The organism is Salmonella sp. SAL04214 (assembly GCF_046550615.1).
Taxonomy (GTDB): domain Bacteria; phylum Pseudomonadota; class Gammaproteobacteria; order Enterobacterales; family Enterobacteriaceae; genus Salmonella; species Salmonella enterica.
In genome coordinates this window covers 1-115,343 of sequence record NZ_JBGDXT010000002.1, presented here as the reverse complement: position 1 = coordinate 115,343, position 115,343 = coordinate 1, and the positions used below count along the sequence as shown (strand labels likewise).

Sequence of the window (115,343 nt, the reverse complement as noted above, 5' to 3'; positions counted from 1 at the left end):
AAGAATAAGCAAAACATTATTATCGCCTCAGGTACCGTCTGAAATTCAGCAGTCCCACGACAGGCCGATTGTCCTTACGCTGTCTGAACGAAAAGTATTACGCCTTTTAGGAAAAGGGTGGGGCATTAACCAAATTGCGGCGTTACTTAAAAAAAGTAATAAAACAATTAGCGCCCAAAAAAATAGCGCCATGCGACGCTTATCAATACACAGTAATGCAGAGATGTATGCATGGATAAACAGTTCTCAGGGAGCCAGAGAATTGAACCTACCTTCGGTATATGGAGAAACCATGGAATGGAAAACAGAATCAGCAAGAGAAATGTTGCGCTCGTAGAAAAATGCGTGATGAGCACCATTGGTATTAAAGGGCTATTTGATACAATGCCGGATTGCCGACATACGCTTCATATTTTTTCAAAACCATCCGCGTTTTATAAGTCTGCGCTAAAGACGCCGTTTTCTGCCGTTATTTTTTCTCTTTCTGCGTTAAGAACTGAACGCCGGACAGGATTATCCAGCCTGACGGAACTGGCGATAAATTATCCCCATATGCGGCGTCTGGTGATTGCCGATGATGATGCTGAAGCCCGCTTAATCAGCGCATTATCCCCGCTGCCGCTGGATGGGGTCATCAGCAAAGCGTCGCCGTTGGATGTTTTACAGGATGCCTTATTTACATCGCTTAATAGCGCCCGGCGGACAACGGAGCGTACAGACAATCTTTGGGAACTTCACCAGAATTGTATGCTTAGTCCAACCGAGCGGGAGATTCTGCGTTTCATGTCGAACGGCTACTCAATGCCGCAAATTGCCGTCCAGTTAGAACGTAACATTAAGACTATCCGGGCGCATAAGTTTAATGTGATGTCCAAGCTGGGCGTGAGTTCTGATGCCGGGTTACTCGATGCGGCGGATATTCTGTTATATCTGCGCGCCGGCGATGGTACCGCGCTCCAGCATCGGGTATAGCCCGCGCCGGATGCGCCGTGCTTGTTCGGGGAATCCGGGTGTCAGGCACGTTATTGGCACACGTCTACCCAGGTCGCCGATGTCAGTTCAGCCATTCTTTCCGGCGTGATGCGTACCGCGCTGTGCGTGGCGCCTGCGGCAGGCAATACTTCGTTATACCCCTTCAGAGAGATGTCGCAATAGACGGGCAGCGGGTGCTCCAGCCCAAAGGGACATACACCGCCGACAGGATGTCCGGTTGCATTGACCACTTCATCGCTGCTCAACATACGGGCTTTTGCGCCGAAAGTGGTTTTAAGCTTCTTATTATCCAGGCGGGCATCGCCTTTCGCGACCACCAGGATAATGGTGTCTTTTACTTTAAGCGAGAGCGTCTTAGCTATCTGCCCTGGCTCTACGTTGTGCGCTTTGGCTGCCAGCTCGACAGTCGCTGTACTTTGATTTAATTCGATAATTTCAATATCGGGAGCATGATCGGCCAGAAATTGCCGTACAGATTGCAGACTCATTCTTCTCTCCTGAGACCTTACCAATAGCCACGGTAGACCCAAAAATGGCAAAACGTAATTTGGCATACGGAGAGCGCCGCTGTAAATATAATAATGTGACAGGCCAGCAGCAGTAAGCCGTGACGATAACTGAAGGCAACGTAACGCAGTTTACTTTAGCGTGCAGTCGCCGCACTGCTGTACGTCAGGTAAGCGGTAACGTTGGCAGCAGGTTCTGCGTACCAGAAGACCGTCGCGCATTACGACGGTCCGCCACAGCGGGTTATCCTGACCGTCGGATAGCTGCTTTTCAAAAAAACAGCGCTGGCGTAGCGTTGCCAGCAGGGCTTCGCCAAGCAGCGGTTTCATCTCAGTCAGATACCAGTTGATTAAATAACCGGTATTGCTCCAGATAAGTTTCGCGTTGATGTCGCCAGTCGCCTCCAGCGCCTGAATGACCGGCTGTAGTGCGGAGACTACCAGCGTTTCCATTCGTTCTTCCGGGGAACGCCCCGTTGCCAGGTTATCCTGATGCACGTCAAGCCAGAAACACGCGGCGCGCCCGGTTTCATGAAATTCAACGTGAATATGTTCTGCCGAGACATCGATAGCGCGCGCTTGCGTCAGTAATGCCAGCATCAGCGGCGGCGCCATCAGCCCGATATACCATTGCGCCCACAGGGAGAGTAACGGCTTATTTTCACGTGGCAGGCCTGGCGTGTGCCGATAGATGTGATCGGAATAGGTGGCCAGCAATGAACGAAACGTCGCGGGGCGCGTCCACTGGGCAAGAGTCATTGCCGTTGGCGGCGGTGTTTCATCCAGCCGGATGAAGTCCAACAGGTGCTCACGGGTAGAGGCGATCGTCTCGCGTACTGCGTCCGCCAGCGAGGCGTCTTCCGGCTGAGGAGCAGCTCGCCAGATAATATCGTCAGCAATCGGTGCGGAACGGTAGGCCATAGCGCAGTTTAATGATGTTAATCTAAATGATAATGATTGCTAATCCTATCGATAGCGATAAACGATGGCAAGCGGTTTATGGTTAACGCTGTTGGCGTAGCACGATTACGTCAGCAGGATTCATAGGGCGCGCATGTCGTCGCTGACCAGAATGTGGTTACGTCCAAGATGCTTGGCTTCGTAGAGCGCTTTATCCGCTTTTTCAATAGCGTCTCCGATATTGCGATCCGTCAGGGGCGCAATGCCGATACTGACAGTGACATTGGTGGCGACGCTTTCGTTAAACATATGCGGGATTTTAAGATCGTATACTTCCTGTCGGATACGTTCTGCGGTAGCGCGGGCTTGCTGTGGTTCGGCGGTGGTCAGCAACACCAGAAATTCTTCCCCGCCAAAACGGCAGACGACATCGCGCGATCGCACGGCGTCCCGAATTGCCGCTGAGACGCGGATTAACGCCTGATCGCCCATCATATGACCGTAGTGATCGTTATACGCTTTGAAATGATCGATATCCAATAGCAGGACGTAGTGTTCATGGCTGCCCGGCGCCTGTAACGTATCCAGCCGATTTTGCAGGCCACGGCGGTTATATAAGCCGGTTAATGGATCAAGCATACTCAGGCCATTGAGGGTTTCCCGCTCGGCCAGCAGCTTAAACATGAGCTGTTGGGCAAAATTATCGTAGCGTTTCTGGATAACATGTTGAATAGCGATTCCCACCATTGGCAGGGCCAGCAAATAGAGAATTCGCAAACCTTGTTCATTACCGTTCAGCCACAGGCAGACCGCGACTGGCGGTAGCGAATAGAGCGTAAACGCGACGATATTCGCGGCAAAGGCTATCGAGCCGATAAACAGAACGCTAAGCAGGGAAATCAGTAAAAAAGAGAAATCATAATGGCCTAACGCCGGATACTTTAGCGCAATATGCGCCGCCCATATTCCCCCAAAGAGTAGGGAGATAAAGGGGAGATTAATTCTTTTTTGTCCATATTTCCCATGCCATATCAACAGTAATACGCTCAGGACCACTATCCCGATCATTGGCGTGCAAAATACATTGATCTGATAAAGGGGGAAAACGAGAGTAAATAGCGCCGACACGGCGTTGAGAAACAAGAAAAGACGTAAAGAAAACTGATACTTCTTAATACGAAGCGACCGCCAGGATGGTGTTGTCATGGGTAATTGTCGTTATTTATCGGTGATATACACGGAATCGGGCGCCAACATGAAAATAACGTATGAGAAAAGGTCGCCTAAAGCGAGGTGTTGTTGTTTTTACGTTAACAGTCGGACAATTTATCACCTTACTGAATACGTGTCATCAACCGTTAAGTAAAACTCATCTCTTTAGCTTTCTCCCTGGCTGACAAATGAGAAAATATATCATATGATATTGGTTATCATTATCAATTCCAGAGGTGAAACCATGTTGCAGCGGGCGTTAGGCAGCGGATGGGGCGTGTTATTGCCTGGAGTGATTATCGTTGGACTGGCGTTTATCGGCCTGTCAGCTTATGCGCTGAAGCTGTTGATTGTATCAGGATTGCTACTGTCTGCGCTGATGTTGTATCACAAACAATTACGGCATTTTGTATTGCTGCCATCGTGTATGGCGCTTATTGGCGGCATGATGTTGGCAATGATGAACTGGAATCAGGGATGAAAATGAAGAGACAAAGGAAGGATAAGATAATTGGTGCGAGGGGGGGGACTTGAACCCCCACGTCCGTAAGGACACTAACACCTGAAGCTAGCGCGTCTACCAATTCCGCCACCTTCGCACAGTTATCTTACTTTTTGATATCGCCTCGTTGGTGCGAGGGGGGGGACTTGAACCCCCACGTCCGTAAGAACACTAACACCTGAAGCTAGCGCGTCTACCAATTCCGCCACCTTCGCCCAGTGCGAGCAATATCAACGTGGTTTTGGTGCGAGGGGGGGGACTTGAACCCCCACGTCCGTAAGGACACTAACACCTGAAGCTAGCGCGTCTACCAATTCCGCCACCTTCGCATACCATCGATTCTTGAAAAGAATCACTACCACGGAGGCGCATTCTAGTGGTTTTCAGCTATTCGTCAATAGTTAATTGCATGGGATAGATTGATTGCTGCAAAAATGGGCGCGAGACGTAGGTTGGATAAGACGCTTTGCGTCGCCATCCGGCACATGCAACCAGATGGCGCTGCGCTTATCAGGCCAACTATTTCTTCGCCTGACGGGTCATCACGGTACGATAAACCTTAAAGCGCCCGGTTTGCGCGATGACTTCATGGAAGCCAAAAGTCTCATCCAGAATCTTAGGATAGGGCAGAAAGGCGTTCGCCACGATGCGTAACTCTCCGCCGCTGTTCAGATGGCGCACTGCGCCGCGAATGAGCGTTTGCGCCGCATCGAGGCTGGTTTGCATTCCGTCGTGGAACGGCGGGTTGGAGATGATCATGTCAAAACGTCCTTTGACTTCCGAAAAGACGTTGCTGGCGAATACCTCGCCTTCAAGACCATTAGCGGCAAGCGTGGCGCGGCTGGCTTCCACCGCCGGCGCGCTGACGTCACACAGCGTCAGGCGCACTTTCGGCGAATGGCTGGCCAGCGCGGCGGAAAGCACGCCAGCGCCGCAGCCGACATCCAGCACTTTACCTTTGGTGTGCGGCGTCAGCGTAGACAGCAGCAGTTGGCTACCGACATCCAGTCCGTCGCGGCTGAATACGCCCGGCAACGTTTTGATGGTCAGCCCGTCGATGTTGTACTCGGCCCACCAGGATTCAAGACTAAACTGCGGCTGCTTTTCCAGACGACCATGGTAAAGGCCGCAACGTCGCGCGCTATCTACTTTGTTCAGCGGCGCATAGTCCGCCAGCATCGGTTCGGCGCTACGCACGCCGCTGCGGTTTTCTCCCACGACGAAAACATCGCTGCCCACCGGCATCAGCGACAAAATATTCATCAACTGGAACTGCGCTTCGGGTTTATTTTTCGGCCAGTAGTAGATCAGCGTATCGCAGTCAGCGACATCGCTGGCTTGCGCGACCAGGCTAAAACGGACGTTTTCGCCCATCTGGCGGCTTAACGCCTGCCAGTGGTGAAACTGTTGCGTATGCGCGCGGCTGGCGGCGCATTCAAAGCGCGCGGGCAGGTCATCCTGCAAATCTCCGGCAAAAAGAATACGGCTTTGTTCGAAATCATCACTGTGGCGCAGCAAGACTTCACTTGCCGGGGTAAAAGCAGACATGGAATGCTCCTTAATTCAGACTGGCGGCGATTATAGTAGTTTGATGGCGGAGATTCGACAGATTTGCTATATTTGCGCCCCTGATTACAGGAGCGTTTCGCTATGACATCCCGACGAGACTGGCAGTTACAGCAACTGGGTATTACGCAGTGGGCGCTGCGACGTCCTGGCGCGCTACAGGGCGAGATTGCGATTTCCCTTCCCGCGCACGTTCGTCTGATCGTGGTTGCAGAGGAATTACCCGCGCTGAACGAGCCGCTAATGCGCGATATTTTACGCGCGTTGACCGTGAGTCCCGATCAGGTTTTACCCCTGGCGCCTGAGCGCGTCGCCATGCTGCCGCAGGGCAGCCGTTGTAATAGCTGGCGGTTAGGAACTGACGCGCCGCTCCAACTCGAAGGCGCTCAGGTCACGACGCCGGCGTTTAATGAACTCCGGGCAAACCCGGCGGCACGCGCCGCACTATGGCAACAAATCTGCGAACATGAACACGATTTCTATCCTCAGCACGACCGATCTCCCCGCAGCCTGGCAGATTGAGCAACGCGCTCATGCGTTTCCGTGGAGCGAAAAAACGTTTTTCGGCAACCAGGGCGAACGGTATCTCAACCTTAAGCTGACCGCTGATGACAGAATGGCCGCGTTTGCCATTACACAGGTGGTGCTGGACGAAGCGACGCTGTTCAATATCGCCGTCGATCCGGATTTTCAGCGTCGGGGGCTGGGGCGTATGCTGCTTGAGCATCTGATTGATGAACTGGAAAAACGCGGTGTTGTAACGTTATGGCTGGAGGTACGCGCCTCTAACGCTGCCGCCATCGCGCTGTATGAAAGTCTGGGGTTTAACGAGGCGACGATTCGCCGCAATTACTATCCTACGGCACAAGGGCATGAGGACGCCATCATCATGGCGTTACCGATAAGCATGTAATAAAAGAGGCAAGGTGTAATGATGAAGTGGGACTGGATTTTCTTTGATGCCGATGAAACGCTGTTTACGTTTGATTCTTTCACCGGCTTACAGCGGATGTTCCTTGACTATAGCGTCACCTTTACCGCTGAGGATTTCCAGGATTACCAGGCCGTGAATAAGCCGCTATGGGTGGATTATCAGAACGGCGCGATTACTTCATTACAATTGCAGCACGCGCGCTTTCAAAGTTGGGCTGAACGGCTAAACGTTGCGCCGGGGCGGCTGAATGACGCTTTTATTAGTGCGATGGCGGAGATTTGTTCTCCTTTGCCGGGCGCCGTTTCGCTACTTAATGCGATTCGCGGGCAGGCTAAAATCGGTATTATTACTAACGGTTTTACCGCGCTACAACAAACTCGTCTGGAGCGCACCGGGCTGCGCGAGTATTTCGATCTGCTGGTGATTTCCGAGCAGGTTGGCGTCGCGAAGCCCGATCCGAAAATCTTTAACTACGCCCTGGAGCAGGCGGGGAATCCTGACCGCTCGCGCGTATTAATGGTTGGCGATACCGCGGAATCCGATATTCTTGGCGGCATTAACGCCGGACTGTCGACCTGCTGGCTTAACGCGCATCATCGCGAGCAGCCCGCGAGTATCCATCCAACCTGGACTGTGGCGTCATTAAGCGAACTGGAGCAGCTCCTGTGTAAACACTGATTGCCTCCCCCAGGTTGATGGGTAAAATAGCCGCATTTTTCGTATTCAACATGCGTGGTCAAACGCCGCGCTTACTCAAGAAGATTTGACTATGACGTTGTCTCCTTATTTGCAAGAGGTGGCCAAACGCCGCACTTTTGCCATTATTTCTCACCCGGACGCCGGTAAAACCACCATTACCGAAAAAGTGTTGCTGTTCGGACAGGCGATTCAGACCGCCGGTACGGTAAAAGGCCGTGGTTCCAGCCAACATGCAAAATCTGACTGGATGGAGATGGAAAAACAGCGTGGTATCTCCATCACGACCTCGGTGATGCAGTTCCCGTATCACGACTGTCTGGTGAACCTGCTGGACACCCCGGGGCACGAAGACTTCTCCGAAGATACCTACCGTACCCTGACGGCGGTGGACTGCTGTTTGATGGTGATCGACGCCGCAAAAGGCGTTGAAGACAGGACTCGTAAGCTGATGGAAGTTACCCGTCTGCGCGATACGCCAATCCTGACCTTTATGAACAAACTCGACCGTGACATCCGCGACCCGATGGAGCTGCTGGATGAAGTGGAAAATGAGCTGAAAATCGGCTGCGCGCCGATCACCTGGCCGATTGGCTGCGGCAAGCTGTTTAAGGGCGTTTATCACCTTTATAAAGATGAAACTTATCTGTATCAGACCGGTAAGGGCCACACCATTCAGGAAGTGCGCATCGTTAAAGGGCTGAATAACCCGGATCTGGACGCCGCCGTCGGTGAAGACCTGGCGCAACAGCTGCGCGACGAGCTGGAACTGGTGCAAGGCGCGTCTAACGAGTTTGATGAAGAGCTGTTCCTGGCAGGGGAAATTACCCCGGTATTTTTCGGTACCGCGCTGGGTAACTTTGGCGTTGACCATATGCTGGATGGTTTAGTGGCGTGGGCGCCCGCGCCGATGCCGCGTCAAACCGATACCCGCACAGTGGAAGCCTCGGAAGAGAAATTCACCGGTTTTGTCTTTAAAATTCAGGCCAATATGGACCCGAAACACCGCGACCGCGTGGCGTTTATGCGCGTGGTTTCCGGTAAGTATGAGAAGGGCATGAAGCTACGCCAGGTCCGTACCGGCAAAGATGTGGTGATTTCCGACGCGTTAACTTTTATGGCGGGCGACCGTTCGCACATTGAAGAAGCGTACCCGGGCGATATTTTGGGTCTGCATAACCACGGCACCATTCAGATCGGCGATACCTTCACCCAGGGCGAGATGATGAAGTTTACCGGTATCCCGAACTTTGCGCCGGAACTGTTCCGTCGTATTCGCCTGAAAGATCCGCTCAAGCAGAAGCAGCTACTGAAAGGGCTGGTGCAGCTTTCTGAAGAGGGGGCGGTGCAGGTATTCCGTCCCATCTCCAACAACGATCTGATTGTCGGCGCCGTGGGCGTTTTGCAGTTTGACGTTGTTGTCGCGCGCCTGAAAAGCGAATACAACGTTGAGGCGATTTATGAATCCGTCAACGTGGCGACGGCGCGCTGGGTGGAAAGCGCCGATGCGAAGAAATTCGAAGAGTTTAAGCGTAAGAATGAAACGCAGCTGGCGCTGGATGGCGGCGACAACCTCACCTATATCGCCCCCACGATGGTTAACCTGAACCTGACCCAGGAACGTTACCCTGACGTTCAGTTCCGTAAAACGCGCGAACACTGATCCCTTTCCGGGCGCGGCATCCGCCGCGCCTTCGTACTTTCCCTGCCTTTTTAACCGCTTACGGAATGTTCTTAAATCCCGCGTTTTTTCTCCGATCTGCCTGTTTTTTATACGCACCGACAAGCGATTTTAAAATTGTGATCTATATTTAACAAAGTGATGACATAAATGTCGGCTTTAATGCCTGTTCAATGCGTGAATATGAGAGCTTAAAGCTGAGATTTGTTTCAGTCACGATATTAATAACTGAAACGGAAGGGTGGCAGGCGACGCGTCGTTACAAATTCACGAATGTGATGCCAGTCATTGACTTCAGAAACCGGTGAGTTTCACCGCATTCAGCAATGCAACCTCGTGTTGCCTGAGCTCAAATTACGAGCAAACTATACAGGACAAAATCGATGACTATGACAAGACTGAAGATTTCTAAAACTCTGCTGGCCGTAATGTTGACCTCTGCTGTTGCGACAGGTTCTGCCTTTGCAGAAAACGCAACAACGGACAAGGCGCAAAGCGGAACCGAAACCGCAGGGCAAAAAGTCGATAGCTCTATGAATAAAGTCGGTAACTTCATGGATGACAGCGCTATCACTGCGAAAGTCAAAGCTGCGCTGGTAGACCATGACAATATTAAAAGCACCGATATTTCTGTCGAAACCAATCAGAAAGTCGTCACCCTGAGCGGCTTTGTAGAAAGCCAGGCGCAGGCTGAAGCCGCCGTGAAAGTGGCGAAAGGCGTAGAAGGCGTGACCTCCGTTAGCGACAAACTTCACGTTCGCGACAATAAAGAAGGTTCCGTGAAAGGTTATGCCGGCGATACGGCCACGACCAGTGAAGTCAAAGCCAAGTTGCTGGCGGACGATCTCGTCCCTTCCCGTAAAGTAAAAGTGGAAACGACCGATGGCGTCGTACAGCTCTCCGGTACTGTTGAAACTCAGGAACAAAGCGACCGCGCTGAAAGCATCGCGAAAGCCGTTGATGGCGTAAAAAGTGTTAAAAACGATCTGAAAGTTCAGTAATTCGTCGTAATTCGTCCTCCCGACGTTTGTCGGGAGGCGTAATGTGCACCACACTAAAAATATCGCGAATGAGTAGCCTGAGCGCTCATATTTAGCGGTCGACATTAACTATGGTAAAGGAGAGGCTTATGTTTCGTTGGGGCATTATATTTCTGGTTATCGCGTTAATTGCCGCCGCATTGGGTTTTGGTGGACTGGCTGGTACGGCTGCCGGCGCGGCGAAAATCGTCTTCGTCGTCGGGATCGTGCTCTTCCTGGTCAGCCTGTTCATGGGCCGTAAACGACCCTAGCAGGCAGCTGTAAAGATATATTGCTATCAAGCCAGTCCAGCGGACTGGCTTTTACGGTTTTAGCCGTTAACGTTTTGCGTTACCTTGTCAGCCTGGAAAAAAATGAAAAACAGGAAGGCAGAGGTGGGCCAGCGAATACCGGTTACGCTCGGCAATATTGCGCCGTTATCATTAACACCGTTCCGGCCAGGCCGTATGGCGCTGGTCTGTGAGGGCGGGGGGCAGCGGGGTATCTTTACCGCAGGCGTGCTGGATGAGTTTATGCGTGCGCAGTTTAATCCTTTCCATCTCTACTTCGGCACATCAGCCGGTGCGCAAAATCTCTCGGCGTATCTCTGCAACCAGCCCGGCTACGGGCGTAAAGTCATTATGCGCTATACCACCAGGCGCGAATTTTTTGATCCGCTACGATTTGTACGCGGAGGAAACCTTATTGACCTCGACTGGCTGGTGGAGTCCACCGCCGCCCGGATGCCGCTGCAGATGGATACCGCAGCGCGCCTGTTCGACAGCGGAAAATCCTTTTATATGTGCGCCTGCCGGGGGGATGATTACACGCCGGGCTATTTCTCGCCGACAAAACAAAACTGGCTTGATATCATTCGCGCCTCCAGCGCCATACCGGGTTTCTACCGTACCGGCGTTACGTTAGAGGGCATCAACTATCTGGACGGTGGCATTAGCGACGCCATTCCGGTTCAGGAGGCGGCAAAGCGGGGGGCGAAAACCATTGTGGTGATCCGCACCGTACCCTCGCAAATGTATTACACGCCGCAGTGGTTTAAGCGTATGGAGCGCTGGCTGGGAGAGAGCAGTCTACAGCCGTTGGTCAACCTGGTGCAGCATCATGAAACGTCCTACAGCGCGATCCAACAATTTATTGAAAAGCCGCCGGGTAAGCTGCGGATCATTGAAATTTATCCGCCGAAACCGCTGCACAGCATGGCGCTGGGCAGCCGTATCCCGGCGCTGCGTGAGGATTACAAAACCGGGCGATTATGCGGGCGTTATTTCCTTGCCACCGTTGGTAAATTGCTCGCCGCAACGCCGCCTCTCTTGCGCCATACGTCGCGGATTGCCGTGCCGGAAACGGTGGTCGTGCCTCCGGCGCCGGTGGCCAATGATACGCATGTGGCGGAGGTCATTAGCGCGCCGCAGGCAAACGACACCACATTTACCGACGAGGATCTGGCGTGAGCTGGCGCTTTATCGATACACACTGCCATTTTGATTTCCCGCCCTTTACGGGCGATGAGCGCGCCAGTATTCAGCGTGCCTGTGAGGCGGGCGTTGAAAAAATCATCGTGCCGGCGACCGAGGCGGCTCACTTTCCCCGCGTGCTGGCGCTGGCGGCGCGTTTCCCGTCGCTTTATGCTGCGCTGGGATTACACCCCATTGTGATTGAGCGTCATGCCGATGACGATCCTGATAAGCTGCAACAAGCACTGGCGCAACAACAGAACGTCGTGGCGGTAGGCGAGATTGGTCTCGATCTTTATCGCGACGATCCGCAGTTTGCCAGGCAAGAGCGATTGTTAGACGCGCAACTGCAACTGGCAAAACGCTACGATCTGCCGGTGATCCTGCACTCGCGGCGCACGCATGACAAACTGGCGATGCACTTAAAGCGCCAGGATCTACCGCGAACCGGTGTGGTGCATGGTTTTGCCGGCAGTCTGCAACAGGCCGAACGCTTTGTGCGACTGGGCTATAAAATCGGCGTCGGCGGCACCATCACCTACCTGCGCGCCAGTAAAACCCGTGATGTTATGGCGCGGTTGCCGCTGGACGCGCTGTTGCTGGAGACCGATGCGCCGGATATGCCGCTAAAGGGGTTTCAGGGGCAGCCGAACCGCCCGGAGCAGGCGGCGCGCGTATTTGATGCGCTCTGCGAATTACGTCCGGAGCCCGCAGAGGTGATAGCCGATACGCTGTATCGCAATACCATTACCTTGTTTCGGCTCTGAGGGCATCGCAGCCGCCGTCCGGCAGGCGACGGTTACAAATATAGCGCCGGCAAAATCAGCTTCGCCACCCCACGCGCGCGCAATCCGTCAGCCAGCCGTTCCACCTCTTGCGGCGTCGCGCCTGGCCAGGCTTTCGCTTCGCCATAGACGCCATGCGCATGAAAGGCATTCAGGCGCACCGGAACCTCGCCCAGCGAAGTAATAAACGCCGCCAGTGAATCGATATGCGCCGCATAGTCCACCTGACCCGGGATAACCAGCAACCGCAGCTCCGCCAGTTTTCCCCGCGCAGCAAGAAAGCGGATACTGTGCTTAATATGCGTGTTATCGCGTCCGGTCAGACGGTGATGACACTCGCTCTTCCAGGCTTTCAGATCGAGCATTACGCCGTCGCAAACCGGCAGTAGTTTCTGCCAGCCGGTCTCGCTTAACTGACCATTACTGTCCACCAGGCAGGTCAGTCGTTGTAACTGCGGATCGGCTTTGATCGCTGTAAATAGCGCCACAATAAACGGTAATTGCGTGGTCGCCTCTCCGCCGCTGACGGTAATACCTTCAATAAACAGCGATGCTTTACGAATATGACGCAGCACATCGTCAACGCTCATGGTCTGCGCCATTGGCGTTGCCTGCTGTGGGCACATTTTCAGGCAGGTATCGCACTGCTCGCAGATGTCCGACCGCCATACCACTTTCCCGCCATCAACGCTGAGGGCGTGGTGCGGACACTGCGATACGCATTCCCCGCAGTCGTTACAGCGTCCCATCGTCCACGGGTTATGGCAATTCTTGCAGCGCAAATTGCAGCCCTGTAAGAATAATGCCAGGCGGCTGCCTGGCCCATCGACGCAGGAAAACGCAATGATCTTACTGACTAAAGCGCATCTGTTGTTCATGGCTGACTACGCGTGGCTGTCGTTCCAGGATGCGGGTATTACGTGCGGCTTCTTCTCCCAGCCAGGTGGTATTCGTGCGCGAGCCTTCGGCGCGAAATTTCGCCAGATCCGACAGGCGCACCATATAACCGGTGACGCGCACCAGATCGTTGCCGCTGACATTGGCGGTAAATTCCCGCATCCCGGCTTTGAACGCGCCAAGACAAAGCTGAACCAGCGCCTGCGGATTACGCTTGATGGTTTCGTCCAGCGTCAGAATGTCGCTGATCCCGGCATGATAAAAGGCATGGTGCGGCGCGACGGTTTGCAAATGGGTGATAGGGTCCGGTTCATCGCCATACGGCAGACGTGCGCCCGGCGTAGTGCCAATATCGGAACTGATGCCAGACTGGGCATGGAGCAGCGCCCGTTGCTTCCAGCCATACTTCACTGGCGTATTTTCGACGAAATCCGCCAGTTGGGCGCTAATACGGTAGCCCAGCTCGTTCGCCGTTTCATTCTTGCCGTAACGGGCGGTCAGGCCCGCGTTTTCGCACAGCAGGTTCACGGCTTCCGCCAGCCCGTACATACCGAACATCGGCGCAAAACGTTCGGGATCGATCAAACCTTCCTGTACAAGAAAGCTATTCTCAAAGAAATGTGACTTTTCATAGAGGAATTCACATCGTGAATTAATGATGGCGATCTGCTGTCGGTAGTAGTGCGGTAGCGTGCGTGAAAAGAAGTCATCGACAGACGTACTGCGTTCTGCCACGGCTTTCAGGTTGAGACGTACCAGCGTACTGCCGCCGCCGCCAAGCGGTAGCGAGTTATAACAACTGACGATGCCATAATGGCCTTTTGTGAAAATTTTATCATTTACAGGGCCATTGGAAATGTGTGGCTTACTACATTCGCAAATGTTTTTGGCGACCTCCAGCAGCAGATCGTCCGGCGTAATTTCCGCATCGTAGATAAACGTCAGGTTAGGCGCCACCTGCTTTAGCTCGGCATCAGCGCGCAAAATCGCTCGTGTGACAGGCGTATCGGCAGGGCCAATATTGGCATGCATAAAGGCGTCTGGCAGCGTTCTGTCGAGATAACGCCAGAAACGTTTTATTCGAATATCGATCGCATCTTGTGTTAGAATTCTAACATACGGTTGCAGCAACGCATCAAGCTGGCCGAGATAAACCGGCATGGACGTCACGGAAGGAACGTGATGATACAGAATGGTGAGTAGGGATAACGCATCATCCAGATCTTTCGCGCCTTCCAGTTCCAGCCACTGTGAACCGTTAGCCAGAAATCGGGCGTAATCGGGCAACACGTAGCGCGGTTTGAAGGGGGCGTGCCCCTCAAACATATCGCAAATGACGCCTTCATCCAGCGCCTGGCGGGCATCTTCCGGCAGGGGGGGATAAGGCAGGGCGTTTTCAGCTTCCAGCGCCAGAAAATGGCGTTTTTGTTCAGGCGTGAGCACCGGGCTGGTCACAATTTGCTGGCAACGCTGCTGGAGCGCAGTTTCGCATGAGGCAGGCATCTTCGTTTCCTCTTTATGCCGGGACGATGCGCTATTGTAGAAAATGGCGGCAAACCGACTTTGATCCTGATGCGCTTATCGCTCGAAGAACAGACGGTGACGGCGGGATAATTTGATTCAGATCTCATTACAGTAATGCAAATTTGTACGTAGTTTTCATTAACTGTGATGTATATCGAAGTGTAATCGCGAGTGAATGTTAGAATATTAACAGACTCGCAAGGTGAAATTTTATACGGCAATGCCGTTGGAGAATGTCATGACTGATTTAAAAGCAAGCAGCCTGCGTGCGCTCAAACTGATGGATCTGACCACTCTGAACGATGACGACACCAATGAAAAAGTGATCGCGTTGTGTCATCAGGCAAAAACCCCGGTCGGGAATACGGCGGCGATTTGTATTTACCCGCGTTTTATCCCGATTGCGCGTAAAACTCTGAAAGAACAAGGTACGCCGGACATCCGCATTGCAACGGTGACTAACTTCCCGCATGGCAATGATGACATCGATATTGCGCTGGCGGAAACCCGTGCGGCGATCGCCTACGGCGCTGACGAAGTGGACGTGGTATTCCCGTACCGCGCGTTGATCGCCGGTAACGAGCAGGTGGGTTTTGACCTGGTAAAAGCCTGTAAAGACGCTTGTGCCGCAGCGAACGTATTGCTGAAAGTGATTATCGAAACCGGCGAGCTGAAAGAAGAGGCGCTGATTCGTAAAGCCTCTGAAATCTCCATTAAAGCCGGTGCGGATTTCATCAAAACCTCTACCGGTAAAGTGCCGGTAAACGCTACGCCGGAAAGCGCGCGCATCATGATGGAAGTGATCCGCGACATGGGCGTTTCTAAAACCGTTGGCTTCAAACCGGCGGGCGGCGTACGTACGGCGGAAGACGCGCAGAAATTCCTCGCGATTGCAGACGAACTGTTTGGCGCTGACTGGGCAGATTCTCGTCACTACCGCTTTGGCGCATCCAGCCTGCTGGCAAGCCTGCTGAAAGCGCTGGGTCACGGCGACGGTAAGAGCGCCAGCAGCTACTAAGCTCTGATTTGCCGGATGGCGCTGCGCTTATCCGGCCTACAAATCCAGGCCTGTAGGCCGGATAAGGCGTTAGCCGCCATCCGGCGATGTAAGCCTTCTACTCTTTTCCCTCAGGAGGGTACCGTGTTTCTCGCACAAGAAATTATTCGTAAAAAGCGTGATGGTCATGCGTTGAGTGACGAAGAAATTCGTTTCTTTATCAATGGTATTCGTGACAATACTATCTCTGAAGGGCAGATTGCCGCCCTGGCGATGACCATCTTCTTCCACGATATGACCATGCCGGAGCGTGTTTCGCTGACCATGGCGATGCGGGATTCCGGTACTGTCCTTGACTGGAAAAGCCTGAATCTCAATGGCCCGATTGTCGATAAGCATTCGACCGGCGGCGTAGGGGACGTGACGTCTCTGATGTTGGGGCCAATGGTAGCGGCCTGCGGCGGTTATGTGCCGATGATCTCCGGTCGCGGTCTCGGACATACCGGCGGTACGCTCGACAAACTGGAAGCGATCCCGGGCTTCGATATCTTCCCGGACGACAACCGTTTCCGCGAAATTATTCAAGACGTGGGTGTGGCGATTATTGGGCAAACCAGCTCGCTTGCACCGGCGGACAAACGTTTTTACGCCACCCGCGATATTACCGCGACGGTGGACTCTATTCCGCTGATCACTGGTTCCATCCTCGCCAAGAAACTGGCCGAAGGGCTGGATGCGCTGGTAATGGACGTCAAAGTCGGTAGCGGCGCGTTTATGCCGACCTATGAACTTTCTGAAGCCCTTGCTGAAGCGATTGTCGGCGTGGCAAACGGCGCGGGAGTTCGCACTACGGCGTTGTTAACCGATATGAACCAGGTGCTGGCTTCAAGCGCCGGTAACGCGGTGGAAGTGTGTGAAGCCGTGCAGTTCCTGACCGGTGAATACCGCAATCCGCGCTTGTTTGACGTCACTATGGCGCTATGCGTGGAGATGCTGATCTCCGGCCAGCTGGCGAAAGACGACGCCGAAGCGCGTGCCAAACTGCAGGCGGTTCTGGATAACGGTAAAGCGGCAGAAGTCTTTGGTCGTATGGTGGCCGCGCAGAAAGGGCCGAGCGATTTCGTTGAGAACTACGATAAATACTTGCCGACCGCCATGTTGAGCAAAGCGGTATATGCTGATACCGAAGGGTTTATCAGCGCAATGGATACGCGTGCGCTGGGGATGGCGGTCGTCTCGATGGGCGGTGGGCGTCGTCAGGCGTCTGATACCATTGATTACAGCGTTGGCTTTACCGACATGGCCCGTCTGGGCGACAGCATCGACGGGCAGCGCCCGCTGGCGGTGATTCATGCCAAAGACGAAGCCAGTTGGCAGGAAGCGGCGAAGGCCGTCAAAGCGGCAATTATCCTTGACGATAAAGCGCCAGCAAGCACACCTTCGGTCTATCGTCGAATTACTGAATAGTTGTATACTGATCTGATCAATTATTTTTGAAGCACTAAGTACGGAGAAGATATGAAACGTGCATTTATTATGGTGCTGGACTCATTCGGCATCGGCGCTACTGAAGACGCGGATCGTTTTGGCGACGTAGGTTCCGACACTCTGGGCCACATCGCAGAAGCTTGCGCCAAAGGCGAAGCTGACAATGGCCGTAAAGGCCCGTTGAATCTGCCTAACCTGACTCGTCTGGGGCTGGTGAAAGCGCATGAAGGCTCTACCGGTAAAATTGCCGCCGGCATGGACGGCAACGCGGACGTTATTGGCGCATACGCATGGGCGCACGAACTGTCCTCCGGCAAAGATACGCCGTCCGGCCACTGGGAAATCGCCGGTGTGCCGGTACTGTTCGACTGGGGCTATTTCAGCGACCACGAAAACAGCTTCCCGCAGGAACTGCTGGATAAGCTGGTGAAACGCGCCAACCTGCCGGGCTATCTCGGTAACTGCCACTCGTCCGGCACCGTTATTCTGGACCAGCTCGGCGAAGAGCACATGAAAACCGGCAAGCCGATTTTCTACACCTCCGCTGACTCCGTGTTCCAGATTGCCTGCCACGAAGAGACCTTTGGCCTGGATAAACTCTACGAGCTGTGCGAAATCGCCCGTGAAGAGCTGACCGAAGGCGGCTACAACATTGGCCGCGTGATCGCGCGTCCGTTTATCGGCGACAAGGCCGGTAACTTCCAGCGTACCGGCAACCGTCACGACCTGGCCGTTGAACCGCCTGCGCCGACCGTGCTGCAGAAACTGGTCGATGAAAAACAGGGCCACGTGGTGTCCGTCGGTAAGATTGCCGACATCTACGCCAACTGCGGCATCACTAAGAAAGTGAAAGCGACCGGTCTGGACGCGCTGTTCGACGCGACCCTCAAAGAGATGAAAGAAGCGGGCGATAAAACCATCGTCTTCACTAACTTCGTTGACTTCGACTCTTCCTGGGGCCACCGTCGCGACATCGCGGGCTACGCCGCAGGCCTGGAGCTGTTTGACCGCCGTCTGCCGGAGCTGATGGAGCTGGTGGGTGAAGATGACATTCTGATCCTGACCGCTGACCACGGCTGTGACCCGAGCTGGACCGGTACTGACCATACCCGTGAGCACATTCCGGTGCTGATCTACGGTCCGAAAGTCAAACCGGGCTCTTTAGGTCACCGTGAAACCTTTGCGGATATCGGCCAGACGCTGGCGACCTACTTTGGCACATCGCCAATGGACTACGGTAAAAACATGCTGTGATACCCGTTATCTTTCGCGCTGTAGATGCGTTGACTTCATTCGCTCACCCCGGTCACATAGTTAATCTATGCTCCCGGGGATTCACGAATTCGTCGCCTTCCTACAACGCGAAATACTTAGGGTATTTCACTGTTTTGACACACGCTTTGTAGGCCTGATAAGGCGTAGCCGCCATCAGGCAATAACAACAAATTTAAAGGGAACTGAAGATGGCAACTCCACATATTAATGCAGAAATGGGTGATTTCGCTGACGTCGTATTGATGCCGGGCGACCCGCTGCGTGCGAAGCACATTGCTGAGACTTTCCTCGAAGATGTTCGCGAAGTGAACAACGTTCGCGGCATGTTAGGTTTCACCGGGACTTACAAAGGCCGTAAGATCTCCGTGATGGGCCACGGTATGGGTATCCCGTCCTGCTCTATCTACACCAAAGAGCTGATCACCGATTTCGGCGTGAAGAAAATCATTCGCGTCGGCTCCTGCGGCGCTGTGCGCATGGACGTCAAACTGCGCGACGTGGTGATCGGTATGGGTGCCTGCACCGACTCCAAAGTGAACCGTATCCGTTTTAAAGATCATGACTTCGCGGCTATCGCTGACTTCGACATGGTACGTAACGCGGTTGACGCGGCAAAAGCGCTGGGCGTAGACGCGCGCGTGGGCAACCTGTTCTCCGCTGACCTGTTCTACTCTCCGGACGGCGAAATGTTCGACGTGATGGAAAAATACGGCGTGCTGGGCGTGGAGATGGAAGCGGCGGGCATCTACGGCGTTGCGGCTGAGTTTGGCGCGAAAGCGCTGACCATCTGCACCGTGTCCGACCACATCCGTACCCACGAGCAGACCACAGCCGCTGAGCGTCAGACGACCTTCAACGACATGATCAAAATCGCACTGGAATCTGTGCTGCTGGGCGATAAAGAGTAAGATTGTGAAGGGGGCCAGAGCAGGCCCCCTTCATCGTTTATTTCGTCAGCACTTCCCACTGTAAATTGCTTTCCAGCATGACCGTATCGGTAGAATGTGTAAATTGATTATCGTTCAAGACAGGTGTTAATGTCAGCGTGACGTTCATCATTTTCCCACTGACCTGCTGGTTATTATCCATCGCGATGATACCGTTGTTATTATGTAGCAACAGACTATCCAGGGCACTGTCATTGGGAGCAAAGCTCACTCTATCAAGGGTGCTGGCAATAGGATAACTTTTACCATCTACTATCATCTGACTAACACGTACGGCGAGACCACCGTTATTTCCAAAATAAAATCGTCCCTTTTCCCCCGCAGAGGCTTGCACAAAAAGAGCAATATTCTGGCTTTCTGGGCAACTCACACTAACGTGAACCTCCTGTGAAGACATTTGATTCCAGCCTTGCTGAGAATTGACGATATCATCTTGCTTAAGCCAGCCAAAGCTGACGTTTGGCGAAGAGAACGTTATTTGGCAGTCATCGTCGGCCCGGGCTGATGGAGGGAGTAGTGCGGTGAAGAGACAACATATAGCAATCCCCAACCATTTGCTGTTGGATTTCATTGACAGACTCCCTTTGCCGTTTCATAAAATGCCTCTTTATCCTGGGTTTTCTGCAGCGTGTAGTGGATGCGACACAGACGATTCATATCATCATCAGCGGCATATAACGCAGGATTATCCCCAACATCGGTGATAAATACGCGTCCGCTGTCGACAGCGCTGACCAAATAGTTATTTTTTCATCTACAATGCTGGTGCCTTTAGGTAGCCATGAGCCGTCCGGACGCTTTACTGTCAGCATCACACGGCGTGTATTCAGCACGTTGAAATCCAGTACCCGAAAAGCGCTGTGCGCGACGGTAATATTCTTAATACCGTTTGCCAGTTCCATGCTCTTTGGTAGCGTATTCGCATTAACCTCTACGCGGGATTTCCGCCATTCAGTTAGCCCCGGAATGACGGCCTGCCCCCAGCGGTCAGTCCAGATTCGCCCCTGTGGCGTGGCGATTTCAATGCCGCTTTCTGGTTCACTCAGGCGTGCGATAGCAAAGGTATTTTTGATGGTGTAAGGCGAGAACGTTATGCCATGTTCGTGTGCAGCGATGCCCCCGCTGAAGGTTGCGTTATAGTTGCGGTAATTATCGCCATCAGTGCCGCCGCCCACGCTGAGTTGAGTGTAATGGAGATTGCTATTGAGATTACCGTTGAAGCTATTTTGCTGGTTTTTTGCATCACGATCCGCAGAAATATAGTAATGGGTATCTTTACTCAGCGAACCATTATTTTGTAGCCCGTAGGTTGTTTTATCACCTTGATTACGCATATAAGCGCCGACGCGCTGCTCACCTAGTGGAATGCTGATGTTGATGTAAAACATATCATCATCATTACTGCCGTTATGATTCTCATCATCCTGATTAACAGCGTGCTGCCAGTTAGCGGTAATTGAGGCATATTTAAATGTTTTGCCCCAGGAAGCCATTATACTGCGAGAGTCGTTGTCATTATCCGTAGCCTGATAAGTGTAATAACCCAGAGAGAAGGTACCTAACAGATTATGGTTCCAGGCGATATTAGCACTGGAGCTACTTTGGTATTCGTAAGCATCTTTATTGAGCGCATCCGTTAACTCACGGTATCCGTCGCTGTAGCGGGCGGTGCTGACGTCAAGGCTAATTTCCCCGGGCAGCGCCATGCTGGCGCGTAGTTCACTTTTCGCACCCTGCAGAGATTCGCCGAAGGACGCTTTACTGCCCAGCATTGAGCCGGAAAACGTCCATTTGTTGGTTGGAAGCCATTGCAGCATACCTCCTGCCGCTTGATAGTCTTGTGCCAGTACGCCAGACGCCTGCGCCAGCCAGTTTTCACTCAGTTTCCAACCATCGCTGATGTTATAGATCCAGGGGAGAGAATAGTCGCTGGTGGTATCACGTACGCGCCCTATGGACATTGTTAAGCCTGCGGGCGTGAGTTCGCGTAAATTAAAAGATACTGCCGGCACCGTGAAGGTTGTCGTTGAGCCATCGGTTTCAACGACGCTGACGTTAAGGTCGGTATTGCTGCGTATGATGGGGACATTTTCAAGGGTAAATGCCCCAGCGTTCACTGGTGCGGTATAAATAATCTGTCCGGACTGACGAACTTCAACGCGAGCCTGGTGGGTTCGGGCAATACCGTTAATGGTTACGCCTTGTGTATCCTGTGCCAGCCCTTGTTCAGGGATAAGCTGTACGCCGTTGATCGGCGCGCCACTGAATAGACTGGAGTTGACGTTGATCTGCCCAACTTGCGCACGCATTTTTTGTGCCTGAAATACGTGCTCCGCATAGGTATATAGACTATCGGTACGGTATTCTCCATCATTATTCGTCAGCATGTAGCGGCTGCGCAGCGTCCATTCCGCGAAGTTTAAGCCAGCTTCAAGGTTTGCCTGAGCATAGTTTCGGCTATCGCTACCGGATGACTCGCTGCGACTGGCGTACAGGTTATAGTTAAATAACCCGGCGGTGCCGCCTTTAATCACGTTGTTTAGCGAGAGTAAGTTATTATCCAGAGCCTGCGCCGGAACAAAAAGCTCCAGCGATTCACTGTTTGGCAGTGGGGTAATAATCGCTGAGGGATAATCTTCTTGTAGGCTATGGCATGTTTCTTTGGCGCTGATATTAAGCGGTACGAGCCCGCTGGCGCTGAGGAAATCGTCATCCACGCAAAGCTGGCCTTCTGTGTCGAAACGCGCGACCAACGACCCTCTATTTACGCCATTGATCTTTACCATGACGGTGTGGCTGCCTGGTAGAAAACGCGGCGCACGGGAAAAATATTGTGCCACGTTGGGGCTAATGCCTCTGGAGGTGAGAATACCCATGTCAAAATTCAGCTCCTCCGCCAGAGCCGAAAACGTCGTGGTCGCCAGTGAGCAATAAAGCGCAGTTTTGATGTATAGCGGCAGTTTTGAATACTTCACGTGCTAGCTCTCATCACGGCACCAGCGGTGAGGTAAAGCTGGGGACTTCAATGCCGTAACGGCTGGCAGGGTAAAAACGTACGGATGTATCAGCAGCAAGGGGCGTTTTTATACTGACGTTCAATGTTTCGCCGGGCAGAATATAGGTTTTTTTAATCGTGCCTTCGCCCCCGGAAGGTAAGAAGGTAATATTTTGGGCTAAACGTACAACGTAGGGAGACGGATTTTTGACGTTGATTGTTTGTCCGTTTCTGGACCAGGTTAATAATTTCCAGGCATCAGTAACGACCGGTAGATTTTTAGGACGAATTAATACCGGCAAATCCTGGCGTAGATTAAAACCTATTTTCATTCCCTTATTGGTAGATTTCGGAGGAATACCTTCAAACGTGACGCGTTTATAGTGCTCGACGGTGAGCGGTTCCGTGCTTTCCATAATAAAGCGTAGTTGCTGCTGCTGGCCTGCTTCAACGCGAACAACCGGTTGAGTGACATCCAGCTTCACACCATTGTCGTCAGGTAAATCAACGACGGTGGTATATAGCAAAGCCGGATTGCTGTCGGTGTTTTTAACATTCATTACGCCGCTGTGTGTGGATTCTTCAATCACCAGTAGCGTAGTTTCCGGTACCATGCCGGCAGCGTTAGCCTGTGAAAAGAGTGCTGAAAAAACAAAGGGGACGCTGAGTAATAATAATGGAAGTTTAGTCACTGCTGGCATCAGAATTAGTCCTTTAATTTTAATCTGTCTCCCCATAATAAGGGAGACAGATCAATAACCTTTTTATACGGTCTGGATCAGAGATATTTAAGCGTGATGGTTGCCTGACCATCCAGAACAGTATCATCAGTAATGGCCAGCGTTGCAGTATCCTGAATAGCCAGTGAGGTTTTCAGCGGGAAAATGGCAAGAGTATACGGAACTGGTTCGGTGGTGCCTTTTGTAGCAACGGTAAACATTTCCATATTGCCGTTTTTGATAATCCCGGTGGTGGACTTCTGCCAGACTGGGCTATCAACGGTTCCTGAGATAGCGTCAGATTTTACACCATCAGCGGTAACGTTCGCGGTATCGGTGTAAATAGAGAACGCGCCGATTTTTACACCTTCGGTTGTTTTGCCAACGCCGTAGGACATTGTGGTATCAGATACTATACCATTAGTCATATTGCCATTGGCTATGGAGATAACGGATGCGCCTGGGTGGGTGTCCGCACGGTCATCGGTAATAGTCCAGGCTGCTTTGGTTGCAGACGGACAAGAGATACTCAGAGAGACATCTTTAGTGCCCAGTTGGTTTACATCGGTTGCGGAAAGTGTGGCGAGGCGGATAGTACCGTAATCAACCACACCGCCGTCGCTGAGTTCTGGGGTACAACCGCCAACAATCAGTTGACCGGTGACTTTTAATACGGCGGTGGTGTCAGCATTCACGCTGGTTGTAGCAAAGGCTGCTGCAATTGCAGTAATAAGCAAAATTTTTTTCATTATAGTTCCATTAAAGAGGTGTTGAATATTCCATGTGAATGCTGGAGTTACAGATATACGAGTGTAAAGGTCGCCTGACCATCAAGCGTGGTGTTATCGGTAATAGCCAGTGTGTCCGTTCCCTGTATAGCGGCAGCTACGCGTATAGGAAATGTTGCAATGGTAAAAGCGGCGGGGCCATTTTCATCGCCGACACTATATGTAGTGACAGTTGGAAATGTATTTGTAAGCGCAACGAATTCGTTTCCTGTGATAGCCCAGTAATCTGGATTATTACTACTTGACGCTACCATTTTCGTCTGAATTCCATCGGCGGTCGCATTATTCAAGTCCATAGAGAGGCCGAATGAACCAATGTTGATACCACCTGCTGTTTTACCCAGACCTAGCTGATAGTTTGGTATTCTATTGTTCTGATGTCTAAATGTTGCGTCATCGATAGTCAATGATGTTACCGAATCGGGATGATTATCGGTAGCGGTCCAGCCAACTTTTGCCGGTGCAAGACACTGAATCGTGAGTGTTATATCTTTGTATCCCAGTTGATTCGTCTCAGTTGGCAGCAGATCGCTAACGGCCTTAGTACCGAAATCTACAACTCCACCATCACTTAACTCTGGTATACATGCGCCGTTGGTTAAAACGCCAGTCAGTTTTAATACAGCAGTGGATTCAACCGCTTGCGCTGAAGTTGATAATCCTATTACGACAGAGGTCGCTATTAATAATTTTTTCATCAGTAATCCCTAACGATTAAGTATATTTCCAAAGAACATGTAATGCGCGCCGGGATTCTATGAAGAGAATGATAGGTTGTAAATTTAATAAAATTAAATCTTGGTTAAGAAAAACTTTAATCATCATTGGTGATGATAAATGGTTTATAATTCGCTGGGTTTATGAAGTACGGGGAAATAATATTAATTTTAAAGATTATAGTAGTTGGTGAGTGTGTTTTAACTATTTGTGCTATTCACTCATTTTTCAGAATATGTTGTTATGTTTAAATAATATCAGAGGCACATTCATCTCTCTGATATTATTCATTTAGCGCACTGCTCTGGCAATCCACGCCGATAATTCCCGCAGTTCTTTTTCCTGCTCCGGGAAATCAACCAGTAGCGCTTCGCACGCCTGTTGCAGCATATCCGCGCGGTATAAACACCCTTGCAGTCGCCCCGCCAGCGCTTCCAGCGGTGCCGGGTTCAGGCTATCGGTAAACACCTGTGCGCGGGTAATCACACCTTTCTCGACGTCAAAATGCAGCTCGACGCCGCCCCAGGTGAAACGCTCGTCCAGCAGATGGCTGAACGCCGGTGCCTGGCCGAAATTCCACTCCCAACTGCTCTGGCGCGCAAAGGTTTCGGCAAAATTCGGCAGATCCGGCGTTTTATCCGGTGAGATCACTTCCGCGTCGACACGTTCGCCGTAATGGGCGAAAAAGGCTTCCGTGACCGCCTGGCAGACCTGTTCATGAGTGATACCCGGTAATAGCTCGGTAAGATTGGCCACGCGGGAGCGAACGGAGGTAATCCCTTTCGCCGCAAGTTTCTTTTTATCGGGATTCAGATAGTTCGCCAGACGGCTGAGGTCGGCGTTCAACAGCAGCGTACCGTGATGGAAGCCGCGATCTTTGGTTTCGCGATAGGCTGAACCGGAGACTTTGCGATCGCCGTCCGGCGTTTTTACGACCAGATCGTTGCGTCCCGAAGCATCGGCCATGATGCCCAGCGAATTCAGCGCCGCGAGCACAATATGGGTGGAGATGGTTTTATCGTATTCCGGTTTACCGGCCATAAAGGTAAAGCAGGTATTACCGAGGTCATGGAATACCGCGCCGCCGCCGCTGCTACGGCGGGCCAGACGGACGTTATCTTCTTCCATACGCCGCGTATTACACTCTTTCCACGGGTTTTGCGCGCGTCCAATGACCACCGTATCCGCGTTGCGCCACAGGAACAGCACGCGCTGGGTGGCGGGCATCTGGCGGAAAATGCACTCCTCGACCGCCAGGTTAAACCAGGGGTCATAAGAGTCAGAAATAAGCAGGCGTAATGTAGTCATGGTGGTTTTCCTTACCTTTATTAAGCCGTCATTTTACTCTTTTTCCTCACGCTCTTCCTCTTCCGGAACAGGCTTGCTGGCCGTTAACAGGAAGGGCGACTGCTGCCAGCGGGTGCGTTTACCTTGTAGCAAGGTGCGCGTCAGCACCACGCCTATCGCCAGCGAGAGTAGCAGCATCAGGCGTAGAATGTTGGTGGTGTTATCGACCTGCTTTGCTTCGGTGGCCAGCGTGTGGGTATCCAGCGTCAGACGCAGGTAACCCAAGGGGCCGTTTTTCCCCTGGATAGGCTCGACAATTTGTTGGTTAAAATAGCTGCCCGCTTTTTTGCCATCCAGCGCCAGCCTGTCGCGCACATTGACGCTTTCGCCAGCGCGAGTAATGAGATCGCCCTGTTCATCATAGACGCCGGCATCCAGAATACGGCTCTCTTGCGTGAGCTGACGCAGCACGGCGTTGATGCGATTTTCATCCGGTGTTTCGCTGCGCATCAGCGGGGCGATGTTGAGCGTCACCTGGCGCGCCAGCGTGCGGGCCAGCTCTTCCAGCTGCGGGTTGCGCTGTCGCTGGTGGTTTTGACTAAACCAGGACGCGCCCTGCATGAGCGCGACGAGCAGTGTGAGACAGAACAATACAATGACTGCACGATGCAGCCGAAATTTCAGTTTTGCGCGAGCCATATTCCACCTGCTGAAAATTTGAGGCTTAATGTTGCCAGAAGCGATGGTTACAAGGTAGCCTCATGCGTTATTTTCCGCGGGGCGGTTACCGGCCTGAACGATTTACAGGAGCTTTAATGCCTAACATTACCTGGTGCGATCTGCCTGAAGATGTCTCTTTATGGCCTGGTTTGCCTCTTTCTTTAAGCGGCGACGAGGTGATGCCTCTGGATTACCATGCAGGCCGCAGCGGTTGGCTGTTGTATGGGCGCGGGCTGGATAAGCAGCGTTTAACTCAATATCAGACCAAACTGGGCGCCGCAATGGTGATTGTCGCCGCCTGGTGCGTGGAGGATTATCAGGTCATTCGTCTGGCGGGGTCGCTAACGCCGCGTGCGACGCGGCTGGCGCATGAGGCGCAGCTGGATGTCGCGCCGCTGGGTAAAATTCCGCATCTGCGCACGCCGGGGCTGCTGGTCATGGATATGGATTCCACGGCGATCCAGATTGAGTGTATCGATGAAATCGCTAAGCTGGCCGGTACCGGTGAGAAGGTGGCTGAAGTGACGGAGCGCGCGATGCGAGGCGAGCTTGATTTTACCGCCAGCCTGCGCAGCCGCGTGGCGACGCTGAAAGGCGCGGATGCCGATATTTTGCGCCAGGTGCGCGGGAATCTGCCGCTAATGCCAGGATTAACGCAGTTGGTGCTAAAACTGGAAGCGCTTGGCTGGAAAATCGCTATCGCCTCCGGCGGCTTCACTTTCTTCGCCGACTATCTGCGTGACCAGCTACGCCTGACGGCGGCGGTCGCCAATGAGCTGGAGATCATGGACGGTAAATTTACCGGCCACGTTATCGGCGATATTGTGGATGCTGAGTATAAAGCCAATACCTTGCTTCGTCTGGCGCAAGAGCATGACATCCCGCTGGCGCAGACGGTGGCGATTGGCGACGGCGCTAACGATCTGCCAATGATCAAAGCGGCAGGGTTAGGTATTGCCTTCCATGCCAAGCCAAAAGTAAACGAAAAGACGGATATTACGATCCGCCACGCTGACCTGATGGGCGTGTTTTGCATTCTCTCCGGCAGCATGAACCAGAAATGATTAACCTGCCCAATGGCAAGGCGACCGTAGGCCGGATAAGCGCCAGCGCCATCCGGCAACAGCGTTAACGAAAGAGGTAAAACGTGGCAAAAGCTCCCAAACGCGCCTTTGTTTGTAATGAATGCGGGGCCGATTACCCGCGCTGGCAGGGGCAATGCAGCGCCTGCCATGCCTGGAACACCATTACCGAGGTGCGCCTTGCCGCGTCGCCGACGGTGGCGCGTAACGAACGTCTGAGCGGATACGCCGGCAGTGCGGGCGTATCAAAAGTGCAGAAACTGTCTGACATCAGTCTTGAGGAACTGCCGCGCTTTTCTACCGGTTTTAAAGAGTTTGACCGCGTGCTGGGCGGCGGGGTGGTACCCGGCAGCGCCATTTTGATTGGCGGTAACCCCGGCGCGGGCAAATCAACATTGCTGCTGCAAACGCTGTGCAAGCTCGCCGAGCAGATGAAAACGCTGTACGTCACCGGCGAAGAGTCGCTACAGCAGGTGGCGATGCGCGCGCACCGTCTCGGCCTGCCGACCGCTAATCTGAATATGCTCTCCGAAACCAGCATCGAGCAGATCTGCCTGATAGCGGAAGAAGAACAGCCGAAGCTAATGGTGATCGACTCCATACAGGTGATGCATATGGCGGACATCCAGTCGTCGCCGGGCAGCGTCGCCCAGGTCCGCGAAACGGCCGCCTACCTGACGCGCTTCGCCAAAACGCGCGGCGTGGCGATCGTGATGGTCGGCCACGTCACCAAAGACGGGTCGCTGGCGGGGCCGAAAGTGCTGGAACACTGTATCGATTGCTCAGTATTGCTCGACGGCGACGCCGATTCTCGTTTCCGCACGCTGCGCAGCCACAAAAACCGCTTTGGCGCAGTCAATGAGCTGGGCGTCTTCGCCATGACCGAACAGGGGTTGCGCGAAGTGAGCAATCCGTCCGCCATCTTTTTAAGCCGTGGCGATGAGGTCACTTCCGGCAGTTCAGTGATGGTCGTCTGGGAAGGCACGCGACCGTTGCTGGTGGAGATTCAGGCGCTGGTCGATCACTCGATGATGGCGAACCCCAGACGTGTGGCGGTCGGCCTGGAACAAAACCGTCTGGCAATCCTGCTGGCGGTGCTGCACCGACACGGCGGTCTGCAAATGTCGGATCAGGACGTCTTCGTCAACGTTGTCGGCGGCGTGAAAGTCACCGAAACCAGCGCGGATCTGGCTTTACTGCTGGCGATGGTCTCCAGCCTGCGTGACAGGCCGTTGCCGCAGGATCTGGTGGTGTTTGGCGAAGTGGGGCTGGCAGGCGAGATTCGTCCGGTGCCGAGCGGGCAGGAGCGTATTTCCGAGGCGGCGAAACACGGTTTTCGTCGGGCGATTGTGCCTGCCGCCAACGTACCGAAAAAGCCGCCGGAAGGAATGCAGGTGTTCGGTGTTAAAAAGCTCGCAGATGCGTTAAGCGTGTTTGACGACTTATAATTCTCTGTATGTAGTGATGTTGTATAATTTGCCGGATGGCGATGCAATGCGTCTTATCCGGCCTACGGATTGATACGGATTGATGTTGTAGGCCTGATAAGCGAAGCGCCGTCAGGCAGTGTTATGCGATTTTTCCAGCAGGAGGCTCTTGTGTCATCGTTCGACTATCTCAAAACCGCGATTAAGCAGCAAGGTTGCACTCTGCAACAGGTGGCTGACGCCAGCGGTATGACCAAGGGGTATCTGAGTCAGTTACTTAACGCCAAAATCAAAAGCCCCAGCGCGCAAAAACTGGAGGCGCTACACCGTTTTCTCGGGCTGGAGTTTCCCCGCCGACAGAAAAACATTGGCGTGGTGTTCGGTAAATTTTATCCATTGCATACCGGACACATCTACTTGATCCAGCGCGCCTGTAGCCAGGTGGATGAGTTGCACATCATTATGGGATATGACGATACGCGCGACCGCGGACTGTTTGAGGATAGCGCCATGTCGCAGCAGCCCACCGTGTCGGATCGCCTGCGCTGGTTATTGCAAACCTTCAAATACCAAAAAAATATTCGCATCCACGCCTTTAATGAAGAGGGGATGGAGCCTTATCCGCATGGCTGGGACGTCTGGAGCAACGGCATTAAAGCGTTTATGGCAGAGAAGGGAATACAGCCGAGCTGGATCTACACTTCCGAAGAGGCTGATGCGCCGCAGTACCTGGAGCATTTAGGGATTGAGACGGTGCTGGTCGATCCTGAACGCACGTTTATGAATATCAGTGGGGCGCAAATCCGCGAAAATCCGTTTCGTTACTGGGAATATATTCCTACCGAAGTGAAGCCGTTTTTCGTGCGTACCGTCGCCATTCTGGGCGGGGAATCAAGCGGCAAGTCTACGCTGGTCAATAAGCTCGCCAATATTTTTAATACCACCAGCGCCTGGGAATATGGCCGCGACTATGTCTTTTCGCATCTGGGCGGCGATGAGATGGCGTTACAGTATTCCGACTACGATAAAATTGCGCTGGGTCATGCGCAATATATTGATTTCGCAGTAAAATATGCGAATAAAGTGGCGTTTATCGATACCGATTTCGTCACCACCCAGGCATTTTGCAAAAAATACGAAGGGCGCGAGCATCCGTTTGTCCAGGCGCTGATCGACGAGTATCGCTTCGACCTGGTGATTTTGCTGGAGAATAATACGCCGTGGGTAGCTGACGGACTGCGAAGCCTGGGCAGTTCAGTGGATCGTAAAGCGTTCCAGAACCTGCTGGTCGAGATGCTGAAAGAGAACAACATTGAGTTCGTTCACGTTAAAGAGGCTGATTACGATGGCCGCTTTTTGCGCTGTGTGGAACTGGTGAAAGAGATGATGGGCGAGCAGGGATAAGAACCAATGCCTGATGCGACGCTTACCGCGTCTTATCAGGCCTACAGTTTCACAACGTACTGGAATCGCTGGGTTTGTAGGCCGGGTAAGCGCAAGCGCCACCCGGCATTCAGACATTTATTTGGCAATACGCTTGTACTTGATACGCTTCGGCTCCAGCGCCTCGGCGCCCAGCGTGCGTTTCTTGTACTCTTCGTATTCGGTAAAGTTGCCTTCGAAGAATTCCACCTTACCTTCATCCTGATAATCCAGAATGTGGGTGGCGATACGGTCAAGGAACCAACGGTCGTGCGAGATAACCATCGCGCAGCCAGGGAACTCCAGCAGGGCGTTTTCCAGCGCGCGCAGGGTTTCGATATCCAGGTCGTTCGTCGGTTCGTCGAGCAGCAGGACGTTGCCGCCCACCTGCAGCAGCTTCGCCAGATGCAAACGACCGCGCTCACCGCCGGACAGTTCGCCAACGCGTTTGCCCTGATCGACGCCTTTGAAGTTGAAGCGGCCTACATAGGCGCGGCTTGGCATTTCGGTATTGCCGATCTTCATGATATCCAGCCCGCCGGACACTTCTTCCCAGACGGTTTTGCTGTTGTCCATCGCGTCGCGGAACTGATCGACCGAGGCCAGCTTGACGGTTTCACCCAGCGTAATGGTGCCGCTATCAGGCTGCTCCTGACCGGACATCATGCGGAACAGGGTCGATTTACCCGCGCCGTTTGGCCCGATGATCCCGACGATAGCGCCTTTCGGTACCGAGAAGCTCAGGTCGTCGATCAGTACGCGGTCGCCGTAGGATTTACGCAGGTTGCTGACTTCAATGACTTTGTCGCCCAGACGCGGTCCTGGTGGAATAAACAGTTCGTTGGTTTCGTTACGTTTCTGATACTCAACGCTGTTCAGTTCTTCAAAGCGAGCCAGACGCGCCTTACCTTTCGACTGACGGCCTTTCGCGCCCTGACGCACCCACTCCAGCTCTTTCTCAATGGATTTACGGCGCGCCGCTTCGGCAGACGCTTCCTGCGCCAGACGCTGATCTTTCTGCTCCAGCCAGGAGGAGTAGTTGCCTTCCCACGGAATACCTTCGCCGCGGTCAAGTTCCAGAATCCAACCGGCAACGTTATCGAGGAAGTAACGGTCGTGGGTAATCGCCACGACGGTGCCTTCGAAGTCGTGCAGGAAACGTTCCAGCCACGCAACAGATTCGGCATCCAGGTGGTTGGTGGGTTCGTCGAGCAGCAGCATATCCGGCTTTTCCAGCAACAGACGGCACAGCGCCACGCGACGGCGCTCGCCGCCGGACAGTTTTTCGACTTTGGCATCCCAGTCCGGCAGACGCAGAGCGTCAGCTGCGCGCTCAAGTTGCACGTTCAGGTTATGACCGTCGTGCGCCTGGATAATCTCTTCAAGCCGGCCTTGCTCTGCCGCCAGCTTGTCGAAGTCGGCATCCGGATCGGCGTACAGCGCGTACACTTCATCCAGACGTTTGAGGGCGTTAACCACTTCCGAAACGGCCTCTTCAATCGACTCGCGTACCGTGTGTTCCGGGTTTAGCTGAGGTTCCTGCGGCAGGTAGCCAATCTTAATGCCGGGCTGCGGGCGCGCTTCACCCTCGATATCTTTATCGAGACCCGCCATGATGCGCAGCAGGGTAGACTTACCGGCGCCGTTAAGGCCCAGCACGCCGATTTTGGCGCCAGGGAAGAAGCTCAGCGAGATGTTTTTCAGAATATGACGTTTCGGCGGAACCACTTTGCCGACACGATGCATGGTATAAACGAATTGAGCCACGTTGGACTTCGCCTCTATGTTTATCGTGATGGTGAATAGATTTCAAAGGCGAAGTGTAGCCTTTTTCCCTGCCTAAGCCCAGCCAGCAGATCGCACTCGCAATAAAAGTAAAAAAGTGTCCGTAACGTGGCGCAAATGGCTATGACTGGTTAGCATAAATTCATTACGCGGCATGATGCTGCATTGGATAACAATTGAGGAAGTGCTTGTGGATAGAGCCAAACCATTTGTCTGGCGTCTCGTCGCCGCCAGCGTATGCCTGCTGACCTTTTGTCACCTCGCGCGGGCCGACTCACTGGAAGAGCAGCGTAACCGCTATGCGCAGATTAAGCAGGCCTGGGACAACCGCCAGATGGATGTGGTAGAGCAGATGATGCCGGGTCTGAAAGATTATCCGCTCTACCCGTATCTGGAATACCGTAAGATCACCGACGATTTGATGAACCAACCGGCGATTGCTGTCACGCAGTTTGTGCGCGCCAATCCTACGCTTCCGCCTGCGCGTACGCTGCAATCACGCTTCGTCAATGAGCTGGCGCGTCGTGAAGACTGGCGCGGCTTGCTGGCGTTTAGCCCGGAGAAACCCGGCACCACGGAAGCGCAATGTAACTATTACTACGCGAAATGGAGTACCGGGCAAACGGAAGCGGCCTGGCAGGGCGCGAAAGACCTTTGGCTGACCGGCAAAAGCCAGCCGAATGCCTGCGATAAACTGTTCAGCGTCTGGCGGGCCTCCGGCAAGCAAGACCCGCTGGCGTATCTGGAACGTATTCGGCTGGCGATGAAAGCCGGGAATACGGGGTTGGTTACGGTGCTGGCCGGACAGATGCCGGCGGAATATCAAACGATCGCCTCAGCGATCATTACCCTGGCTAATGACCCTGATAACGTGTTGACCTTCGCACGCACCACCGGCGCCACCGATTTTACCCGCCAGATGGCGGAAGTCGCGTTTGCCAGCGTCGCCCGCCAGGACGCGGAAAATGCGCGTCTGATGATCCCCTCGCTGGTACAGGCGCAGAAACTTAATGAGGAACAAACGCAGGCGCTGCGCGATATCGTTGCCTGGCGACTGATGGGCAACGATGTGACCGATGCACAGGCGAAATGGCGCGATGACGCGATTATGCGCTCGCAATCGACGTCGCTTATTGAGCGGCGCGTGCGTATGGCGCTGGGGATGGGCGATCGTCGCGGTCTCAATACCTGGCTTGCCCGCCTGCCAATGGAGGCGAAAGAGAAAGACGAGTGGCGTTACTGGCAGGCGGATTTATTGCTGGAACGCGGTCGTGACGCCGAAGCGAAAGAGATCCTTCATGCTTTAATGCAGAAGCGCGGTTTTTATCCGATGGTCGCGGCGCAGCGTTTAGGCGAAGAGTACACGCTTAAAATCGATAAAGCGCCCGCCAACGTAAACAGCGCGTTGACGCAGGGGCCGGAGATGGCGCGTGTACGGGAGCTGATGTACTGGAACCTGGATAACACGGCGCGCAGCGAATGGGCGAATCTGGTAAAAAGCCGTAGTAAATCTGAACAGGCGCAGCTGGCGCGCTATGCGTTTAACCAGCACTGGTGGGATCTGAGCGTACAGGCGACGATCGCCGGAAAACTGTGGGATCATCTGGAGGAGCGTTTCCCGCTGGCGTATAACGATCTTTTTACCCGCTATACCCGCGGAAAAGATATCTCACAAAGCTATGCCATGGCGATTGCCCGCCAGGAGAGCGCCTGGAACCCGAAAGTAAAATCGCCGGTAGGGGCCAGCGGCTTAATGCAGATTATGCCGGGAACGGCCACCCATACGGTGAAAATGTTTTCGATTCCGGACTACCGCGGCCCCGGTCAACTGCTGGAGCCGGAGACCAACATCAACATTGGCACCAGCTATTTGCAGTATGTCTATCAGCAGTTTGGTAATAACCGTATTTTCGCCTCGGCGGCGTATAACGCTGGGCCGGGGCGCGTGCGCACCTGGCTTGGCAATAGCGCCGGGCGTATCGATGCCGTAGCGTTTGTCGAAAGCATTCCCTTTTCGGAAACGCGCGGCTACGTGAAAAACGTTCTGGCCTATGACGCTTACTATCGCCACTTTATGGGGCAGAAAGAGGCCTTAATGAGCGACTCTGAGTGGCAGCGGCGGTATTAATGCAGACGGGTTATGTTATCATTTGTACTCGTGTAACAGTACAAACGGCGGTATAACATGACCCAGCATTCCCCTTATTCATCGGCTATCGCCGAACAACGTAATCAGGAGTGGCTTCGTTTTGTGGAGTTACTCCGTCAGGCATATGCAGAGGATCTGCATCTGCCTTTATTACAACTGATGCTTACGCCGGACGAGCGTGAAGCGCTGGGAACGCGCGTGCGCATTATTGAGGAGTTGCTGCGTGGCGAAATGAGCCAGCGCGAGTTGAAAACCGAGCTGGGGGCGGGCATCGCCACCATCACGCGCGGGTCAAACAGCCTGAAATCCGCGCCGGTTGAACTGCGTCATTGGCTTGAGAACGTACTGCTGAAAAGCGCCTGATTTGCTCGTAGGCCGGATAAGGCGAAGCGGCCATCCGGCAACATCGCCGCGAAATGCCTGATGGCGCTGTGCTTATCAGGCCTACAACATAGCGCAAATAATTATCGATACACCGCGTTATGAAACGGGCTTAACGCCAGGATCACCGCCTGGTAGTAAACGCTGGAGCGCGTTAATTTTCCGGCGGTAAATACGCCAATGGCGCCCTCTTTGCGACCAATCTCGTCAATACCGGTATAGTGGGACATCACCGGGCCAAGCGCTTCTCCCTGGCGGACTCTGTCGAGAATGACGGCGGGCAGCGGCAGCGTGGCCGATCGCGCTTCACCGCGCTGAACGCCGTTATCAATCACCACCCAACTGAAGGTGGCGTCATCGTCAATTCCGGCTTCAATGGCTACCCAGAAATCAGCTTGTGGATGCAGGCGTCGCGCATTATCCACGCGATTTCGTGCGCCAGCACGCGTTTCCTCGCTTCCGAAGGGCTGCTCCGGTACGCCGCTCTCGACGGCGACGGGCGTAATATGGCACGATCCTTCGCCGAAAATCTCTTCAAATGCCTGTAGAATTGCCTGAATTTTGGCAGGATTGGTGGTCGCAGAGATAACCTGGTGCATAATTAAGCTCAGTTTTAAAAATTTATCGCAGTATAACGGAAAAAAAACATGTTACAGGTATACCTTGTTCGCCACGGTGAAACGCAGTGGAACGCCGAGCGACGTATTCAGGGCCAATCGGACAGTCCCCTGACAGCAAAAGGCGAGCAGCAGGCCATGCAGGTAGGAGAACGCGCCCGCAGCCTCGGCATCACCCATATCATCAGCAGCGATTTAGGCCGCACAAAACGCACGGCGGAGATTATCGCCCAGGCGTGCGGGTGTGATATCACCTTTGACTCCCGCCTGCGCGAGCTGGATATGGGCGTGCTGGAAAAGCGCCAGATCGATTCGCTGACGGAAGAAGAAGAGGGCTGGCGTCGTCAGTTAGTCAACGGCACGCAGGATGGCCGCATTCCCGGTGGGGAATCGATGCAGGAGTTGAGCGATCGCGTTCATGCCGCGCTGGCGTCCTGTCTGGAGCTACCGCAGGGCAGCCGACCTTTATTGGTCAGTCACGGTATCGCGTTGGGCTGTCTGGTCAGTACTATACTGGGACTACCCGCCTGGGCGGAACGCCGGTTACGTTTGCGCAACTGCTCTATTTCCCGCATCGATTACCAGGAAAGTCAGTGGCTGGCGTCTGGGTGGGTGGTAGAAACCGCAGGGGACGTTTCGCATCTGGACGCCCCTGCATTGGATGAGCTACAGCGTTAACGGCGAATCGGGATCAGAAATTCGCAGCGCAGGTTGATAGGGCGATCGCCGGTTTTGGTATCTTCTGACGGGTAGTATCGCTCTATATCCTGTCCTTTACGACGGGTCAGATTCAGCATTGGCATACAGGTGCCGTAAACGGTCAGGATAAAATCCTGCACGCCGGTTCCTAACCCTTCATAGGTGAACATGACGTATTCACCGCCCTGCAACAGCACAGGATGCGCCGACTGAACATAGCCATCGGCCTGCTCTTGCGGCAGTGCGGTGGTATAGAATACTTCCTGCTCATCGTCTTTCTCCATGCTGGGGCGCGTTTCATTAAGCCCATAAAGCACTGGCGGAATAGTTGGCGAATGACCGAGGAAATCATGCCAGAATTGCACGCGCATTTCGTGGCGGAAGTCGGAAATCTGTTCCAGCGAGCAGGAATAGCTCTGCGTGACGCCAAGGAGCGGCGTATCTTCCAGCGTAACGAACTGATGTTCCGGCACGGTAAACTCGCCCAGCCGTAATGGCGGGCGAATGCCAAAGGCGCTCCATTCCGAGGAGCGACGATACAGCGCTGGCGTCTGGGAAAACTGTTTCTTAAAGGCGCGCGTAAAGGTTTGCTGAGAATCGAAGCGGTACTGAAGAGCAATATCCAGAATTGGACGCGCGGTCAAACGCAGCGCCACTGCTGATTTCGATAAACGACGGGCGCGGATGTAAGCGCCAATGGCGTGGCCCGTCACGTCCTTAAACATTCTCTGCAGGTGCCACTTGGAATAGCCTGCTTTTGCCGCCACATTGTCAAGTGACAGCGGCTGATCCAGATGACCTTCCAGCCAGATTAACAGGTCGCGAATTATGCCAGCCTGATCCATAAAATATCCCCATCCTTTCAACAACGAGCACCCGATATCAGGTAAGAGGATAATAGCATTTTTTGTTCTTTTAGCATTCAGTGTTTTTTTTGAGCTTAAATGCTTTTTTTAGGCAACGTGACAGGTAATTATTCTAATCCTGTGATCTATAACCATTTTATTTTAGAATGTCTAATAATTACGCAATGTAACTTTTATGAATGGTAACAATATGAAATACAAGAGCTTAGTACTTTTCTCAATTTTGTTGCTGCTGGGGCAGAGCGCCCGCGCGGAACAAATTGGTTCAGTCGATACGGTATTTAAAATGTTCGGTCCTGACCATAAAATCGTGGTGGAAGCTTTTGACGATCCTGATGTCAAAAACGTGACGTGCTATGTTAGCCGGGCGAAAACGGGCGGCATAAAAGGCGGATTGGGGCTGGCGGAAGATACGTCTGACGCCGCCATCTCTTGTCAGCAGGTCGGGCCTATTGAACTGAGCGACAAAATTAAGAACGGCAAGGCGCAGGGAGAGGTGGTTTTCAAAAAACGCACCTCATTGATATTTAAGTCATTGCAGGTCGTGCGTTTCTATGATGAGAAACGCAACACGCTGGCGTATCTGGCCTACTCCGACAAAGTAGTCGACGGGTCGCCGAAGAACGCCATCAGCGCGGTGCCGGTCATGCCGTGGCGACAATAACAGGGAAAGAGTATGCAGCAACCGCAGGTCTGGTTAGTCGAGGATGAACAGGGAATCGCCGATACGCTCATCTACACCCTGCAACTGGAAGGGTTTACCGTTGAGCTATTCGCTCGCGGGCTGCCCGCGCTGGAAAAAGCGCGTCAGCAACGGCCGGATGCGGTGATTCTCGATGTGGGACTGCCGGATATCAGCGGCTTTGAGCTGTGTCGGCAGTTGCTGGAACGCCATCCTGCGCTGCCGATTCTTTTCCTGACTGCCCGTAGCGATGAAGTGGATCGATTGCTTGGTCTGGAGATCGGCGCAGATGATTATGTCGCCAAGCCGTTCTCGCCGCGCGAAGTGAGCGCCCGCGTGCGCACGCTGCTGCGCCGGGTGAAAAAGTTTGCTGCACCGTCGCCGGTGGTGCGTACCGGACATTTTGAACTCAATGAACCGGCGGCGCAGATCGCCTGGTTTGGTACGCCGCTCTCGCTGACGCGTTATGAATTTCTGCTCCTTAAAACCCTGCTACTGTCGCCGGAGCGCGTGTACTCGCGCCAGCAATTGATGGATATTGTCTGGTCTGATGCCCAGGAGACCTTCGATCGGACGGTCGATACACACATCAAAACCCTGCGCGCTAAGCTACGCGCGATCAACCCGGATCTCTCGCCAATTAACACGCATCGTGGAATGGGATACAGCCTGAGGAGCGTCTGATGCGCATCGGAATGCGTTTGCTGCTGGGCTACTTTCTTATTGTCGCCGTCGCCGCCGTGTTTGTGCTGTCTATCTTTGTTCAGGAGATAAAGCCGGGCGTCCGCCGCGCGACGGAAGGGACGCTGATTGACACCGCGACGCTGCTGGCGGCGCTGGCCCGCGACGATCTCCTTTCCGGCAACCCGACTGACGGCCAGTTGGCGAAGGCATTCGCCCAACTGCAACATCGCCCGTTTCGCGCCAATATCAGCGGGATCGTCAAAGTGCGCAATGAATACCATGTCTACATGACGGATGCGCAGGGGAAGGTGTTGTTTGATTCGGAAAACAAAGCGGTGGGGCAGGATTATTCTCGCTGGAATGACGTCTGGCTTACGCTGCGCGGACAGTATGGCGCCCGCAGCACGGCAAAAGATGCTGCCGATCCCAATAGCACCGTGATGTACGTAGCCGCGCCGATAATCAGCGATGGACGGATTATCGGCGTCCTGTCTGTCGGTAAACCGAATGCGGCAATGGCGCCGGTGATTAAGCGCAGCGAACGGCGCATTCTGTGGGCCAGCGCCGTTTTACTGGGAATTGCGCTGGCGATTGGCGCGGGGATGGTCTGGTGGATTAACCGCTCCATCGCCCGGTTGACGCGCTATGCGGATTCTGTCACCGAAAACCGCCCGCTTGCGTTACCTGCATTAGGCAGCAGCGAGCTGCGTAAACTGGCGCAGGCGCTGGAGAGTATGCGCATTAAGCTGGAAGGCAAGAATGAGATTGAGCAGTACGTGTATGCGTTGACTCATGAGCTGAAAAGTCCGCTGGCGGCGATACGCGGCGCGGCGGAGATTCTGCGTGAAGGACCGCCCGCGGATGTGGTTACCCGCTTTACAGAGAATATACTGGCGCAAAATACGCGAATGCAGGCGCTGGTAGAGACCCTGCTGCGCCAGGCGCGGCTGGAAAACCGGCAGGATATCCCTCTCGCGCCGGTTGCTGTTGATGAGCTATTTACGCAGCTTAGCGAGGCACGCAGTATTCAGTTGGCGGCAAAAAATATCACCCTTACTCTACGGCCTTCCTCGCTGGTTGTCGTCGCCGACGCGGAGCTTCTGGCGCAGGCGCTGGGCAATGTGTTGGACAATGCCATCGACTTTACGCCTGAAAATGGCGTTATCACATTAAGCGCTCAGCCGATGGGGGAGAAAGCGATCCTGCAGGTGACGGATTCCGGCTGTGGTATTCCTGATTTTGCGCTGCCGCGCATTTTCGACCGGTTCTATTCGTTGCCCCGTGAAAACGGGCGTAAAAGCAGTGGGCTTGGACTGGCGTTTGTCAGCGAGGCGGCGCGACTCCTCAACGGTGAGGTGACGTTGTGCAATCGTCCCGAAGGCGGCGTGCTGGCCTCGTTGACACTTCACCGTCACTTCACATAACTTCAAATTCTCCCCACATCGCGTTCTTACACTGCTGGCATTGCAAAGGAGAACGCTATGTTGAAATCCCCCCTGTTGTGGAAAATGATTACGTTAGGCGGCGCCATGATCCTGCTGTTAATTCCCCTGATGATGGTACGGCACACCATCGTGGAACGTGCTGATTATCGAAGCCATGTAGAAGCCGCTATTCGTCAGAGTACCAGCGGCCCACAAAAGGTTGTCGGCCCGCTGGTGGCGGTTCCGGTGACAGAGCTCTATACCGTGCTGGAAGAGGAGAAAGAGGTCCAGTATAAGCGCAGCTATCTCTATTTTTGGTTGCCGGAGTCGCTATTGGTCGAAGGCAATCAAAACGTTGAAGCGCGAAAAATAGGTATTTATCAGGGGCAGGTGTGGCATACCGATATGGCGATAAAGGCGGAGTTTGATGTGGCCCGTCTGCATGAGCTGAACAGACCGAACATTACCCTTGGAAAGCCCTTTATCGTCGTGGGCGTCGGCGATGCGCGCGGTATCAGCGCAGTAAAAGCGCCGCAGGTGAATGGTGAAACGCTCACTGTAGAACCGGGGACTGGCTTACCGGAAAGTAGAGAGGGCATTCATATCCCGCTGCCGGACAGTCAGTGGGCGACGCGTAACCTGACGTTGGATATGTCGTTAAATTTAAGCGGAACCGGCAGCTTTTCACTGGTTCCCGTCGGGCGTAGCAGTGAAATGACCCTGACCAGTAACTGGCCGCACCCAAATTTTGTGGGGGATTTTCTTCCCGGTAAACGCGAAATCAGCGGTTCAGGATTTCAGGCCCAGTGGCAAACCAGCCGGTTTGCCACGAATCTCGGCGAACAGTTTGCTGATGCGCAAAAGGTGGATTGGGACAACTTACCAGCGTTTAGCGTCGCTGTATCGACGCCAGCCGATCAGTATCAACTGACGGACAGAGCGACGAAATATGCCATTTTGTTGATTACGCTAACGTTTATGGCGTTCTTTGTCTTCGAAACCCTGACGGGGCAGCGGTTACACCCGATGCAGTATCTGCTGGTGGGGTTATCGCTGGTGATGTTCTACCTGCTATTGCTGGCACTGTCGGAACATATCGGTTTCACGCCAGCCTGGATCGCCGCCAGCCTGGTGGGCGCGTTGATGAATAGCGTTTATTTGCAGGCGGTGCTGAAAGGATGGCGCAATAGCGTACTGTTTACGTTAGCGTTATTGGCGCTGGATGGCGTGATGTGGGGATTGCTGCGTTCGGAAGATAGCTCGTTGCTTCTGGGTACCGGCGTTCTGCTACTGGCGCTTGGCGGCGTGATGTTCCTGACGCGCCATCTGGACTGGTATTCGCTCTCTTGTCAGCAACGTAAGTCATTACCGCCAGTACAAGATGACGAATTACGTTTGTGGAAATAAATCTAACGGGCGCGCGCGTTAACGTTTTCCCGCGCAGCGCCAGAAAATGTGATGCCGTTAGTTATAGGTCAGGTTTAATGTTGCCGTGGCATTCGCTTGCCCGGCCGTTACCGTGGCGGCGGTTTTATAGTAGCGCGCGCTAATTTTCAGGGTGGTCGACATATTCATGGTTCCGCCGTTAACCGTCTGGCTGCCATCGGCATTGGTGGTAATCGTGTGAGTAAAGAGATCAATTTTTTGATTGATTGGCAAACTGTCGGTAAAGAAACCGGCGTCCGGCGCCTGAATACCCAACTGTACGCCAACGCCGGTTGCGCTGGTTGGCGCGCTTGCATTGCTCAACTGGATGACTGAATTATCAGGATTATTTCCGCTGGCAGGCTGGGCGCTTAACGATGCGGAAATGGCGGTGCCTTGTTCGCAGGTCAATAAGATATCCTGCTCGCCTGTGCCCGCGGTTTGACTGTTAGCGAAACTGCCTAAATTGACGCTGCCTAAATCCACGGTGATGGCAGGTGTTTCTACCCGACATCCCATCGCTTTCATAATCAATTGCGTATTCCCCAAATACAGATGGGTCAGGATATCGCCGCCGGAGTCTTCCGTTGCGCTATCGCGAAAAGATACGCGCGCCAGTGGACTTTGGAATGTCGCGGTACCGGAGGTGATCGGACCGCCTAAGGCGACCAGTTCAACATTGTAGGCGGGAGCCATCGCATGGTGTGTTTTATTGCCATCGCCATTATGGTAGGTATTATCGATTGGCATGACATTATCGTAAGGGCCAGCATTCGTTTGGGTTTTAATCGCAACGCCCACGCCGGAAATCCCGGTGCTAAATACCGGCGTGTTGTTCCCGTCATTCGCATTGATTGTCGCTGATGTATTTGACTGCGCGCTACCGGGTTCATATAAAAAACCGACCTTATAATCGCGACTACAGCCATCCATTGTGACTTCGGAGGTGGAAACCCAGCCCGATTGCCACAACACCTCGCCTGCGGTATAGGCGTGGCTATCCACCACAAGCTGCGACGGCGGGGTGATAGTGATCGCGCCTTCATTACCGGAACGTTTACAGGAAGCGTAACCATAACTGGAGTACGCGAACAGCAGAATAAGCGCCAGATATAACCTTCTCATGAAAAATTCCTGCTTTTATACCAGGTGAAAATAGAAAGATGTTATTGCCATGCGATAGTGATCGTCACAACGGACGTGAAATCCCCTGCCGTGACTTTTCCATACGGGGTATACATCCTTGCGGCGACAGGCAAATTGGCTTCATGGGTATTACTGTTAACATCCACCGTATACGTGACGTTGTTGGCCAGGTTGACCAGACTTTTGCCATCAAGATTAAAAAGCTGTAAGCCTAAATCCTGCGCCGGATTGGCCGCGCTGTTTGCATAAATCGCAGAAGCATAATTTGGATCGGGATAAGGTACGCCATTAAATGAAATCGCGGCTTTTGTGGTCGTTGCCGGGCAATTCGTCATTTTTATGGTGAAAGGAATGGTGGCGGTATTGCCACCGGCCACGGCGATATCCGCCCGGGCATATTGTCCAAGAGAGATCGTGTCGGGGACCGTCACGGTACACGGATCGGCATAAATTAATCCCGTAACGTTAATGTCTACGGCATCTGCGGTATTGTATGCCGCGCTGATCGAGGGCGACCATAATGCCAGACCCGTGAACGTTAACAGGGCGGCTAATGCAGCAAATCTGTTCATATTCATCTTTTATCCCACCAGAATCACTGGCATTGCTCGTGTAAGATTTCTACGCCAGAAGCGGAGGGGGAGCTCGGTATACGATAAGAGACCTGACACCGGTCTGCTGCTGTTGGCCCCCACTTCACTAATAACCGCCCTTGTTTTTCCAGTCCGGTTAACCAGGCTTGCCCCGCATCACCAACAAAACTGCTGTGATTGTCTGGTTTTGTTAAAGACGAGACGGTCGCGCCAAAAGGAACAGGCAGATTGTTTATGCGGGTTAATACCATCAATGCCTTGTAACCAATATTGGTTTTATATTCAGCCCTGACCACCGCGCCACGGGTAGGCACCAGCGTTTTACTGGTATCAATGAGCTCAATATTTTTTCTAATGCCCGTCGTATCTAAAGACACTTCATTACGATGGTAAGGCGAAGCATAAGGTACGACGGCATAGCCCCGAAAATCGGTGTCCACGCCCGTTTCGTTATTCACGGGGACACCCGCTGCGCCAGGGGCTTTAACCAATATGATGGTGTCGTCCATTGGCTGGGATGGTGTCAGGCCATTTCGATGTAACAGTACGCCGCCCTGAACGCCATAATTCAGGCGACGCATATGATTATCGTAGCTATACCCGCCGTTAATATCCGCATACGTCCCGTTATAGGTTGCGCTCACATTACCGCTGGTGGCTTTCTCTTGAGAGGAATAACCTTCCTGAACGCTCCATGAGAGATTTTTCTGTGCCAGCGCTGTTCCGTTTAAACCGACAGTATGCGTGGTATCGCCGTCTTTCGCGGAGTTCATATTGTAGGTGGCATACGTTGACGGCATAAAGGCATCTAACGGAATACTAATATTGATTGAAATTTGCTGGTCATTACTGTCTTCCGTATCGTCGTCTTCATCCTGAGAATTATCGGCGTTCAGCGTATAAGAATAGTTAATGCCATAGCTTACGTTATGCCATGTGTTGTTATAGCCAATACCTAATGATGTGGTATGAGTGTCATTCCAGTAATCTTCATTATATAAAGTGAGTGAAATGGAACCGTAGATAATGTCTTGCGACAACGACAGGTCGGTGCGATTACGAACATGATCATAGTGACTATTATCGCTATAGGTATCCAGCACATCCTCAAGAGCGTAGTAATCTTTGGTCGAATAACGGTAACCGGCGACAGTGAAATTGGTACCTGTTGACTGAATATCTTTGCTGTAACGAATACGCCAGGACTGTCCGGTAAGCGTATCGCTAACCACATCGCCTGCTTTAATTTTTGACCATGAGTTGGTGACGTCTAAAGACAATGCGCCCAGATCGCCAAGGTTTAAGCCTGTCCCGATGAGCGCCGCATGATAAACATCATTGCTCAGCGTACTCTCTATTCCGCCATAGGCGGTTATGCCGCCTGCTAATCCGTATAAGGCCGTCAGTTCTGCGAAATTCTGTTGCGCGGAATGCGAATCTGATGAACGCGTGCGGCCTACCGTCAGGTCGTATTTCAGGTGGCCTTCACGCTGTAATACCGGAACGCTGGCGTAGGGCACAATGAAATGCTGTTCAGAACCATCGGATTCTTTGATGGTGACGTACAGGTCTCCCGAACCGCCGGTTGGATAAAGATCGTTGATGGCGAATGGACCCGCCGGAACGTTAGTTTTGTAGATGGTATAACCGTTTTGTTCAACGGTTACCTGCGCGCTGCTTTTGGCCACCCCGCGAATGACTGGGGCGAACCCTTTCATACTGTCCGGCAACATATCGTCATCAGAAGAGATCTGTACGCCCTTAAATGAAATACTGTCAAAGACGTCCGCGGGCGTGTTATTTTCCCCGGCGATCAGCTGTCCTTTTAAAAATTCGATATCGCGAGAAACATAGGTGTAGGCAGAATCCCAGCTATTTTGCCCATCGCTGTCATGATTCCAGGTTGAGTAGTTACGAAAACGCCATGCGCCAATGTTAATACCAGGGCGCAGGTTGGCGTATTCGCTATTTTCCGTCCGGTTTTCATCAATATCGTGATCCTGCGATCCGGTAAAACTGTAGTTCAGCAAAAAAGCATTAATGCCTTCATCCCATTCGCTGGTAGGGACGAATTCTCGCGGGTCGGCGATCAACGCGATTTGAGGGATCGCTAAATCCAGCCGGTTACCGATGACATTAAACTTTGCTACAGCGCCAGCCAGCAGACTAAGATCGGTACACCCGTTTGGGTCATTTTTAAGCTCGGGGAAGTTTTCTGTTTTTACGCCCCACTGCTTGAGTTGTTCAACGCTAAGACACGGCTGTAGGGAGAGCTTATTATCTGCTGATTTTTTATTTTTAAAGGCAATATTTTTTGTTTCAACACTGGTGTTATTAATATAAATATCAACATTATAGGTGCCTTCTGCCTGCCCCCCCTTTTCGAAAACCGATAGATCGACATTCTCCACGCCCGGTTCATCATTTTCCAACGATAATGGATTAAAATGATCATGCGCTAACGCTGGCTTTATGGAACAGCATATAAACAGAAACGATAACGCTAATTGAGAACGGGGCTCTACTCTGGAGAATTGCACAGTAAAAGTCCTGAAAGGGTAAAAGTAAAGTGAAGTCGTTAATGGCTAGAATGAACCGGAATGCGGCTCTAAACTCATCCCATAATCGCTGATTAATCGCCACGTTACCGTGCCATGAGGGGCGGCAGTAGAACCCAATTTAAATGACGCTGATGATTTTGGCGGAACAAAGGTCGCTGATTTCACTTCATGGCTGTTAAGCGTCACACTGGCAAAGTTCATATAATAGGGAGTGGGGTTATTTACGGTAATAACATCACCTGCCGTCTGCCATTTTAATTGTTGGCTCTGGCTATCAGGCGTTGATTTTGTTAATGCTGGCGGTCGATATATAAGCTTTATTTGGGTATTAATGGAGATTTCCACGCGGTTCGCGGAGGCATTATCATCAATAGAAGGAATCCCCTTAATATTGAGCCAGTACATAGACTCCCGATCTGCAGGTAGGGGGGCGCCAGAGCGAATAACCCGAATGCTGTTCTTTTGCCCGGCATCAAGGCGAAAAAGAGGCGGGGTGATAATAAACGCCTGCTTATTTGTGACCTGGGGATCGGCAACCGATAACCATGACTGAACAAGATTCGCTTTGCTGTCTTTATTCTCTACATTGATTGACGACTCATCATTATTGCCGTCGAAAACCAGTCGGGTTCCGCCAACAACAATGCTGGCATGGGCAACATGGCTTGTCAGTAATACGACCAACACGGATTTCTTTATGTGTTTCATTTTTTACTCTGTAAAGATGTTTTACGCTATGGACTGGCATCCTGCCTGTCCACATCAGGATGAGAATGCCTTACTGATACGAAACGGTATACGTAACCTGAGTGCTAACATCTCCACCGGTTACGGTTGCGGAACCATCGTTTGCCATGGCAGCGTAATAGGTAAAGTCTGCTTCCGAGCCGTCGGTTGGCAGGTTCACTGCGGCATCATCCGTGTTATCTGTCACATCGCTATGTGAAGCGTTCTGAATAGAAATACCGACACCCGCGGCGCCCGTTTCCGATCCTTCGTCCGCGTTTTTGAAGTACGTTGGGTTGGAATCATCTGTTGCGCCGTGGAAGCGGAACATGGCCTGGGTTGGTACGCCAGTCCCTGCTTCCGGGCAGCTAACCAGGCTTACGGTAAACGGCACGTAATCGGTTGTGGCGCCTTTTTCCGCGATGCGTTCTTTGCTGTAATTGCCTAAATCAATGGTGGTATCCGTGGAGCCATTAACCTGAACCGTACACGCCTGATCGTAAATTTTGCCATTGAACGTAATCGTGTTCTGGGCAAATACCGGTGTGGATGCTACGGCAGTTAACATTGCCAGGATGATAATTTTCTTATTAAACATATTAATTGTTGCCTGATTCTATTCGCTGAAAAATAAAGATAGCTATATAAAATAAAATATTATATTTTACTCTGTATGCGCTTCTTTCTGTTCTGTAGATAAGCAGGCGGCTATTCTACGTATATCAACTATGAACTCAATAAAAATTCTGATGCAATATTGAACGGCAGTCCAGTTTCGGACCCGGTAACAAAGTTTAATAAAATACCACTAAAGAAGTATGGTTGATGACTGGATTTATAGAGCAAGAGCTCTTTTTTGATAATAGTTATTATTTCCTGGAGGATTTATTTAACTCTATATTGCTTTATTTTTAAGAATATACGACGCTTGTCCGTTTAAAATGAAACCGGCAGGTTTCGAAGCTCTAACAGTCTTCCATGCAGTATTTTTATATAGTCCCCCGCTTTTAGTTCTGAAAGTACCTGCATGATACGGCTGCGTGAAAGCCCGGTTCTCTGCTGTATGAAGTTCTGTGCGTTGATCTCAAATCGTGAGCTTTCAGGATACGACCACAGTTCAAGTAACAGCGCTTTTATCTGGCTATAGGCGTCCTGCCCGATAAGGTTTCTGTCACGGTTAGTCATGAAAGCAATGCGGTACATCAGGATGTTCGAAATGTCACGCCAGAGATGCTTTTCATCAGCTATTTCCACAAAATCTTTTACTGGGACAGGATAATATTCACAGGTGGTTTCGGCGATAAAAAAGACGTCTGAATTCTCTTCTAACTGGTATAAGTCAGCATAGGCATCTACCAGGCCTAAAATCATTGGTGAGACACCGCAGCCCATTACAATGCTGTCGATACGCCGACATACTTTAATAGCGCCTTTAGTGATTAACAGGATGTGGGATTGATTATCAATCTTGATATCCAGTGTTTTACCGGCCGTAATAGTGACAGGGGAGATGTTTTGAATAACGTGCCGATGAATATTTAAAATGGCTTGCAGGTTTTTTTCTTTCCCTGTGGGACGATACACATTCCCGCCGTTTAACTGCTTCATATCTTCCCCATTATTATGGCTGATAAAGTGGTTGACTATTAAAAGGTAAACATAAATTTAATATTTACTTAAATTATAATTAAGTAAATTAAAATAGCCAACAAGAATATTTAAGTCAATGTATTCACCTTATCAATGCATGAGCGACAACGCTGTTTTTAAGGTTAACCATAGTAAATGTGATGATTTTATTTGCAATCATTTTATGACAGCTATCATAGGTACCGTGCTTAACTAGCGCGTAGAGCGTACAGGATAGCGAAGCGATGTTCATCGCTGTTGGAGGATACGAATGAGAGAAAAGTACAAAATGCAGGCGGGCGGCGTTTTACTGAGCGAAATCGCCGCCTGCCGGAACTCCTCCCGGCGGGAGCCATAAGCGGTTAGCGGTACTGGACGATCAAACTTTGAATCTCCGGATGATCTTTTAACGACACGTGTCGTACCGTGGCGATTCCATTCATCAACGAAATAGCGTTTCCAGACGGTGTGGCGACTGTCTGCAAATGGGGGATATTATTCCGCAAACATGATACCTCGATATTGCGATCGTGAGGCGCAAGATTACAACCATATTCGACAATCTGGCCTTTGAAATGAATAACGCCTGCGGAGACCGGCGCGGTAGCAGCCAGCGCGGCTGATGAAGCTGACATCGCTGCACAAAACAGGTAGCAGCATAATGGTGATTTTTTCATCCTGTGAAACCTCACGTCCTGTGAGCATCCCCTTATTTTTTGGGGACTAACAAATCCCGTGTATTACTCTTTAATGTAAATACACAAACTACCTTAACTTTCGCAAGCTGAGATAAACAGCGCTATACGACAATTTTTATGTAAAAGAGTACGTCATAACGGCAGGTCAGGAGGGAAAGCGAGGCCGCTTAGCGGAAGGGGGGGCATAAGAAACAGCCAGTAAGAATAACTTACCGGCTGTTTTTACGGTTCGGCGCCTGGGCCGAATTAATCCTGCAGGTCGCCGCAGAAGCGATAACCTTCGCCGTGAATGGTGGCGATGATTTCCGGCGTATCCGGCGTGGATTCGAAATGCTTACGAATACGACGAATGGTAACGTCAACAGTACGGTCATGCGGCTTCAGCTCACGCCCGGTCATTTTCTTCAACAGCTCTGCGCGTGACTGAATTTTGCCAGGGTTTTCGCAGAAGTGAAGCATCGCGCGGAACTCGCTGCGCGGTAGTTTATACTGCTCGCCGTCCGGGCCGATCAGTGAACGACTGTTGATATCAAGTTCCCAACCGTTGAACTTGTAGCTTTCAACGCTACGACGCTCTTCGCTGACGGTACCCAGGTTCATGGTACGGGACAGCAGGTTGCGGGCACGGATGGTCAATTCGCGTGGGTTAAACGGTTTGGTGATGTAATCATCCGCGCCGATTTCGAGGCCGAGAATTTTGTCGACTTCGTTATCGCGGCCCGTCAGGAACATCAGCGCAACGTTAGCCTGTTCACGCAGTTCACGCGCTAACAGGAGACCGTTTTTCCCTGGCAGATTGATATCCATGATCACCAGGTTGATGTCATATTCAGAGAGGATCTGATGCATTTCCGCGCCATCTGTCGCTTCGAATACATCATAGCCTTCCGCTTCGAAAATACTTTTCAACGTGTTGCGTGTTACCAACTCGTCTTCAACGATAAGAATGTGCGGGGTCTGCATGTTTGCTACCTAAATTGCCAACTAAATCGAAACAGGAAGTACAAAAGTCCCTGACCTGCCTGATGCATGTCGCAAATTAACATGATCGGCGTAACATGACTAAAGTACGTAATTGCGTTCTTGATGCACTTTCCATCAACGTCAACAACATCATTAGCTTGGTCGTGGGTACTTTCCCTCTGGACCCGTCAGTGTCAAAAACGGCTGTCATCCTAACCATTTTAACAGCAACATAACAGGCTAAGACGTACCGGACACCTAATAAAACTACGCTTCGTTGACATATATCAAGTTCAATTGTAGCACGTTAACAGTTTGATGAAATCATCGTAGCTAAATGCTAGCTTTCATCACAAATTTGCAATATTCCAACTAGTTACGTAAGCCAACTAATAAATGTGATGAATCCAAAGAACAGGATCTATTTTAAATTAAATTATCCTAAATAAACAGCAGGATAACGATGTTCTGTTAACATAAACAGCAATAGTACAGATACGCAATAGTGTAGCGTCTTTTACGAAATCAAAAATGCTTTTTCAGTGATATCCGTTAAAATTTTGTAAATTTGCGAAGCGTAATATGCTTACAAACGCCAGCTAATTTCCTGTAAATTAGTCAAAAAGAGTAATGAAATGCGTGTAACAATCGTTCTTGTCGCTCCCGCCAGAGCGGAAAATATCGGCGCAGCCGCCCGGGCTATGAAGACCATGGGATTTACTGACCTGCGTATTGTCGACAGCCAGGCGCACCTGGAGCCCGCCACCCGTTGGGTCGCACATGGATCTGGAGATATTATTGATAATATTGAGGTTTTCCACACCCTTGCCGACGCGCTCCACGATGTGGATTTTACCGTCGCGACGACAGCTCGCAGCCGGGCAAAATTTCATTACTACGCTTCGCCCGCTGAACTGGTTCCCTTATTACAGGAAAAATCACACTGGATGCGTCATGCCGCGCTGGTTTTTGGCCGTGAGGATTCCGGTTTGACCAATGACGAGCTGGCGCTGGCGGATGTATTGACCGGCGTGCCGATGGCGGCGGATTACCCTTCGCTCAATCTGGGTCAGGCGGTCATGGTGTATTGCTATCAATTAGCAGGTTTAATGCAACAGACCACAGAATCCGTTGATATTGCTGATGAATCGCAGTTACAGGCGTTACGCGCGCGCCTTTTACGTCTGTTAACGACTCTGGAGGCGGCCGATGACCACAAATTAACCGACTGGCTACAACAGCGAATCGGCCTGCTGGGACAGCGAGATACGGTAATGTTGCACCGTTTGGTCCATGATATTGAAAAAAAACTAACAAAATAACGTGCTGTAATTTTTAAAATAATAAGAGATTACGTCTGGTTGCAAGAGATCATGACAGGGGGAATTGGTTGAAAATAAATATATCGCCAGCAGCACATGAACAAGTTTCGGAATGTGATCAATTTAAAAATTTATTGACTTAGGCGGGCAGATACTTTAACCAATATAGGAATACAAGACAGACAAATAAAAATGACAGAGTACACAACATCCATGAACCGCATCAGCACCACCACCATTACCACCATCACCATTACCACAGGTAACGGTGCGGGCTGACGCGTACAGGAAACACAGAAAAAAGCCCGCACCTGAACAGTGCGGGCTTTTTTTTCGACCAGAGATCACGAGGTAACAACCATGCGAGTGTTGAAGTTCGGCGGTACATCAGTGGCAAATGCAGAACGTTTTCTGCGTGTTGCCGATATTCTGGAAAGCAATGCCAGGCAAGGGCAGGTAGCGACCGTACTTTCCGCCCCCGCGAAAATTACCAACCATCTGGTGGCAATGATTGAAAAAACTATCGGCGGCCAGGATGCTTTGCCGAATATCAGCGATGCCGAACGTATTTTTTCTGACCTGCTCGCAGGACTTGCCAGCGCGCAGCCGGGATTCCCGCTTGCACGGTTGAAAATGGTTGTCGAACAAGAATTCGCTCAGATCAAACATGTTTTGCATGGTATCAGCCTGCTGGGTCAGTGCCCGGACAGCATCAACGCCGCGCTGATTTGCCGTGGCGAAAAAATGTCGATCGCGATTATGGCGGGCCTCCTGGAGGCGCGTGGACATCGCGTCACGGTGATCGATCCGGTAGAAAAATTGCTGGCGGTGGGCCATTACCTTGAATCTACCGTCGATATCGCGGAATCGACTCGCCGTATCGCCGCCAGCCAGATCCCGGCCGATCACATGATCCTGATGGCGGGCTTTACCGCCGGTAATGAAAAGGGTGAACTGGTGGTGCTGGGCCGTAATGGTTCCGACTATTCCGCCGCCGTGCTGGCCGCCTGTTTACGCGCTGACTGCTGTGAAATCTGGACTGACGTCGATGGCGTGTATACCTGTGACCCGCGCCAGGTGCCGGACGCCAGGCTGCTGAAATCGATGTCCTACCAGGAAGCGATGGAACTCTCTTACTTCGGCGCCAAAGTTCTTCACCCTCGCACCATTACGCCCATCGCCCAGTTCCAGATCCCCTGTCTGATTAAAAATACCGGTAATCCGCAGGCGCCAGGAACGCTGATCGGCGCGTCCAGCGACGATGATAATCTGCCGGTTAAAGGGATCTCTAACCTTAACAACATGGCGATGTTTAGCGTTTCCGGCCCAGGAATGAAAGGGATGATTGGGATGGCGGCGCGTGTTTTCGCCGCCATGTCTCGCGCCGGGATCTCGGTGGTGCTCATTACCCAGTCCTCCTCTGAGTACAGCATCAGCTTCTGTGTGCCGCAGAGTGACTGCGCGCGTGCCCGCCGTGCGATGCAGGATGAGTTCTATCTGGAGCTGAAAGAGGGGCTGCTGGAGCCGTTGGCGGTTACGGAGCGGTTGGCGATTATCTCTGTTGTCGGCGACGGTATGCGCACGCTACGCGGCATTTCAGCGAAATTCTTCGCCGCGCTGGCGCGGGCCAATATCAATATCGTGGCGATCGCTCAGGGATCTTCTGAGCGTTCCATTTCTGTGGTGGTGAATAACGACGATGCCACCACCGGCGTGCGGGTAACGCACCAGATGCTGTTCAATACCGATCAGGTGATTGAAGTGTTTGTCATTGGCGTCGGCGGCGTCGGCGGCGCGCTACTGGAACAGCTTAAACGTCAGCAAACCTGGTTGAAGAACAAGCACATCGATCTACGCGTGTGCGGCGTGGCGAACTCAAAGGCGTTGCTAACCAATGTGCATGGCCTGAATCTGGACAACTGGCAGGCGGAACTGGTGCAAGCGAACGCGCCGTTCAATCTGGGACGCTTAATTCGCCTGGTGAAAGAATATCATCTACTCAATCCGGTGATTGTTGATTGCACCTCCAGTCAGGCGGTGGCCGACCAGTATGCTGACTTCCTGCGTGAAGGATTCCATGTGGTGACGCCAAACAAGAAAGCGAACACCTCGTCGATGGACTACTACCATCAGCTACGTTTCGCCGCCGCGCAATCACGGCGCAAATTCTTGTATGACACCAACGTCGGCGCCGGTTTGCCGGTAATCGAAAACCTGCAAAACCTGCTGAATGCGGGTGATGAACTGCAAAAATTTTCCGGCATTCTTTCCGGGTCGCTCTCTTTTATTTTCGGTAAACTGGAAGAGGGGATGAGTCTCTCACAGGCGACCGCCCTGGCGCGCGAGATGGGCTATACCGAACCCGATCCGCGCGACGATCTTTCCGGTATGGATGTGGCGCGGAAACTGTTGATCCTCGCCCGCGAGACGGGCCGCGAGCTGGAGCTTTCCGATATTGTGATTGAACCGGTGTTGCCGGACGAGTTTGACGCCTCCGGCGATGTGACCACCTTTATGGCGCATCTGCCGCAGCTTGACGACGCGTTTGCCGCCCGTGTGGCGAAAGCTCGTGATGAAGGTAAGGTATTGCGCTATGTGGGCAATATCGAAGAGGATGGCGTGTGCCGCGTGAAGATTGCCGAAGTTGATGGTAACGATCCGCTCTTCAAAGTGAAAAACGGTGAAAACGCGCTGGCGTTCTACAGCCACTATTATCAGCCCTTGCCGTTGGTGCTGCGCGGCTACGGCGCAGGCAATGATGTGACGGCGGCGGGCGTGTTTGCCGATCTGTTACGGACCCTCTCATGGAAGTTAGGAGTTTAACATGGTGAAAGTGTATGCCCCGGCTTCCAGCGCGAACATGAGCGTCGGTTTCGACGTGTTGGGCGCGGCCGTCACACCCGTTGACGGCACGTTGCTGGGCGATGTGGTATCCGTTGAAGCAGCGGACCATTTCCGTCTGCATAACCTGGGGCGATTTGCCGATAAACTGCCGCCGGAGCCGCGTGAAAATATTGTTTATCAGTGCTGGGAACGTTTTTGCCAGGCATTGGGGAAAACCATCCCGGTGGCGATGACGCTGGAAAAAAATATGCCGATTGGTTCCGGGTTAGGGTCCAGCGCCTGTTCCGTCGTCGCTGCGCTGGTCGCGATGAATGAGCACTGCGGCAAACCGTTAAACGACACGCGTCTGTTGGCGCTGATGGGCGAGCTGGAAGGCCGTATCTCCGGCAGCATCCATTACGATAACGTCGCGCCGTGCTTTCTTGGCGGTATGCAGTTGATGATTGAAGAAAACGGCATTATTAGTCAGCAGGTGCCGGGCTTTGATGAGTGGCTATGGGTACTGGCTTATCCGGGCATTAAAGTTTCCACCGCAGAAGCACGGGCCATTTTGCCTGCGCAGTATCGCCGTCAGGATTGCATTGCGCATGGACGGCATCTGGCCGGTTTTATTCACGCCTGTTACTCGCGGCAGCCGCAGCTTGCCGCCGCGCTGATGAAAGATGTTATTGCCGAACCATACCGCGCGCGTTTACTGCCGGGCTTTAGCCAGGCGCGGCAGGCGGTGTCGGAGATCGGCGCGCTGGCGAGCGGGATTTCCGGATCGGGGCCGACGCTGTTTGCGCTATGCGATAAACCGGAGACGGCGCAGCGCGTCGCGGACTGGCTGAGCAAACATTATCTGCAAAATCAGGAAGGCTTCGTTCATATTTGCCGGCTGGATACGGCGGGCGCACGAGTAGTGGGATAATCAATGAAACTCTATAATCTGAAAGACCATAATGAGCAGGTCAGCTTTGCGCAGGCCGTCACGCAAGGACTGGGCAAACAGCAGGGACTTTTTTTTCCGCACGAACTGCCGGAGTTTAGCCTGACGGAAATTGATGAGATGCTCAACCAGGACTTTGTCAGCCGTAGCGCAAAGATCCTCTCGGCATTTATTGGCGATGAAATACCGCAGCAAATTCTGGAGGAGCGCGTCCGCGCGGCGTTTGCGTTCCCGGCGCCGGTAGCGCAGGTAGAAAGCGATGTCGGCTGCCTGGAGCTGTTCCATGGTCCGACGCTGGCCTTTAAAGACTTCGGCGGGCGTTTTATGGCGCAAATGCTGACGCATATCAGCGGCGACAAACCGGTGACGATTCTGACCGCAACGTCAGGCGATACCGGCGCGGCGGTGGCTCACGCGTTCTATGGCCTGGAAAATGTGCGGGTCGTCATTCTCTACCCGCGCGGTAAGATCAGTCCGTTGCAGGAAAAACTATTCTGTACGCTGGGCGGCAACATTGAAACCGTGGCGATCGACGGCGATTTCGACGCTTGCCAGGCGCTGGTGAAACAGGCATTTGATGACGAAGATCTGAAAACGGCGCTGGGGCTGAATTCGGCTAATTCGATTAATATCAGCCGCCTGTTGGCGCAAATTTGCTACTACTTTGAAGCCGTGGCGCAACTGCCGCAGGGGGCGCGTAACCAACTGGTGATCTCCGTCCCCAGCGGCAACTTTGGCGATTTGACGGCAGGGCTGCTGGCGAAGTCGTTAGGCCTACCGGTGAAACGTTTTATCGCCGCCACCAACGTCAACGACACGGTGCCACGTTTTCTGCATGACGGGAAGTGGGCGCCGAAAGCGACGCAGGCGACCCTGTCGAATGCGATGGATGTCAGCCAGCCGAATAACTGGCCGCGCGTGGAGGAGCTGTTCCGCCGTAAAATCTGGCGTCTGACTGAGCTGGGCTATGCGGCGGTAGATGATACTACGACACAGCAGACGATGCGCGAGCTGAAAGCGAAAGGTTATATCTCGGAACCTCATGCGGCGGTAGCGTATCGGGCATTACGCGACCAGTTAAACCCTGGCGAGTATGGCTTGTTTCTCGGAACGGCGCATCCGGCGAAGTTTAAAGAAAGCGTGGAGTCCATTCTGGGAGAAACGCTGGCCTTGCCTGAAGCGCTCGCCGAACGCGCCGACCTGCCGCTGCTTTCACATCATCTGCCTGCGGATTTTGCCGCCCTGCGTAAGCTGATGATGACCCGCCAGTAACCATTGCGCCCGGTGGCGCTGTCGCTTACCGGGCCTATGGGGTGGTGTCGATTTGTAGGCCGGATAAGGCGTAACCGCCATCCGGCGATGCCGTTACTGCTCGTAGCGTTTAAAGACCAGCTCGTCTTGTGTGGAGGTTTCTTCATCAAAGAAATACCCTTCACGGTCAAACGCGGTAAGCTGTTCCGGCTTCGTTAAGCGGTTTTCAATAATAAAACGGCTCATCAGTCCGCGCGCTTTTTTGGCGTAGAAGCTTACCACCTTAAACTTGCCGTTTTTCTCATCAAGGAACACGGGCTTAATCAGCTCGGCATTCAGTTTCTTCGGCTTCACCGATTTAAAATATTCCTCAGAGGCCAGATTCACCACCACCCGATCGCCCTGCGCCTCAAGCGCTTCGTTGAGCTTATCGGTAATGATATCGCCCCAGAATTGATAAAGATCTTTGCCGCGCGGATTCTCCAGGCGAATCCCCATCTCCAGACGATAAGGCTGCATTAAATCCAGCGGGCGCAATACGCCATACAAGCCAGAGAGCATACGCAGATGTTGTTGAGCAAAATCAAAATCCGCGTCGCTGAACGTTTCCGCCTGTAGACCGGTATAAACATCGCCTTTGAACGCCAGAATCGCCTGGCGTGCATTATCCGGCGTAAAATGAGGCTGCCAGTCATGAAAACGCGTGGCGTTGAGATCCGCCAGTTTGTCGCTAATTCCCATCAGCCTGGAAATTTGCGGCGCCGAAAGCTGGCGGGCCTGTTGAATAAGCTGCTGGCTGTGATCCAACAGCTCCGGCTGGGTATAGCGGGTCGTGGCCAGCGGGCTTTGATAATCAAGCGTTTTTGCAGGTGAAATCAGAATCAGCATATCCAGTCCTTGCAGGGAATTTTCTGCGACTTTAGCAAAAAAACGCCGCAGAGTTGACCGATGGTTGCGATTGTCGGCTTAATCGCGCGATGCCGCCTCCCAGGTATCTGGCGCCAGTTGTGGTTCGATATCCGGGAAGCGCCGCGGATCGAACTGCGGTCTTACGCCCAGTTTCCGTTGTCGCAGATAATCGCCGGCGAGGGTATACACCACCGGTGAGAGCAACAAAATCGCCGTCAGATTGGTAATGGCCATACAGGCCATGATCATGTCAGCGAGCTGCCATATCAGCGGAAAACTGATAAGCGTACCGGCGATAACCATGCCAAGCGTCGCAAGGCGTAATAGCCAGATAGCCTTTGCGTTATGTAACCGCAGAAAAAACAGATTGTTTTCGGCGTAAATATAGTTGGCGACGATAGAACTGAACGCGAACAGAATGACGATAAGCGCGACAAAACTGGCGCCCCATTCACCGGTCAACGAAACCATTGCATGTTGGAGAAGCTGAATGCCTTCTGTTGACGAGTGGGACGCGTGATTCCCCGCCAGCAGGATAATCATCGCGCTGGCGGTACAGATGATAATGGTGTCGCTGAATACGCCAATCATTTGCACAATCCCCTGCGCGACAGGGTGAGGGGGATACGACGTTGCCGCTGCGGCCGCATTAGGCGTTGACCCCATTCCCGCTTCATTAGAGAACATCCCACGCTGAAAACCGCTGGTAATAGCCTGAGTGAGCGTATATCCGGCTGCGCCTGCCGCGGCTTCCTGCCAGCCAAATGCGCTTTTGACTATCGAGGCGATAACGCCAGGCATTTGCTCAATATGCCAGAGGCAAATGAACACGCTGCCGGCGACCCACAATAACGCGATGAGGGGAATCAGCCATTGCATCAGGCGGGCAACGCCTTTTATGCCGCGAATGATAATTAACAGGGCACAGAACGCCAGAGCAATGCCGGAGATAAGCGGCGGAATGTTGAAGGCGAAATGGAGCGCGCGTGAGACGGCATTCGCCTGCACGCTATTAAAAATCAACCCGTAGGCGACGAGCAGAAAGAGGGCGAAAACCACGCCCATCCAGCGCATTCCCAGCCCACGCGCCATATACCACGCCGGGCCGCCGCGGAACTGGCCTGTCGGGTCACGTTCTTTATAAAGCTGGGCAAGCGAACACTCGGCGAAGGAGGTCGCCATGCCAATGATGGCCGAGACCCACATCCAGAATACCGCACCGGGACCGCCTGCGGCGATAGCCAGCGCCACGCCGGCCAGATTACCGCTGCCAATCCGCGCCGCGAGGCTGGTACACAGCGCCTGAAATGACGTCAGGCCGCCTGGCTGCGGGCTAAAGCTGCCTTTCAGACTGCGGCTAAATTGGCGAATATAACGAAATTGAATGAATCCGGTACGCCAGGTAAACCAACATCCTGCGCCGAGCAGCAGGTAAATCATTACCGAGCCCCAGAGTATTTCGTTAATAAAACTGAAAAACTCAGGCATTAACGTCCCTCTTGTTGATGCCGTCACGCTTTGATGATCCTGTATAAGCGTGACCCATGATGTAGATGACCTTGTCAGACTAATATTAACGGCAGTTTACCATAAATACGGCGGTATCCTTTAATTGCGCATCAACCGTCGGCAGATACGCAAACAGTGCACAAGGGCAGCCAGGTGCATGTAGGCGGTTGCGCTGTGAGTGCGTCGTGTTATCATCAGGGTAGACCGGTTACATCCCCTAACAAGCTGTTTAAAGAGAAACTCTATCATGACGGACAAATTGACCTCCCTTCGTCAGTTCACCACCGTAGTGGCTGATACCGGAGATATCGCGGCAATGAAGCTGTACCAGCCGCAGGATGCTACAACTAACCCTTCTCTCATTCTTAACGCAGCGCAAATCCCGGAATATCGTAAGCTGATTGACGATGCTGTCGCCTGGGCGAAACAGCAGAGCAGCGACCGCGCGCAGCAGGTTGTTGACGCGACCGATAAGCTGGCGGTGAATATTGGCCTGGAAATCCTGAAGCTGGTGCCGGGGCGTATTTCTACCGAAGTTGACGCGCGTCTGTCTTATGACACTGAAGCGTCTATCGCCAAAGCAAAACGTATCATTAAACTCTACAATGATGCGGGTATCAGCAACGATCGTATCCTGATCAAGCTGGCGTCCACCTGGCAGGGCATTCGCGCAGCCGAACAGCTGGAAAAAGAAGGCATCAACTGTAACCTGACGCTGCTGTTCTCCTTCGCGCAGGCGCGTGCGTGCGCCGAAGCGGGCGTCTACCTGATCTCGCCGTTCGTAGGTCGTATTCTTGACTGGTATAAAGCCAATACCGACAAGAAAGACTATGCGCCAGCTGAAGATCCGGGCGTGGTTTCCGTAACGGAAATCTACGAGTACTACAAACAGCATGGTTACGAAACCGTCGTTATGGGCGCAAGCTTCCGTAACGTAGGCGAAATTCTGGAGCTGGCGGGCTGCGACCGCCTGACTATCGCACCGGCATTGCTGAAAGAACTGGCGGAAAGCGAAGGGGCGATTGAGCGTAAGCTCTCTTTCTCCGGCGAAGTCAAAGCGCGCCCGGAACGCATTACCGAAGCTGAGTTCCTGTGGCAGCATCACCAGGATCCCATGGCGGTTGACAAACTGGCGGATGGTATCCGTAAGTTTGCGGTAGACCAGGAAAAACTGGAAAAAATGATCGGCGATCTGCTGTAATCATTAACGCGTGGCCCTGATATGGGTCACGCTACCTCTTCTGAAACCTGTCTGTCCTTCCCTTCGCAGTGTATCATTCTGTTTAACGAGACTGTTTAAACGGAATAATCATGGATACCTTACGTATTGGCTTAGTTTCTATCTCCGACCGCGCTTCAAGCGGCGTTTACCAGGATAAAGGCATTCCTGCGCTTGAGGAGTGGCTCGCTTCTGCGCTGACCACGCCTTTCGAGGTCCAACGGCGCTTAATTCCTGATGAACAGGAAATTATCGAGCAAACGTTGTGTGAACTGGTTGATGAGATGAGCTGTCATCTGGTGCTGACCACTGGCGGTACCGGTCCGGCGCGTCGCGACGTCACGCCGGACGCGACCCTTGCCATCGCCGACCGTGAAATGCCAGGTTTTGGCGAACAGATGCGCCAGATCAGCCTGCGCTTTGTGCCGACCGCCATTCTTTCCCGCCAGGTGGGCGTTATCCGTAAACAGGCGTTAATTCTTAATCTGCCTGGACAGCCAAAATCGATCAAAGAAACGCTGGAAGGCGTAAAAGCGGACGATGGCAGCGTTAGCGTGCCGGGCATTTTTGCGAGCGTGCCGTATTGTATACAGCTGCTTGACGGGCCGTATGTCGAAACCGCGCCGGAAGTGGTTGCCGCTTTCCGTCCGAAGAGCGCCAGACGTGAGAATATGTCGTCCTGACCGGAAGATACTGATAGTAGGGTTATTCCTCCCGGTGCGGGAGGAATAAAAGAGATTTAGTGCGCCTCGCCGATTGGCAGAATAGTGCGGCCAAATTGCTCGTTTAGCACTTCACCCATCGCCAGATAAATAGCGCTGGCGCCGCAAACCAGACCAACCCAGCCTGCGATATGGATAATGGCTTCGTTACCGGTGATATTGCCGACCGCCAGCAGAGCGAACAGTACGGTCAGGCTCAGGAAAACAAATTGCAGCGCGCGGGCGGCTTTCAGCGTACCGAAGAACATAAACAGCGTGAACACGCCCCACAGACCTAAATAAGCGCCGAGTAGCTGAGCGTCAGGCGCATCCGTCAGGCCCATTTTCGGCATCAGCAGGATAGCGACCAGCGTCAGCCAGAACGAACCGTAAGAGGTAAAGGCCGTTAAACCAAAGGTATTGCCTTTTTTATACTCCAGCAGACCGGCAAAAATTTGCGCGATACCGCCGTAGAAAATCCCCATCGCCAGAATAATACCGTCCAGGGCGAAAAAACCGGCATTGTGCAGGTTAAGCAGAATGGTGGTCATGCCGAAGCCCATCAGGCCCAGCGGTGCCGGATTAGCCAACTTAGTGTTGCCCATAATTCCTCAAAATCATCATAATTGAATGGTGAAATAGTTTCCCAGAATAACGAGTTCCGTATTCGGGGCGCGGCATAATAATCAGGGGGAAGAGGACTGTCTATGATCTAATAAGGGGGAAAAGAAAATATTTCCCCCAGTGAGGGCATTCACGCCTGAACGGCTGCCATCATTCGTCGCAGGCAGGCTATTTGCAACACCGCCGGAATAGTCACGCGATACGCGCTGCCGCTCATCGCTTTGACGCCGTTTAACGCCGCGCCGACCGGGCCGCCAAGACCTGCGCCGCGCAGCAATCCGTGACCCAGGATGCTCATTGCGGCATGGGTACGCAAAATGCGGGTAAGCTGGGTGGAAAGCAGGTGGGAGACCCCTTTTGCCAGACTGCGATCTTTCATGAGCAGCGGCAGCAGTTCTTCCAGTTCAGAAACTTTGGCGTCTACGGCTTGCAGAAATTCCTGCTTATGCGCCGCGTCCATCTTCTGCCAGGTATGACGTAAAAAATGCTCCAGCAGTTGCTGTTCTATTTCAAACGTCGACATGCTTTTATCTGCTTTGAGTTTTAGCCGTTTTGCGACATCCAGCAGAATCGCGCGGTACTGTTTTCCGTGTCCGCGCAATTTGTTGGCGATACTGTCGCCGCCGTAATGCTGAAACTCGCCGGCAATGAGCTGCCAGTTACGGCGGTGTTGCTCCGGGTGACCTTCCATCGCTTTGAACAGCTCGTTATGACTAAGGACGCTCGACAAGCGAGCCTTGCCCTTTTCGTTATGCGTCAGCAAACGGGCGAAATCGGCGAGTTGTTCTTCGCTACAATGCTGAAGAAAGTCTAAATCCTCGTCGTGTAAATAGGTGACGTTCATTTTCAGTCTGGCTTTTGGAATAGAAATAACAGCGATTAATCGTCGCCAATGACTTTAAGTCTCGCCATATCGGAAGAATTTACCGTATGGCCTGAGAAGGTAATCTTTGATACGCAGCGTTTGTTGTCGTTATCGCTATTAATATTGATCCAGCCTGTTGTCTGGCCCTCTTTGATTGAGGAAGGGACGTTCAGGCTTTGGCTGGCGCTACGCGCAGTTTTAAAATAGACGGATGCGCCGCTAAGTTCGATGTCGCCGTGATCCGCCGTGAGTTGAATGCGCTTCACGATGCGGCAGACGGGAATTTTCAGCGTGAGATCGTTCGTTTCATTTCTGGGCATGGCAATAACACCCAGTATTTTATGGTCGTTCGCGTGCGCGACGCTACTTAACGCCAGGCCGAAAAGCAGGCCGGCGGAAATCGTTAACACAGATCGCATGAAATTTCTCTTTGACGGGTTCAATAAGCAATTACCGTCTATCATACTCTGCTCATGGCAACGATTCAGTTTTGTAATCTTTTCTTTTTATTACAATTTTTCTGTGAATAGTATTCGTTGTTTAATTTATTTCATGAATGTTTGTTTGCCTGGTTTTCCATCGCGCCCTCTCGTCACTAAAAAATTTTTTCATCTCCCCCTTGATGACGTGGGTTACGACCCCATCTTGTAGTCAACCGCAGTGGTGAGTCTGAAAAAAAACGATTCAGGGTAGTTGAAACCGCACGTTTCGCCCTTATTACAGATTCACAACCACATGATGACCGAATTTTTAGTGGAGACGTTTAGATGGGTAAAATTATTGGTATCGACCTGGGTACTACCAACTCTTGTGTAGCGATTATGGATGGAACGCAGGCACGCGTGCTGGAGAACGCCGAGGGCGATCGCACTACGCCTTCTATCATTGCTTATACCCAGGATGGTGAAACTCTGGTTGGTCAGCCGGCTAAACGTCAGGCAGTGACAAACCCGCAAAACACCCTGTTTGCGATTAAACGCCTGATTGGCCGCCGCTTCCAGGACGAAGAAGTTCAACGTGACGTTTCTATCATGCCGTACAAAATCATCGGCGCCGACAACGGCGACGCATGGCTTGATGTGAAAGGTCAGAAAATGGCGCCGCCGCAGATTTCTGCCGAAGTGCTGAAGAAAATGAAGAAAACGGCTGAAGATTATCTGGGCGAACCGGTAACTGAAGCGGTTATCACCGTACCGGCTTACTTTAACGATGCGCAGCGTCAGGCTACCAAAGATGCTGGTCGTATCGCGGGGCTGGAAGTTAAACGTATCATCAACGAACCGACTGCCGCAGCGCTGGCTTACGGTCTGGATAAAGAAGTCGGCAACCGTACTATCGCGGTTTACGACCTCGGTGGTGGTACTTTCGATATCTCTATTATCGAAATCGACGAAGTTGATGGCGAAAAAACCTTTGAAGTTCTGGCAACCAACGGTGATACCCACCTGGGTGGTGAAGACTTCGATACCCGCCTGATCAACTACCTCGTTGACGAGTTTAAGAAAGATCAGGGCATTGACCTGCGTAACGATCCGCTGGCCATGCAGCGCCTGAAAGAAGCCGCAGAAAAAGCCAAAATCGAGCTGTCTTCTGCGCAGCAGACCGACGTGAACCTGCCGTACATTACCGCAGATGCCACCGGTCCGAAACACATGAACATCAAAGTGACTCGTGCGAAACTGGAAAGCCTGGTTGAAGATCTGGTAAACCGTTCTATCGAGCCGCTGAAAGTCGCACTGCAGGACGCTGGCCTGTCCGTGTCTGATATCAACGACGTGATCCTCGTCGGCGGTCAGACCCGTATGCCAATGGTGCAGAAAAAAGTGGCTGAGTTCTTTGGTAAAGAGCCGCGTAAAGACGTTAACCCGGACGAAGCTGTGGCTATCGGCGCAGCGGTACAGGGCGGCGTATTGACCGGCGATGTGAAAGACGTACTGCTGCTGGACGTTACCCCGCTGTCTCTGGGTATCGAAACGATGGGTGGCGTGATGACTCCGCTTATCACCAAAAACACCACCATCCCGACCAAGCACAGCCAGGTGTTCTCTACTGCGGAAGACAACCAGTCTGCGGTAACCATCCATGTGCTACAGGGTGAGCGTAAACGTGCGTCTGATAACAAATCTCTGGGTCAGTTCAACCTGGATGGCATCAACCCGGCGCCGCGCGGTATGCCGCAGATCGAAGTTACCTTCGATATCGATGCTGACGGTATCCTGCACGTCTCCGCGAAAGACAAAAATAGCGGTAAAGAGCAGAAGATCACCATCAAGGCATCTTCTGGTCTGAACGAGGAAGAAATTCAGAAAATGGTTCGCGATGCAGAAGCGAACGCTGAATCCGACCGTAAGTTTGAAGAGCTGGTTCAGACCCGTAACCAGGGCGACCATCTGCTGCACAGCACCCGTAAGCAGGTCGAAGAAGCAGGCGATAAACTGCCGGCTGATGACAAAACCGCTATCGAGTCTGCCCTGAGCGCGCTGGAAACTGCCCTGAAAGGCGAAGATAAAGCCGCTATCGAAGCGAAAATGCAGGAACTGGCGCAGGTTTCCCAGAAACTGATGGAAATCGCTCAACAGCAACATGCGCAGCAGCAGGCTGGCTCCGCTGACGCTTCTGCAAACAACGCGAAAGATGACGACGTTGTCGACGCTGAGTTTGAAGAAGTAAAAGATAAAAAATAATCGCCCTTTGAACGGGTAATTACTGGCACGGGCGAAGAGGTTTCCTCTCCGCCCGTGCATGCATGTTAAGGGCAGATAAAAAGAGATGGCGAAAAGAGATTACTACGAGATTTTAGGCGTTTCCAAAACAGCGGAAGAGCGTGAAATCAAAAAGGCGTATAAGCGCCTGGCCATGAAATATCATCCGGACCGCAATCAGGGTGATAAAGAGGCCGAAGCTAAATTTAAAGAGATTAAAGAAGCCTATGAAGTGCTGACCGATGCGCAAAAACGCGCAGCCTACGATCAGTATGGTCACGCCGCGTTTGAACAAGGCGGTATGGGCGGCGGATTTGGCGGCGGCTTTAATGGCGGCGCTGATTTCAGTGATATCTTTGGTGACGTTTTTGGCGATATCTTTGGCGGCGGGCGTGGTCGCCAACGTGCGGCGCGTGGGGCTGATTTGCGTTATAACATGGATCTCACCCTGGAAGAAGCGGTGCGTGGCGTGACCAAAGAGATCCGTATTCCGACGCTGGAGGAGTGCGACGTTTGCCACGGCAGCGGCGCGAAAGCTGGCACGCAACCGCAAACCTGTCCGACCTGTCATGGTTCTGGTCAGGTACAGATGCGCCAGGGATTCTTTGCTGTACAGCAGACCTGCCCACACTGTCAGGGACGCGGTACGCTGATCAAAGATCCGTGCCATAAATGTCACGGTCATGGGCGTGTTGAAAAGAGTAAAACTCTGTCCGTTAAAATCCCGGCGGGCGTGGATACCGGCGATCGTATTCGTCTGGCAGGCGAGGGCGAAGCGGGCGAGCATGGCGCACCGGCAGGCGACTTGTACGTTCAGGTCCAGGTGAAACAACACCCTATTTTCGAGCGTGAAGGCAATAATCTTTATTGCGAAGTGCCGATCAACTTTGCGATGGCGGCGCTGGGCGGTGAAATTGAAGTGCCGACGTTAGATGGTCGCGTGATGCTGAAAGTACCGAGCGAAACACAAACGGGCAAGCTGTTCCGTATGCGCGGCAAAGGCGTGAAGTCCGTACGTGGTGGCGCGCAGGGCGATTTGCTGTGCCGTGTGGTGGTTGAAACGCCGGTCGGTCTGAGCGAAAAACAGAAGCAATTGCTAAAAGATCTTCAGGAAAGTTTTGGCGGCCCGACGGGAGAGAAAAACAGCCCGCGTTCAAAAAGCTTCTTTGACGGCGTGAAAAAATTCTTTGACGATTTGACTCGCTAATCTTTTTCCCGTTGTATTTTTCTTCAGCCCGGGTGTATATCCGGGCTTTTTTCTGCCTGTACGCGCCCAGGCCTCTGTTAAACGCATCGTATCCTCTCATTTGTTGATATTTTGTTTTTACTGATAAACAAATTGATGTTAATCAGCAGTTTTGTATACGCTTATTCTTTAAAAAAACGTGATGTGATGACATTAATGATTGCTTTTTTAGATGCTGTGAATTGATTTATCTTGAGTATTATCTATATTGCTTTTTTTAGTTTCCGGAGGCAGACAGCGAATGGGATCGAAAGGTGCCAACAAGAGCTTTGATTATAATTTAATCAAAATTCTTGACGCTGTTATTTTGTCAGGAAATGCGGCTATGGCGGCAAAAAAGTTAGGTATTACACCGGCTGCCGTTTCTCTGGCGTTAAAGCGCCTGCAGAGTTATTACCCGGAAGAACTGTTTAGCAGAGGGAAAGGCGGGCTCATCCCCACAGCTAAGGCTGTCGACATTCACCAAAATTTCAGTCAGGTGATGAAACTGGTGGATGACACCTTTCTCTGTAATAGTAAAAAAGATGAAGCGTTCCAGATAACGTTATTAGGCAGTGATATTGTTGAAAGCTATTATCTTTCTCAGCTCTATAATAGCGATATATTTGACCGTATTTTGATAAATCATTTCACTGTCAGAAATATGAGTCGGGAGCATATCAGCGAACTTCTGTTTACTGCGCAAGGCGATCTGTTGATTAGTGCCGAACCTTTGCTGGAGTCCGGCATAGAGAATCAAATTATTGATAGTTTTAAATCATTTGTTTGTATCTGTAGCAGTAAACACATGCTGAGTACCCTCTCACAACTGTCGCTACATCATTTTTATTCTTCGCGTCATGCGTTATATCAGCCGGGGATGGGGGCTTCAGTGATATATCATGATAGCGAATTATTTAAGGATGAGCTTTACTATACTGGCAGGCGTATTGTCGGCTATCGCAGTGATTCGCTTAACGGTTTGATGAGCATGATCGAACGAACCTCATTGATTGCATTGATGCCTTTGAAATTAGCGCTTTTTTATAAAAATCATCGTAAATATGACATTAAATTTATTCAGCCTCCGCCCGAACTGGCTTTGAAGTCAGTTCAGGTCTATGCATCCTGGAATAAAAATAGTAGAAATATATCGACGATTAATGAGATGGTAAGTATGTTACAAACGCTTTCCTCCTTCCGTCGCTAATACACCTCATTTTTACGCTTTGATTTAATATGGTTTTAAATGATGTGCTTTGATTTTCACCCGCCTGACAGGGCGCTTACACTCCTTGTGTTAATTATTCATTTATAATGATTTCGGAGTGTTAAAATGTCTATTCCCAACCATGTGTCGACAACGGAAGTTGTGCTATTGGAGCTAGAGATCTTACTCACTATTATTTCGATTGGCGCGTGGGGAGGCTTTGTCAGCTATCTTTTACGCAAAGATAAGACAGAATATAATAGTTCTCATGAAAGTATAAAATATTGCTTAACGCAGATCGTGATTTCTTGCTTCACCAGCTTCTTGTTAAGCGCGATTGCGATCGAAAAAGAATGCAGTTTCAACATTGTTCTGTTGGCGGCAGGCTTAGGCGGTGTTTTCGCGAGTCCGATCTTAAAAATTCTTGGGCGGCGGATTAAAAAAATTATCGAAGGAAATAATTCAGATTAATTATCATTCGCGGTATCAGGCTCATCCGTGAGCCTTTTACGCGTTTTTTTTCAGCCGGGTCTAGGTCACTCTATTCTTGATCCAGCCATAAATAAATTGTTCGTTATTGTGGTTTTTCTCAGCAACGTTTAAGTAGTACGTGCCCTGACTGCAATTGAGGGCTTTCACCAAAACGGCTTCCCCTTCCTGGCCTCGCCAGGCCAAATAATGTTCGAGAGCGGCAAGCGTCCGCGGGCCAATATTGCCATCCACATGAATATCCGGGTAGCGTTTACCTTCGTGATTAAAGACGTTCAACCAGCGTTGCAGCCACGCGCTAGGGTGGTAAGCGCCTATGTTGACTGCCGCATCGCACAGCTCGAAGGAGACTGGCCACGATAGCGTCGAGATGACGTCAAAACCTGGTTTTATCCAGTAATCCTCTTCAAGAATCGCGTAGGCTTCAGCGTGGGTCAGATCCCGCATATCGCCAGCATAGCCATGCGCTCGCGCCGTGGCTTCGGTAATGCCCCAATGGGTGGCGCCGCCTTTATCTTTAGGGTTAAATACGTAACCGCCTTCAAGCGCAATAATTCCATCTATAATTGGATTCATCTTCCCTTTCCTTCGCTTAGTGAATATGCAGATACATGAGAGAACCTAACGTTACTGAAAATACGGTCGTCAGGGCAGCGATGGTTTGCCGTACAATCTGTTTTTTTCTTCCCTTTGTTTCGCTATCCGTCGCGATAATGGCGATATCACTATTCACTTTGAGACCTTGTCTTGGAATGGTAATAAAAAGATCGTTAATACCAAGCGCTTTAAGGTCACGTCTGATTAAATAGAGAATCTGCGTTAGATTTGCATCATTAACATAGTGGCTTCGACTTCCCCATAACGCAGTGGTTATTTTTTGTCGCTCGATAATCTCCAGATGAGCATTCTCGATGATGAAACTGAGGCATTTGGCTCTCATCGCAGTCATTTTAATAACCTGTGAATTTGAGACCGTCCTTAGTTCATATTTACCTTCATTGTAAATGCAGTTGCTATTAATGATATAAGTTTTCATAACGTCTTCCTTTAGAAATGTACATCCTGGTTGTCTGTGGTGACTATATTGTATGAGAAATGTCTTAATCCAATAAATGTCACTGGTTTTATTGTATTGTCATTGTCTATAGCGAGTGTAATCACATTATTTCATTGAAATTAAATGATATTTAATTACATGATAAATGATATTTACTATGCTCTCACCAGAACGGACTAAGCGGGCGCTGAGAGATGTTGTTTTCTCTTCGACAGACGGTGTTGTTAACCTCATTTTTATGATTTTTATATCATCTAAAAAGATGATGTTTTGTGATTAGCTATTTTTTATGCCTGTAACGATTATGGACCCCGCAGAACGAGCTGCGACAATTTTGAAACGTAAAAGGAAATTTGAAAATGGCTACAAGCAAACTGATTCAAGGCGATACAATTACTGAAACTACTCATGCAGCGAATGGTTTTGACCCTGCAACAAGCGATGATAAAATAAGCTATACTTCCGCTCGTGTTGCGAAACCGGTATACAATAAATATAAAAATTCCACGACTAAACCGAAGGTATTCGGTTATTACACCGACTGGTCACAGTATGACAGCCGTCTGCAAGGCAATATGTCCGAACCAGGCCGTGGTTATGATTTAACCAACGTTTCACCGACGGCTTATGACAAACTGATTTTCGGCTTTGTTGGCATCACCGGTTTCAGAAAAATTGATAAAGAAGACCGCGACGTCGTAGCAGAAGCGGCAGCACAGTGCGGCAAAGTGAAATATGAACCGACCTTCCTCGATCCGTGGGGTGATTTCCAGTCTTATATCAACCTGGGTTTTGAAACCAGCGGCTGGGATGTTGATCCGAAAACCGTGACCCAGGCTAACGCCAAAGGTATGCTGGGCGCGCTGCGTGATATGCAGGCAAAAGCGAAAGCCGCAGGTCACACGCTGGCGCTCTCCATGAGTATCGGCGGCTGGAGCATGAGTAACGGGTTCCACGAAACCGCCGCTTCTGACTCTTCTCGTAAAACTTTCGCCAAAGGCGTGGTGAAACTGTTCAAACAGTTCCCGATGTTCAGCGAAGTGGATATTGACTGGGAATACCCGAACGATGAAGGGGCGGGCAACCCGTTTGGTCCGGAAGATGGCGCTAACTACGCGCTGCTGATTGCCGAACTGCGTAAACAGCTGGATTCCGCGGGTCTGAGCAATGTGAAAATCTCTATTGCCGCTTCTGCTGTCACTACTATTTTTGACTATGCGAAAGTAAAAGATCTGATGGCTGCTGGCCTGTATGGTATCAACCTGATGACCTATGACTTCTTCGGTACGCCGTGGGCGGAAACGCTGGGCCACCACACTAACCGCAAAGCGCTGGAAGAGGGCGGCTGGGCTGTCGAAACTATCGTTGATCACCTGCTGGCGGAAGGTTTCTCCGCTGACCGTATCAACATCGGTTATGCCGGCTATACCCGTAACGCTCGTCAGGTAGAAATTGAATCCCTGTCGCCGCTGAAAGGTTCTTACAACCCAGGTTCTGGCGTTACTACCGGTTCCTTCGAATCCGGCACCAGCGAATGGTATGACGTCATTTATAGCTACCTGGATCTGGAAAACCAGAAAGGCCGTAACGGTTTCAACGTTTACACCGACCAGGTCGCTGATGCTGACTACCTGTATAGCCCGGAATCCAAACTGTTTTTATCCCTGGATACGCCGCGTACCGTCAAAGCAAAAGGCGAATATGCAGCGAAACTGGGCCTGGGCGGCGTGTTTACCTGGACTATCGATCAGGACAACGGCGTGCTGGTTAACGCCGTGCGTGAAGGTCTGGGTTATGAAATCGAATCTGAAGTTATCGATATGGAACCGTTCTACTTTGAAGGTATCAATGTAGAAAAAGATGAAGAGCAGAGCGACAGCGACGACGCGCAGAAGGTCAACCACGCGCCGAAAGCGGCGATTGAACTGCTGGTCGTAGGCGGATCTACGGTACAGCTGTCTGGCGCAGGTTCTTCTGATGAAGATAACGATGAGCTGTCCTTTAGCTGGGGCGTGCCTTCTCAAATCACTGTGGCAGACAAAACGGCTGAAATCATTGAGGTTGTGGTACCGGAAGTTAGCGAAAAAACAGCCTTCCAGTTCACCCTGTTTGTACGCGACTGCTACAACGAACCGTCCTCTCAACAGCGCTTTGTTCTGACGGCTGTGCCTGCGCTATCTCAGGTTCAACCGGAACCGGAAGAGGAAGAAGAGATTATCGTTCCTGTACCGGACGAGGAAGAAGATACCACGCCGGCTGAGGATGATACGCCAGCAGATGACAAAACGTCACCTTACGCGCAGTGGGATGCTTCTACCGTTTATGGCGCAAACTGGGGTTCTTTCGAAATCGTTAGCTGGAAAGGCCATAACTATCAGGTGAAATGGTGGTCTATGGGCGACCAGCCTGACCTGAACTGCGGTGTCGGCGGTGCATGGACCGATCTTGGCGCTTACTAATACACGGCATTAAGCACGATGTATTGGGCTTCATGATTCAAGCCCCGGTTTACCGGGGCTTTTCTCCACCAGGGACAGAGGAAGAGCAGACCATGACCATTTCCATCCATGCCAGCGCATTTGACGTCAACAGCTGGTATCAAAAAATCACCTTAACCTTCATCAATGAGAGCGGTAATGCGGTCGATATGAACCATGCCGCAATATCATTCACGGCTTCCGGGCACATCGATCCATGGGGAAATAGCGGCGGTACGCTCAAAGGGAACCTGCCGCTTACGCTGAATGAGAGTTCGTATGGCACGCTGGAAACTAACAACATCATCATTAATAACAGCGATGCATTACTTCTTCAGCCGGGCGAACGCGGGACGCTCTCTTTCAGCCTCGCGGCGACGCAGGTGCCGGTAAAAATGTCCGCCATCACCTTGACGCTGGCGTCATCGTCATCCGAAGACACAGAGTCTGAAACCCCATCCGATCAGGAGACGCCAGCGATACCCGCCGCAGACGAACAACCCGCCGAACCCGATGTGCCGGAAAAGGACAATGACCTTCAGGAACGCGGCCTTACGCTTAACGTTAGCGAGTTGAATGCCGCGAGTTGGTATCAACGCGTCACCTTTACGCTGACCAACCTCTACGCTCAGGCGGTAGATCTCAATCAGCTTCAACTGAATTTTACGGCCAGCGCGCACCCCGATCCCTACAGTCCGTTTCAGGGAACAATGCTGGGGAATCAGGCCGTGACGCTGGCCAGCGATGGGGGATGGCCCATCGAGAAGAATACCATCACCATTAATCATGACGGCGCGCTGATGCTGGCGGCGGGGGATACCGCCGAATTACAGTGCTATCTGGCTGCCACGCAGATGCCAGTTGCCATCAGCGATTTGAGCGCGACGTTGGCCCATGACCCTGCCCGTCAGGGAAAAATTTGCGTTCATTTTCCTGCCATGACGCAGACCGTGGCGCTCAAACCGGCAATTGAGCTGCTGTTTCCTGCCGGCGAAACCCGGCGCTTTGTCGGTGAGTGGGGCGAGGTTCTGACAATAGGCGATCTTAGCGCAGGAACGTATCGGCTTACCGTACCGGTACTGGCGAATAATGAGATGCAAATCGCGCCAGTCGAGTCCTCTTTTACCGTTACGCTGCAATCCGGCGATGCCGCCGCGCAGGTCCAGGTATCCTGTCTGCCAATTGTCCGTTATGCCAGCGCGCGTCTGATGATTGACGCCCCTGCGCTTGGTAATGCGAAATTGACCGTTGATATCGCCGATGCTACGCAAGCGGATGAGCGTACTGTCACGCTTATCGCCAACCAACCGCAGTTAATCACCCGGCTACTGGCGGGGCACCATTATACGGTTAATCTGCAGCCAGCGATGATTAATAACCGCTTTATATCGGCCCCCATACAGCTTACGGGGTTTATCCCTGCTGCGGCGCAGGTTGCCGAGGTTGCTGTCGCTTACCAACAGTCAGCGCTCGACACGGCGAGTTTCGTGACGGTGGATGCCACTATACTGGGTCTGCCCGATGGCGTCGCGCCGCAGCGTTATCTGTTCAGCAGCGGTAAATATCAATACTCATTAATGCTGGAGAGCGGCAGCGATCGGCAGACGTTGGCATTACGCTTTGCGCCCGGGCTGTATGATGTTCAGACGGACGATATTTTCATCGACAGCGTGCCGTGGCGTTGTGAACAGGCCGGGCCGCTACGGTTGTTGCAAAAGGTCAACCATGTGGCGCTGGAGTTTCTGCCCGGCGTGACGCTACAGGTAAAAGGTTGGCCTGATTACCTTGCTCATGGCGGCGTGACGGTTAACGCGCCAGAGACGGTTTCTCTTTATCGCGATATACCGTTTAGCGCGTTGTTTAAATACGATGGTTTTGACGGCGGCGGCGATCCGGTTCCGGCCGCGGAGGTTGACGTGAACGGGGATGGTTTTCTGGATTACGCGACGTTACCGATCCATAAAACCGTTGCGCTGGTGCGCCAGATAGAAAAAGAAGCCGGGCGTAGCATCATGCCGGTAATGGTCATTTATACCGCGAATGCCAGCGGCGGTAGCGCGCTGGCGGATTTACAGGATGCGCAAAAGCTACGTAACCATTTTGGTAACTTTATTACCCAGTGTCTGGCGGCGCAGTCATACAAAGATGAGACGCATCCTGTCCCGGCCACCTTTGTGCTTAACCCGGATTTTCTCGGGGCACTACAGCAAGGACCGTATGGCTATACCGTAGTACGGCAAAAAAACAGTGTGCCGGTGAATGCCCAACTGGCGGCGGCGATACAAGCATTACCGGCGATGGCTGGCTTTATCGCGCCTTCGTTGCCGACGTTTAGCGACGATCTCTACGGCTATATTCAGGCGGTGAACTATCTTGTTCGTCAGTTTGCCCCGGATGTGGCTTTTGGCTGGCAGACGAATGTCTGGGCGACAGGAACGGCGGACTGGGTGCTGCGCGATACCGCTGATCCGGTAGCTGAAGGGCAGGCGATCGCCGGATTTATTCATGAACTGGGCGTTTATAGTGGAGAATATGCGCCGGACTTTATTGCGTTTGATAAATTTGAGCGTGACTGTTTCAGTCCTGATGCGCTTGCCCACTATGGCTGGAATGCGACATGCTGGCTTAATTACCTGGCGATGGTCAAACAGGTGACGAAAGCGCTGCTGACGCCCGCCATGCTGTGGCAAATCCCTGGCGGCCATATGCCTACAGTAGAAGAGGGCGTCAGTAAAGTCAGCGCTGCGCACTTTGCATCCGGCGGAACCTTTTTTATGGGTGACGCCCGTATTGGCAGCGATCCTGACACGCTCTCTTTGCAGCTACTCAATACGGCCTTAAATAGCGCGACTTACGGCGTCCCGACCGTCGGCGACTTTTTACGTAAAGATAAAGGGTATGACTGGGGCCAGATGCAGGCGCTGAACCTACCGGACTTTAACGTCTTTTCGATCTTATGGGGCGGTGGTTCTACTATCAGTATTACGACAATCCATTCTAACGGTGAAGACGGCGGCTGGCTGGCGGATAAAATGGTAGAGTATTATGCTGCTCCACGCTATTTCAGATAATATCACTGCTTATTTGCATTAATCTGGACTATTAGTTTGAGATTCGAAGGCGTGCTCTTTCGAATCTCTTTTCCTGCGCCCCCTGATCTCTCATTCTTTATGCGTAATTCGTTATTAATTTTCTGTAATCATTTTGTATTAAGAATTGTCTTAATCTTAAAAATATTGCGTATTAGTGCCTTGTGAATACAGAAATACTGCATAGCGATGTTATTTATTATTAATTTAAGTACTTTTTGAGAGGTTATACTGTGGCGCTACATTGAGTAGACAACCGTTAATGAAAAAAATGATGAACGACGCTTTTGCTAAAGATAATAATGAGAATTCATTACACTCTTTTCTTTTTTCTCAGCAGGCTAAACCTCACGCGGCGATTGATGCCTTATTTTCGGCCTTGTTGCCATTTGGTCAACCGTTTACGCTGGGTATCGGCGATGAGTTTTATTTACAGGCAAACGATGAACACTACATTGTATTACTGGAGTCAGGCGTTGTTTCTTTCTGTCATAATGACAAACGACTCCATATATCTTCATCGTTTGCGCCATCGGTCGTGGGTATGGTTGACAGCTATGGCGCTACCTATAACGTCCCCGCGCGACCGGAACACTTTTTGCTTGCAGAAACGGTTTGTACCGGTAGATTTGTTCGCCTGCCGGATTTTATAAAAATCGCCGATGAATGCGATTTGTGGCACGACGTGGCCCGTTGTCTGGCTTACCGTCTGATGGTGATGAGCGCGCGCGATCGTGAATTAGTCGGCGTCGATTCTTATCTGAAAGTTCGGGCGCTGCTGACTGAAATCTGGGCTTATCCACAGGCCTACCGGGAAAGCATTATCGTGTTGAATTTTATTCAACGGCGTACCGGGATATCGCGCAGTCGGACCATGAAGATTCTGTCTGAACTAAAAAAAGGCGGGTATATCCATATTGATAATGGGCGGCTGACGGCGCTCGGAAAACTGCCAGTGGCGTATTAATGTACTATACGCAACGATATATTTACATATCTCGACTGAATTTGCCTGATATCGTTAATAGAATGTTTTACTGAAGATTGTTATGAAGGCTATTTTTAAAAAGTCAATATGGCTAAAGGAGATAGGCCGAACGACTGGTGTAAAGTTAATATAAAACAAGAGGTTATGCCTGGTCCTATAAAACCAAATGTCGATGATTGCAACTTGCCGTTGGCTTGCTAATAATTAATAACATCGTTATCTCATTATAACGTAAAGATTAACTCACGACGTTGAGTGGCTGTTTTATTGCCTCTGACATTTATATCAGAACAAGAAGACACTTTTTTTCGCATAAGAAAAAGTCGTGATATTGCTGTGAAGAAATATCAGCAGCCGTTTCGTTAAAAAATGTGATTACCCTCATTTTTATATTTAAAAGGAGCTTGAATGAAAAAGCCTGTACTAGCATTAATGGTCTCTGCAATTGCCTTTGGCGGAATGTTGTCCACCGCGCAAGCGGATACTACAACCGTCACTGGCGGTACGGTAAATTTTGTTGGACAGGTCGTTGACGCCGCCTGTTCTGTTTCCGCTGACTCTGTCGATCAGACCGTGACATTAGGCCAGGTTCGCGCCAGTAAATTAACCGAGGCCGGTATGGTGGCGAATCAAAAAGAAGATTTCACCATTAAACTGGAAGACTGCGATACTCAGACCAGCCAGAATGCGGCGGTGATTTTTAATGGCCAACAGGACGCAAACCAGCCGGGGTCGCTGGCGAATACCGCTGGGGCAGGTTCGGCGACGAATGTGGCATTACAACTTTATGGACCAGATGGCCAGGCGCTGAATATCGGTGAATCGTCCAGTACTGTTACCTTGAACGATGGCGAAAACGTTATTCCGCTTAGCGTGGATTATATCGCTACCGGTACGGCGACTGCCGGTAATGTTACCGCGACGGCGACATTTAGCATGGTTTATTCCTGATTCCTTATCGGGATTTTTTTCTCGTCTGTTGGGAGGCGAGAAAGGGGAGTTACGCGCGTCACTGCGCGTAACAAACCGACGGCATCAGGATATTACGCAGATGAAAAAAAACGTACCGATTTTCCTTCGATTATTGCTACTGCTGTCGGCGGCCGGCCTGTCGTTTGCCGCGCAGGCGGGAGGCATTGCGCTGGGCGCGACCAGGGTGATTTATCCGCAGGGAAGTAAGCAAACCTCCTTGCCGATTATTAATTCTTCTGCCAGCAATGTTTTTTTAATTCAGTCATGGGTCGCCAATGCCGATGGTTCACGCTCGACGGATTTTATCATTACGCCGCCTCTCTTTGTGATCCAGCCTAAAAAAGAAAATATATTACGTATTATGTATGTCGGGCCGTCATTACCGACCGATCGCGAAAGCGTATTTTATTTAAACAGTAAAGCGATACCCTCTGTCGATAAAAATAAATTGACCGGCAACTCCCTGCAAATTGCGACGCAAAGCGTGATTAAGCTATTTATTCGCCCGAAAAATCTGGCGGAGGCGCCAGCTCATGCCCCGTCGACGCTTCGCTGCCGTAACGAGCGCGGCCAGCTAACGATTACTAACCCTTCGCCGTACTACGTTTCGATGGTTGAACTGTACAGCGCGGGGAAAAAACTGCCGAATACTATGGTACCGCCGAAAGGCGCGATCACTCTCCCGGCGACGCCCGGCCAGATATCTTTGCGCACGGTAAACGATTTTGGCGCAACGACGCCAGCACGCGTTTGTCCAGCTTCATGATGTTATGCGTAATCAGCTTTTCATGACGCGATATTACTCCAGCGTAACTAAACCCGTATTAACCCCGCTGGCGTTGGCTATCGCACTGGCGCCTGCGCCGGGGTGGGCGGAAAACTATTTCAACCCGGCATTTCTGTCTGACGACCCGTCTGCGGTGGCCGACTTATCGACCTTTTCCCGTAATGCCCAGGCGGCGGGGATGTATCGCGTTGACGTTTACCTGAACAATACGTTTCTCGCGACCAGAGACATTGCCTTCCAGGCGGTGAAAACGACGGGAAAAAGCGCGCCCACCGATGACAGCGGATTACGCGCCTGCCTGACGCCTGAAATGCTTAAAAATATGGGAGTAAACACCGGGGCGTTTCCACTGTTGGCGAAGGCGGCGGCGGGAAGTTGCCCGGATCTCGCCAGTGCGATACCGGCCGCCCGGACCCGCTTTGATTTTGCGCAGCAACGTCTCGACATTAGCATCCCGCAGGCGGCGATGGTTGCCAGCGCCAGAGGCTATATCCCACCGCAATACTGGGATGAAGGTATTAACGCGTTGCTATTGAATTACACCTTTACCGGCGCGAATAGTCAGGATCGGAGCCCAGGCGGCAGTGCGGAGAACAGCTATTTTCTTGGATTGAATAGCGGCCTTAATCTGGGGGCCTGGCGGTTACGCGACTACTCCACATGGAACGCGAATAGCGGCGATCAGAATAGCGACAGCGACTGGCAGCACATCAGTACTTATCTGGAACGTGATGTGGTCTTTTTGCAGGGAGAACTGGCGGCAGGCGATAGTTATACCCCCTCCGCATTATTCGACAGCCTTCCTTTTCGCGGGCTACAACTGGCGTCTGACGACAATATGTTGCCAGACAGCATGAAGGGCTTCGCGCCGACCATTCACGGCATTGCCAGAAGCAACGCGCAAGTGACCATTCGGCAAAACGGCTACATCATCAATCAGCGCTATGTGCCGCCCGGGGCATTTACTATTAATGATCTCTATCCCACCGCCGCCAGCGGCGATTTGACTGTGGAAGTCAAAGAGTCCGACGGTTCTATTAATCGCTATAACGTGCCCTATTCCGCCGTGCCGATTCTACAACGAGAAGGGCGGTTGAAGTATGCGGCGACGGTGGCGGAGTATCGTAGCGATAGTAGTCAAAAAGAGAAGGTGAAATTCAGTCAGGCGACCTTGATATGGGGGTTACCGCATGGTTTTACGCTGTATGGCGGAACACAACTTTCCAGTCATTATCACGCGCTGGCGATCGGCAGCGGCGCAAATCTGGGCGACTGGGGCGCGGTGTCGCTGGATGTCACCCAGGCTACCAGTACGCTGGCGGATAATAACACCTACCAGGGGCAATCGCTGCGTTTCCTGTATGCCAAATCGCTTGCACAGTCAGGAACCAATTTACAGCTTATGGGTTATCGCTATTCAACCTCGGGCTTTTATACGCTGGATGATACCACGTGGAAACGGATGAGCGGCTATGACGATGACAGTCGGACTGACAGCGATAAAAGCAGGCCGGAATGGGCGGATTATTACAACCTTTATTACACCAGGAGGGGAAAAGTACAACTCGATATCAATCAACAGCTAGGCGGGTTGGGATCGCTTTTTATTACCGGCAGTCAGCAAAGTTACTGGCACACTGATGAAAAGGATTCTTTGTTGCAGGTGGGATACAGCGATACGCTGGCGGGGATTGCATGGAGCGTTTCTTACAACAATAACAAATCCGCAGGCGATGCGGAGCGCGATCAAATTTTCGCGCTGAATATCTCGGTGCCGCTAAGTCAATGGCTGCAACACGATGATGAGGTCACGCGCCATCACAATGTTTACGCTACCTTTAGCACCAGTACGGACAAACAGCATAACGTTACGCAGAATGCGGGCCTTAGCGGCACACTGCTGGACGAAAACAATCTTAGTTACAACATACAGCAAGGCTATCAGAATCACGGTATTGGCGAAAGCGGCGCCGCCAGCCTGGAATACGATGGCGCGAAAGGCAACGCCAACATTGGCTATAACGTTAGCGATAACGGTGATTACCAGCAGGTGAACTATGGCCTGAGCGGCGGCCTGGTGGCGCACGCGCATGGAGTGACGCTAAGCCAGCCGCTGGGCAATACCAATATTTTGATTGCCGCGCCGGGCGCAGCCAACGTCGGCGTTGTCGACCAGCCGGGTATTCATACGGACGCGCGTGGCTATGCGGTGGTGCCGTATGCGACGACATATCGCCAAAACCGTATGGCGCTGGACGTTAACGCCATGGCTGATGATGTCGATATTGATGACGCGGTGACTCGCGTTGTGCCGACCGAAGGCGCGCTGGTTCTGGCCCGCTTTAAAGCGCGAGTCGGCGCGCGTGCCCTGGTAACGCTGAATCATAACGGTAAGCCTGTACCCTTTGGCGCAACGGTGACGGTGAATGATCGCCATGCGGAGGCGATTGTTGACGAGGCCGGGGAAGTCTATCTTTCCGGGTTGTCAGCGCAAGGCGTTCTGCACGTTCGCTGGGGGAACCTGCCGGATCAACAGTGTGTCGCGTCCTATCATCTCTCTTCCTCCCGTCAGATTCTGAGTCGACAACATGCGGAGTGTCATTAAATGAAAATACCTCTTTTATTTGCTCTGCTGGCGGGAAGTGTCGTATCGCAGTACGCCTTCGCAGACGTGTGTAAAAACGTTAACGGTGTACCTTCCAGTATTAATTACGATTTAACGACCACTCTGACGGCAGAACAAAACCAGGTGGGAAAGACGGTTCAACTGGAAAAAAGCCAGGAAGTTAATGTACAGGCGGTGTGCCCCGCCGGCGCGGCGACCTATAGCCAGACTTATCGCTCCTATGTGTCGCCATATCCGGTCGTAGAAACGAGCGGTAACTGGAAATATTTAAAGCTGGACCCGGACTACCTGGAAGGCGGAATGCGAATTGAGGATTCTTCGGCGGGAGATATCTATCCGCCAATGAACAATGTCCTGATGGGATATGATGAAAATGTGAAAGCGGGTCAACCGTTTTACGTTCGTGACTCAAATCTGGAGTTTCAGCTCAAAATTGTTAAACCGTTCGTCGGCACGGTGAATATTAGTCCTAAGACTATGTTCAATGTTTATGTCATGACCGCCGCAGGCGATCCGCTAACAGATGTCGTATACAGCATTCTTTATAGTGGAACGGTGACCGTACCGCAAAGCTGTGAAATCAACGCCGGACAAACGATTCTGGTGAATTTCGGCGCATTATACAGCGGCAATTTCAACCATGCAGGCCAAAAGCCGGAGGGGGTACGAGCGAAAAAATTCAGCGTACCGGTAAAGTGCAGCGGTCTGGATTCGCAGGTCAATTTAACAATGCGTCTTATCGCTACGCCGGATAGCCACTTTCCCCAGGCTATCGCTTCGGATAATGCCGATGTCGGCGTAGTGGTCGAAACCGATGAAGGAAACGCGCTTATCCCCAATGATGTACAGAGCGTCGCGCCTTTTATCACCGATAGCGCCGGACGCGCTAACATCACATTGCAGGCCTACCCGGTAAGTACAACAGGCGAAACGCCTGCGGAAGGGGCGTTTACCGCACTGGCCAGCCTGCGAGTGGACTTTGACTAAATGAACAGATCACACTGCGCTCTTTTTGCCATGGGACTAATGCTGTGTCCGCAAATCAATGCCAGCGCTGACGACCTCGCTTATAACCTCGAATTTACCGGCACTATTGTGGCGCAAACCTGCGACATAGATATTTCCAGCCTCAGTCAAAGTATTGATTTAGGCCAGTTTGCGGTTGGCGATTTTCCTTCGACAGGAACAACGACAAAATTTAAGCCCTTTAATATCAACCTCAAAAATTGTTCCCGAGGAATTGCCGGGGCGAAGATCTGGTTTACCGGCGAACCCGATCCGGACAATCCCGCGCTACTGGCGATAACCGATACCGGGATGGGAAGCGGAAACATGTTAGCAAGCGGGGTTGGGGTGGAAATTCTGAATGATGATCAGGATACCATCAGTATCAATAATGCCGACTCGGTGGTCTATCCGTTGAAAGCCGGACGCAACACGCTGTCTTTTTATATTCGCTATAAATCGACCCGGCCGACGGTCACGTCCGGGAACGCGACGGCGGTAATGTATTTCGATATGCAGTATGAATGAGGAGCCATCGTAATTATGCGTAACGATATCCTGTACGGCATCGGGATGCTGCTGGCGGCATCCGGCGTCCAGGCGCACGATGGCCGGGTCTATGTCTCCGGAACCATCACGGACAATACGTGTTCGCTCTCTCCTGGCTCGGAAAATATTAACGTGGCGATGGGCGCGGTTTCTCAACGGCAGTTTTATCGCGCAGGCGACGGTTCCGCATGGCAACCTTTTGCTATCGATTTACAGAACTGCGGCAGCACTGCCAGCGGCGTAACGGTCAGTTTTAGCGGTGCGGCGGACAGTCGTAATACGGATTTATTGGCGCTTACCGCAGGGGAAAGCGACGCTTCAGGCATTGGGATTGCGCTTTATGATCAAAATAAAACCTTAATCCCACTGGGACAGGAGAGTGATGTGGTGACGCTCAGTCCGGGTCAGGCGTCGGCGCATCTGCAATTTTATGCGCGTTATCTTGCCGATGGCGGCACGGTAACGCCCGGGGACGCCAATGCCTCCGCAACCTTCATTCTTGCCTATGAATAAGTTCTTTTTACGCTGCGCGATATATTGGTGCTTGCTTCCCATATCATGGGCGCAGGCTGGCGTGGTAATTGGCGGTACTCGCTTTATCTATCATGCGGGCGCCCCGGCATTAAGCGTACCGGTAAGTAACCATTCAGAAGCGTCCTGGTTAATTGATACGCATATTTTACCTGGTGGCCGCTGGCCTGGAACCAAAAACGAAGGGAATATCACGCCCTTCGTGGTCACGCCGCCATTATTTATGCTTTCAGCGCGCCAGGAAAACTCAATGCGGGTGGTTTATACCGGCGGACCGCTACCCGCCGACAGGGAAAGTCTGTTTACCTTGAGTATCGCCGCTATTCCCTCCGGTAAACCGGAAGCGAACCGTGTACAAATGGCGTTTCGTTCGGCTTTAAAATTGCTCTATCGCCCTGAGGGACTCGCCGGCAATCCGCAGCAGGCCTACCGGCATCTGATCTGGTCGCTTACCCCCGATGGCGCGACGGTACGCAATCCGACACCCTATTACGTTACGCTCTTTTTATTACGCGCTAACGAGCGCGCCCAGGACAACGCCGGGGTCGTGGCTCCCTTTGCAACGCGTCAAACGGACTGGTGCCGGCACACGGTTCGCTGCACTGTGCGCTGGCAAAGTATTAATGACTATGGGCGGGTAATGCCAGCGCAAACCGTGGATCTGACGCGTATTCATTAACCTATTTTTCAGGCGTCTCCCGATAGCGGGAGGCTTTCCGATCTTATCGAACGAGACTTTTATTATGTATCATCACGCGTTAAAACTTTCCCGACTGGCGATGTTGACGTTGGCAGGCGTTGCCGTATCCGCCTCGGCAATCGCCGCCGATTCTGCCCCGACGTCGCAAATTGGTCCGACGGCGGAAGCCTACATCGTCAGTCATCCGGATAAAGTGGGAGAGGTCGTGGCAACGTATTTGGCCGAACATCCGGAATTTTTGGTCGCCGCCAGCGAGACGTTGCATCAGCGTCAGCAGATTGCGCAACAACAGGCGTATGTTCAACTGGCATTACAGTATCGTGCTGAGTTGCTCAGTAGCAGCAGTCCTTCCGTTGGGCCCAACGAGGCAAAAGCGGCGGTGGTGATGTTCTTTGATTACCAGTGCTCGTGGTGCAGCAAAATGGCGCCTGTGGTCGAAAACCTGATTAAGGCGAACCCGGATACCCGGTTTATTTTCAAAGAGTTTCCTATTTTTTCCTCCCGCTGGCCGGTATCCGGACTGGCGGCCAGAGTCGGCGAACAGGTATGGCTTACCCAGGGCGGGGCGAAATATCTCGACTGGCATAATGCGCTTTATGCCACAGGGAAGGTGGAAGGCGCGTTAACGGAACACGATGTCTACACCCTGGCGCAACATTATCTAACGCCGACGCAGCTGGCCGCCGTAAAAGAAGCGCAAAGCAGCGGTGCAGTACATGATGCGCTCCTCACTAACCAGGCACTGGCGCAGCATATGGACTTTAGCGGCACGCCTGCTTTTGTCGTCATGCCTCAGACGCAAAACGGTGATGTAAAACGGGTGACCGTGATCCCGGGAAGCACGACTCAGGATATGTTGCAAATGGCGATTCAGAAAGCGAAGGGGTGATATTCGCTCAGAGGAGAACGCACAGGAGTGATAGTAAAATGAAGTCTATGTGTTGCGTCATACCGGTGATTTTACTTTCCTTTATCGTTCATGAAGGGACAGCGAAACCGACCGCTCAGATTCATTTTATGGGATCGGTTGTTGAGGCAGGCTGCTGGAATGACGTGGGAACCTTAGAGATTCAATGCCATAATAAAGAGGGAGTTGAACGTTATATTATTGTCGAGAATATTATCACGCCGATATCGTCTCCTCATGCAACGGTAAAACGAGATTATTTGGATGAAGATAAGCAATTAACAGTGCTACGCATTGTCTATGACTGAACCGCGTAGCAGACCGCAGATGGTGTCCCGTCAGTGTCGTGTGAGGATATTATGAAAAATGTTCTCACCTTCCCGGGACACGGTCTACAGACTTTATCTTCAGATAAACGGCGCTAAAAAGAAAAGCACGATCAATAAAAAAAGAGTGGGAATACCAACGGATATAATTTTATTACATCGGTGAGTATGATATTGAATAGCTTGTGGCGGTATGTCAGCAGCGTCAATGATAAATCTTTCATCGATTTTTATCCCCTGCCTGGGGAGCGTAACGAACAGTTCGAAAAGCCCGATTTGTTGTAAATCTCGTCGCAGCAGATAAAGAAGTTGCGTCAAATTAGCATCGCTAACAAATTGACTTCGATCTCCCCAAACTGCGTGTGAAATCATCTCCCGCGTAATCAGTTTCTTGTAGGCATTTTCAAAAAGATAGCTTAAACAACGCGCACGCATTAGCGTCACCTTTAGCACTTTTTTATCATGTAATGATATTATTTCTCTTAACGACTCATTATAAATAAATTCGTTATTAATAGTATATTGTCTCATGAATTCACTCCGTTTTGATATTCATAAGGTACGTTTCACACTGTCAGTGTGTTCACTGGCGGTAAAGTACTCCTTACATCAGTGCGGATAAGCGTAGAGAACCGCAAAGAAATAAGAGAATCATTTGTGATTAAACTGAATAATATTATGCTTTTTTACTTTTTTATAAAGTGTGCCAGATGTTTTTGATGTTTTTTATAAAATAGCATCATGTGTTTTTATTTCACACAGGCTGAAATGATATCAATAAAATTATAATTTAATAACAAACAGGTAGAGGAAATGATTTACTTATTGAAATAAGTGTGGTGCAAGGTTAATCTGCGCCTTAAATGATGGTGCCAGATTATACCAGCCAGGATAACCTATATGCGACCAATAAAAAATGCTAAAAAAATTGACTACAATCTGATCAAAGTGTTCGATACGGTTATTACTGAAGGAAATGCAACCAGGGCGGCGAGGAAACTGGATGTCACGCCTGCGGCGATCTCTCAGGCTCTTCTTCGTTTACAAAATCTTTATGGCGAAGACTTATTCATCAGAACCCGCAAAGGATTAGTCCCGTCCAGCAAAGGTAAATCGCTCCACCAGGTATTTCGCCAGGCAATTGAATCTATAGAAAGCACACTGTGCGATAAAACAGATGCTCAGGAGAGTAATGAACTCATTGTTCTGGGTAGTGATATCACTGAAAATTACTATTTTCCGGCATTGCTGGATACTGTGTTGATGAATCGATATATTATTAAACACTATGCGATTAAAAAAACAGGGGAATACTCACCAGCCTCCATGCTGACGCATGGCTATGCGGATGTCATCATGGGAATTCTGGAAATTAAGAATGAGATGATCGAAAGTTATCTTATTGATAATTTATCTGATTTTGTTTGTGTTTGTGGTGAAAAAAGTCCATTGGTTGGGCTTGAAAAAATTTCTTTATATAATTTTTATGCTGCCAGACATGCTGTGTATCATTCAGATATGTTCTCTTCCTTCACCACTGATAGCATTGATTTATTCAAGAGCAGTACGCCTTATGCGGGGCGCAGGGAAATAGGTTATTATAGTGATTCACTATTTGGAGTTATCGGTGTTGTTGAAAAAAGCGATATGGTTGCGATTTTGCCAGGAAAGATTGCTACTTATTTTAGAGATGTGCGGCGTTATAATATAAAAATACTACGTATGCCTGATGAAATGATTTTTCGCACGTTACCCGTTTATGCTTATCTGGCTACAAACAGCACCCATTATAAAAATGCCAAAAAACTGATATCAACATTTCAGTCGACCTTTCTTTTTAGCCAGGAAAAGCAGCCTGACGCTTTGGTTGAAGGAAGCACATCCTTATGCGATTTGTCGGTTTAATATCAAATTATTGTATTAAATAAATAAGCGTTATGACCATGGTCAGTAAAGCAAAAAATAATGCTATATATTTATACTCTTCTTTTTTTAAAGAAGAGGGGAGGTTTTTATTTTCATTGCTGATAATAATGTTAGCATCTACTTTAATACCAGTTCGAGGCACCGTGGAAAAAAACTGGCTCAGGCCAAAGCCTTTAAGATCGCGCCGCAGTAGATATAAAATCTGGGTCAGGTTGGCGTCGCTGATAAATTGACTTCTTTCCCCCCAAAGTTCATTAGTGAGTTGTTTTTTATAAATGATCTCTTGTTGTGCATGATTCAGCATATATTCCAGACACTTTATGCGCATTGCGGCAATTTTTATCATCTTTCCCGTTTTTATGTTTTTTAGCTCATTGGTCTTATCATTGTAAGTGTGCGTGCTGTTAATTAAATAAATAGTCATGATGTTATTTAATGGGTTTAATTGGGGTGGCGATAATAATATGCATATTAAATTTATGGATCAACTGGCGTGATTGTAATAACGTCTTTTTTCCAGAGAAAATCGTATCGTGTCACAAAAATGATGGTTTTTTAGAAAAACTAAAATTTTATTTTTAGTCGCTCTAAAAATAAAATGATAGTAGTGTTAATTTTTATCAGTAGATTGATATGCTTTGATTGATTTATTGTTGACATAAAATAATTTGAATTATGGCGCAAGGCCTATGCCAACAATAAAAAAGGTATAGGCTATTGGTCACAATGCATTAATGCTACATAATTGTTATGCTTTTATAGTAGCGCCAGGCAAATAAAATCTTCGGATGATAAAGAATAGTTTTAGTCTGGGCGTTATTTTATGGATGTTTTATTTTAAATTATTAAACCGATTTCTCTTGTTGACGTAGGGTTATTTGCTAAGCAACGGGCTGGCATGTTGTAGCTGCTCGTTGTCTATATCCCAATTAATCAGGAGAAACGTATGAATAAGAAAAGCTCGTCAATGGTTAACATGCCCGCACCGCGTGAGCCGATTAACCAGAAAATCGATACCAATAACGCACTGGTGTTAAACCATAACGCCATATATGAACAACGATTAGCGGAGATTACGCAATCTAATACCTGTGACAAGGCCATTGTCACCGTAAATCCCTACGGGACTGCCCCGTTGAGTCTCTATCTGGGGGTTTGGATGGATGAAGCTGCCGCGCTTGAGATCAATGTTGTTGATAGCGAAGCGACGACAGAGGAAGTGCGTTACCAATATGATGTACATCCGGGCGCTAACCTTATTCCTGTGTGTGGGATGGTATCTGCGGTGAATAATCAGATTACCCTACGCCTTGCCTCGCAAATTGTCGGGCAATATACAGTAATGACAGACGCATTACCGCCCACGGATTCGGCTAACGTGAGCCTCGGCTTCCCTATTATTAGCGTCTCCTGTCCTGCGCAGCAGGCCTCGCTGATGGAGGAAGGGCTTTATTTCTCCACTTATTTTGATCGGTATAATCTGGCTTTTGATCATAACGGGATTGTCCGGTGGTATGTAAGTCAGGAAATCCCTTCTTATAATTTTGTCAGAATGGATAACGGCCATTTCCTGGCGACGTCACAGGGAATAAACCATTGTCTGAATATGTATGAATTTGACATTATGGGACGGGTTTATACGGTTTATCTTCTCGACAATGAGTTCCATCACTCCATTCTTCCCATTGAGAACAATCTGGCGATTGCGCCTTCAGAATATAGCAATGGACGGCCAGATGGTTACTCAACCGGGAAAGATGGCGTTTCTATTATTAACTTATCTACCGGACTTGAAGTCGCCTATTACGATATGCTGTATGTGATGGATTATTCCAGATCGCCGCGTCCTTCCGGAAGCGCGCCAGGTCAGGACGTATCAATGGATGACTGGCTGCATATCAACCAAAGCTATATTAATGAACCCAACAATTTGCTGATCTGTTCCGGTCGACATCAGAGCGCGATTTTTGGCGTAAATGTGGATTCCGGCGAACTGCGCTTTATTATGGCGAACCATGAGGATTGGTCTGACGAATTCAGGCAATACTTATTAACCCCTGTCGATGATGATGGCGTCCCGCTGTATGATCTTACCTCGCCGGGAGGGATTGATGCGGCAGATAAGAATTTCTGGACCTGGGGGCAGCATAACATTGTTGAAATTCCAAATGATGAGCCTGGTATCCTGGAGTTTATGGTCTTTGATAATGGTAACTATCGTTCACGCGAAGATGCGAAAAGTCTGTTGCCTCTCGATAACTTCAGCCGGGTGGTGCAGTTTAAAATAAACCTAAACACGATGACCGTAACGCGTCCGTATGAATATGGTAAAACGGAAGTCGGGAACCGGGGCTATAGCAGTTTTGTGAGCGCTAAGCATTTATTGACTAATGGTCACCTGGTTATTCACTTCGGCGCGACGACGGTTGATGAGTTTGAACATACCATTACCGCGCAACCAGGTTCCAGCGATCTTGTCGATCCGGATGAAGGGCAACAGGCGTTAGGCCGACTGGTATTACAAGAAATCAATAAAGAGACGAAAGAGGTTTTATTCGAAGCGATGGTGACGTCGGGCTATTTCAAGAACGAAGAGACGAATGGCACGAATTATCGCTATGATATTTCTGCATTTCGGGTATACAAAATGCCGCTGTTTGCATAACTAAGTATGTTATGCGGCCGGTTATCGACCGCATAACATTATGGCTTATTTGCTAATATCATCCACGCGCATGGTGTGGTCAGGTTGAATATTGTTAACCTGCTTCATATAGTTAACCAACGCTGGTGCGGTTTGTATCCCTATATATTTGATATTTTTACCTTTAGTGAAGGTAAATCCGCCACCACCTTTACCGATAAAGGAATCCAGCGCGACGGTATAGAGTTTATTGTCTTCTACCGGTTTGCCTTTGATATCAAATTCAACAATACGCTGGCCCAGCGGTTTGGTGCTGTCATATTTAAACTGGACGGTTTTCGATACGTGCAGCATACCGTTTTTCAGATCGGCAGCGTGTGACATGATGGATTTCAGGTCCTTACCGCTGATTTCCATGCTCATGACATCGTTGGTGAACGGATACATACTCAGCACATCACCATAGGTGATATTACCTTTAGGCAATTCGGTACGGATGCCGCCAGCATTATAGAAGGATGCGTCGGCGCCAGGAACGGTAGCCATCAGGGCATCGGTGATTAAGTTGCCGGTTGGCGCGGATTCACCGTAAGAACGGGTCAGCACTTCCGGAGAGTGCGCGACCACCTCATCGGTAATTTTCTTAACCTTGTTATCCCATTCGTCAATTTTGGCCTGCGTGACCGGATCTGGCTTATAAGTATCCGCATACATGGTGATCAACTTACCATTGTAGCTGTCCACTTTTTTGGTTTCCGGGTTCCAGTCAAGCACCAGTTTACCTAATTCGATGGTGTACGCATCCGTGGAAACGACAAGGGTATCGCCCACTTTAATCGGTTCTGGCGTACCTTTATGCGCATGGCCGGTAATCAGGACGTTAAGTCCATAGCCTTCCAGCGATTTCGCCATATCAACGTCGGTTTTCAGGGCGCGTGCGACATCAGCCTCGCCCGCGCTGGACTGCATACCCGGCACGCCTTCGTGGGCGAGCAGCACGGTCAGGTCAACTTTCCCTTTTAACTCTTCCAGCTGTTTTTTCACATAAGGAATCGGATCGCGGCAGTCAACGCCTTCACGCACGCCTGCGGCAATCGCTTCATAGAATGCGGAAACGCCGTGCATACCGATGACGCCGATCTTGAATCCATCTTTTTCCACGATGGTATACGGTTCTTTAATTAATGGCGTATCTGTGCCGCTGTAAAAAACATTATCCAACAATACCGGGAATTGCAATTTGCTGAGTTGTTTAACCAGATTCTCATGGCCATGGTCAAATTCATGGTTACCGACAGAGACGGCGTCGTAAGGCATGGTATTTAAAATATCAATAATAGCCTCGCCTTTGGTCAGCGTACTGATAAAAGGTCCGGTGAAATAGTCGCCAGCATCAAAGAAAAAGACATCTTTCTCTTTCGCTTTTGCATCTTTGACAATTTTCGAGATGGGCGCAAAGCCGCCTACCGGACGTGTCTTGGATACATAGGGGATAATTTCTGGGGTTACATGGGCATGTAAATCGTTCGTATAATAAATTGTGATGTCACGCGCATCGGCTGAAAAGGAAATGGCTGAAGACAAACCAATGCACAGCGACAGTAGGGATATCGAAAACTTTTTGTTCATATAAACCATCCATTTACGCTACATTAAAGAAAAACAATGCCTGTAGTCGTGTCATTCACGACTACAAACCGGGGAAATTAAGTAATATTCATCAAGTTTATTAATTATTAAAACTCGAAGCCGATCAGGTAATTCATACGGTCGCCGTAGCCGTCATACCCCAATTTATTATTGAAGTAACGGTAAGAGACGGAGGCGGTCCATCGCGGCATAAATTTCCATGTAAACGTTACCGCGCCGTTCAGGCCGGTCGTCCCACCCTGTTGTTCGGCGTAGGCGTCATTACGATCCATTTCAACTTCGTTCCAGTTTGAAATGACGAACTTTTCATTAAACATATCGAAGTTATAAGCCGCGACCCAACCGAGAACATAACCGTTAAAGCCTGTCGCCTGTCCATACTTTTTAGAGGTATAATCGTTCGATAAGTTATGAACAGCGAAATAGGGCTTAATAAAGCCTGATGGGCTGGTTAAACCCAGATAACCTACCCCGTACATCATGTTTAATTCATCACCGAATTTATTCTCCATCGACATATAGAGTTTCATCATTGCGGTAAAGTTAGAGCCTTCTACTACCCTATAATGTCCCAGAAATTGGGTAACATGGTTACGGCCTTCTACCGGATGGTTGAGCACGTTCATTTCATAAAATGATGCAAATTCGCCCCTGTCAAACACGGCGCCGAAATCGGCTACCGCTTTCCACACTTCGCCGCGATCGACATTGACAAAGCCTTTATTCCAGTCGCCATATCCGAAGCTAAGTTTACCGTATACGCGTTTCAATTCCGCTGCCTGGCCATTAAAGCAAGAGAAAAGAACACATGCGGCGAGTAGACTATTAATATATTTCTTATTTTTCATGCTCAACTCCATGAGGTAAAAACACAGTGAAATGTTGTGTAAAGAAGCGAATTCTAAGGAGTGTCTTTTTATACGTAGGTGATAGATGTCTCAAAAATATCAGCGACATATAATCGTCAAATATTCGTGTCAGATAATGTTGTTTATTACGCGATAACTATTTGATTTATAGTTTATGTCTCTGTTGTAAAAGTCACACCGGATAGCATGAAATTAATGAAACTTCGAATGGGAATAATCTCTCGTAAAGACAACTTACTGCCAGTAAATGAGGGTGTTACCGTTGAAACAGCAACATATATTGACATCACAATAGCGGTTCTGACATATGGGCCATATTTGAGATCTGCATCACTCGTTCGCGATTTCTTTTTTTATAGACTGCTTCAGGCGTGTTTTCTTTAGCACGAAATATATTTATGGCATTAATATTATAATGAGTGTGAATAATTTTCTACGATAAAACGATGTTAATGGAAGAAATATAAGACAAATCGAATATATATAGTGCAATTAATTCAGGCTGTATTCCGCAGCCGGGTCTATCGGCAAATATATCGTAATCAGACCGTGCGATAACTCAAAGGAGTTGAAATGAAAAGAACAGTCGTTGCCAGTATGATAGGGTTGGCGCTATGCGCTGGAAGCGTATTATCAACCGCGCAAGCGGCAACCGCAAAGCGTCCTAACTTAGTCATTATTCTGGCGGATGATTTAGGGTATGGCGATCTCGCCACCTACGGGCACCGCATCGTTAAAACACCTAACATAGACAAATTGGCGCAGGAGGGGGTGAAGTTTACCGACTATTATGCGCCAGCGCCTCTGTGTTCTCCTTCCCGCGCGGGCCTGTTAACCGGTCGTATGCCGTTCCGTACCGGAATCCGTTCCTGGATACCGGAAGGCAAAGATGTTGCGCTGGGGCGTAATGAACTGACTATCGCCAATCTGCTAAAACAGCAGGGCTACGATACGGCGATGATGGGGAAATTACACCTGAATGCGGGCGGCGATCGCACCGATCAGCCGCAGGCGAAAGACATGGGCTTTGACTATACGTTGGTTAATCCGGCGGGATTTGTCACCGATGCTACGCTGGATAACGCCAAGGAGCGCCCGCGCTATGGCGTGGTGCATCCTACGGGGTGGATTCGTAATGGCCAACATATTGGCCGCGCAGATAAGATGAGCGGCGAGTTTGTGAGCTCTGAAGTGGTGAACTGGCTGGATAATAAGAAAGACGATAATCCGTTCTTCTTATATGTCGCCTTTACCGAAGTCCATAGCCCGCTGGCGTCGCCGAAAAAATACCTTGATATGTATTCGCAGTACATGACCGACTACCAGAAGCAGCATCCGGATCTGTTCTACGGCGACTGGGCAGACAAACCGTGGCGCGGCACCGGCGAATATTACGCCAATATCAGCTACATGGATGAGCAGGTCGGTAAAGTGCTGGATAAAATTAAGGCGATGGGCGAGGAAGATAACACCATCGTCATCTTTACCAGCGACAACGGCCCTGTCACGCGCGAAGCGCGTAAGGTATACGAGCTGAACCTGGCCGGGGAAACCGACGGTCTGCGCGGGCGTAAAGACAACCTGTGGGAAGGCGGCATTCGCGTACCGGCAATCATCAAATACGGCAAGCACATTCCACAGGGGATGGTAACGGACACGCCGGTATATGGTCTTGACTGGTTGCCGACGCTGGCCAACATGATGGACTTTAAACTCCCGACCGATCGTACCTACGACGGTCAGTCTTTAGTTCCGCTCCTGAAGGACAAGACGTTAAAACGCCAGAAACCGCTGATCTTCGGTATCGATATGCCGTTCCAGGACGATCCGACGGATGAGTGGGCGATCCGCGATGGCGACTGGAAGATGATCATCGATCGCCAGAATAAACCTAAATATCTCTATAACCTGAAAACCGATCGTTTCGAGACGCTCAATCAAATTGGTAAACAGCCGCAGATTGAGAAACAGCTTTACGGTAAGTTCCTGAAGTATAAAAAGGATATTGATAACGATTCGCTGATGAAAGCCCGTGGCGATAAGCCGACGCCTGTCACCTGGGGCTAATGGAATAATTATAAAAAATTAAGTATGCCACTTAGGGCGATGCCCACCTGATCCGGTCACTCTGTGCCGGATCAGGTTCTTTTATTTCAGGGAAGGTAATGATGTTTGGGAAAAGTTGTCAGGTCATGGTTAAACCAACCGGATCGGTGTGTAACCTTGACTGCAAGTACTGTTTTTATCTGGAGAAAGAAAAGCTCTATCCGGATCGAAAAAACCATTACAAAATGTCGGAAGAGACCCTCGAACTCTTCATCAGGCAGCAGATTGCCGCACAGGATATTGATGAGGTCATTTTTGCGTGGCAGGGTGGGGAACCCACATTAATGGGCATCCCGTTTTATCGTAAAGCCGTTGAATTTCAGCAGCGCTATTGTGGCGGCAAAACCATCGTCAATACCTTCCAGACCAACGGCATCCTGATCAACGACGACTGGGCGACCTTCTTCCGGGAGCATGATTTTCTGGTTGGCGTCTCTATTGATGGCGATGCCGCGTTACACGATGAATGGCGAGTGACGCGCTCCGGAAAGCCGACGCATGAAAAAGTAGAAAATGCGGTGCGTTGTCTGGCGCAGCACAACGTGGAATTTAATACCCTCACGGTGGTTAACCGTACCAATATGCACCATCCTGTTCAGGTCTATCGCTACCTGAAAAGCATTGGTAGCCGCTATATGCAATTTATCCCTTTAGTTGAACGCTGTGGGGAAAATGGGCTGGCGCAGCCGCAGGATAAACATATCGCGATGACGCCGTGGTCGGTCGATAGCCTGCAATTTGGTCAGTTTCTGAATGCGGTATTTGATGTCTGGATCCGTGAGGATATCGGCGATATCGGCATCCAGCTATTTGAACAGACGCTGGCGGCCTGGTGCGGCCTGCCGCCGCAGGTTTGCGTTTTTGCTCCCACCTGCGGCAGCGCGTTTGCGATGGAAATGAACGGCGATGTTTATAACTGCGATCACTTCGTATATCCGCAATTTAAACTGGGGAATATCCACCAGAAGACGCTGCGTCAAATGAATCAGGGCGAACAAAATCGCCAGTTCGGCAGCGATAAACAGCATTCAATGGCGCAGGAGTGCCATCGCTGTCAATGGAAGTTCGCCTGCTATGGCGGCTGTCCGAAACATCGTTTTTTACCCTCTGCGTCAGGCGCAACCAATCATAACTATCTGTGTGCAGGTTATCAGGCTTTTTTCTCGCATACCGCGACGGCGATGAGTGCCATGCGAACCCTGTATGAAAAAGGCATCTCACCTGCAGAAATAAAGTCAATATTTGTTTGAAGGTAGTATTCGCAGGGAGTGAATATGTTTTCTCACATTAATGTCGATGCTTGCAAAACGCCAGGCTGCAAAAATCTGGGGATTCTGGGGAGCCCAGACTATCTACCGCAAGGGAAAAATGTTCTCTGTCGAGCGTGCGGTTTTTTGTTCCCTATTATCTCAGCCAGATCGCTTAATCTTTTTCGCCAGGCGGCGAATCAACCCTGGAAAGGTCTGGTGAAGTCCTGTCCGCATTGTGGCGGGACGTCGCTGAAAAAATATGGATTTTCCACTAAAGGTGAACGGCGTATGTATTGCCGCCAGTGTAATAAAACGTTCATCTCCTATACCGCTATCAGGAGCGACGCCAGACAAGAGAACCTTGCCACGTTGATTGGCGAAGGAGCGTCGCTAGTTGAAATACGCGCGGCGCTGGCGATAGACAGCACGGGTTTTAGCCGCGAATTACAAAAACTGTCCCGTCGCGCTAATCAAGCGGAACGCGATTTTGTGTTTCCCGCGTTTGATATCGCTATGAGCACGCGGGCGTTTCGTGTGAAATTTAACGGCGGCGACAGCAGCTTATACGTGCTGGTGACGGCGGAAGAGGAGAGCGGTAAGGTCGTCGCGATCTCAACGAATTACTCCGCCCAACCGGTGGAAGCGGATTATCAATATCATTCTGATTACGAAGAACGACTTCCGTCCGGCACGCTGGCGCATCTGGTGCAGCGAAAAGAGGCGCTGACCATGCGCCGCAATGTATTATTTGATGTGGATTACGGCCCCGCCGTTTTATATAAAAACGATCCGGGGATGTTAGTAAAACCCGTATTACCTGCTTATCGACATTTTGAGTTGGTTCAGGCGTTGACGGATGAGCGTTCCCTGAATGTCCAACATTATCTCGATCACGAATGCTTCATTCTGGGCGGCTGTATGATGGCGAATTTTAGCTATCTTCGTCAGGGGCGCTGTCATATTTCGTTTGTGCGTGAAAGAGGCGTTACGCCGCCCAAACGCGATCTCCCTCCGCGGTTGTTTTTGAGCGGCGGAATTCGCAACAACGTCTGGCGTACATTTTCCACACGGGATTATGCGATGGCGGTATGCAATCTCACAGGAAATAAAAAGGTGAGTTTGTTACGCCATGCGACGTTAAATAGCGCGACGGCGTTTATTCGCTATGTTCACAACCATCCCTTCCTGCCGCATCTTAACCGGATGTCTCCTGGCAATGTTGTTGCCGTACTGGATTACCTAAAATTTGAATATAACGCTTCACGTAACTGAATTGCTAAAATAAAAAGTGTGATGAGGTGTTGTTGCGGTATTTTATTCGGACGGCTTAAAAATCCAGAGTATTAATTTTCGTGGTCCCCATGAGGGGCGATGAGATTAATACACTGGAGATTTATCATGAATACGTTAACTGCAACGTCTGTTGTCCTTCCTGCGCCGCGTCCGGCGATTAATCAGGGTATCGATATCAATAATGAAATGGTGCTTAACCATACTGCTATTTATGAAAATTGCCTTGCGCAGGTCACGCAAGAGAATACGGTAGAAAATGCGCTGATGTTGTTAGACCCTTACGGCACGGCGCCTTTAAGCGCTTATGCCGGCGTCTGGAGTCTGGAACCGGCTGAGATCATAGTCACGGTCCAGGATGCGGCAAAAACGGCGATGCCGGTAGAACATCTTTACACCCTTACGCCAGGCGCAAATCTGTTGCCGGTTCTGGGGCTGGTAGCGGAGACTGAAAACCGTATTGTCTTTTCTCAGGCAGATACGCCGCTTGCCGTCTATACGCTCATCACACAGCCATTACCGCCGGTAGATTCCGCGGAGGTCGTATTAGGTTTTCCGATTATCAACGTGACGCAACCTGCTACCGATGCGGACAAGATGGCGCCAGGGTTTTATTTTATTACGCATTTCGATCGCTATAATTACGCATTAGATCAGAATGGTCTGGTGCGCTGGTACGTTACTCAGGATTATCCGTCTTATAATTTTGTTCGAATTGATAATGGCCATTTCCTCACTACTTCAGAAGCGAAAAATACCTATCTGGATATGTATGAGTTCGACATGATGGGGCGTCTTCACACATTCTATAATCTCGATAATCAATTTCACCATTCTATCTGGCCGTGGGATAGCAATACCATTGTTGCGCCCTCTGAATATACCTCGGGTCGGCCCGACGATTTGAAAACCAATGAAGACGGCGTATCGGTTGTCGATCTGACTACCGGACTGGAGACGGCTTACTACGATATGGCGAAGGTGCTGGATACGACGCGGGTTTCCCGTCCTTCAGGTACGGCGCCGGGAGAAGACCCGACGGTTAAAGACTGGCTGCATATAAACCAGAGCTACGTGAATGAGACGAATCAGTTGTTAATTGCGTCCGGGCGTCATCAGAGCGCGGTGTTTGGCGTCGATCTGCAAACGCAAGCGCTACGCTTTATTTTGTCAACGCATGAAGACTGGGACGACGCTTATCAGCCTTATCTTTTAACCCCGGTCGACAGTGAAGGTGTGGCGCTTTATGACTTTAGCAAACAGGAGGATATCGACGCGGCCGACCGTGACTTTTGGACTTGGGGCCAGCATAACGTCGTTGAAATCGCCAATAATACGCCGGGTATAGTGGAGTTTATGGTATTTGATAACGGTAACTACCGTTCGCGTGATGACAGCAAAAGCCTGTTACCGCCGGATAACTACAGCCGCATTGTCCATTTCGTGGTGAATATGAATGAGATGACCGTTATGCGGCCATTTGAATACGGCAAGGAGCTGGGCGCGCGTGGCTACAGTAGCTGCGTTAGCGCGAAAGCGATCCAGCAGAATGGCAATATTGTGGTGCATTTTGCCGACTGCACGTTTGATGAAAATGGCCGCGCCATCTCTTGCCAGCCTGGCGAGAGCGATATTATCGATCCGCAGGCGGGCAGTGAGGCGATGGGGCTGCTAATTTTACAGGAGATTGCGCCTACGGAGAAAACCGTGCTTTTTGAAGCGACCATGACGTCAGGTTACTACAAAAACGCGGAAACGAACGGGGAAGGCTATCGCTACGATATTACCAGTTTCCGGGTGTATAAAATGGATCTGTACGCGTAGCGGTCTATCATCAATGACTGACTGCACTAAAAAGGTCCGGCGTAAGTCGGACTTCATTTCGTAAAAAACGAGCTATTCATCATATATAATCTAATTTTAACGATGAGTCAGGCGAGGTAAGATAGTAGATCCGAAGAATTCACCTGATTGAGAGAATAAAAAGTGAAACATCTGCACCGATTTTTTAGCAGCGATGCCTCTGGGGGCATCATTCTCATCATCGCCGCTGCGCTGGCTATGCTGATGGCCAATATGGGCGCGACCAGTGGATGGTATCATGATTTTCTGGAGACGCCGGTTCAGCTACGGGTTGGGGCGCTTGAAATCAACAAAAACATGCTGCTGTGGATCAACGATGCGCTGATGGCCGTGTTTTTCCTGTTGATTGGTCTGGAAGTTAAGCGCGAACTGATGCAAGGCTCGTTAGCCAGTCTGCGCCAGGCCGCTTTTCCGGTGATTGCCGCCATCGGCGGGATGATTGTACCGGCATTGCTCTATCTGGCCTTTAACTACTCCGATCCGGTCACTCGCGAGGGCTGGGCTATTCCTGCCGCGACGGATATCGCCTTTGCGCTGGGCGTGCTGGCGCTGTTGGGCAGCCGGGTTCCGCTGGCGCTGAAAATATTCCTGATGGCGCTGGCGATCATCGATGATCTCGGCGCCATCGTTATTATCGCACTGTTTTATACCAGCGATCTTTCTATCGTCTCGCTGGGCGTGGCGGCGTTCGCGATTGCCGTGCTGGCGCTGCTGAACCTGTGCGGCGTCAGACGGACTGGGGTATATATTCTGGTCGGGGCAGTGCTGTGGACGGCGGTACTGAAGTCCGGCGTTCACGCGACGCTGGCAGGCGTCATTGTCGGTTTCTTTATTCCGCTGAAAGAAAAACACGGTCGCTCGCCGGCGAAGCGTCTGGAGCATGTTCTGCACCCGTGGGTCGCGTACCTGATCCTGCCGCTCTTCGCTTTTGCGAATGCCGGCGTTTCTCTTCAGGGCGTCACGATTGACGGTCTGACCTCCATGCTGCCGTTGGGAATTATTGCCGGTCTGCTGATTGGTAAGCCGCTGGGGATTAGCCTGTTTTGCTGGCTGGCGCTGCGTTTCAAGCTGGCGCATCTGCCGCAGGGGACCACTTATCAGCAAATCATGGCGGTCGGCATTTTGTGTGGCATTGGCTTTACGATGTCCATCTTTATCGCCAGCCTGGCATTTGGCAATGTCGATCCGGAACTTATTAACTGGGCGAAATTGGGCATTTTGATTGGTTCATTGCTCTCCGCAGTAGTGGGGTATAGCTGGTTGCGCGCGCGTTTGAACGCGCCGGCATAACCAGTACGAAGGAAAGGGGGAGCGATGTATCGCTCCCTTGCGACATTGAACAGGGAGAGGAATGAGCATGTCTCATATTAACTACAACCATCTTTATTACTTCTGGCATGTCTATAAAGAAGGTTCTGTCGTGGGTGCCGCAGAGGCGCTTTTTCTGACGCCGCAAACCATTACTGGTCAAATTAAAGCCCTGGAAGAGCGTTTACAGGGGAAGCTATTTAAACGTAAGGGACGCGGTCTTGAGCCCAGCGAACTGGGCGAGCTGGTTTTTCGCTATGCGGATAAAATGTTTACGCTAAGCCAGGAGATGCTGGATATCGTCAATTACCGCAAAGAATCAAACCTGTTGTTTGATGTCGGCGTCGCCGATGCTTTATCCAAGCGTCTGGTCAGCAGCGTTCTGGATGCGGCGGTGGTGGTGGATGAACCCATACATCTGCGTTGCTTTGAGTCGACGCACGAAATGTTGCTCGAACAGCTCAGCCAGCACAAGCTGGATATGATTATCTCCGACTGCCCGATAGATTCCACGCAGCAGGAGGGACTATTCTCAGTCAAAATCGGCGAATGCAGCGTCAGTTTCTGGTGTACGAATCCGCTTCCTGAAAAAGCGTTCCCTGCCTGCCTGGAAGAGCGACGGTTGCTGGTGCCGGGACGGCGCTCGATGCTGGGGCGTAAGTTGTTGAACTGGTTTAATTCGCAGGGGTTGCAGGTTGAGATCCTCGGTGAATTTGATGACGCGGCCTTAATGAAGGCGTTTGGCGCGACGCACGATGCGATTTTTGTGGCGCCGAGCCTTTATTCGCTGGATTTTTATGCCGATGAGTCGGTAATAGAGATTGGGCGCGTGGAGAATGTCATGGAAGAATATCATGCGATTTTTGCCGAGAGAATGATCCAGCATCCGGCGGTGCAGCGTATTTGCAATGCGGACTACTCGGCATTGTTTAAACTACAGTAGACATACCTACCGTAATACTTCCGGCTGCGGAACTAGCCCGCAGCCGGAATCATTCTACAAGTTCAGCAGGCTACGGTACTGCCCACCTTCGCGGATAAACACCGGAATTCTGTTCAGTGGCGTAGCGTAATGCAGCGTCTGCCCTCCTGAATAGCTTTCACCGGTCGCAAGATCCGTCCATGTTTCCCCTTCTGGTAGCCAGACATCACGCTCGCGCATACCTTCATGCATGACGGGGGCGATCAGCAGGTCAGGACCAAAACAATACTGGTCGGTGATTGCCCAACTTGTTTCCTGTTCGGGGAATTCAAAGAACAGGGGGCGCATCACTGGCGTATTGTGCTTATGGGTTTCCTCCATCAGCGCTTTGATATAGGGCTTGAGTTTTTCTCGCAACGCCAGGCAACCTGTCAGTACGTCGCATACTTCCTCACCGTAGCTCCAGACCTCGTTCGGCGCACCTGTAGGGCACTGGGCGATACCATCCCGGTACGGTTGTGCGGGTAAAATCTGCGGATCGCGGTTGCCGTGCAGACGCATCACCGGGCTAAAGACGCCCCACTGGAACCAGCGAATCAGCAATTCATGGAATTTCGGGTCGTGAATATTACCGCCATGAAAACCGCCGATATCCGTCGTCCACCACGGTATCCCCGCGATTCCCATATTGAGTCCGGCAGCAAACTGGTTGCGCAGCGATCTAAACGAGGAGTGAATATCTCCTGACCAGACCAGAGCGCCGTACTTCTGACTGCCGGCCCAGGCGCAGCGTAGCAGGTTGATAACCTGGTCTTCGCCATCGGCTTTCATGCCGTCAAAAAAGGTTTTAGCGTACATACGTGGGTAGATATTGCCCACTTCCAGTACCGGCCCGGCATGGTAGCGATAGTTGTCGTAGTCGTAAACGCTGAACTCAGGTTCGGCTTCATCTAACCAGAATAACTTCACGCCTTTATCGTAATAGTTGCGTTTGGCTTTGCCCCAGACGTAGTCGCGCGCGCCCGGATGAGTCGCATCAAAGTAAGTGGTATTGCCGAGGAAATCCATATTGATCGGCAAGCCACGTTCCGTTTGTACCAGCCAGCCGTTTTCGCGCATCTCCCGATAGCTTTCGGTACGGTTATCCACCGTCGGCCAGACGGAGACCATCAGCTCAATTCCCAGCGATTTCAGCTCGGCAATCATGGCATCAGGATCGGGCCAGTCGCGCGCATCGAACATCCAGTCACCCTGATTCGGCCAGTGAAAGAAGTCGATTACGATCACTGAGATAGGCAGATTGCGGCGCTTATATTCGCGGGCGACCTCCAGCAGCTCTTCCTGCGTACGATAACGGAGTTTGCACTGCCAGAAGCCCATGGCGTAGTCCGGCATCATCGGCGGTGTGCCGGTAGCCAGCGCGTAAGCCCGGCTAATTTCTGCCGGGGTATCGCCAGCCGTGATCCAGTAGTCCAGCTGTTCGCTGACCTGCGCTTCCCATTCGGTAACGTTTTGGGCAAAGGTTACGCGTCCGACTGCCGGGTTGTTCCATAAAAATCCGTAGCCCAGACTGGAGAGCATAAACGGTACTGAGGCCTGGGAGTTACGTTGCGCCAGCTCAAGCACGCATCCTTTGAGATCCAGGTTGGCCTGTTGATACTGCCCCATACCATAAATTTTTTCCCCTTCGGTGGCCTCGAAGCGGGCTTTCAGTGAATATTTCCCACCCTGAATAGGGCGGAACTCGCGTCCCTCAAGGTTGAGTGCGCTGACGTACTGGCCGTGAGATGATTCATCCTCGCCAATTTCGCCCCGCAGGCGCCAGAACTCCTGCAACAGGGGTTTGTGTGGATGGCGGTAAAAGGTAACCTGTCCTTTTTGATTGACGATAGCGATAATTTTGCCGTTGGTCAGCGTTGCCTGGTGGTGCTCATAATCAATGTGGCACTGGCTTTCTGCGACTGGCTCAGTCAATGCCCAGTCTTCATTTCTCATTACCGGCAGATGACGGCCGCTGCGTACGCGCAGGCTGTTCTCGCCCCAGGGTTCAATCCATAAATAGCGATCGTTTTGCTGCCAGACCAGACGACGCGGGTCTTGTTGCATAAATGGCATGGTGGTGCCTCCCATATTCGAGGGTGAAGGTAAAGAACGTTATGAGTTGACGGTTTCCAGATCGTGGCGAATCTTCTCTTCCATCGCTTCGTATTTGCGAAAGAAAAGTAGTGGGATCGCTGCGAGCGCGAAGAGTAGGGCGGGTGCCCAGATAAAGGCCCAGATAATTCCCTCCAGACCCGCAGCACTCTGGGCATGGTTGGGGACATAGCCAAAACTGTTCATGATCCAGGCGGCGAAAGCGGTGCCGAGGCCACTACCCATCTTGATGCAGAAGGTGCTGCCGAAGGCGATAAGAATGCCGGTAGCCTTAATACCGGTCTTCCAGGCGCCGAAATCGACGGCGAAGCCCAGCATGGCAAACGGCATTGAGCAGGCGATACCGCTGCCGATATTGCCGAGTATCCAGGCGGCGATGAGGAAAGTAATGTTGTCCGCTGCCAGCCACATCATGACGCCGCCAAACGTGGCGACCAGCAGACCGCCTACCCATATCCAGGTTTTAGCCAGGTATTTGCTAAAGAAGGGGATAGCGATGATAAACAGGATCTGAATCGTCGCCAGGCTGTTAATCAGCGGTACCAGATCTTTACGGTCGAGGTTGTAGGTCAGATAATAGACAATGGTCGTGTTGCGCTGCTGTAGGGCAATCCAGAAGATCAGATTAGCCAGCACCATCAGGATCCACGGCCAGTTACCTTTCATCGCCGCGAAACTTTTTTTCATCGGCAACTTAGGTTCATGCTGTATTTTATCCGTATCCATTTCACGAATGTTTTTAAACGCAAAGAGCGTTAGCGCGCAGGATATAATGGCAAACGTAATTGCCGTATAAATAAAACCAGCGTGATCATCACCGTTACCTAAAAAAGCGACTAACGGCAAGGCGGTCGCGTTCATTAATAAAACCCCAATTTGCCCACCGGTCATTCGCCAGGAATTTAAAACCAGTCTTTCCTTGGGAGATAAGGTCATCAGGGGTAATATTGCACTGAGTGGTGTATTAAGTCCGGTAAATAGAATGCTGGCAATCATATAAGATATTGCTGCATAGATGGCTTTTCCTGTCATACTGATATCTGGAGACCAAAATGACAGCGCACTGAATACCGCAAAAGGCAGCGGTAACCATAAAAACCAGGGACGACATTTACCGTAGCGTGAACGCGTTTTATCGATGATGATCCCCCATATGGGGGCGTCTATGCCATCGATAATACGCGCCAGCAGCAGGATAACGCCTGCTACGGCAAGGCTAATGCCCGCAACGTCTGTGTAGAAATATAAAATGTACGTTGAACCGAAGCAGTACAGCAGATTACCCGCCACATCCAAAGAGCCGTAGCTAATACGCTGTAGTAAAGACAATGATGCTGACCCGGAAGGCTGGGTATCCTCAATGACAGAACTCATAATGATAACTCCGATATTGGTACGATACGCCCAGAAAAACAACCTCTACTTTCTAAGCAAGTTTTGAATATTATTTTTATGTCGTTTCTGAATTTAACCTCAGATTAAAATGAGTAAGTAAGGTGTACATGAAAAGTAGTTAACCCGACGGCATCAATCAATTATTAAATCTTACATCAGGATTGCGTTTATTAGTTTTTGAATGGGCGATGTTTTTATTTGCTAAGGTGGTCACAATTTTTTCAGTAATGAAATAAGAAAAGGAAAACAGTGAAAGAAAATAACTTTCAAGTATTACGTGACTGAGGGAGGGATAGCTGAAAAAATAGGCTGGTCAGGAAGAGCGTGAACGAGTGAGGTCAGCGCCAGTGGTTGACGAGCAAAACGGCAGATAGCAGGCATAAAAAAACCCGCTTTACGCGGGTTTTTTTACAAAGCTGATAACAAGCAGGCGATTAAGCCAGTTTGTTGATCTGTGCAGTCAGGTTAGCTTTATGACGTGCAGCTTTGTTTTTGTGGATCAGACCTTTAGCAGCCTGACGGTCCACGATCGGTTGCATTTCGTTAAATGCTTTCAGTGCAGCAGCTTTGTCGCCAGCTTCGATAGCTGCGTATACTTTCTTGATGAAAGTACGCATCATAGAGCGACGGCTTGCGTTGTGCTTACGAGCCTTTTCAGACTGAACGGCGCGCTTCTTAGCTGATTTGATATTAGCCAAGGTCCAACTCCCAAATGTGTTCTATATGGACAATTCAAAGGCCGAGGAATATGCCCTTTTAGCCTTCTTTTGTCAATGGATTTGTGCAAATAAGCGCCGTTTAAATTGCAGCACTCGTTGCGTAGTGATGGCGCAGGATTCTACCAGCTTGCGTGCTGTGAATACAGCCTTTCCATGAGAAAAATTGCATTAAGCGGCGGGTTTTGGGGCGGAGTTTGCCGCATGGCGATGAAAAGCATCTTCTTTATGTTTCATCAGGGCAATAGTCGGTTAACCTTGACCGCTGTACAAGGTATACTCTTGCGATTTTCACTGTTTTGAGTCAGACATGAAGCTGATACGCGGCATACATAATCTCAGTCAGGCCCCGCATGGGTGTGTGCTGACCATTGGTAATTTCGACGGCGTACATCGGGGGCATCGCGCTCTACTGCAGGGTTTGCAGGAAGAAGGACGCAGACGCGGTCTGCCGGTGGTGGTCATGATTTTCGAACCGCAGCCGCTGGAGCTGTTCGCGACGGATAAAGCGCCCGCCCGCCTGACGCGCCTGCGTGAAAAACTGCATTACCTTGCGCAGTGCGGCGTGGACTATGTGCTGTGCGTGAAATTCGATCGCCGCTTTGCCGCTTTGACGGCGCAAACGTTTATCAGCGAACTGCTGGTGGAGCGACTTGGCGTGCAATTTCTTGCCGTCGGCGATGATTTCCGCTTTGGTGCTAGCCGCGCGGGCGATTTCTTGTTATTACAGAAGGCGGGGGCGGAGTATGGTTTTGCGGTTTCCAGCACCCAAACCTTTTGTGAAGGCGGCGTGCGTATCAGTAGTACCGCAGTGAGACAGGCGCTGGCGGAGGATAACCTGGCGCTTGCCGAAAGCCTGCTGGGACATCCCTTTACTATTTCCGGGCGTGTCGTTCATGGCGACGAGCTGGGACGTACCATTGGCTTCCCGACGGCGAACTTACCGCTGCGCCGTCAGGTCTCCCCGGTCAAAGGGGTCTATGCGGTGGAAGTCACCGGGCTTGGCGATAAGCCGTTACCCGGCGTAGCGAACATTGGCACTCGTCCAACGGTGGCTGGCGTGCGTCAACAACTGGAAGTGCATCTGCTGGATGTTGTAATGGACCTCTACGGTCGCCATATAGATGTAATACTGCGTAAAAAGATACGTAATGAGCAGCGATTTGCGTCGCTTGATGAGCTAAAAGCGCAAATCGCACGCGATGAGTTAACGGCCCGCAAGTTTTTTGGGCTAGCCGGGCAGGTGTAACCCTGACGGTGTTTATCAAACCGAAATACGGAACCGAGAATCTGATGAGTGACTATAAATCGACCCTGAATTTGCCGGAAACAGGGTTCCCGATGCGCGGCGACCTCGCCAAGCGTGAACCGGGAATGCTGGCGCGTTGGACCGATGATGATCTGTACGGCATCATTCGTGCGGCCAAAAAAGGCAAAAAAACCTTCATTCTGCATGATGGCCCTCCATATGCGAATGGCAGCATTCATATTGGTCACTCAGTTAACAAGATTCTGAAAGACATTATCGTGAAGTCCAAAGGACTGTCGGGATTTGACTCGCCTTACGTGCCGGGCTGGGACTGTCACGGTCTGCCTATCGAGCTGAAAGTCGAGCAGGAGTTCGGTAAGCCGGGCGAGAAATTCACTGCCGCTGAATTCCGCGCCAAGTGCCGCGAATATGCCGCTACGCAGGTTGATGGCCAGCGTAAAGACTTCATTCGTCTGGGCGTGTTGGGCGACTGGTCGCATCCGTACCTGACCATGGACTTCAAAACCGAAGCCAACATCATCCGCGCGCTGGGCAGAATTATCAAAAACGGTCATCTGCACAAAGGCGCTAAGCCGGTGCACTGGTGCGTTGACTGCCGTTCCGCGCTGGCGGAAGCGGAAGTTGAATATTACGACAAAACGTCACCGTCTATCGACGTGGCGTTCCGCGCCGTCGATCAGGATGCGGTGAAAGCGAAGTTTGGTCTGCCGGGCGTGAGCGGCCCAGTGTCGCTGGTTATCTGGACCACCACGCCGTGGACTCTGCCGGCTAACCGCGCCATCTCCCTGGCGCCGGACTTTGATTATGCGCTGGTGCAGATTGACGGCCAGGCGGTGATTCTGGCGAAAGATCTGGTTGAAAGCGTCATGCAGCGTATTGGCGCGGCTGAATACACCATTCTCGGCACCGTTAAAGGCGCGGAGCTGGAACTGCTGCGCTTTACCCATCCGTTTATGGGCTTTGACGTGCCGGCGATCCTCGGCGATCACGTCACCCTGGACGCAGGTACCGGCGCGGTACATACCGCCCCTGGTCACGGCCCGGATGACTACGTGATCGGTCAAAAGTATGGCCTGGAAACCGCTAACCCGGTTGGCCCGGACGGCGCTTACCTGCCAGGCACATATCCAACGCTTGACGGTGTTAACGTCTTCAAGGCGAACGATATCGTTATTGAACTGCTGAAAGAAAAAGGCGCGCTACTGCATGTCGAAAAAATGCAGCACAGCTATCCGTGCTGTTGGCGTCACAAAACGCCGATCATTTTCCGCGCGACCCCGCAGTGGTTCGTTAGCATGGATAAAGAAGGGCTTCGTCAACAGTCCCTGAAAGAGATCAAAGGCGTTCAGTGGATCCCGGACTGGGGTCAGGCGCGTATTGAATCAATGGTCGCTAATCGTCCTGACTGGTGTATCTCACGTCAGCGTACCTGGGGCGTACCGATGTCGCTGTTCGTGCATAAAGAAACGCAGGAGCTGCTGCCGATTGAGCGTACTCTGGCGGCGATGGAAGAGGTGGCGAAACGCGTCGAAGTTGACGGTATCCAGGCGTGGTGGGATCTCGACCCGAAAGAGATCCTCGGCGAAGATGCCGATCAATACGAGAAAGTTCCGGATACGTTGGACGTTTGGTTTGATTCCGGTTCCACCAGTTACTCCGTGGTTGATGCACGTCCGGAATTCGCCGGTCATGCTGCCGATATGTATCTGGAAGGCTCTGACCAGCATCGCGGCTGGTTTATGTCCTCCCTGATGATTAGCGTGGCGATGAAAGGCAAAGCGCCATACCGCCAGGTACTGACTCACGGCTTCACCGTCGATGGTCAAGGGCGCAAGATGTCCAAGTCCATCGGTAACACCGTGTCGCCGCAGGATGTGATGAATAAACTGGGCGCGGATATCCTGCGTCTGTGGGTGGCGTCTACTGACTATACCGGCGAAATGGCGGTCTCTGACGAGATCCTCAAACGTGCTGCCGACAGCTATCGTCGTATCCGTAATACCGCGCGCTTCCTGCTGGCGAACCTCAATGGCTTCAATCCGGCCACCGATATGGTCAAACCGGAAGAGATGGTGGTGCTGGACAGGTGGGCGGTGGGCTGCGCGAAAACGGCGCAGCAAGAGATTCTGAAGGCATACGAAGCTTACGACTTCCATGAAGTGGTACAGCGCCTGATGCGCTTCTGCTCCGTTGAAATGGGCTCGTTCTACCTCGACATCATCAAAGACCGCCAGTACACCGCGAAGGCCGATAGCGTCGCGCGTCGTAGCTGCCAGACTGCGCTGTATCATATCGCAGAGGCGCTGGTTCGCTGGATGGCGCCGATCATGTCCTTCACGGCTGATGAAATCTGGGGCTACCTGCCGGGCGAGCGTGAAAAATATGTCTTCACCGGCGAATGGTACGACGGGTTGTTTGGCCTGGAAGAGAATGAAGAATTTAATGACGCATTCTGGGACGATGTCCGCTATATCAAGGACCAGGTCAACAAAGAGCTGGAAAATCAGAAAGCCAATGGCATCAAATCGAACCTGGAAGCAAAAGTGACGCTGAAATATGCTGACGATGCTAACGGTACGATCAAGAAGCTGAAACTGTTGGGTGAAGAGGTCAGATTTATCTTCATTACTTCCCAGTTCGTGATTTCTGAGCAAGCGGGGGGTATTGATGATGAAAATATTCAGTACAATGCTGGTAATACGACAGTTCAGGCAGTGGTAACGCGTGCCGAGGGTGATAAGTGTCCGCGCTGCTGGCACTACACTACTGATGTCGGCAAGGTGGCGGAACATGCAGATATCTGCGGACGCTGTGTCAGCAACATCGCCGGTAATGGCGAACAACGTAAATTTGCCTGATGAGTAAACCACTCTGTTCAACAGGACTACGCTGGCTATGGCTGGTAGTAGTCGTGCTGATTATCGATTTGGGCAGCAAGTACTTGATCCTCCAGAATTTCGCTCTGGGGGATACGGTAGGGCTGTTCCCGTCGCTTAATCTGCATTATGCGCGTAACTACGGCGCGGCTTTTAGCTTCCTGGCGGATAGCGGCGGCTGGCAGCGCTGGTTCTTTGCCGGGATTGCGATAGGGATCTGCGTAATTCTTTTAGTGATGATGTATCGCTCGAAAGCGACGCAGAAGCTGAATAACATCGCTTATGCGTTAATCATCGGCGGCGCGCTGGGTAACCTGTTCGACCGCCTGTGGCACGGCTTTGTTGTCGATATGATCGATTTTTACGTCGGCGACTGGCATTTCGCGACGTTCAACCTTGCCGATAGCGCGATCTGTATCGGCGCGGCGCTGATAGTACTGGAAGGCTTTTTGCCGAAGCCGACAGCGAAAGAACAGGCATAAGCGTAAATACCGGGTGGCGCTTATCCGGTTTTGTAGGCCTGATAAGCGCAGCGCCATCAGGCAAACGTGGTGCCGGATGGCGGTGAAAACGCCTTATCCGGCCTACGGTTTTATCGTCCTTTGTGCCTCCGGGCAAAACACGTGAGCAATTTGCATGTCTAAATCCGTACAGAGCAACAGCGCGATCCTCGTTCACTTCACCCTGAAACTGGATGATGGCTCAACGGCGGAATCTACCCGCAATAACGGCAAGCCAGCCCTGTTCCGTCTTGGCGATACCTCGCTTTCCGAAGGTCTGGAGCAGCAGCTTCTGGGGTTGAAAGAAGGGGAAAAGAAAGCGTTTTCGCTGGAGCCTGACGCCGCGTTTGGCGTCCCCAGTCCGGACTTGATCCAGTATTTCTCGCGCCGTGAGTTTATGGCGGCGGGCGAACCGGAAGTCGGGGCGATTATGCTTTTTACCGCAATGGATGGCAGCGAAATGCCTGGCGTGATTCGCGAAATCAATGGCGACTCGATTACCGTTGATTTTAACCATCCGCTGGCCGGGCATACCGTTCACTTTGATATTGAAGTGCTGGAAATCGATCCGGCGCTGGAGGCATAAACATGCAGATCCTGTTGGCCAACCCACGCGGTTTTTGCGCCGGGGTAGACCGCGCTATCAGCATTGTTGAAAATGCGCTCGCTATTTACGGCGCGCCAATTTACGTTCGGCACGAAGTCGTGCATAACCGCTATGTAGTGGACAGCCTGCGCCAGCGCGGGGCGATCTTTATAGAGCAAATTAGCGAAGTGCCGGATGGCGCCATTCTGATCTTCTCCGCTCATGGGGTTTCCCAGGCGGTGCGTAACGAGGCGAAAAGCCGCGATCTTACCGTTTTTGACGCCACCTGCCCGCTGGTGACGAAAGTCCATATGGAAGTGGCGCGCGCCAGCCGTCGCGGTGAAGAATCTATTCTCATCGGCCACGCCGGGCACCCGGAAGTGGAAGGCACCATGGGTCAGTACAGCAACCCGGAAGGGGGGATGTACCTGGTTGAGTCGCCAGAGGACGTCTGGACGCTGAATGTCAAAAATGAAGGCAAGCTCTCCTTCATGACGCAAACCACGCTTTCCGTGGACGATACGTCCGATGTGATTGATGCGCTGCGTAAACGCTTTCCGAAAATCGTCGGCCCGCGCAAAGACGATATTTGCTATGCCACTACTAATCGTCAGGAAGCGGTGCGGGCGCTGGCGGAGCAGGCTGACGTAGTGCTGGTGGTCGGCTCGAAAAACTCTTCTAACTCTAACCGATTGGCGGAACTGGCCCAACGGATGGGAAGAACCGCGTTTCTTATCGACGATGCGGCGGATATCCAGGAGGCGTGGGTGAAAGAAGCCGCCTGCGTCGGCGTCACCGCTGGCGCTTCCGCGCCGGATATTCTGGTGCAGAATGTTATTGCGCGCCTGCGCGAGTTTGGCGGCGGCGAAGCTGTCACGCTTGAGGGGCGCGAAGAAAATATTGTTTTCGAAGTGCCGAAAGAACTGCGTGTGGATGTTCGTGAGGTCGAATAAGATTTCACAATTCAGAAATCTGCCTGATGACGCTACGCTGACCAGATCTTAAGAATTTCTTTTGATATTCAATGTGCGACAGGAAAAATAAGGCGTAGTCGTCATCCGGTGCTAATGCCCCACCTTTTTGCTATTCATCTGAAAAACCAGCACAATCGTTGCTGGTTTTTGGGTTGTAATACCTACAGGGATAAGGGAAATGGGCAAAATAAAATATGGATTGCCAACGTTACTCGCCATCGGCTTTTGGATGGACGCGGCAAGCGCCACGGTGCTGGAGCTACCCGCCTGGGAGCGAAACTATACCGGGACTATCGCGGGGAAACCGGTAAACGTTAATATCACGCGATTTGGTAACTCTCTTAATGGGTATTACTGCTATGAACCTTGCAATCAGCACAAGGCAGTGATTGTTCTACGCGGCTCACTCCAGGATAAAGAGGTGTATCTTGAAGAACGCGTAAAGGCGCTTTCGGGTTACTGGAATGCGGAAATCTCCAGCAGTGAGATTAAAGGCGAATGGACGTCCGCAGATAAAAAACGACATTTTCCTGTTGCCCTTATCTACCTCAAACCTAAAAACTCCCCTGATATTGTGCTGGTCACGAACACGAATGATGCAGGGGGTTACGACCCTTCCAAAGAGATTGATTGCGGCAATACGCCGGCCATTTCGGCGATAAAATTATACCGTGATGGTAAACTCATACAGACCTTAGATACCGCCTCGGTGGGCACTTGTAGCCCGTTTATGCCTCAATGGGGGGATGTCAATTTTGATGGCTACCCGGATCTGTCGATTGTAACAGAGCTACTTGCAGGGCCGGATGCTCCAGTACAAACATGGCTCTATGACCCCGCCAAACAGCGTTATGTTGATGCGCCAGCGTCTTATCAGGAAATCACTTCACCAGAGATCGATGCTGAACATAAACAGATTGTCAGCTATTGGCGCGGCGGTTGCTGCAGCCATGGCGTCAATGTGTATCGCTGGAAAGGAAAAACGATTGAACTGATCGATCGCGGTGAAAGCTACTTTCAGCCTGTGATCAGTAAAGGCAAAATGTATAACTGCTACATGATACCTTCCTACGCTGATGGGCGTATTATTTATCCGCTAGTACGTAAAAATGGTCATTTGACGCCGCCTTTTAGCCTTGATGGGACGTGTCAATCTTTTTGGCTAACCGGTAATGTTCGTACCGTGATTCAGGCAGAAAAACCCGGCGCTGAGCCCGAATCGCTTGAGATTCAGTGGCAGGAAAACAAAGCATCGCCAGGGCGTTTTTGCCCATTAGTTCCGTTTGTCGAAGGTAATAAGCTAAGTCCGCGTCTGGTGACGGATGACGATGTGCCTGATACCTGTATCAGTCGCGCTGAGTATGAAGATATAAAACAATAGGTCAGGAGAGCGTTAATGACAGCATCCCTACACATTATTCTTGATACCGATCCGGGCATTGATGACGCGGCTGCGATTGCCGCTGCGCTGTTCGCCCCCCAGCTTGATCTGCAACTAATAACCACCGTCGCAGGCAATGTTTCCGTTGAAAAAACGACCCGTAATGCGTTGCAGCTTCTGCATTTCTGGGACGCCGATGTGCCACTTGCACAAGGGGCCGCGACGCCGCTGGTGCGTCCGCTACGTGATGCGGCATACGTCCACGGCGAATCCGGCATGGAAGGCTATGATTTTGTCGACCATCAGCGCCAACCGTTGGCGAAGCCTGCGTTTATCGCTATCCGGGATGTGTTGATGAACGCCCCGGAGCCCATGACATTAGTGGCGATTGGGCCATTGACCAATATTGCGTTGCTACTGATGCACTATCCGGAGTGCGCGTGTAACATTCGCCGTCTGGTGTTGATGGGCGGTTCCGCAGGGCGCGGCAATTTTACGCCTAATGCTGAATTTAACATTGCTGTCGATCCGGAAGCCGCCGCCCACGTATTTCGTAGCGGCATTGAGATTGTGATGTGTGGGCTGGACGTTACAAATCAGGCAATGCTCTCGCCAGATTTTCTGAATAAACTGCCCGCGCTGAATCGCACCGGTAAGATGTTGCACAGCCTGTTCAACCATTATCGCAGCGGTAGTATGCGCACTGGCGTCCGGATGCACGATCTCTGCGCGATCGCCTGGCTGGTGCGTCCGGAGCTTTTTACCCTGCAATCCTGTTTTGTGGCCGTAGAAACGCAGGGGGAATATACCGCAGGCACGACGGTCGTTGATATTGAAGGGCGTCTGGGGCAGCCCGCCAACGCGCAGGTGGCGCTGGCGCTGGATGTGGACGGTTTTCGTCAGTGGGTGGCTGAGGTGTTTGCCTATGCGCCGTAATTACATGTTGGCGCCATAATCTCATACTTTGCCGCGATAGAGTCTCTCCGGCCTGCCCACTTTCCCGTAGCTGATCTCCGCTTCGAGAAAGTTATTTTTCACGCCTTGTTCAAGATAGCGTCGGGCAGTGGTTTTACTGCTGCCCAGAATTTGCGCCAGAGTGTCTGCTGTATGTACTGCCTGCGGGTCGGCGAATATTTGTCGTACCCGGTTGAAGGTGTTTTCATCAATTCCCCGCAGTCCGCTATTCGGTTCTGCGGTTTGTTCTTTGGCCTGGATATTAAATAAGGCATCAACGTGCGTCTGGTTTGCCTGCTCACTGGAACGTAACGAACTGCGGTAACGGGTGAACCGCTCCAGGGTATGCTGCAGGCGCTGATAATGTACCGGCTTAATCAGATAATCGAATACGCCCATGCGTAAGGCATCGCTGATGGTATCCATATGATTGTCGGCGGTAATGAAAATAATTCGCCCCGTGTAGTTGGTGCTGATGGTATGACGAATTAAATCGATCCCTTTGCCATCGGGTAAAAAATTATCCAATAGAATTAACTGTGGTTGATAGAGGCGTATTTGCTTCTTTGCACTTTCCAGTTTGTCTGCGATGCCGACGATTGAAAACTGGGGAAAAAGCTTGATGGTGTCCACCAGGATTTCCGCTAGCATCGGTTCGTCTTCAACGATGAGTGTCGTAATGCTATCCATGTTATTCTTCTCTGGTAAAAGGGATATAGAGGGTAAAAATGGTGCCAAAAGGATTATTGTTATCGACGATAATGTCGCCATTGGCCTGCTTGACGTAGCTGTGCACTAACCATAATCCAATTCCGTGATCGCCGTTGTTGTGGGTGGTCACTCCACGCTCGAAAATATGCTGGCGGATATTTTCGTCAATACCACATCCCTGATCGGCAACTTCAATAATGACTTCATTACCTTCGCTGTTGATCAGGCACTCAATCTGTCGCGAGCCTTCGCTATTGAGCAGGGTGGCGTTATAGGCGTTGTCCAATAAATTGCCAACAATCGAAATCCATTCATTATGCGAGAGCGATGACGGCAGGTGTTCAACAAAGCTTGAAGGATCGAAAATCAGCTCCAGCCCCAGCTCTTTTGCCCGATAATATTTACCGATTAATAGCCCCGCAAGGTGGTGGTCGCGGAAATTATGGGAAATAAAATCGAGTACTTTCTGGTGGCTTTCCGACTGCTGCTGAATCAGCGCCAGCGCATTATCGTAGCGCTTCAGGAACAGCAGTCCGGCAATGGTGGAAATAAGGTTGCGATGCTCATGCTGCACGGCGCGCAGGTTATCGGCGTATTGCCGCACCTGACTTAACTGCAGGCTGAGTGTATTGATATCGTCTTTGTTGCGAAAGCTAATAACCCAGCCCTGAGGCTGGTTGTCAATAATGACCGCCATGCGACTGGCGATGACTTTCATTTGGTTAAAGGTGACGATCTCATCTTTTTTGTTTTTTTGCGGCGCATCGTAAAAGAAGGCCTCCGGCAACACGATATGGTGGATTGCATAGCCAATGAGTTCAGACTCCGGTTGGCTCAGATTCAGTAAGCGGCGAGCCGTTTGGTTAATGGCGGTAATACGGTGATGGGAGTCAATGGCGATCAACCCTTCAAATACCGACTCAAACAACACGCTTTGCTGAATTAATAGTTGTGAAAGCTGCTGCGGCTCCATGTTAAGCATCTGCTTTTTAATATGCAGCGAGAAGCGGCGGGCGCAGTACAACAGCACCAGCAGCAGTAACGCCATCGGGAACAGCAACGAGCTGATTTGTAAGTTAAGCCAGCTATCCAACTGTTCCAGAGTATAGCCGACGGAAACAATACCAATGACTTTACCGGTACTGTCCTGAATCGGGGATTTACCACGTAGGGAAGAGCCTAATGAACCTTTGCGCACCGATACGTAGCTTTTAGCGTTATACAGCGCGTCGTCGCTATCGCCGCCCTCCATATATTTGCCGATCTCATCCGGGTTGACGTGATACAGTCGCTGACCTTTTTCGTTGCCAACGGTAATGTAAGTCGCATCCGAAAACGAGCGCATTGGGTCAATCAGCGCTTTGATGCGTGACAAATCATGCGCCTCTACGGCTTCAACTAATTCTGGCATAGCGGATATTTGCATTGCCTGAATAAGCGCACGTTGGCCCACCTGATAATGCAGGCGCTCTTTCGTGATATCGGTCAGATACCAGGTGATTGCCAGCATCACGATGGTGGATGTAAACAGGATCAGTAGAAATATCCGGTTTTGAAACGAGCGTCTGGCAAACCAGTGTGTAATTTCCCGTATAAACATATTGGTAGTTAGATATTTAATTACGGTATTTTCTTGCATTCGGCATCACCGGAACCTGAACCAGTTCATACTTACTTTTCTTTCAGAAAAAATTTGGATGAAAATGGGATACGACATGCGTATCCCATCCACTATTACATCGCCAGCACGTACTTGAGCATCACGCCCGCCGCAATGGCCGAGCCAATCACCCCGGCCACGTTCGGGCCCATAGCGTGCATCAGCAGGAAGTTCTGCGGGTCTGATTCCAGGCCCACCTTGTTCGACACCCTGGCTGCCATCGGCACCGCCGACACCCCCGCCGAACCGATAAGCGGGTTGATTTTGTTCTTACTGCACAGGTTCAGCAGCTTCGCCATCAGCACCCCGGCGGCAGTCCCGATACCAAAGGCAATCACACCCAGCAGCAGAATGCCCAGCGTCTGCGGCTGCAGGAACTTATCCGCGACCAGCTTCGCGCCCACCGACAGTCCGAGGAAAATGGTGACGATATTAATCAGCCCGTTCTGTACCGTGTCGCTCAGACGCTCCACCACGCCGCTTTCACGCATCAGATTGCCAAAGCAGAACATTCCCAGCAGCGGCGCGGCGTCCGGCAGCAGCAGCGCCACCAGTAGTAACAGCACCACCGGAAAGAGGATTTTTTCCCGCTTACTCACCGTGCGCAGCTGCACCATGCGGATTTTGCGCTCCGTCTCCGTGGTCAGCGCCTTCATAATCGGCGGCTGGATTAACGGCACCAGCGCCATATACGAGTACGCCGCCACCGCGATGGCCCCCAGCAGCTCCGGCGCCAGCTTGCCCGACAGATAAATCGCCGTCGGACCGTCCGCGCCGCCGATAATGCCGATGGCCGCCGCCTGCGGCAGGGTGAAGGAAATCAGGCCGAAGTAGTTCAGCGTCAGCGCCCCCAGCACGGTGGCGAAGATGCCGAACTGCGCCGCCGCGCCGAGCAGCAGGGTGCGCGGGTTGGCCAGCAGCGGGCCGAAGTCGGTCATCGCGCCGAC

The 115,343-nt window shown here is 51.3% G+C and carries 105 protein-coding genes, 3 tRNA genes, 1 pseudogene and 1 other annotated feature (1 of these 110 running past the window's edge); of the genes and pseudogenes, 65 read left to right on the top strand and 44 right to left on the bottom strand.

Features of this window, described 5'->3' with window-relative positions; genetic code table 11:
• Positions 1 to 337, top strand: partial view of a response regulator transcription factor gene (locus ACLJQD_RS03755; RefSeq protein ID WP_000936662.1) — the end only. Its footprint begins 389 nt before the window's first position; only the last 337 of its 726 coding nucleotides appear in the window; the start codon falls outside the window, past its left edge; its stop codon occupies positions 335 to 337.
• Entirely contained in the window at positions 298 to 972 is a 675-nt protein-coding gene (bglJ, locus tag ACLJQD_RS03750) for a DNA-binding transcriptional activator BglJ (RefSeq protein WP_024137341.1), read from the top strand. Before ACLJQD_RS03755 ends, bglJ begins: the two co-directional genes overlap by 40 nt.
• Before the next feature lie 50 nt (positions 973 to 1,022).
• Here the strand turns inward: bglJ and ACLJQD_RS03745 are convergent, their stop codons facing one another.
• The 3 genes from ACLJQD_RS03745 to ACLJQD_RS03735 form a co-directional block, all read right to left on the bottom strand.
• Entirely contained in the window at positions 1,023 to 1,481 is a 459-nt protein-coding gene (locus tag ACLJQD_RS03745) for a YbaK/EbsC family protein (RefSeq protein ID WP_000058276.1), read from the bottom strand.
• A gap of 150 nt (positions 1,482 to 1,631) precedes the next feature.
• The gene (gene fhuF, locus ACLJQD_RS03740; RefSeq protein ID WP_017441758.1) at positions 1,632 to 2,420 is read right to left on the bottom strand and encodes a siderophore-iron reductase FhuF; all 789 of its coding nucleotides are present in this window, start codon (positions 2,418 to 2,420) and stop codon (positions 1,632 to 1,634) included.
• 120 nt (positions 2,421 to 2,540) lie between these two features.
• Positions 2,541 to 3,605, bottom strand: a complete 1,065-nt coding sequence (locus ACLJQD_RS03735; protein ID WP_000211207.1) for a GGDEF domain-containing protein — start codon at positions 3,603 to 3,605, stop codon at positions 2,541 to 2,543.
• A gap of 250 nt (positions 3,606 to 3,855) precedes the next feature.
• Here ACLJQD_RS03735 and ACLJQD_RS03730 point away from each other — a divergent pair, with 250 nt between their 5' ends.
• Positions 3,856 to 4,092 carry a DUF1435 domain-containing protein gene (locus tag ACLJQD_RS03730; protein ID WP_023242882.1) on the top strand — a complete coding sequence of 79 codons (237 nt, stop codon included), beginning with the start codon at positions 3,856 to 3,858 and terminating at the stop codon, positions 4,090 to 4,092.
• A gap of 31 nt (positions 4,093 to 4,123) precedes the next feature.
• Here the strand turns inward: ACLJQD_RS03730 and ACLJQD_RS03725 are convergent.
• The 4 genes from ACLJQD_RS03725 to rsmC all read right to left on the bottom strand — a co-directional run bounded on the left by ACLJQD_RS03725 (position 4,124) and on the right by rsmC (position 5,661).
• A tRNA-Leu gene (locus ACLJQD_RS03725) sits at positions 4,124 to 4,210 on the bottom strand.
• A gap of 31 nt (positions 4,211 to 4,241) precedes the next feature.
• A tRNA-Leu gene (locus ACLJQD_RS03720) sits at positions 4,242 to 4,328 on the bottom strand.
• A 27-nt stretch (positions 4,329 to 4,355) separates the two neighbouring features.
• Positions 4,356 to 4,442: transfer RNA gene (locus ACLJQD_RS03715), tRNA-Leu, on the bottom strand.
• 190 nt (positions 4,443 to 4,632) lie between these two features.
• A complete protein-coding gene (gene rsmC / locus ACLJQD_RS03710; protein WP_017441760.1) occupies positions 4,633 to 5,661 on the bottom strand; it encodes a 16S rRNA (guanine(1207)-N(2))-methyltransferase RsmC in 1,029 nt (342 codons plus the stop codon).
• A gap of 102 nt (positions 5,662 to 5,763) precedes the next feature.
• On the opposite strand from rsmC, the gene ACLJQD_RS03705 reads away from it, so the two are divergent.
• From ACLJQD_RS03705 to ACLJQD_RS03670, 8 genes are all read left to right on the top strand, one after another.
• Positions 5,764 to 6,201, top strand: coding sequence for a DNA polymerase III subunit psi (locus ACLJQD_RS03705; RefSeq protein WP_000203996.1), 438 nt, complete (start codon positions 5,764 to 5,766; stop codon positions 6,199 to 6,201).
• Positions 6,146 to 6,592: a ribosomal protein S18-alanine N-acetyltransferase gene (gene rimI, locus ACLJQD_RS03700; protein ID WP_001092435.1), complete on the top strand. Its 447-nt coding sequence runs from the start codon at positions 6,146 to 6,148 to the stop codon at positions 6,590 to 6,592. The genes ACLJQD_RS03705 and rimI overlap by 56 nt, the downstream gene beginning before the upstream one ends.
• A 21-nt stretch (positions 6,593 to 6,613) precedes the next feature.
• A complete protein-coding gene (gene yjjG, locus ACLJQD_RS03695; RefSeq protein WP_017441761.1) occupies positions 6,614 to 7,291 on the top strand; it encodes a pyrimidine 5'-nucleotidase in 678 nt (225 codons plus the stop codon).
• A 91-nt stretch (positions 7,292 to 7,382) separates the two neighbouring features.
• Positions 7,383 to 8,972, top strand: coding sequence for a peptide chain release factor 3 (gene prfC / locus ACLJQD_RS03690; protein ID WP_017441762.1), 1,590 nt, complete (start codon positions 7,383 to 7,385; stop codon positions 8,970 to 8,972).
• A gap of 401 nt (positions 8,973 to 9,373) precedes the next feature.
• Positions 9,374 to 9,991, top strand: a complete 618-nt coding sequence (osmY, locus tag ACLJQD_RS03685; RefSeq protein ID WP_000178963.1) for a molecular chaperone OsmY — start codon at positions 9,374 to 9,376, stop codon at positions 9,989 to 9,991.
• 128 nt (positions 9,992 to 10,119) lie between these two features.
• Positions 10,120 to 10,281: a DUF1328 domain-containing protein gene (locus tag ACLJQD_RS03680; protein WP_000490276.1), complete on the top strand. Its 162-nt coding sequence runs from the start codon at positions 10,120 to 10,122 to the stop codon at positions 10,279 to 10,281.
• 123 nt (positions 10,282 to 10,404) lie between these two features.
• Complete coding sequence (locus ACLJQD_RS03675) at positions 10,405 to 11,478, top strand: patatin family protein (RefSeq protein WP_000531545.1); 1,074 nt, start codon at positions 10,405 to 10,407, stop codon at positions 11,476 to 11,478.
• Complete coding sequence (locus ACLJQD_RS03670; RefSeq protein ID WP_017441763.1) at positions 11,475 to 12,248, top strand: metal-dependent hydrolase; 774 nt, start codon at positions 11,475 to 11,477, stop codon at positions 12,246 to 12,248. Before ACLJQD_RS03675 ends, ACLJQD_RS03670 begins: the two co-directional genes overlap by 4 nt.
• A 32-nt stretch (positions 12,249 to 12,280) precedes the next feature.
• Here the strand turns inward: ACLJQD_RS03670 and ACLJQD_RS03665 are convergent, their stop codons facing one another.
• Both ACLJQD_RS03665 and ACLJQD_RS03660 read right to left on the bottom strand, forming a co-directional pair.
• Positions 12,281 to 13,144 carry a YjjW family glycine radical enzyme activase gene (locus ACLJQD_RS03665; RefSeq protein WP_001064939.1) on the bottom strand — a complete coding sequence of 288 codons (864 nt, stop codon included), beginning with the start codon at positions 13,142 to 13,144 and terminating at the stop codon, positions 12,281 to 12,283.
• On the bottom strand, positions 13,116 to 14,666 hold the full coding sequence (locus ACLJQD_RS03660) for a YjjI family glycine radical enzyme (protein WP_017441764.1): 1,551 nt from the start codon (positions 14,664 to 14,666) through the stop codon (positions 13,116 to 13,118). The genes ACLJQD_RS03665 and ACLJQD_RS03660 overlap by 29 nt, the downstream gene beginning before the upstream one ends.
• Before the next feature lie 259 nt (positions 14,667 to 14,925).
• On the opposite strand from ACLJQD_RS03660, the gene deoC reads away from it, so the two are divergent.
• The 4 genes from deoC to deoD all read left to right on the top strand — a co-directional run bounded on the left by deoC (position 14,926) and on the right by deoD (position 19,355).
• Positions 14,926 to 15,705: a deoxyribose-phosphate aldolase gene (deoC, locus tag ACLJQD_RS03655; protein ID WP_001519713.1), complete on the top strand. Its 780-nt coding sequence runs from the start codon at positions 14,926 to 14,928 to the stop codon at positions 15,703 to 15,705.
• A 123-nt stretch (positions 15,706 to 15,828) separates the two neighbouring features.
• Positions 15,829 to 17,151 (top strand): thymidine phosphorylase, encoded by a 1,323-nt coding sequence (gene deoA, locus ACLJQD_RS03650; RefSeq protein ID WP_017441765.1) that lies wholly within the window; start codon positions 15,829 to 15,831, stop codon positions 17,149 to 17,151.
• 51 nt (positions 17,152 to 17,202) lie between these two features.
• Positions 17,203 to 18,426 carry a phosphopentomutase gene (gene deoB, locus ACLJQD_RS03645; RefSeq protein WP_000816454.1) on the top strand — a complete coding sequence of 408 codons (1,224 nt, stop codon included), beginning with the start codon at positions 17,203 to 17,205 and terminating at the stop codon, positions 18,424 to 18,426.
• 209 nt (positions 18,427 to 18,635) lie between these two features.
• Positions 18,636 to 19,355, top strand: a complete 720-nt coding sequence (gene deoD / locus ACLJQD_RS03640) for a purine-nucleoside phosphorylase (RefSeq protein WP_000224864.1) — start codon at positions 18,636 to 18,638, stop codon at positions 19,353 to 19,355.
• A 37-nt stretch (positions 19,356 to 19,392) separates the two neighbouring features.
• Here deoD and ACLJQD_RS03635 read toward each other — a convergent pair whose 3' ends face one another.
• The 7 genes and pseudogenes from ACLJQD_RS03635 to ACLJQD_RS03605 all read right to left on the bottom strand — a co-directional run bounded on the left by ACLJQD_RS03635 (position 19,393) and on the right by ACLJQD_RS03605 (position 26,599).
• Complete coding sequence (locus ACLJQD_RS03635) at positions 19,393 to 19,965, bottom strand: membrane protein (protein ID WP_017441766.1); 573 nt, start codon at positions 19,963 to 19,965, stop codon at positions 19,393 to 19,395.
• Positions 19,962 to 22,369: pseudogene (locus tag ACLJQD_RS03630) on the bottom strand (fimbrial biogenesis outer membrane usher protein). Before ACLJQD_RS03630 ends, ACLJQD_RS03635 begins: the two are co-directional and overlap by 4 nt.
• Positions 22,370 to 22,382: 13 nt before the next feature.
• A complete protein-coding gene (gene stjC, locus ACLJQD_RS03625; protein WP_001112028.1) occupies positions 22,383 to 23,090 on the bottom strand; it encodes a fimbrial biogenesis chaperone StjC in 708 nt (235 codons plus the stop codon).
• Positions 23,091 to 23,167: 77 nt separating this feature from the next.
• Positions 23,168 to 23,857 (bottom strand): DUF1120 domain-containing protein, encoded by a 690-nt coding sequence (locus tag ACLJQD_RS03620; protein WP_000722272.1) that lies wholly within the window; start codon positions 23,855 to 23,857, stop codon positions 23,168 to 23,170.
• 47 nt (positions 23,858 to 23,904) lie between these two features.
• On the bottom strand, positions 23,905 to 24,594 hold the full coding sequence (locus ACLJQD_RS03615; protein WP_017441767.1) for a DUF1120 domain-containing protein: 690 nt from the start codon (positions 24,592 to 24,594) through the stop codon (positions 23,905 to 23,907).
• A gap of 310 nt (positions 24,595 to 24,904) precedes the next feature.
• On the bottom strand, positions 24,905 to 25,921 hold the full coding sequence (lplA, locus tag ACLJQD_RS03610; RefSeq protein WP_017441768.1) for a lipoate--protein ligase LplA: 1,017 nt from the start codon (positions 25,919 to 25,921) through the stop codon (positions 24,905 to 24,907).
• A gap of 33 nt (positions 25,922 to 25,954) precedes the next feature.
• Positions 25,955 to 26,599 (bottom strand): YtjB family periplasmic protein, encoded by a 645-nt coding sequence (locus ACLJQD_RS03605; RefSeq protein ID WP_000090067.1) that lies wholly within the window; start codon positions 26,597 to 26,599, stop codon positions 25,955 to 25,957.
• Between the two features lie 116 nt (positions 26,600 to 26,715).
• On the opposite strand from ACLJQD_RS03605, the gene serB reads away from it, so the two are divergent.
• The 3 genes from serB to nadR all read left to right on the top strand — a co-directional run bounded on the left by serB (position 26,716) and on the right by nadR (position 30,533).
• Entirely contained in the window at positions 26,716 to 27,684 is a 969-nt protein-coding gene (gene serB / locus ACLJQD_RS03600) for a phosphoserine phosphatase (RefSeq protein ID WP_001132982.1), read from the top strand.
• 83 nt (positions 27,685 to 27,767) lie between these two features.
• Complete coding sequence (gene radA, locus ACLJQD_RS03595; protein ID WP_001029710.1) at positions 27,768 to 29,150, top strand: DNA repair protein RadA; 1,383 nt, start codon at positions 27,768 to 27,770, stop codon at positions 29,148 to 29,150.
• Positions 29,151 to 29,300: 150 nt separating this feature from the next.
• On the top strand, positions 29,301 to 30,533 hold the full coding sequence (gene nadR / locus ACLJQD_RS03590) for a multifunctional transcriptional regulator/nicotinamide-nucleotide adenylyltransferase/ribosylnicotinamide kinase NadR (RefSeq protein ID WP_000093829.1): 1,233 nt from the start codon (positions 29,301 to 29,303) through the stop codon (positions 30,531 to 30,533).
• Positions 30,534 to 30,650: 117 nt separating this feature from the next.
• Here the strand turns inward: nadR and ettA are convergent, their stop codons facing one another.
• Positions 30,651 to 32,318, bottom strand: a complete 1,668-nt coding sequence (gene ettA, locus ACLJQD_RS03585; protein ID WP_000046770.1) for an energy-dependent translational throttle protein EttA — start codon at positions 32,316 to 32,318, stop codon at positions 30,651 to 30,653.
• Positions 32,319 to 32,526: 208 nt separating this feature from the next.
• Between ettA and sltY the strand changes: the two genes are divergently transcribed.
• Positions 32,527 to 34,464 carry a murein transglycosylase gene (sltY, locus tag ACLJQD_RS03580; RefSeq protein ID WP_000373267.1) on the top strand — a complete coding sequence of 646 codons (1,938 nt, stop codon included), beginning with the start codon at positions 32,527 to 32,529 and terminating at the stop codon, positions 34,462 to 34,464.
• A gap of 57 nt (positions 34,465 to 34,521) precedes the next feature.
• Positions 34,522 to 34,848 (top strand): trp operon repressor, encoded by a 327-nt coding sequence (gene trpR, locus ACLJQD_RS03575; protein WP_000192004.1) that lies wholly within the window; start codon positions 34,522 to 34,524, stop codon positions 34,846 to 34,848.
• Between the two features lie 101 nt (positions 34,849 to 34,949).
• Here trpR and yjjX read toward each other — a convergent pair whose 3' ends face one another.
• On the bottom strand, positions 34,950 to 35,465 hold the full coding sequence (yjjX, locus tag ACLJQD_RS03570) for an inosine/xanthosine triphosphatase (RefSeq protein WP_000554310.1): 516 nt from the start codon (positions 35,463 to 35,465) through the stop codon (positions 34,950 to 34,952).
• Between the two features lie 48 nt (positions 35,466 to 35,513).
• Here yjjX and gpmB point away from each other — a divergent pair, with 48 nt between their 5' ends.
• Positions 35,514 to 36,161, top strand: a complete 648-nt coding sequence (gene gpmB, locus ACLJQD_RS03565; protein ID WP_000942363.1) for a 2,3-diphosphoglycerate-dependent phosphoglycerate mutase GpmB — start codon at positions 35,514 to 35,516, stop codon at positions 36,159 to 36,161.
• Here gpmB and robA read toward each other — a convergent pair.
• Positions 36,158 to 37,027 (bottom strand): MDR efflux pump AcrAB transcriptional activator RobA, encoded by an 870-nt coding sequence (gene robA / locus ACLJQD_RS03560; protein ID WP_000371685.1) that lies wholly within the window; start codon positions 37,025 to 37,027, stop codon positions 36,158 to 36,160. The genes gpmB and robA overlap by 4 nt on opposite strands.
• Positions 37,028 to 37,238: 211 nt before the next feature.
• On the opposite strand from robA, the gene creA reads away from it, so the two are divergent.
• Genes creA through creD form a run of 4 tightly spaced genes read left to right on the top strand, consistent with a single transcriptional unit; the run spans position 37,239 to position 41,245 of the window.
• Positions 37,239 to 37,712: a protein CreA gene (gene creA / locus ACLJQD_RS03555; RefSeq protein ID WP_000875811.1), complete on the top strand. Its 474-nt coding sequence runs from the start codon at positions 37,239 to 37,241 to the stop codon at positions 37,710 to 37,712.
• Between the two features lie 12 nt (positions 37,713 to 37,724).
• Entirely contained in the window at positions 37,725 to 38,414 is a 690-nt protein-coding gene (creB, locus tag ACLJQD_RS03550) for a two-component system response regulator CreB (protein WP_001187046.1), read from the top strand.
• Positions 38,414 to 39,838, top strand: a complete 1,425-nt coding sequence (gene creC / locus ACLJQD_RS03545; protein WP_017441769.1) for a two-component system sensor histidine kinase CreC — start codon at positions 38,414 to 38,416, stop codon at positions 39,836 to 39,838. The genes creB and creC overlap by 1 nt, the downstream gene beginning before the upstream one ends.
• Before the next feature lie 57 nt (positions 39,839 to 39,895).
• Positions 39,896 to 41,245, top strand: a complete 1,350-nt coding sequence (gene creD, locus ACLJQD_RS03540; RefSeq protein WP_017441770.1) for a cell envelope integrity protein CreD — start codon at positions 39,896 to 39,898, stop codon at positions 41,243 to 41,245.
• Between the two features lie 57 nt (positions 41,246 to 41,302).
• Here creD and sthE read toward each other — a convergent pair whose 3' ends face one another.
• The 8 genes from sthE to arcA all read right to left on the bottom strand — a co-directional run bounded on the left by sthE (position 41,303) and on the right by arcA (position 49,579).
• Positions 41,303 to 42,388 carry a fimbrial major subunit SthE gene (sthE, locus tag ACLJQD_RS03535; protein ID WP_017441771.1) on the bottom strand — a complete coding sequence of 362 codons (1,086 nt, stop codon included), beginning with the start codon at positions 42,386 to 42,388 and terminating at the stop codon, positions 41,303 to 41,305.
• A 41-nt stretch (positions 42,389 to 42,429) separates the two neighbouring features.
• Positions 42,430 to 42,987, bottom strand: coding sequence for a fimbrial protein (locus tag ACLJQD_RS03530; RefSeq protein WP_001647478.1), 558 nt, complete (start codon positions 42,985 to 42,987; stop codon positions 42,430 to 42,432).
• A 17-nt stretch (positions 42,988 to 43,004) separates the two neighbouring features.
• On the bottom strand, positions 43,005 to 45,542 hold the full coding sequence (locus ACLJQD_RS03525; protein WP_017441772.1) for a fimbrial outer membrane usher protein: 2,538 nt from the start codon (positions 45,540 to 45,542) through the stop codon (positions 43,005 to 43,007).
• Positions 45,543 to 45,587: 45 nt separating this feature from the next.
• Entirely contained in the window at positions 45,588 to 46,271 is a 684-nt protein-coding gene (sthA, locus tag ACLJQD_RS03520) for a fimbrial biogenesis chaperone SthA (RefSeq protein ID WP_000680522.1), read from the bottom strand.
• 70 nt (positions 46,272 to 46,341) lie between these two features.
• Complete coding sequence (locus ACLJQD_RS03515) at positions 46,342 to 46,887, bottom strand: fimbrial protein (RefSeq protein ID WP_000482235.1); 546 nt, start codon at positions 46,885 to 46,887, stop codon at positions 46,342 to 46,344.
• A 338-nt stretch (positions 46,888 to 47,225) separates the two neighbouring features.
• Entirely contained in the window at positions 47,226 to 47,897 is a 672-nt protein-coding gene (locus ACLJQD_RS03510) for a winged helix-turn-helix transcriptional regulator (protein WP_000811635.1), read from the bottom strand.
• Positions 47,898 to 48,280: 383 nt separating this feature from the next.
• Entirely contained in the window at positions 48,281 to 48,595 is a 315-nt protein-coding gene (locus ACLJQD_RS03505) for a hypothetical protein (RefSeq protein WP_000749515.1), read from the bottom strand.
• A 267-nt stretch (positions 48,596 to 48,862) separates the two neighbouring features.
• Entirely contained in the window at positions 48,863 to 49,579 is a 717-nt protein-coding gene (arcA, locus tag ACLJQD_RS03500) for a two-component system response regulator ArcA (RefSeq protein ID WP_001194359.1), read from the bottom strand.
• Positions 49,580 to 49,674: 95 nt separating this feature from the next.
• On the opposite strand from arcA, the gene yjjY reads away from it, so the two are divergent.
• The 6 genes from yjjY to thrC all read left to right on the top strand — a co-directional run bounded on the left by yjjY (position 49,675) and on the right by thrC (position 55,945).
• A complete protein-coding gene (yjjY, locus tag ACLJQD_RS03495) occupies positions 49,675 to 49,815 on the top strand; it encodes a protein YjjY (protein ID WP_410967611.1) in 141 nt (46 codons plus the stop codon).
• A gap of 399 nt (positions 49,816 to 50,214) precedes the next feature.
• The gene (locus ACLJQD_RS03490) at positions 50,215 to 50,901 is read left to right on the top strand and encodes a tRNA/rRNA methyltransferase (protein WP_017441773.1); all 687 of its coding nucleotides are present in this window, start codon (positions 50,215 to 50,217) and stop codon (positions 50,899 to 50,901) included.
• Positions 50,902 to 51,114: 213 nt separating this feature from the next.
• A complete protein-coding gene (gene thrL, locus ACLJQD_RS03485; RefSeq protein WP_001575544.1) occupies positions 51,115 to 51,180 on the top strand; it encodes a thr operon leader peptide in 66 nt (21 codons plus the stop codon).
• Positions 51,116 to 51,236, top strand: a sequence feature (Thr leader region). Its footprint overlaps the gene before it by 65 nt.
• A 25-nt stretch (positions 51,237 to 51,261) precedes the next feature.
• Complete coding sequence (gene thrA / locus ACLJQD_RS03480; protein ID WP_017441774.1) at positions 51,262 to 53,724, top strand: bifunctional aspartate kinase/homoserine dehydrogenase I; 2,463 nt, start codon at positions 51,262 to 51,264, stop codon at positions 53,722 to 53,724.
• A gap of 1 nt (position 53,725) precedes the next feature.
• Entirely contained in the window at positions 53,726 to 54,655 is a 930-nt protein-coding gene (thrB, locus tag ACLJQD_RS03475) for a homoserine kinase (protein WP_000241685.1), read from the top strand.
• 3 nt (positions 54,656 to 54,658) lie between these two features.
• Positions 54,659 to 55,945, top strand: a complete 1,287-nt coding sequence (gene thrC / locus ACLJQD_RS03470; RefSeq protein ID WP_017441775.1) for a threonine synthase — start codon at positions 54,659 to 54,661, stop codon at positions 55,943 to 55,945.
• A 93-nt stretch (positions 55,946 to 56,038) separates the two neighbouring features.
• Here thrC and yaaA read toward each other — a convergent pair whose 3' ends face one another.
• Together yaaA and ACLJQD_RS03460 are read right to left on the bottom strand one after the other, a co-directional pair.
• Complete coding sequence (gene yaaA, locus ACLJQD_RS03465) at positions 56,039 to 56,812, bottom strand: peroxide stress protein YaaA (protein ID WP_017441776.1); 774 nt, start codon at positions 56,810 to 56,812, stop codon at positions 56,039 to 56,041.
• Positions 56,813 to 56,890: 78 nt separating this feature from the next.
• On the bottom strand, positions 56,891 to 58,321 hold the full coding sequence (locus ACLJQD_RS03460) for an alanine/glycine:cation symporter family protein (RefSeq protein ID WP_017441777.1): 1,431 nt from the start codon (positions 58,319 to 58,321) through the stop codon (positions 56,891 to 56,893).
• A gap of 268 nt (positions 58,322 to 58,589) precedes the next feature.
• Here ACLJQD_RS03460 and tal point away from each other — a divergent pair, with 268 nt between their 5' ends.
• Complete coding sequence (tal, locus tag ACLJQD_RS03455) at positions 58,590 to 59,543, top strand: transaldolase (protein WP_000130175.1); 954 nt, start codon at positions 58,590 to 58,592, stop codon at positions 59,541 to 59,543.
• A gap of 110 nt (positions 59,544 to 59,653) precedes the next feature.
• Positions 59,654 to 60,244 (top strand): molybdopterin adenylyltransferase, encoded by a 591-nt coding sequence (gene mog / locus ACLJQD_RS03450; RefSeq protein WP_000380373.1) that lies wholly within the window; start codon positions 59,654 to 59,656, stop codon positions 60,242 to 60,244.
• 56 nt (positions 60,245 to 60,300) lie between these two features.
• Here mog and satP read toward each other — a convergent pair whose 3' ends face one another.
• From satP to ACLJQD_RS03435, 3 genes are all read right to left on the bottom strand, one after another.
• Positions 60,301 to 60,867, bottom strand: a complete 567-nt coding sequence (gene satP / locus ACLJQD_RS03445; protein WP_000528525.1) for an acetate uptake transporter — start codon at positions 60,865 to 60,867, stop codon at positions 60,301 to 60,303.
• Positions 60,868 to 61,016: 149 nt separating this feature from the next.
• Positions 61,017 to 61,730, bottom strand: coding sequence for an acidic protein MsyB (gene msyB / locus ACLJQD_RS03440; RefSeq protein WP_001103477.1), 714 nt, complete (start codon positions 61,728 to 61,730; stop codon positions 61,017 to 61,019).
• Between the two features lie 35 nt (positions 61,731 to 61,765).
• A complete protein-coding gene (locus ACLJQD_RS03435) occupies positions 61,766 to 62,170 on the bottom strand; it encodes a DUF2541 family protein (RefSeq protein ID WP_001258086.1) in 405 nt (134 codons plus the stop codon).
• Between the two features lie 348 nt (positions 62,171 to 62,518).
• On the opposite strand from ACLJQD_RS03435, the gene dnaK reads away from it, so the two are divergent.
• The 4 genes from dnaK to ACLJQD_RS03415 all read left to right on the top strand — a co-directional run bounded on the left by dnaK (position 62,519) and on the right by ACLJQD_RS03415 (position 67,359).
• Positions 62,519 to 64,435 carry a molecular chaperone DnaK gene (dnaK, locus tag ACLJQD_RS03430; RefSeq protein ID WP_000516126.1) on the top strand — a complete coding sequence of 639 codons (1,917 nt, stop codon included), beginning with the start codon at positions 62,519 to 62,521 and terminating at the stop codon, positions 64,433 to 64,435.
• 85 nt (positions 64,436 to 64,520) lie between these two features.
• The gene (dnaJ, locus tag ACLJQD_RS03425) at positions 64,521 to 65,660 is read left to right on the top strand and encodes a molecular chaperone DnaJ (RefSeq protein ID WP_001119009.1); all 1,140 of its coding nucleotides are present in this window, start codon (positions 64,521 to 64,523) and stop codon (positions 65,658 to 65,660) included.
• A 280-nt stretch (positions 65,661 to 65,940) separates the two neighbouring features.
• Positions 65,941 to 66,888, top strand: coding sequence for a LysR family transcriptional regulator (locus tag ACLJQD_RS03420; RefSeq protein ID WP_000534911.1), 948 nt, complete (start codon positions 65,941 to 65,943; stop codon positions 66,886 to 66,888).
• A 126-nt stretch (positions 66,889 to 67,014) separates the two neighbouring features.
• Positions 67,015 to 67,359: a phage holin family protein gene (locus ACLJQD_RS03415; RefSeq protein ID WP_000026889.1), complete on the top strand. Its 345-nt coding sequence runs from the start codon at positions 67,015 to 67,017 to the stop codon at positions 67,357 to 67,359.
• 60 nt (positions 67,360 to 67,419) lie between these two features.
• On the opposite strand, the gene ACLJQD_RS03410 is transcribed toward ACLJQD_RS03415, so the two are convergent.
• Positions 67,420 to 67,953, bottom strand: coding sequence for a glycoside hydrolase family 108 protein (locus tag ACLJQD_RS03410; RefSeq protein ID WP_001068132.1), 534 nt, complete (start codon positions 67,951 to 67,953; stop codon positions 67,420 to 67,422).
• A 16-nt stretch (positions 67,954 to 67,969) separates the two neighbouring features.
• On the bottom strand, positions 67,970 to 68,413 hold the full coding sequence (locus ACLJQD_RS03405; protein WP_000860681.1) for a transcriptional regulator: 444 nt from the start codon (positions 68,411 to 68,413) through the stop codon (positions 67,970 to 67,972).
• A gap of 380 nt (positions 68,414 to 68,793) precedes the next feature.
• On the opposite strand from ACLJQD_RS03405, the gene ACLJQD_RS03400 reads away from it, so the two are divergent.
• The 12 genes from ACLJQD_RS03400 to ACLJQD_RS03345 all read left to right on the top strand — a co-directional run bounded on the left by ACLJQD_RS03400 (position 68,794) and on the right by ACLJQD_RS03345 (position 83,373).
• Positions 68,794 to 70,893 (top strand): glycosyl hydrolase family 18 protein, encoded by a 2,100-nt coding sequence (locus ACLJQD_RS03400; protein ID WP_017441778.1) that lies wholly within the window; start codon positions 68,794 to 68,796, stop codon positions 70,891 to 70,893.
• Positions 70,894 to 70,985: 92 nt separating this feature from the next.
• Positions 70,986 to 73,982, top strand: a complete 2,997-nt coding sequence (locus tag ACLJQD_RS03395) for a hypothetical protein (protein WP_017441779.1) — start codon at positions 70,986 to 70,988, stop codon at positions 73,980 to 73,982.
• 280 nt (positions 73,983 to 74,262) lie between these two features.
• Positions 74,263 to 74,967 (top strand): winged helix-turn-helix transcriptional regulator, encoded by a 705-nt coding sequence (locus ACLJQD_RS03390; protein ID WP_000738619.1) that lies wholly within the window; start codon positions 74,263 to 74,265, stop codon positions 74,965 to 74,967.
• Between the two features lie 429 nt (positions 74,968 to 75,396).
• Positions 75,397 to 75,939, top strand: a complete 543-nt coding sequence (locus tag ACLJQD_RS03385; protein ID WP_000743357.1) for a fimbrial protein BcfA — start codon at positions 75,397 to 75,399, stop codon at positions 75,937 to 75,939.
• A gap of 100 nt (positions 75,940 to 76,039) precedes the next feature.
• Entirely contained in the window at positions 76,040 to 76,726 is a 687-nt protein-coding gene (gene bcfB, locus ACLJQD_RS03380) for a fimbrial biogenesis chaperone BcfB (protein ID WP_017441780.1), read from the top strand.
• Between the two features lie 4 nt (positions 76,727 to 76,730).
• Positions 76,731 to 79,352, top strand: coding sequence for a fimbrial usher BcfC (bcfC, locus tag ACLJQD_RS03375; protein ID WP_017441781.1), 2,622 nt, complete (start codon positions 76,731 to 76,733; stop codon positions 79,350 to 79,352).
• Positions 79,353 to 80,360, top strand: coding sequence for a fimbrial protein BcfD (locus ACLJQD_RS03370; RefSeq protein WP_000701237.1), 1,008 nt, complete (start codon positions 79,353 to 79,355; stop codon positions 80,358 to 80,360).
• Positions 80,361 to 80,906 carry a fimbrial protein BcfE gene (locus ACLJQD_RS03365; RefSeq protein WP_001082038.1) on the top strand — a complete coding sequence of 182 codons (546 nt, stop codon included), beginning with the start codon at positions 80,361 to 80,363 and terminating at the stop codon, positions 80,904 to 80,906.
• A gap of 15 nt (positions 80,907 to 80,921) precedes the next feature.
• Positions 80,922 to 81,440, top strand: coding sequence for a fimbrial protein BcfF (locus ACLJQD_RS03360; protein WP_001243234.1), 519 nt, complete (start codon positions 80,922 to 80,924; stop codon positions 81,438 to 81,440).
• On the top strand, positions 81,406 to 82,137 hold the full coding sequence (bcfG, locus tag ACLJQD_RS03355; RefSeq protein WP_001135034.1) for a fimbrial chaperone BcfG: 732 nt from the start codon (positions 81,406 to 81,408) through the stop codon (positions 82,135 to 82,137). The genes ACLJQD_RS03360 and bcfG overlap by 35 nt, the downstream gene beginning before the upstream one ends.
• 64 nt (positions 82,138 to 82,201) lie before the next feature.
• Complete coding sequence (locus ACLJQD_RS03350) at positions 82,202 to 83,047, top strand: DsbA family protein (protein ID WP_017441782.1); 846 nt, start codon at positions 82,202 to 82,204, stop codon at positions 83,045 to 83,047.
• A 38-nt stretch (positions 83,048 to 83,085) separates the two neighbouring features.
• Positions 83,086 to 83,373, top strand: a complete 288-nt coding sequence (locus tag ACLJQD_RS03345; RefSeq protein WP_017441783.1) for a hypothetical protein — start codon at positions 83,086 to 83,088, stop codon at positions 83,371 to 83,373.
• 99 nt (positions 83,374 to 83,472) lie between these two features.
• Here the strand turns inward: ACLJQD_RS03345 and ACLJQD_RS03340 are convergent, their stop codons facing one another.
• A complete protein-coding gene (locus ACLJQD_RS03340) occupies positions 83,473 to 83,922 on the bottom strand; it encodes a transcriptional regulator (protein ID WP_017441784.1) in 450 nt (149 codons plus the stop codon).
• Positions 83,923 to 84,291: 369 nt separating this feature from the next.
• On the opposite strand from ACLJQD_RS03340, the gene ACLJQD_RS03335 reads away from it, so the two are divergent.
• On the top strand, positions 84,292 to 85,296 hold the full coding sequence (locus ACLJQD_RS03335) for a LysR family transcriptional regulator (RefSeq protein WP_017441785.1): 1,005 nt from the start codon (positions 84,292 to 84,294) through the stop codon (positions 85,294 to 85,296).
• Positions 85,297 to 85,303: 7 nt separating this feature from the next.
• On the opposite strand, the gene ACLJQD_RS03330 is transcribed toward ACLJQD_RS03335, so the two are convergent.
• Entirely contained in the window at positions 85,304 to 85,741 is a 438-nt protein-coding gene (locus ACLJQD_RS03330; protein WP_017441786.1) for a transcriptional regulator, read from the bottom strand.
• A 522-nt stretch (positions 85,742 to 86,263) separates the two neighbouring features.
• Between ACLJQD_RS03330 and ACLJQD_RS03325 the strand changes: the two genes are divergently transcribed.
• Positions 86,264 to 87,982: an aryl-sulfate sulfotransferase gene (locus ACLJQD_RS03325; protein ID WP_017441787.1), complete on the top strand. Its 1,719-nt coding sequence runs from the start codon at positions 86,264 to 86,266 to the stop codon at positions 87,980 to 87,982.
• A gap of 45 nt (positions 87,983 to 88,027) precedes the next feature.
• Here the strand turns inward: ACLJQD_RS03325 and ACLJQD_RS03320 are convergent, their stop codons facing one another.
• Together ACLJQD_RS03320 and ACLJQD_RS03315 are read right to left on the bottom strand one after the other, a co-directional pair.
• Complete coding sequence (locus ACLJQD_RS03320) at positions 88,028 to 89,599, bottom strand: bifunctional metallophosphatase/5'-nucleotidase (protein WP_000262866.1); 1,572 nt, start codon at positions 89,597 to 89,599, stop codon at positions 88,028 to 88,030.
• Positions 89,600 to 89,697: 98 nt separating this feature from the next.
• Positions 89,698 to 90,459, bottom strand: coding sequence for an outer membrane protein OmpK (locus tag ACLJQD_RS03315; RefSeq protein ID WP_000791534.1), 762 nt, complete (start codon positions 90,457 to 90,459; stop codon positions 89,698 to 89,700).
• Between the two features lie 594 nt (positions 90,460 to 91,053).
• On the opposite strand from ACLJQD_RS03315, the gene ACLJQD_RS03310 reads away from it, so the two are divergent.
• The 6 genes from ACLJQD_RS03310 to nhaR all read left to right on the top strand — a co-directional run bounded on the left by ACLJQD_RS03310 (position 91,054) and on the right by nhaR (position 99,240).
• Positions 91,054 to 92,547 carry a sulfatase gene (locus ACLJQD_RS03310; RefSeq protein ID WP_000831886.1) on the top strand — a complete coding sequence of 498 codons (1,494 nt, stop codon included), beginning with the start codon at positions 91,054 to 91,056 and terminating at the stop codon, positions 92,545 to 92,547.
• 98 nt (positions 92,548 to 92,645) lie between these two features.
• The gene (locus tag ACLJQD_RS03305; RefSeq protein ID WP_000971153.1) at positions 92,646 to 93,836 is read left to right on the top strand and encodes an anaerobic sulfatase maturase; all 1,191 of its coding nucleotides are present in this window, start codon (positions 92,646 to 92,648) and stop codon (positions 93,834 to 93,836) included.
• 18 nt (positions 93,837 to 93,854) lie between these two features.
• A complete protein-coding gene (locus ACLJQD_RS03300) occupies positions 93,855 to 95,108 on the top strand; it encodes a hypothetical protein (protein WP_001055831.1) in 1,254 nt (417 codons plus the stop codon).
• 126 nt (positions 95,109 to 95,234) lie between these two features.
• The gene (locus ACLJQD_RS03295) at positions 95,235 to 96,950 is read left to right on the top strand and encodes an aryl-sulfate sulfotransferase (RefSeq protein ID WP_017441788.1); all 1,716 of its coding nucleotides are present in this window, start codon (positions 95,235 to 95,237) and stop codon (positions 96,948 to 96,950) included.
• Between the two features lie 162 nt (positions 96,951 to 97,112).
• A complete protein-coding gene (gene nhaA / locus ACLJQD_RS03290; RefSeq protein WP_000681340.1) occupies positions 97,113 to 98,279 on the top strand; it encodes a Na+/H+ antiporter NhaA in 1,167 nt (388 codons plus the stop codon).
• Between the two features lie 61 nt (positions 98,280 to 98,340).
• Positions 98,341 to 99,240, top strand: coding sequence for a transcriptional activator NhaR (gene nhaR / locus ACLJQD_RS03285; protein ID WP_000062872.1), 900 nt, complete (start codon positions 98,341 to 98,343; stop codon positions 99,238 to 99,240).
• Between the two features lie 54 nt (positions 99,241 to 99,294).
• Here nhaR and ACLJQD_RS03280 read toward each other — a convergent pair whose 3' ends face one another.
• From ACLJQD_RS03280 to rpsT, 3 genes are all read right to left on the bottom strand, one after another.
• Complete coding sequence (locus ACLJQD_RS03280; RefSeq protein ID WP_001116452.1) at positions 99,295 to 101,334, bottom strand: TIM-barrel domain-containing protein; 2,040 nt, start codon at positions 101,332 to 101,334, stop codon at positions 99,295 to 99,297.
• Between the two features lie 39 nt (positions 101,335 to 101,373).
• Complete coding sequence (locus ACLJQD_RS03275) at positions 101,374 to 102,747, bottom strand: MFS transporter (protein ID WP_000099989.1); 1,374 nt, start codon at positions 102,745 to 102,747, stop codon at positions 101,374 to 101,376.
• Positions 102,748 to 103,202: 455 nt separating this feature from the next.
• Entirely contained in the window at positions 103,203 to 103,466 is a 264-nt protein-coding gene (rpsT, locus tag ACLJQD_RS03270; protein WP_001518655.1) for a 30S ribosomal protein S20, read from the bottom strand.
• A gap of 105 nt (positions 103,467 to 103,571) precedes the next feature.
• Here rpsT and ACLJQD_RS03265 point away from each other — a divergent pair, with 105 nt between their 5' ends.
• The 8 genes from ACLJQD_RS03265 (at position 103,572) to rihC (ending at position 112,007) form a co-directional block, all read left to right on the top strand.
• Positions 103,572 to 103,787, top strand: a complete 216-nt coding sequence (locus tag ACLJQD_RS03265; RefSeq protein ID WP_001726890.1) for a DUF2575 family protein — start codon at positions 103,572 to 103,574, stop codon at positions 103,785 to 103,787.
• Positions 103,788 to 103,794: 7 nt separating this feature from the next.
• Positions 103,795 to 104,733 carry a bifunctional riboflavin kinase/FAD synthetase gene (gene ribF / locus ACLJQD_RS03260; protein ID WP_000767311.1) on the top strand — a complete coding sequence of 313 codons (939 nt, stop codon included), beginning with the start codon at positions 103,795 to 103,797 and terminating at the stop codon, positions 104,731 to 104,733.
• Between the two features lie 44 nt (positions 104,734 to 104,777).
• The gene (ileS, locus tag ACLJQD_RS03255; protein WP_001674865.1) at positions 104,778 to 107,612 is read left to right on the top strand and encodes an isoleucine--tRNA ligase; all 2,835 of its coding nucleotides are present in this window, start codon (positions 104,778 to 104,780) and stop codon (positions 107,610 to 107,612) included.
• Positions 107,612 to 108,112, top strand: coding sequence for a signal peptidase II (gene lspA, locus ACLJQD_RS03250; protein ID WP_000042736.1), 501 nt, complete (start codon positions 107,612 to 107,614; stop codon positions 108,110 to 108,112). The genes ileS and lspA overlap by 1 nt, the downstream gene beginning before the upstream one ends.
• A gap of 154 nt (positions 108,113 to 108,266) precedes the next feature.
• Entirely contained in the window at positions 108,267 to 108,716 is a 450-nt protein-coding gene (fkpB, locus tag ACLJQD_RS03245; protein WP_000047269.1) for an FKBP-type peptidyl-prolyl cis-trans isomerase, read from the top strand.
• Between the two features lie 2 nt (positions 108,717 to 108,718).
• Positions 108,719 to 109,669 (top strand): 4-hydroxy-3-methylbut-2-enyl diphosphate reductase, encoded by a 951-nt coding sequence (gene ispH / locus ACLJQD_RS03240; protein ID WP_001166428.1) that lies wholly within the window; start codon positions 108,719 to 108,721, stop codon positions 109,667 to 109,669.
• 199 nt (positions 109,670 to 109,868) lie between these two features.
• Complete coding sequence (locus ACLJQD_RS03235; RefSeq protein ID WP_017441789.1) at positions 109,869 to 111,071, top strand: XAC2610-related protein; 1,203 nt, start codon at positions 109,869 to 109,871, stop codon at positions 111,069 to 111,071.
• A 15-nt stretch (positions 111,072 to 111,086) separates the two neighbouring features.
• Positions 111,087 to 112,007 (top strand): ribonucleoside hydrolase RihC, encoded by a 921-nt coding sequence (gene rihC / locus ACLJQD_RS03230; RefSeq protein WP_017441790.1) that lies wholly within the window; start codon positions 111,087 to 111,089, stop codon positions 112,005 to 112,007.
• 21 nt (positions 112,008 to 112,028) lie between these two features.
• Here the strand turns inward: rihC and ACLJQD_RS03225 are convergent, their stop codons facing one another.
• The 3 genes from ACLJQD_RS03225 to ACLJQD_RS03215 all read right to left on the bottom strand — a co-directional run.
• Entirely contained in the window at positions 112,029 to 112,715 is a 687-nt protein-coding gene (locus ACLJQD_RS03225) for a response regulator (protein ID WP_000377415.1), read from the bottom strand.
• Between the two features lies 1 nt (position 112,716).
• Positions 112,717 to 114,336: a sensor histidine kinase gene (locus ACLJQD_RS03220; protein ID WP_023166950.1), complete on the bottom strand. Its 1,620-nt coding sequence runs from the start codon at positions 114,334 to 114,336 to the stop codon at positions 112,717 to 112,719.
• A gap of 134 nt (positions 114,337 to 114,470) precedes the next feature.
• On the bottom strand, positions 114,471 to 115,343 hold an 873-nt coding region (locus tag ACLJQD_RS03215; RefSeq protein ID WP_080201815.1), incomplete at its 5' end, for a sodium ion-translocating decarboxylase subunit beta.

Excerpts from the sequence above, each read along its gene's own strand:
- bglJ (WP_024137341.1), top strand. The coding sequence starts at position 298 with ATGGAAAACAGAATCAGCAAGAGAAATGTTGCGCTCGTAGAAAAATGC.
- ACLJQD_RS03745 (WP_000058276.1), bottom strand. The coding sequence starts at position 1,481 with ATGAGTCTGCAATCTGTACGGCAATTTCTGGCCGATCATGCTCCCGAT.
- fhuF (WP_017441758.1), bottom strand. The coding sequence starts at position 2,420 with ATGGCCTACCGTTCCGCACCGATTGCTGACGATATTATCTGGCGAGCT.
- ACLJQD_RS03735 (WP_000211207.1), bottom strand. The coding sequence starts at position 3,605 with ATGACAACACCATCCTGGCGGTCGCTTCGTATTAAGAAGTATCAGTTT.
- ACLJQD_RS03730 (WP_023242882.1), top strand. The coding sequence starts at position 3,856 with ATGTTGCAGCGGGCGTTAGGCAGCGGATGGGGCGTGTTATTGCCTGGA.
- rsmC (WP_017441760.1), bottom strand. The coding sequence starts at position 5,661 with ATGTCTGCTTTTACCCCGGCAAGTGAAGTCTTGCTGCGCCACAGTGAT.
- ACLJQD_RS03705 (WP_000203996.1), top strand. The coding sequence starts at position 5,764 with ATGACATCCCGACGAGACTGGCAGTTACAGCAACTGGGTATTACGCAG.
- rimI (WP_001092435.1), top strand. The coding sequence starts at position 6,146 with ATGAACACGATTTCTATCCTCAGCACGACCGATCTCCCCGCAGCCTGG.
- yjjG (WP_017441761.1), top strand. The coding sequence starts at position 6,614 with ATGAAGTGGGACTGGATTTTCTTTGATGCCGATGAAACGCTGTTTACG.
- prfC (WP_017441762.1), top strand. The coding sequence starts at position 7,383 with ATGACGTTGTCTCCTTATTTGCAAGAGGTGGCCAAACGCCGCACTTTT.
- osmY (WP_000178963.1), top strand. The coding sequence starts at position 9,374 with ATGACTATGACAAGACTGAAGATTTCTAAAACTCTGCTGGCCGTAATG.
- ACLJQD_RS03680 (WP_000490276.1), top strand. The coding sequence starts at position 10,120 with ATGTTTCGTTGGGGCATTATATTTCTGGTTATCGCGTTAATTGCCGCC.
- ACLJQD_RS03665 (WP_001064939.1), bottom strand. The coding sequence starts at position 13,144 with ATGAACAACAGATGCGCTTTAGTCAGTAAGATCATTGCGTTTTCCTGC.
- ACLJQD_RS03660 (WP_017441764.1), bottom strand. The coding sequence starts at position 14,666 with ATGCCTGCCTCATGCGAAACTGCGCTCCAGCAGCGTTGCCAGCAAATT.
- deoC (WP_001519713.1), top strand. The coding sequence starts at position 14,926 with ATGACTGATTTAAAAGCAAGCAGCCTGCGTGCGCTCAAACTGATGGAT.
- deoB (WP_000816454.1), top strand. The coding sequence starts at position 17,203 with ATGAAACGTGCATTTATTATGGTGCTGGACTCATTCGGCATCGGCGCT.
- deoD (WP_000224864.1), top strand. The coding sequence starts at position 18,636 with ATGGCAACTCCACATATTAATGCAGAAATGGGTGATTTCGCTGACGTC.
- ACLJQD_RS03635 (WP_017441766.1), bottom strand. The coding sequence starts at position 19,965 with ATGAAATCCAACAGCAAATGGTTGGGGATTGCTATATGTTGTCTCTTC.
- stjC (WP_001112028.1), bottom strand. The coding sequence starts at position 23,090 with ATGCCAGCAGTGACTAAACTTCCATTATTATTACTCAGCGTCCCCTTT.
- ACLJQD_RS03620 (WP_000722272.1), bottom strand. The coding sequence starts at position 23,857 with ATGAAAAAAATTTTGCTTATTACTGCAATTGCAGCAGCCTTTGCTACA.
- ACLJQD_RS03615 (WP_017441767.1), bottom strand. The coding sequence starts at position 24,594 with ATGAAAAAATTATTAATAGCGACCTCTGTCGTAATAGGATTATCAACT.
- lplA (WP_017441768.1), bottom strand. The coding sequence starts at position 25,921 with ATGACTACATTACGCCTGCTTATTTCTGACTCTTATGACCCCTGGTTT.
- ACLJQD_RS03605 (WP_000090067.1), bottom strand. The coding sequence starts at position 26,599 with ATGGCTCGCGCAAAACTGAAATTTCGGCTGCATCGTGCAGTCATTGTA.
- serB (WP_001132982.1), top strand. The coding sequence starts at position 26,716 with ATGCCTAACATTACCTGGTGCGATCTGCCTGAAGATGTCTCTTTATGG.
- trpR (WP_000192004.1), top strand. The coding sequence starts at position 34,522 with ATGACCCAGCATTCCCCTTATTCATCGGCTATCGCCGAACAACGTAAT.
- yjjX (WP_000554310.1), bottom strand. The coding sequence starts at position 35,465 with ATGCACCAGGTTATCTCTGCGACCACCAATCCTGCCAAAATTCAGGCA.
- gpmB (WP_000942363.1), top strand. The coding sequence starts at position 35,514 with ATGTTACAGGTATACCTTGTTCGCCACGGTGAAACGCAGTGGAACGCC.
- robA (WP_000371685.1), bottom strand. The coding sequence starts at position 37,027 with ATGGATCAGGCTGGCATAATTCGCGACCTGTTAATCTGGCTGGAAGGT.
- creA (WP_000875811.1), top strand. The coding sequence starts at position 37,239 with ATGAAATACAAGAGCTTAGTACTTTTCTCAATTTTGTTGCTGCTGGGG.
- creB (WP_001187046.1), top strand. The coding sequence starts at position 37,725 with ATGCAGCAACCGCAGGTCTGGTTAGTCGAGGATGAACAGGGAATCGCC.
- creC (WP_017441769.1), top strand. The coding sequence starts at position 38,414 with ATGCGCATCGGAATGCGTTTGCTGCTGGGCTACTTTCTTATTGTCGCC.
- creD (WP_017441770.1), top strand. The coding sequence starts at position 39,896 with ATGTTGAAATCCCCCCTGTTGTGGAAAATGATTACGTTAGGCGGCGCC.
- sthE (WP_017441771.1), bottom strand. The coding sequence starts at position 42,388 with ATGAGAAGGTTATATCTGGCGCTTATTCTGCTGTTCGCGTACTCCAGT.
- ACLJQD_RS03530 (WP_001647478.1), bottom strand. The coding sequence starts at position 42,987 with ATGAATATGAACAGATTTGCTGCATTAGCCGCCCTGTTAACGTTCACG.
- sthA (WP_000680522.1), bottom strand. The coding sequence starts at position 46,271 with ATGAAACACATAAAGAAATCCGTGTTGGTCGTATTACTGACAAGCCAT.
- ACLJQD_RS03515 (WP_000482235.1), bottom strand. The coding sequence starts at position 46,887 with ATGTTTAATAAGAAAATTATCATCCTGGCAATGTTAACTGCCGTAGCA.
- ACLJQD_RS03510 (WP_000811635.1), bottom strand. The coding sequence starts at position 47,897 with ATGAAGCAGTTAAACGGCGGGAATGTGTATCGTCCCACAGGGAAAGAA.
- ACLJQD_RS03505 (WP_000749515.1), bottom strand. The coding sequence starts at position 48,595 with ATGAAAAAATCACCATTATGCTGCTACCTGTTTTGTGCAGCGATGTCA.
- arcA (WP_001194359.1), bottom strand. The coding sequence starts at position 49,579 with ATGCAGACCCCGCACATTCTTATCGTTGAAGACGAGTTGGTAACACGC.
- yjjY (WP_410967611.1), top strand. The coding sequence starts at position 49,675 with ATGACTAAAGTACGTAATTGCGTTCTTGATGCACTTTCCATCAACGTC.
- ACLJQD_RS03490 (WP_017441773.1), top strand. The coding sequence starts at position 50,215 with ATGCGTGTAACAATCGTTCTTGTCGCTCCCGCCAGAGCGGAAAATATC.
- thrA (WP_017441774.1), top strand. The coding sequence starts at position 51,262 with ATGCGAGTGTTGAAGTTCGGCGGTACATCAGTGGCAAATGCAGAACGT.
- thrB (WP_000241685.1), top strand. The coding sequence starts at position 53,726 with ATGGTGAAAGTGTATGCCCCGGCTTCCAGCGCGAACATGAGCGTCGGT.
- thrC (WP_017441775.1), top strand. The coding sequence starts at position 54,659 with ATGAAACTCTATAATCTGAAAGACCATAATGAGCAGGTCAGCTTTGCG.
- yaaA (WP_017441776.1), bottom strand. The coding sequence starts at position 56,812 with ATGCTGATTCTGATTTCACCTGCAAAAACGCTTGATTATCAAAGCCCG.
- ACLJQD_RS03460 (WP_017441777.1), bottom strand. The coding sequence starts at position 58,321 with ATGCCTGAGTTTTTCAGTTTTATTAACGAAATACTCTGGGGCTCGGTA.
- tal (WP_000130175.1), top strand. The coding sequence starts at position 58,590 with ATGACGGACAAATTGACCTCCCTTCGTCAGTTCACCACCGTAGTGGCT.
- mog (WP_000380373.1), top strand. The coding sequence starts at position 59,654 with ATGGATACCTTACGTATTGGCTTAGTTTCTATCTCCGACCGCGCTTCA.
- satP (WP_000528525.1), bottom strand. The coding sequence starts at position 60,867 with ATGGGCAACACTAAGTTGGCTAATCCGGCACCGCTGGGCCTGATGGGC.
- msyB (WP_001103477.1), bottom strand. The coding sequence starts at position 61,730 with ATGAACGTCACCTATTTACACGACGAGGATTTAGACTTTCTTCAGCAT.
- ACLJQD_RS03435 (WP_001258086.1), bottom strand. The coding sequence starts at position 62,170 with ATGCGATCTGTGTTAACGATTTCCGCCGGCCTGCTTTTCGGCCTGGCG.
- dnaK (WP_000516126.1), top strand. The coding sequence starts at position 62,519 with ATGGGTAAAATTATTGGTATCGACCTGGGTACTACCAACTCTTGTGTA.
- dnaJ (WP_001119009.1), top strand. The coding sequence starts at position 64,521 with ATGGCGAAAAGAGATTACTACGAGATTTTAGGCGTTTCCAAAACAGCG.
- ACLJQD_RS03420 (WP_000534911.1), top strand. The coding sequence starts at position 65,941 with ATGGGATCGAAAGGTGCCAACAAGAGCTTTGATTATAATTTAATCAAA.
- ACLJQD_RS03415 (WP_000026889.1), top strand. The coding sequence starts at position 67,015 with ATGTCTATTCCCAACCATGTGTCGACAACGGAAGTTGTGCTATTGGAG.
- ACLJQD_RS03410 (WP_001068132.1), bottom strand. The coding sequence starts at position 67,953 with ATGAATCCAATTATAGATGGAATTATTGCGCTTGAAGGCGGTTACGTA.
- ACLJQD_RS03405 (WP_000860681.1), bottom strand. The coding sequence starts at position 68,413 with ATGAAAACTTATATCATTAATAGCAACTGCATTTACAATGAAGGTAAA.
- ACLJQD_RS03400 (WP_017441778.1), top strand. The coding sequence starts at position 68,794 with ATGGCTACAAGCAAACTGATTCAAGGCGATACAATTACTGAAACTACT.
- ACLJQD_RS03395 (WP_017441779.1), top strand. The coding sequence starts at position 70,986 with ATGACCATTTCCATCCATGCCAGCGCATTTGACGTCAACAGCTGGTAT.
- ACLJQD_RS03390 (WP_000738619.1), top strand. The coding sequence starts at position 74,263 with ATGAAAAAAATGATGAACGACGCTTTTGCTAAAGATAATAATGAGAAT.
- ACLJQD_RS03385 (WP_000743357.1), top strand. The coding sequence starts at position 75,397 with ATGAAAAAGCCTGTACTAGCATTAATGGTCTCTGCAATTGCCTTTGGC.
- bcfB (WP_017441780.1), top strand. The coding sequence starts at position 76,040 with ATGAAAAAAAACGTACCGATTTTCCTTCGATTATTGCTACTGCTGTCG.
- bcfC (WP_017441781.1), top strand. The coding sequence starts at position 76,731 with ATGCGTAATCAGCTTTTCATGACGCGATATTACTCCAGCGTAACTAAA.
- ACLJQD_RS03370 (WP_000701237.1), top strand. The coding sequence starts at position 79,353 with ATGAAAATACCTCTTTTATTTGCTCTGCTGGCGGGAAGTGTCGTATCG.
- ACLJQD_RS03365 (WP_001082038.1), top strand. The coding sequence starts at position 80,361 with ATGAACAGATCACACTGCGCTCTTTTTGCCATGGGACTAATGCTGTGT.
- ACLJQD_RS03360 (WP_001243234.1), top strand. The coding sequence starts at position 80,922 with ATGCGTAACGATATCCTGTACGGCATCGGGATGCTGCTGGCGGCATCC.
- bcfG (WP_001135034.1), top strand. The coding sequence starts at position 81,406 with ATGCCTCCGCAACCTTCATTCTTGCCTATGAATAAGTTCTTTTTACGC.
- ACLJQD_RS03350 (WP_017441782.1), top strand. The coding sequence starts at position 82,202 with ATGTATCATCACGCGTTAAAACTTTCCCGACTGGCGATGTTGACGTTG.
- ACLJQD_RS03345 (WP_017441783.1), top strand. The coding sequence starts at position 83,086 with ATGAAGTCTATGTGTTGCGTCATACCGGTGATTTTACTTTCCTTTATC.
- ACLJQD_RS03340 (WP_017441784.1), bottom strand. The coding sequence starts at position 83,922 with ATGAGACAATATACTATTAATAACGAATTTATTTATAATGAGTCGTTA.
- ACLJQD_RS03335 (WP_017441785.1), top strand. The coding sequence starts at position 84,292 with ATGCGACCAATAAAAAATGCTAAAAAAATTGACTACAATCTGATCAAA.
- ACLJQD_RS03330 (WP_017441786.1), bottom strand. The coding sequence starts at position 85,741 with ATGACTATTTATTTAATTAACAGCACGCACACTTACAATGATAAGACC.
- ACLJQD_RS03325 (WP_017441787.1), top strand. The coding sequence starts at position 86,264 with ATGAATAAGAAAAGCTCGTCAATGGTTAACATGCCCGCACCGCGTGAG.
- ACLJQD_RS03320 (WP_000262866.1), bottom strand. The coding sequence starts at position 89,599 with ATGGTTTATATGAACAAAAAGTTTTCGATATCCCTACTGTCGCTGTGC.
- ACLJQD_RS03315 (WP_000791534.1), bottom strand. The coding sequence starts at position 90,459 with ATGAAAAATAAGAAATATATTAATAGTCTACTCGCCGCATGTGTTCTT.
- ACLJQD_RS03310 (WP_000831886.1), top strand. The coding sequence starts at position 91,054 with ATGAAAAGAACAGTCGTTGCCAGTATGATAGGGTTGGCGCTATGCGCT.
- ACLJQD_RS03305 (WP_000971153.1), top strand. The coding sequence starts at position 92,646 with ATGATGTTTGGGAAAAGTTGTCAGGTCATGGTTAAACCAACCGGATCG.
- ACLJQD_RS03295 (WP_017441788.1), top strand. The coding sequence starts at position 95,235 with ATGAATACGTTAACTGCAACGTCTGTTGTCCTTCCTGCGCCGCGTCCG.
- nhaR (WP_000062872.1), top strand. The coding sequence starts at position 98,341 with ATGAGCATGTCTCATATTAACTACAACCATCTTTATTACTTCTGGCAT.
- ACLJQD_RS03280 (WP_001116452.1), bottom strand. The coding sequence starts at position 101,334 with ATGCCATTTATGCAACAAGACCCGCGTCGTCTGGTCTGGCAGCAAAAC.
- ACLJQD_RS03275 (WP_000099989.1), bottom strand. The coding sequence starts at position 102,747 with ATGAGTTCTGTCATTGAGGATACCCAGCCTTCCGGGTCAGCATCATTG.
- ribF (WP_000767311.1), top strand. The coding sequence starts at position 103,795 with ATGAAGCTGATACGCGGCATACATAATCTCAGTCAGGCCCCGCATGGG.
- ileS (WP_001674865.1), top strand. The coding sequence starts at position 104,778 with ATGAGTGACTATAAATCGACCCTGAATTTGCCGGAAACAGGGTTCCCG.
- lspA (WP_000042736.1), top strand. The coding sequence starts at position 107,612 with ATGAGTAAACCACTCTGTTCAACAGGACTACGCTGGCTATGGCTGGTA.
- fkpB (WP_000047269.1), top strand. The coding sequence starts at position 108,267 with ATGTCTAAATCCGTACAGAGCAACAGCGCGATCCTCGTTCACTTCACC.
- ispH (WP_001166428.1), top strand. The coding sequence starts at position 108,719 with ATGCAGATCCTGTTGGCCAACCCACGCGGTTTTTGCGCCGGGGTAGAC.
- ACLJQD_RS03235 (WP_017441789.1), top strand. The coding sequence starts at position 109,869 with ATGGGCAAAATAAAATATGGATTGCCAACGTTACTCGCCATCGGCTTT.
- rihC (WP_017441790.1), top strand. The coding sequence starts at position 111,087 with ATGACAGCATCCCTACACATTATTCTTGATACCGATCCGGGCATTGAT.
- ACLJQD_RS03225 (WP_000377415.1), bottom strand. The coding sequence starts at position 112,715 with ATGGATAGCATTACGACACTCATCGTTGAAGACGAACCGATGCTAGCG.
- ACLJQD_RS03220 (WP_023166950.1), bottom strand. The coding sequence starts at position 114,336 with ATGTTTATACGGGAAATTACACACTGGTTTGCCAGACGCTCGTTTCAA.